Origin of the sequence: Vibrio iocasae, from assembly GCF_042245395.1 — a bacterium.
Classification (GTDB): domain Bacteria; phylum Pseudomonadota; class Gammaproteobacteria; order Enterobacterales; family Vibrionaceae; genus Vibrio; species Vibrio iocasae.
In genome coordinates, this window is the sequence record NZ_CP145311.1 from 3,340,553 (window position 1) to 3,455,895 (window position 115,343).

General features: G+C 44.4%; 100 protein-coding genes, 4 tRNA genes and 4 pseudogenes (2 of these 108 running past the window's edge). 52 read left to right on the forward strand and 56 right to left on the reverse strand.

All coding sequences use genetic code 11. From position 1 onward, the window contains the following. From astA to pilM, 15 genes are all read right to left on the reverse strand, one after another. Positions 1-943: the 5' portion of an arginine N-succinyltransferase gene (gene astA, locus SNR28_RS25160; RefSeq protein WP_375751663.1), read on the reverse strand. The gene continues 77 nt to the left of window position 1, outside the view; 943 of the gene's 1,020 nt are visible here — the first part of the coding sequence; its start codon is at positions 941-943; its stop codon lies off the left edge, out of view. Between the two features lie 104 nt (positions 944-1,047). Then, the gene (locus SNR28_RS25165) at positions 1,048-2,253 is read right to left on the reverse strand and encodes an aspartate aminotransferase family protein (protein WP_375751664.1); all 1,206 of its coding nucleotides are present in this window, start codon (positions 2,251-2,253) and stop codon (positions 1,048-1,050) included. Between the two features lie 376 nt (positions 2,254-2,629). Next, entirely contained in the window at positions 2,630-3,208 is a 579-nt protein-coding gene (locus SNR28_RS25170; RefSeq protein ID WP_375751665.1) for an aminodeoxychorismate/anthranilate synthase component II, read from the reverse strand. 112 nt (positions 3,209-3,320) lie between these two features. Further along, positions 3,321-5,933 (reverse strand): ExeM/NucH family extracellular endonuclease, encoded by a 2,613-nt coding sequence (locus tag SNR28_RS25175; RefSeq protein ID WP_375751666.1) that lies wholly within the window; start codon positions 5,931-5,933, stop codon positions 3,321-3,323. A gap of 276 nt (positions 5,934-6,209) precedes the next feature. Next, positions 6,210-7,214: a tryptophan--tRNA ligase gene (gene trpS / locus SNR28_RS25180; RefSeq protein ID WP_375751668.1), complete on the reverse strand. Its 1,005-nt coding sequence runs from the start codon at positions 7,212-7,214 to the stop codon at positions 6,210-6,212. Between the two features lie 112 nt (positions 7,215-7,326). Further along, on the reverse strand, positions 7,327-8,013 hold the full coding sequence (locus SNR28_RS25185; RefSeq protein ID WP_375751670.1) for a phosphoglycolate phosphatase: 687 nt from the start codon (positions 8,011-8,013) through the stop codon (positions 7,327-7,329). Between the two features lie 53 nt (positions 8,014-8,066). Next, positions 8,067-8,741: a ribulose-phosphate 3-epimerase gene (gene rpe, locus SNR28_RS25190; protein ID WP_375751671.1), complete on the reverse strand. Its 675-nt coding sequence runs from the start codon at positions 8,739-8,741 to the stop codon at positions 8,067-8,069. 63 nt (positions 8,742-8,804) lie between these two features. Next, on the reverse strand, positions 8,805-9,665 hold the full coding sequence (locus tag SNR28_RS25195; protein WP_375751673.1) for a Dam family site-specific DNA-(adenine-N6)-methyltransferase: 861 nt from the start codon (positions 9,663-9,665) through the stop codon (positions 8,805-8,807). 71 nt (positions 9,666-9,736) lie between these two features. Continuing rightward, positions 9,737-11,257: an AAA family ATPase gene (locus SNR28_RS25200; RefSeq protein WP_375751674.1), complete on the reverse strand. Its 1,521-nt coding sequence runs from the start codon at positions 11,255-11,257 to the stop codon at positions 9,737-9,739. Between the two features lie 34 nt (positions 11,258-11,291). Then, positions 11,292-12,377, reverse strand: a complete 1,086-nt coding sequence (aroB, locus tag SNR28_RS25205; protein ID WP_375751676.1) for a 3-dehydroquinate synthase — start codon at positions 12,375-12,377, stop codon at positions 11,292-11,294. A gap of 25 nt (positions 12,378-12,402) precedes the next feature. After that, positions 12,403-12,921: a shikimate kinase AroK gene (gene aroK, locus SNR28_RS25210; protein WP_375751678.1), complete on the reverse strand. Its 519-nt coding sequence runs from the start codon at positions 12,919-12,921 to the stop codon at positions 12,403-12,405. Positions 12,922-13,182: 261 nt separating this feature from the next. Next, a complete protein-coding gene (locus SNR28_RS25215; protein ID WP_375751679.1) occupies positions 13,183-14,529 on the reverse strand; it encodes a type IV pilus secretin PilQ in 1,347 nt (448 codons plus the stop codon). Next, positions 14,522-15,535: a pilus assembly protein PilP gene (locus SNR28_RS25220; RefSeq protein WP_375751680.1), complete on the reverse strand. Its 1,014-nt coding sequence runs from the start codon at positions 15,533-15,535 to the stop codon at positions 14,522-14,524. The genes SNR28_RS25215 and SNR28_RS25220 overlap by 8 nt, the downstream gene beginning before the upstream one ends. Further along, positions 15,532-16,089: a PilN domain-containing protein gene (locus tag SNR28_RS25225; RefSeq protein WP_375751682.1), complete on the reverse strand. Its 558-nt coding sequence runs from the start codon at positions 16,087-16,089 to the stop codon at positions 15,532-15,534. Before SNR28_RS25225 ends, SNR28_RS25220 begins: the two co-directional genes overlap by 4 nt. Beyond that, positions 16,086-17,069, reverse strand: a complete 984-nt coding sequence (pilM, locus tag SNR28_RS25230; RefSeq protein WP_375751683.1) for a type IV pilus assembly protein PilM — start codon at positions 17,067-17,069, stop codon at positions 16,086-16,088. The genes SNR28_RS25225 and pilM overlap by 4 nt, the downstream gene beginning before the upstream one ends. Before the next feature lie 123 nt (positions 17,070-17,192). Here pilM and SNR28_RS25235 point away from each other — a divergent pair, with 123 nt between their 5' ends. Continuing rightward, positions 17,193-19,808, forward strand: a complete 2,616-nt coding sequence (locus tag SNR28_RS25235; RefSeq protein ID WP_375751685.1) for a penicillin-binding protein 1A — start codon at positions 17,193-17,195, stop codon at positions 19,806-19,808. Positions 19,809-19,864: 56 nt separating this feature from the next. Here the strand turns inward: SNR28_RS25235 and oxyR are convergent, their stop codons facing one another. Beyond that, positions 19,865-20,758 carry a DNA-binding transcriptional regulator OxyR gene (gene oxyR / locus SNR28_RS25240; RefSeq protein WP_375751686.1) on the reverse strand — a complete coding sequence of 298 codons (894 nt, stop codon included), beginning with the start codon at positions 20,756-20,758 and terminating at the stop codon, positions 19,865-19,867. Between the two features lie 158 nt (positions 20,759-20,916). On the opposite strand from oxyR, the gene SNR28_RS25245 reads away from it, so the two are divergent. The 3 genes from SNR28_RS25245 to SNR28_RS25255 all read left to right on the forward strand — a co-directional run bounded on the left by SNR28_RS25245 (position 20,917) and on the right by SNR28_RS25255 (position 24,845). Next, positions 20,917-21,648 carry a glutathione peroxidase gene (locus SNR28_RS25245; RefSeq protein ID WP_375751687.1) on the forward strand — a complete coding sequence of 244 codons (732 nt, stop codon included), beginning with the start codon at positions 20,917-20,919 and terminating at the stop codon, positions 21,646-21,648. Positions 21,649-21,796: 148 nt separating this feature from the next. Beyond that, a complete protein-coding gene (locus SNR28_RS25250; RefSeq protein ID WP_375751688.1) occupies positions 21,797-23,248 on the forward strand; it encodes a dihydrolipoyl dehydrogenase in 1,452 nt (483 codons plus the stop codon). 238 nt (positions 23,249-23,486) lie between these two features. After that, positions 23,487-24,845: an MATE family efflux transporter gene (locus SNR28_RS25255; RefSeq protein WP_375751689.1), complete on the forward strand. Its 1,359-nt coding sequence runs from the start codon at positions 23,487-23,489 to the stop codon at positions 24,843-24,845. Between the two features lie 10 nt (positions 24,846-24,855). Here SNR28_RS25255 and cysE read toward each other — a convergent pair whose 3' ends face one another. The 4 genes from cysE to SNR28_RS25275 form a co-directional block, all read right to left on the reverse strand. Beyond that, the gene (gene cysE / locus SNR28_RS25260) at positions 24,856-25,680 is read right to left on the reverse strand and encodes a serine O-acetyltransferase (RefSeq protein WP_375751691.1); all 825 of its coding nucleotides are present in this window, start codon (positions 25,678-25,680) and stop codon (positions 24,856-24,858) included. A 20-nt stretch (positions 25,681-25,700) separates the two neighbouring features. Continuing rightward, on the reverse strand, positions 25,701-26,735 hold the full coding sequence (gpsA, locus tag SNR28_RS25265; protein ID WP_375751692.1) for an NAD(P)H-dependent glycerol-3-phosphate dehydrogenase: 1,035 nt from the start codon (positions 26,733-26,735) through the stop codon (positions 25,701-25,703). 103 nt (positions 26,736-26,838) lie between these two features. After that, complete coding sequence (gene secB, locus SNR28_RS25270) at positions 26,839-27,315, reverse strand: protein-export chaperone SecB (RefSeq protein WP_375751694.1); 477 nt, start codon at positions 27,313-27,315, stop codon at positions 26,839-26,841. 51 nt (positions 27,316-27,366) lie between these two features. Next, complete coding sequence (locus SNR28_RS25275) at positions 27,367-27,801, reverse strand: rhodanese-like domain-containing protein (protein ID WP_375751696.1); 435 nt, start codon at positions 27,799-27,801, stop codon at positions 27,367-27,369. 381 nt (positions 27,802-28,182) lie between these two features. Between SNR28_RS25275 and gpmM the strand changes: the two genes are divergently transcribed. Both gpmM and SNR28_RS25285 read left to right on the forward strand, forming a co-directional pair. Next, a complete protein-coding gene (gene gpmM / locus SNR28_RS25280; RefSeq protein WP_375751698.1) occupies positions 28,183-29,715 on the forward strand; it encodes a 2,3-bisphosphoglycerate-independent phosphoglycerate mutase in 1,533 nt (510 codons plus the stop codon). 125 nt (positions 29,716-29,840) lie between these two features. Then, positions 29,841-30,995, forward strand: a complete 1,155-nt coding sequence (locus tag SNR28_RS25285; protein ID WP_375751699.1) for a murein hydrolase activator EnvC family protein — start codon at positions 29,841-29,843, stop codon at positions 30,993-30,995. 115 nt (positions 30,996-31,110) lie between these two features. Here the strand turns inward: SNR28_RS25285 and SNR28_RS25290 are convergent, their stop codons facing one another. Together SNR28_RS25290 and rpmE are read right to left on the reverse strand one after the other, a co-directional pair. Continuing rightward, entirely contained in the window at positions 31,111-32,373 is a 1,263-nt protein-coding gene (locus tag SNR28_RS25290) for a malic enzyme-like NAD(P)-binding protein (RefSeq protein WP_375751700.1), read from the reverse strand. 204 nt (positions 32,374-32,577) lie between these two features. Next, on the reverse strand, positions 32,578-32,796 hold the full coding sequence (gene rpmE / locus SNR28_RS25295; RefSeq protein WP_375751702.1) for a 50S ribosomal protein L31: 219 nt from the start codon (positions 32,794-32,796) through the stop codon (positions 32,578-32,580). A gap of 257 nt (positions 32,797-33,053) precedes the next feature. Here rpmE and priA point away from each other — a divergent pair, with 257 nt between their 5' ends. The 7 genes and pseudogenes from priA to rraA all read left to right on the forward strand — a co-directional run bounded on the left by priA (position 33,054) and on the right by rraA (position 40,733). Beyond that, positions 33,054-35,264 (forward strand): primosomal protein N', encoded by a 2,211-nt coding sequence (priA, locus tag SNR28_RS25300; RefSeq protein ID WP_375751703.1) that lies wholly within the window; start codon positions 33,054-33,056, stop codon positions 35,262-35,264. A gap of 164 nt (positions 35,265-35,428) precedes the next feature. Further along, positions 35,429-36,436, forward strand: a pseudogene (gene cytR / locus SNR28_RS25305) (DNA-binding transcriptional regulator CytR); the annotation flags it as partial. 125 nt (positions 36,437-36,561) lie between these two features. After that, on the forward strand, positions 36,562-37,098 hold the full coding sequence (locus SNR28_RS25310; RefSeq protein WP_375751705.1) for an SPOR domain-containing protein: 537 nt from the start codon (positions 36,562-36,564) through the stop codon (positions 37,096-37,098). Between the two features lie 112 nt (positions 37,099-37,210). Continuing rightward, complete coding sequence (hslV, locus tag SNR28_RS25315; RefSeq protein WP_375751706.1) at positions 37,211-37,744, forward strand: ATP-dependent protease subunit HslV; 534 nt, start codon at positions 37,211-37,213, stop codon at positions 37,742-37,744. Positions 37,745-37,762: 18 nt separating this feature from the next. Next, a complete protein-coding gene (gene hslU / locus SNR28_RS25320; RefSeq protein ID WP_375751707.1) occupies positions 37,763-39,100 on the forward strand; it encodes an HslU--HslV peptidase ATPase subunit in 1,338 nt (445 codons plus the stop codon). A 112-nt stretch (positions 39,101-39,212) separates the two neighbouring features. Then, positions 39,213-40,130, forward strand: a complete 918-nt coding sequence (locus SNR28_RS25325) for a 1,4-dihydroxy-2-naphthoate polyprenyltransferase (protein WP_375751708.1) — start codon at positions 39,213-39,215, stop codon at positions 40,128-40,130. A 75-nt stretch (positions 40,131-40,205) separates the two neighbouring features. After that, positions 40,206-40,733: a ribonuclease E activity regulator RraA gene (gene rraA / locus SNR28_RS25330; RefSeq protein WP_375751709.1), complete on the forward strand. Its 528-nt coding sequence runs from the start codon at positions 40,206-40,208 to the stop codon at positions 40,731-40,733. A gap of 223 nt (positions 40,734-40,956) precedes the next feature. Here rraA and zapB read toward each other — a convergent pair whose 3' ends face one another. Then, positions 40,957-41,199: a cell division protein ZapB gene (zapB, locus tag SNR28_RS25335; protein ID WP_375751710.1), complete on the reverse strand. Its 243-nt coding sequence runs from the start codon at positions 41,197-41,199 to the stop codon at positions 40,957-40,959. A gap of 311 nt (positions 41,200-41,510) precedes the next feature. On the opposite strand from zapB, the gene glpX reads away from it, so the two are divergent. From glpX to SNR28_RS25350, 3 genes are all read left to right on the forward strand, one after another. Continuing rightward, positions 41,511-42,518 (forward strand): class II fructose-bisphosphatase, encoded by a 1,008-nt coding sequence (gene glpX, locus SNR28_RS25340; RefSeq protein ID WP_375751712.1) that lies wholly within the window; start codon positions 41,511-41,513, stop codon positions 42,516-42,518. 175 nt (positions 42,519-42,693) lie between these two features. Beyond that, positions 42,694-43,314, forward strand: coding sequence for a helix-turn-helix transcriptional regulator (locus SNR28_RS25345; protein WP_375751714.1), 621 nt, complete (start codon positions 42,694-42,696; stop codon positions 43,312-43,314). Between the two features lie 111 nt (positions 43,315-43,425). Next, positions 43,426-43,749: a DUF3135 domain-containing protein gene (locus SNR28_RS25350; RefSeq protein ID WP_375751716.1), complete on the forward strand. Its 324-nt coding sequence runs from the start codon at positions 43,426-43,428 to the stop codon at positions 43,747-43,749. 18 nt (positions 43,750-43,767) lie between these two features. Here SNR28_RS25350 and SNR28_RS25355 read toward each other — a convergent pair whose 3' ends face one another. Beyond that, positions 43,768-44,118, reverse strand: a complete 351-nt coding sequence (locus SNR28_RS25355) for a 5-carboxymethyl-2-hydroxymuconate Delta-isomerase (protein WP_375751718.1) — start codon at positions 44,116-44,118, stop codon at positions 43,768-43,770. A 251-nt stretch (positions 44,119-44,369) separates the two neighbouring features. On the opposite strand from SNR28_RS25355, the gene tpiA reads away from it, so the two are divergent. Continuing rightward, positions 44,370-45,140: a triose-phosphate isomerase gene (tpiA, locus tag SNR28_RS25360; RefSeq protein WP_375751719.1), complete on the forward strand. Its 771-nt coding sequence runs from the start codon at positions 44,370-44,372 to the stop codon at positions 45,138-45,140. Between the two features lie 151 nt (positions 45,141-45,291). Here the strand turns inward: tpiA and pfkA are convergent, their stop codons facing one another. The 3 genes from pfkA to SNR28_RS25375 all read right to left on the reverse strand — a co-directional run bounded on the left by pfkA (position 45,292) and on the right by SNR28_RS25375 (position 48,091). Beyond that, entirely contained in the window at positions 45,292-46,254 is a 963-nt protein-coding gene (pfkA, locus tag SNR28_RS25365; protein ID WP_375751720.1) for a 6-phosphofructokinase, read from the reverse strand. A 263-nt stretch (positions 46,255-46,517) separates the two neighbouring features. Further along, positions 46,518-47,426 (reverse strand): CDF family cation-efflux transporter FieF, encoded by a 909-nt coding sequence (gene fieF, locus SNR28_RS25370; RefSeq protein ID WP_375751722.1) that lies wholly within the window; start codon positions 47,424-47,426, stop codon positions 46,518-46,520. Positions 47,427-47,584: 158 nt separating this feature from the next. Next, entirely contained in the window at positions 47,585-48,091 is a 507-nt protein-coding gene (locus SNR28_RS25375; RefSeq protein ID WP_375754175.1) for a CpxP family protein, read from the reverse strand. Between the two features lie 190 nt (positions 48,092-48,281). Between SNR28_RS25375 and SNR28_RS25380 the strand changes: the two genes are divergently transcribed. From SNR28_RS25380 to trmL, 3 genes are all read left to right on the forward strand, one after another. Next, positions 48,282-48,968 carry a response regulator gene (locus SNR28_RS25380; RefSeq protein ID WP_375751724.1) on the forward strand — a complete coding sequence of 229 codons (687 nt, stop codon included), beginning with the start codon at positions 48,282-48,284 and terminating at the stop codon, positions 48,966-48,968. After that, complete coding sequence (gene cpxA, locus SNR28_RS25385) at positions 48,968-50,338, forward strand: envelope stress sensor histidine kinase CpxA (RefSeq protein WP_375751725.1); 1,371 nt, start codon at positions 48,968-48,970, stop codon at positions 50,336-50,338. The genes SNR28_RS25380 and cpxA overlap by 1 nt, the downstream gene beginning before the upstream one ends. Before the next feature lie 91 nt (positions 50,339-50,429). Continuing rightward, a complete protein-coding gene (trmL, locus tag SNR28_RS25390; RefSeq protein WP_375751726.1) occupies positions 50,430-50,909 on the forward strand; it encodes a tRNA (uridine(34)/cytosine(34)/5-carboxymethylaminomethyluridine(34)-2'-O)-methyltransferase TrmL in 480 nt (159 codons plus the stop codon). A 62-nt stretch (positions 50,910-50,971) separates the two neighbouring features. Here trmL and SNR28_RS25395 read toward each other — a convergent pair whose 3' ends face one another. Continuing rightward, on the reverse strand, positions 50,972-51,502 hold the full coding sequence (locus tag SNR28_RS25395) for an FxsA family protein (protein WP_375751727.1): 531 nt from the start codon (positions 51,500-51,502) through the stop codon (positions 50,972-50,974). 197 nt (positions 51,503-51,699) lie between these two features. Between SNR28_RS25395 and aspA the strand changes: the two genes are divergently transcribed. From aspA to SNR28_RS25430, 7 genes are all read left to right on the forward strand, one after another. Continuing rightward, the gene (gene aspA / locus SNR28_RS25400; RefSeq protein ID WP_375751729.1) at positions 51,700-53,139 is read left to right on the forward strand and encodes an aspartate ammonia-lyase; all 1,440 of its coding nucleotides are present in this window, start codon (positions 51,700-51,702) and stop codon (positions 53,137-53,139) included. Positions 53,140-53,284: 145 nt separating this feature from the next. Then, complete coding sequence (locus SNR28_RS25405; protein WP_375751731.1) at positions 53,285-55,069, forward strand: protein-disulfide reductase DsbD; 1,785 nt, start codon at positions 53,285-53,287, stop codon at positions 55,067-55,069. Positions 55,070-55,329: 260 nt separating this feature from the next. After that, positions 55,330-55,965: a response regulator gene (locus tag SNR28_RS25410; RefSeq protein ID WP_375751733.1), complete on the forward strand. Its 636-nt coding sequence runs from the start codon at positions 55,330-55,332 to the stop codon at positions 55,963-55,965. A 189-nt stretch (positions 55,966-56,154) separates the two neighbouring features. Then, positions 56,155-56,421 carry a DUF4212 domain-containing protein gene (locus SNR28_RS25415; RefSeq protein WP_277821392.1) on the forward strand — a complete coding sequence of 89 codons (267 nt, stop codon included), beginning with the start codon at positions 56,155-56,157 and terminating at the stop codon, positions 56,419-56,421. 12 nt (positions 56,422-56,433) lie between these two features. Continuing rightward, entirely contained in the window at positions 56,434-58,137 is a 1,704-nt protein-coding gene (locus tag SNR28_RS25420; RefSeq protein ID WP_375751734.1) for a sodium:solute symporter family protein, read from the forward strand. A 150-nt stretch (positions 58,138-58,287) separates the two neighbouring features. Next, complete coding sequence (locus tag SNR28_RS25425) at positions 58,288-58,947, forward strand: oxidase (RefSeq protein ID WP_375751736.1); 660 nt, start codon at positions 58,288-58,290, stop codon at positions 58,945-58,947. Between the two features lie 10 nt (positions 58,948-58,957). Then, positions 58,958-59,566: an NUDIX hydrolase N-terminal domain-containing protein gene (locus SNR28_RS25430; RefSeq protein ID WP_375751737.1), complete on the forward strand. Its 609-nt coding sequence runs from the start codon at positions 58,958-58,960 to the stop codon at positions 59,564-59,566. Here SNR28_RS25430 and SNR28_RS25435 read toward each other — a convergent pair. The 3 genes and pseudogenes from SNR28_RS25435 to SNR28_RS25445 form a co-directional block, all read right to left on the reverse strand. Next, positions 59,563-59,931: pseudogene (locus tag SNR28_RS25435) on the reverse strand (response regulator); the annotation flags it as partial. The gene SNR28_RS25430 and the pseudogene SNR28_RS25435 overlap by 4 nt on opposite strands. A gap of 77 nt (positions 59,932-60,008) precedes the next feature. Then, positions 60,009-63,003 (reverse strand): annotated as a pseudogene (locus SNR28_RS25440) (PAS-domain containing protein); the annotation flags it as partial. 79 nt (positions 63,004-63,082) lie between these two features. Then, entirely contained in the window at positions 63,083-64,249 is a 1,167-nt protein-coding gene (locus SNR28_RS25445) for a 3-phenylpropionate MFS transporter (protein WP_375751738.1), read from the reverse strand. Positions 64,250-64,471: 222 nt separating this feature from the next. Between SNR28_RS25445 and SNR28_RS25450 the strand changes: the two genes are divergently transcribed. From SNR28_RS25450 to fis, 9 genes are all read left to right on the forward strand, one after another. After that, entirely contained in the window at positions 64,472-66,298 is a 1,827-nt protein-coding gene (locus SNR28_RS25450; RefSeq protein ID WP_375751739.1) for a putative nucleotidyltransferase substrate binding domain-containing protein, read from the forward strand. Further along, positions 66,298-66,933 (forward strand): 3'-5' exonuclease, encoded by a 636-nt coding sequence (locus SNR28_RS25455; protein ID WP_375754176.1) that lies wholly within the window; start codon positions 66,298-66,300, stop codon positions 66,931-66,933. Before SNR28_RS25450 ends, SNR28_RS25455 begins: the two co-directional genes overlap by 1 nt. A 182-nt stretch (positions 66,934-67,115) precedes the next feature. Continuing rightward, on the forward strand, positions 67,116-69,059 hold the full coding sequence (gene acs / locus SNR28_RS25460) for an acetate--CoA ligase (protein ID WP_375751740.1): 1,944 nt from the start codon (positions 67,116-67,118) through the stop codon (positions 69,057-69,059). A gap of 329 nt (positions 69,060-69,388) precedes the next feature. After that, positions 69,389-69,841: a type II 3-dehydroquinate dehydratase gene (gene aroQ / locus SNR28_RS25465; protein ID WP_375751742.1), complete on the forward strand. Its 453-nt coding sequence runs from the start codon at positions 69,389-69,391 to the stop codon at positions 69,839-69,841. 59 nt (positions 69,842-69,900) lie between these two features. Then, positions 69,901-70,371, forward strand: coding sequence for an acetyl-CoA carboxylase biotin carboxyl carrier protein (gene accB, locus SNR28_RS25470; protein WP_375751743.1), 471 nt, complete (start codon positions 69,901-69,903; stop codon positions 70,369-70,371). A gap of 14 nt (positions 70,372-70,385) precedes the next feature. Then, the gene (gene accC, locus SNR28_RS25475) at positions 70,386-71,729 is read left to right on the forward strand and encodes an acetyl-CoA carboxylase biotin carboxylase subunit (protein WP_375751744.1); all 1,344 of its coding nucleotides are present in this window, start codon (positions 70,386-70,388) and stop codon (positions 71,727-71,729) included. 247 nt (positions 71,730-71,976) lie between these two features. Further along, positions 71,977-72,864 carry a 50S ribosomal protein L11 methyltransferase gene (prmA, locus tag SNR28_RS25480; RefSeq protein WP_375751746.1) on the forward strand — a complete coding sequence of 296 codons (888 nt, stop codon included), beginning with the start codon at positions 71,977-71,979 and terminating at the stop codon, positions 72,862-72,864. 143 nt (positions 72,865-73,007) lie between these two features. Beyond that, a complete protein-coding gene (dusB, locus tag SNR28_RS25485; protein WP_375754177.1) occupies positions 73,008-73,976 on the forward strand; it encodes a tRNA dihydrouridine synthase DusB in 969 nt (322 codons plus the stop codon). 22 nt (positions 73,977-73,998) lie between these two features. Continuing rightward, positions 73,999-74,295, forward strand: coding sequence for a DNA-binding transcriptional regulator Fis (gene fis, locus SNR28_RS25490; RefSeq protein WP_271696698.1), 297 nt, complete (start codon positions 73,999-74,001; stop codon positions 74,293-74,295). Positions 74,296-74,423: 128 nt separating this feature from the next. On the opposite strand, the gene SNR28_RS25495 is transcribed toward fis, so the two are convergent. Next, positions 74,424-74,765: a YggL family protein gene (locus SNR28_RS25495; RefSeq protein WP_375751747.1), complete on the reverse strand. Its 342-nt coding sequence runs from the start codon at positions 74,763-74,765 to the stop codon at positions 74,424-74,426. Between the two features lie 45 nt (positions 74,766-74,810). Continuing rightward, a complete protein-coding gene (locus SNR28_RS25500) occupies positions 74,811-76,070 on the reverse strand; it encodes a hydroxymethylglutaryl-CoA reductase (protein ID WP_375751749.1) in 1,260 nt (419 codons plus the stop codon). A 170-nt stretch (positions 76,071-76,240) separates the two neighbouring features. Here SNR28_RS25500 and SNR28_RS25505 point away from each other — a divergent pair, with 170 nt between their 5' ends. The 3 genes from SNR28_RS25505 to SNR28_RS25515 are packed head-to-tail and all read left to right on the forward strand — an operon-like array spanning position 76,241 to position 78,627. Next, the gene (locus tag SNR28_RS25505; RefSeq protein ID WP_375751751.1) at positions 76,241-76,981 is read left to right on the forward strand and encodes a hypothetical protein; all 741 of its coding nucleotides are present in this window, start codon (positions 76,241-76,243) and stop codon (positions 76,979-76,981) included. 51 nt (positions 76,982-77,032) lie between these two features. Continuing rightward, a complete protein-coding gene (locus SNR28_RS25510) occupies positions 77,033-77,962 on the forward strand; it encodes a hypothetical protein (protein WP_375751753.1) in 930 nt (309 codons plus the stop codon). 2 nt (positions 77,963-77,964) lie between these two features. After that, positions 77,965-78,627 (forward strand): hypothetical protein, encoded by a 663-nt coding sequence (locus SNR28_RS25515; RefSeq protein ID WP_375751754.1) that lies wholly within the window; start codon positions 77,965-77,967, stop codon positions 78,625-78,627. Between the two features lie 61 nt (positions 78,628-78,688). Here SNR28_RS25515 and SNR28_RS25520 read toward each other — a convergent pair whose 3' ends face one another. Then, positions 78,689-79,072 (reverse strand): hypothetical protein, encoded by a 384-nt coding sequence (locus SNR28_RS25520; RefSeq protein ID WP_375751755.1) that lies wholly within the window; start codon positions 79,070-79,072, stop codon positions 78,689-78,691. A gap of 100 nt (positions 79,073-79,172) precedes the next feature. Continuing rightward, positions 79,173-79,574 carry a Zn(2+)-responsive transcriptional regulator gene (gene zntR, locus SNR28_RS25525; protein ID WP_375751756.1) on the reverse strand — a complete coding sequence of 134 codons (402 nt, stop codon included), beginning with the start codon at positions 79,572-79,574 and terminating at the stop codon, positions 79,173-79,175. A gap of 195 nt (positions 79,575-79,769) precedes the next feature. Between zntR and purH the strand changes: the two genes are divergently transcribed. Both purH and purD read left to right on the forward strand, forming a co-directional pair. Further along, a complete protein-coding gene (purH, locus tag SNR28_RS25530) occupies positions 79,770-81,362 on the forward strand; it encodes a bifunctional phosphoribosylaminoimidazolecarboxamide formyltransferase/IMP cyclohydrolase (RefSeq protein WP_375751757.1) in 1,593 nt (530 codons plus the stop codon). Positions 81,363-81,647: 285 nt separating this feature from the next. After that, positions 81,648-82,937: a phosphoribosylamine--glycine ligase gene (gene purD / locus SNR28_RS25535; protein WP_375751759.1), complete on the forward strand. Its 1,290-nt coding sequence runs from the start codon at positions 81,648-81,650 to the stop codon at positions 82,935-82,937. 70 nt (positions 82,938-83,007) lie between these two features. On the opposite strand, the gene SNR28_RS25540 is transcribed toward purD, so the two are convergent. Together SNR28_RS25540 and hupA are read right to left on the reverse strand one after the other, a co-directional pair. Beyond that, positions 83,008-83,703, reverse strand: coding sequence for a DUF1481 domain-containing protein (locus SNR28_RS25540; RefSeq protein WP_375751760.1), 696 nt, complete (start codon positions 83,701-83,703; stop codon positions 83,008-83,010). 52 nt (positions 83,704-83,755) lie between these two features. After that, positions 83,756-84,028, reverse strand: a complete 273-nt coding sequence (gene hupA / locus SNR28_RS25545; RefSeq protein WP_277821373.1) for a nucleoid-associated protein HU-alpha — start codon at positions 84,026-84,028, stop codon at positions 83,756-83,758. A 260-nt stretch (positions 84,029-84,288) separates the two neighbouring features. Here hupA and SNR28_RS25550 point away from each other — a divergent pair, with 260 nt between their 5' ends. Then, positions 84,289-85,344 carry a CNNM domain-containing protein gene (locus SNR28_RS25550; protein WP_375751762.1) on the forward strand — a complete coding sequence of 352 codons (1,056 nt, stop codon included), beginning with the start codon at positions 84,289-84,291 and terminating at the stop codon, positions 85,342-85,344. 77 nt (positions 85,345-85,421) lie between these two features. Here the strand turns inward: SNR28_RS25550 and SNR28_RS25555 are convergent, their stop codons facing one another. Then, entirely contained in the window at positions 85,422-86,009 is a 588-nt protein-coding gene (locus SNR28_RS25555) for a YjaG family protein (protein WP_375751764.1), read from the reverse strand. A 72-nt stretch (positions 86,010-86,081) separates the two neighbouring features. Between SNR28_RS25555 and SNR28_RS25560 the strand changes: the two genes are divergently transcribed. Both SNR28_RS25560 and SNR28_RS25565 read left to right on the forward strand, forming a co-directional pair. Then, entirely contained in the window at positions 86,082-87,008 is a 927-nt protein-coding gene (locus SNR28_RS25560) for a D-2-hydroxyacid dehydrogenase (protein WP_375751765.1), read from the forward strand. Then, entirely contained in the window at positions 87,008-87,577 is a 570-nt protein-coding gene (locus SNR28_RS25565; RefSeq protein ID WP_375751766.1) for a uracil-DNA glycosylase family protein, read from the forward strand. The genes SNR28_RS25560 and SNR28_RS25565 overlap by 1 nt, the downstream gene beginning before the upstream one ends. A 134-nt stretch (positions 87,578-87,711) precedes the next feature. Here SNR28_RS25565 and hemE read toward each other — a convergent pair whose 3' ends face one another. Both hemE and nudC read right to left on the reverse strand, forming a co-directional pair. After that, positions 87,712-88,779, reverse strand: coding sequence for a uroporphyrinogen decarboxylase (hemE, locus tag SNR28_RS25570; RefSeq protein ID WP_375751767.1), 1,068 nt, complete (start codon positions 88,777-88,779; stop codon positions 87,712-87,714). A 253-nt stretch (positions 88,780-89,032) separates the two neighbouring features. Next, complete coding sequence (gene nudC / locus SNR28_RS25575) at positions 89,033-89,815, reverse strand: NAD(+) diphosphatase (protein ID WP_375751768.1); 783 nt, start codon at positions 89,813-89,815, stop codon at positions 89,033-89,035. Between the two features lie 183 nt (positions 89,816-89,998). Between nudC and rsd the strand changes: the two genes are divergently transcribed. Continuing rightward, entirely contained in the window at positions 89,999-90,466 is a 468-nt protein-coding gene (rsd, locus tag SNR28_RS25580; RefSeq protein WP_375751769.1) for a sigma D regulator, read from the forward strand. A 56-nt stretch (positions 90,467-90,522) separates the two neighbouring features. On the opposite strand, the pseudogene SNR28_RS25585 reads toward rsd, so the two are convergent. The 14 genes and pseudogenes from SNR28_RS25585 to SNR28_RS25650 form a co-directional block, all read right to left on the reverse strand. Then, positions 90,523-90,873, reverse strand: a pseudogene (locus SNR28_RS25585) (putative quinol monooxygenase). A 71-nt stretch (positions 90,874-90,944) separates the two neighbouring features. Continuing rightward, positions 90,945-95,147 (reverse strand): DNA-directed RNA polymerase subunit beta', encoded by a 4,203-nt coding sequence (rpoC, locus tag SNR28_RS25590; RefSeq protein ID WP_375751770.1) that lies wholly within the window; start codon positions 95,145-95,147, stop codon positions 90,945-90,947. Positions 95,148-95,215: 68 nt separating this feature from the next. Beyond that, positions 95,216-99,244, reverse strand: a complete 4,029-nt coding sequence (rpoB, locus tag SNR28_RS25595) for a DNA-directed RNA polymerase subunit beta (protein ID WP_375751771.1) — start codon at positions 99,242-99,244, stop codon at positions 95,216-95,218. A gap of 233 nt (positions 99,245-99,477) precedes the next feature. Then, positions 99,478-99,846, reverse strand: coding sequence for a 50S ribosomal protein L7/L12 (gene rplL, locus SNR28_RS25600; protein ID WP_375751772.1), 369 nt, complete (start codon positions 99,844-99,846; stop codon positions 99,478-99,480). Positions 99,847-99,903: 57 nt separating this feature from the next. Continuing rightward, positions 99,904-100,398 carry a 50S ribosomal protein L10 gene (rplJ, locus tag SNR28_RS25605; protein WP_277821363.1) on the reverse strand — a complete coding sequence of 165 codons (495 nt, stop codon included), beginning with the start codon at positions 100,396-100,398 and terminating at the stop codon, positions 99,904-99,906. 282 nt (positions 100,399-100,680) lie between these two features. Then, positions 100,681-101,385 carry a 50S ribosomal protein L1 gene (rplA, locus tag SNR28_RS25610; protein ID WP_375751773.1) on the reverse strand — a complete coding sequence of 235 codons (705 nt, stop codon included), beginning with the start codon at positions 101,383-101,385 and terminating at the stop codon, positions 100,681-100,683. Between the two features lie 4 nt (positions 101,386-101,389). Beyond that, positions 101,390-101,818, reverse strand: a complete 429-nt coding sequence (rplK, locus tag SNR28_RS25615) for a 50S ribosomal protein L11 (protein ID WP_275130538.1) — start codon at positions 101,816-101,818, stop codon at positions 101,390-101,392. A 144-nt stretch (positions 101,819-101,962) separates the two neighbouring features. Continuing rightward, entirely contained in the window at positions 101,963-102,511 is a 549-nt protein-coding gene (gene nusG / locus SNR28_RS25620) for a transcription termination/antitermination protein NusG (RefSeq protein ID WP_277821362.1), read from the reverse strand. A 12-nt stretch (positions 102,512-102,523) separates the two neighbouring features. Further along, a complete protein-coding gene (gene secE, locus SNR28_RS25625) occupies positions 102,524-102,901 on the reverse strand; it encodes a preprotein translocase subunit SecE (RefSeq protein ID WP_375751775.1) in 378 nt (125 codons plus the stop codon). Between the two features lie 227 nt (positions 102,902-103,128). Further along, positions 103,129-104,313 carry an elongation factor Tu gene (gene tuf, locus SNR28_RS25630; protein ID WP_375751777.1) on the reverse strand — a complete coding sequence of 395 codons (1,185 nt, stop codon included), beginning with the start codon at positions 104,311-104,313 and terminating at the stop codon, positions 103,129-103,131. Between the two features lie 137 nt (positions 104,314-104,450). Beyond that, positions 104,451-104,526 (reverse strand) — tRNA-Thr (locus SNR28_RS25635). A 13-nt stretch (positions 104,527-104,539) separates the two neighbouring features. Continuing rightward, positions 104,540-104,614: transfer RNA gene (locus SNR28_RS25640), tRNA-Gly, on the reverse strand. 38 nt (positions 104,615-104,652) lie between these two features. After that, positions 104,653-104,737 (reverse strand) — tRNA-Tyr (locus tag SNR28_RS25645). Between the two features lie 36 nt (positions 104,738-104,773). Then, positions 104,774-104,849 (reverse strand) — tRNA-Thr (locus SNR28_RS25650). Positions 104,850-105,057: 208 nt separating this feature from the next. Here SNR28_RS25650 and coaA point away from each other — a divergent pair. After that, positions 105,058-105,981, forward strand: a complete 924-nt coding sequence (gene coaA, locus SNR28_RS25655; RefSeq protein ID WP_375751779.1) for a type I pantothenate kinase — start codon at positions 105,058-105,060, stop codon at positions 105,979-105,981. Between the two features lie 40 nt (positions 105,982-106,021). Here coaA and birA read toward each other — a convergent pair whose 3' ends face one another. Further along, the gene (gene birA, locus SNR28_RS25660; RefSeq protein WP_375751780.1) at positions 106,022-106,984 is read right to left on the reverse strand and encodes a bifunctional biotin--[acetyl-CoA-carboxylase] ligase/biotin operon repressor BirA; all 963 of its coding nucleotides are present in this window, start codon (positions 106,982-106,984) and stop codon (positions 106,022-106,024) included. Beyond that, positions 106,981-108,036, reverse strand: coding sequence for a UDP-N-acetylmuramate dehydrogenase (gene murB / locus SNR28_RS25665; RefSeq protein WP_375754178.1), 1,056 nt, complete (start codon positions 108,034-108,036; stop codon positions 106,981-106,983). Before murB ends, birA begins: the two co-directional genes overlap by 4 nt. Before the next feature lie 60 nt (positions 108,037-108,096). On the opposite strand from murB, the gene SNR28_RS25670 reads away from it, so the two are divergent. From SNR28_RS25670 to hybC, 6 genes are all read left to right on the forward strand, one after another. Continuing rightward, positions 108,097-108,528: a GNAT family N-acetyltransferase gene (locus tag SNR28_RS25670; RefSeq protein WP_375751781.1), complete on the forward strand. Its 432-nt coding sequence runs from the start codon at positions 108,097-108,099 to the stop codon at positions 108,526-108,528. Between the two features lie 88 nt (positions 108,529-108,616). Then, on the forward strand, positions 108,617-109,957 hold the full coding sequence (pssA, locus tag SNR28_RS25675) for a CDP-diacylglycerol--serine O-phosphatidyltransferase (RefSeq protein ID WP_375751783.1): 1,341 nt from the start codon (positions 108,617-108,619) through the stop codon (positions 109,955-109,957). Between the two features lie 433 nt (positions 109,958-110,390). Continuing rightward, positions 110,391-111,518, forward strand: a complete 1,128-nt coding sequence (gene hybO, locus SNR28_RS25680; protein ID WP_375751784.1) for a hydrogenase 2 small subunit — start codon at positions 110,391-110,393, stop codon at positions 111,516-111,518. Continuing rightward, a complete protein-coding gene (hybA, locus tag SNR28_RS25685; RefSeq protein ID WP_375751785.1) occupies positions 111,519-112,511 on the forward strand; it encodes a hydrogenase 2 operon protein HybA in 993 nt (330 codons plus the stop codon). Continuing rightward, positions 112,504-113,694, forward strand: a complete 1,191-nt coding sequence (hybB, locus tag SNR28_RS25690) for a Ni/Fe-hydrogenase cytochrome b subunit (protein ID WP_375751786.1) — start codon at positions 112,504-112,506, stop codon at positions 113,692-113,694. The genes hybA and hybB overlap by 8 nt, the downstream gene beginning before the upstream one ends. A 15-nt stretch (positions 113,695-113,709) precedes the next feature. After that, positions 113,710-115,343 carry the 5' portion of a hydrogenase 2 large subunit gene (hybC, locus tag SNR28_RS25695; protein ID WP_375751787.1) on the forward strand. 67 nt of this gene lie beyond the right edge of the window, so only the first 1,634 of its 1,701 coding nucleotides appear in the window; it begins with the start codon at positions 113,710-113,712; its stop codon lies off the right edge, out of view.

A 115,343-nucleotide genomic window follows, 5' to 3' on the forward strand; every position in this document is an offset into this window, starting at 1 on the left:
TCCCAGACTCATTGTCGTATGCGGCTTTAGCAGCAACTGCTCGGAAGTTTTCAAAAGAGGTATTAATGATCAGATAATCTTGCGAACTTGAATGTTCGCTTATCTGCGCTTTAGCACGGAACGAATCACGTACAGAATTGATATTCTGAAGATCACATTCGACTGTCGGGCCCGCATCGAAAATATCAACATAGTCGCGGCAAACGAAACCTTCTTTCTGCAGCAACTTCAATGCAGGAACCGTATTCTGATGAACTTTACCGATAACCTCTTGAGCTTCTTTACTAAGCAGGTTGATATAAATCGGCAGCTTCGGCATCAGATCGGCAATAAAACCTTTTTTGCCAATGCCAGTCAGGTAATCCGCCAGAGTAAAGTCGATAGAGAAAAAGTGTTCTTGCAACCATTGCCAGAACGGTGACTCGCCATTCTCATCAGAAACACCTCTCATTTCAGCGAATACCGTCTTTGAGAAGCGCTCAGGATGTTCTGCCATCATAAGGAAGCGGCATTTAGACATCAGTTTTCCATTGAAACCACCACGGAAATCAGGTCTTAAGAAAAGAGTACAAACTTCACTGCAGCCAGTGTAGTTATTGCCAAAAGTAAGCAGCTTAACCACATTGTTTACACCCAACTTAGGTGATGAGTGAACAATTTTACTAATGTGGTATGTATAGAAAGGTACGTCCCAGCCTATTGAGGCTTCAATGGCGGTTGTACCCGCAACTTCACCTGTTTCAGAGTCAAAGCCAACCATTAGGTAGCCTTCATCACCCGGCTCATTCACATCCGGTTTATCAAAACTTGCTACAGAGTGGTTAATTCGGTTGGTTAACAGCTCTTCGTTAACCGGCAGTGAAGTAAATCCATGGCCTGATTCTTCCGCACATATTCTTAGTGCTTCGTAATCCGTTTTTTTAATCGGTCTAACAACCAGCATCACAACTCCCTCCAGATGCTAATTTGACAATTGCTCAACAGTTCCAGTCTCTGTTGAACGTGTTACTTCCCCACGGAGGTGGAGAAGTAACTACCAGTTTTTATTTAAACAATACTTGCGATTGCTTTATCCAGACGAGCTAAGCCTTCTTCGATATCTTCTTTTGGAATAACTAACGAAGGTGTAAAGCGCACAACATTTGCACCAGCAACAAGAACCATCAGCCCCTGCTTTTCTGCAGCCACTAACACTTCACGCGCACGCCCTTGCCACTCTTCATTCAAAGCGGCGCCAATAAGTAGTCCCTTACCGCGTATTTCACTAAAGATGCCGTACTTATCATTAATTTTGGTTAGGCCATCGCGGAATAGTGCTTCTCTTTCAGCAACACCAGATAGCGTTTCAGGTTGGCTAACAATATCAACTACCGCCTCTGCAACGGCACAAGCCAGCGGGTTACCACCATACGTCGAGCCATGGGTACCTACCTTCAGATGCGGTGCGTATTCGTCAGTTGTAAGCATCGCACCAATAGGAATACCACCACCCAGAGATTTTGCTGTGCTAAGAATATCCGGAGTCACTCCAAGACCTTCATAGGCATAGAAAGTACCTGTACGGCCATTGCCTGTCTGAACTTCATCAAAGATCAGTAACGCATTGTGCTGGTCACAAAGCTCACGTACCGCTTTAGCAAATTCTGGTGTTGGAGAAACAATGCCACCTTCACCCTGAAGTGGCTCCATCATTACTGCACAGGTTTTATCTGAAATATGCGCTTTAAATGCGTCAATATCATTGTAGTCCAGATGCGTTACATCACCTGGCTTAGGACCAAAACCGTCTGAATAGGCAGCCTGGCCACCAACGGTTACAGTAAAGAAGGTTCTTCCGTGGAAGCCCTGTTTGAATGCAATGATTTCTGACTTTTCAGAGCCAAACTTGTCTGCCGCGACACGGCGTGCCAGCTTAAGTGCTGCTTCGTTAGCTTCTGCACCAGAGTTCGCAAAAAACACTTTTTCAGCAAAAGAAATCTCAGTCAGCTTCTTTGCCAAGCGAAGAGCGGGCTCATTTGTCATTACATTACTCAGATGCCAGATCTTATTAGCCTGCTCAGTAATAGCATTCACCATTGCCGGATGGCAGTGACCAAGGCAGCTAACAGCGATGCCACCAGCAAAATCGATATACTCGTTATCTTCCTGATCCCACACTCGTGAACCCTTTCCTTTTACAGGAATCATTTCAAGCGGGCTATAACAAGGCACCATCACGTCATTAAACAAGCTACGTTCGACTTTATTTCCCATCGTCTCAATACTCCATATTGGTACCAATGCTATGACTTGAGTTCAAAACTCAAGCTGTTGGTATTTTGTTCTATTTACGCATAGTATTTACAATTTATTAACTAATTCAATAGAGAAATAGTCTTAATAACTGCTAACACAATAGCGATAAGGCACAATTATTGACTATTTATTCATTGCTTTATCACTGAATTCATGAAAATTTCCCGAAGTTTTACTGAAAAACTGGAATAATTCAGCAAAACAGTACAGAAAAGGAAGAGGAGGGATGTCTTCCTCGCATAAACTTTCATAAGTGAAGTTATATCAGAGATTGATAGGTATTGTTAAGAATAGTGATCGGGTTCAAGCTTATGAACGAAGAAAAAAGTCGATATTAACGCTTTAGAAAATTTGCCAGAAGCTCATGCCCCTGCTCTGTTTTGATTGACTCTGGATGGAACTGAACAGCTTCGATAGGTAACACCTTGTGCTGAAAACCCATAATTTCATCAAAACTTCCATCTGGGCTTTCTGTCCAGGCAGTAATTTCAAAACAATCTGGAAGGGACGCTTTGTTTACAATCAGAGAGTGGTACCGGGTTACCGTAAGAGGGTTGTTAAGTCCTTCAAACACGCTTTTGTTGTTGTGGCGAATTGGTGATGTTTTCCCATGCATCACTTCTCTTGCTCTCTCAACCTTACCACCAAAAACTTGCGCGATAGCTTGATGCCCCAGACAAACGCCCAGAAGTGGTAACTTACCAGCAAAATACTTTATTGCCTCTAAAGAAATTCCAGCTTCATTCGGTGTGCATGGGCCAGGAGAGATGACCAAATGTGTAGGGTTTAGAGCTTCAATACCGGCTATATCGATCTCATCATTACGTATAACTTTTACCTCTGCTCCCAGTTCGCAGAAGTACTGGTAAAGGTTATAAGTAAACGAATCATAGTTATCGATGATAAGAAGCATTGGTGTCCGCATATTTATCTGGTGAGAGCGGTATTGTGCCGACTGAGCACCGAAAGGCAAGAAAAAAATCAGGCAGCTCTATGAGCCACCTGATGTTTCACTGTAAATAGACTTAACGTTTACGGGAACGCATAACGCCTAACCCACCAAGGCCTAGCAATAGAGCAATACCAACACTACCACCTTTGATGTCTAGCTCCACGATTGCAGGATCGTGGTCTGAAGAACGGTATTGGTCAGCATACTTAGGTAAATCACCTGTGTACTTACCACCATATTCAAACAACGACGACTCTGCCGCGTTAATGTGCCAGTCAGCAGCATCAACAACGCGATAAGCTAAGCTTTCACTTACAAGGATATGATCCAACGAACCAACTTCATCATTGTATGAGTAACTCCACGTTGTATCATCGTGAAGCAACGCCATCACATCAGTGTAGCCGTAGCTTTCAGTGATCACCGCACCGTTGTCACCAAATTGCTCAACACCATCAATGAATGTATTACGCGCAGCCTTAATATCACGACCAAGCTCAGCACTGTTAAAGTTTGTCAGTACTAGCATAGGATCTTCCTTAGCATACGAGTTCAAATCACCCACGATGACTTTATGCCCTTCAATTGAGGCCATAGCATCACCCAGAGCAACGGCTGCTGCTACACGGAAGTTTTCACAAGAACCTTGTCTGTCTGCGTCTTTACCACCTTGTCCGCCAGCAGATTCAGCTGCTGCATCTTCCCAGCACTTAGAACCTTTAGACTTAAAGTGGTTAACAGCGATAGTCAGCTTGTTGTTATTACGGTATCCACTTACTCCTTTAACTTTGAAAGTAGGAGCGATAGAGTCTCGCTGGTAGTTCTTACCGTCTTCAATAACTTTGCCGTCACCATCTACAACTTCCGGTGCTTGCTGCGCAGGCATACTGATTACACGTGGATCAAGTAGTTTAACTACCTTAGGTCGGTAGAAAACACCCACTGCGATAGCATCAGTACCTACCGAGTCCAGAGCATCGGTCACACCATCATTGTTAGAATCAATAGCAACAAACTTATAGCGTTTTTTCTTCTTATCGATTTGGCTGTTCACTGCATCCAGTAAGCGCTGAATCGCTGAGTTTTCACCGAAACCGTTGTTCTCAATCTCCATCAGACCAACAATGTCAGCATCCATTCTCAGAATTGCCTGAACAATCTTCGCTTCCTGAAGCTCGAACTCTTCTTGTGTACCTGCACCACGGCTGCTGCCAAACTGGTTAGCATCACCACCAAATGGAGAATTGAAATAGTTTAGAACGTTGAAGGTTGCAATACGTAAATCGCCTTTATACAACTCAGGTTCTTCTTCGCGTGGAGTCAGGTGCACAAAGTTGTTTTGATCCAATGTATTAGTAGCAATCAGACGATACTCACCAAAGCTATATGTCATTACACCTTCTAACCCGACAACACGATCATCAATGCGAATATAGTCTTCTGTTGAACCGTCTGCATCAGCATCTGTACGACCAAACTCAGGGTAATAAGGTATTTCACCGTTCGCTGCTTTGTGATCAGATTCTACGTAGAGACGCTTCTGTGCATTCTCTTCAGATTGAGTATTTGCTTCTTCAGAACCTGGAACAAAGATTTGGTTAGGCTGAGGATTTGGACGACCTTGAGCCAGAACCATGTTGTTTCGACGACCTGCATAGTCGTAGCTGAAAGTACGAGATACACGCATATCCAGTTCGCTGTTAAGCTTCACTAGCATGCCTTCATAACGTTCGAAGGTATCATCCATGCTTTCATCAGAACCAATGATCTCCATCTCAACAGCTGCAGGAGCGCCCTGGCCTTGACCTTCAAGAGCAACGTAGCTCTGATCGCGCACAGCAAGCTGAGTTAATCCCCAGTACTCTTTCACTTCACCATAGGCACACACTACGTCTCCAGGCTGAAGTTGTGAGCTGGTTTCATTGGTATAAACAAAGATACCATCGGAAGTTTTCGCGTCATTGTCTGGAGAAATTGAGTGTAGATAGAAACCTTTTGTCAGACTATTTGTGACAGCGGCAACAACACCTTTCACATAAACTTTGCTTCCGGACAGAGGTGAACTATCAGCATCGCCCTGAATATCATAGATAGCCGTATAGGTTGGCTCCGCTCCATCTATCTGACACTGGAAGCCTGGATCGGGTTCAGTTGTCTCACCATACTCACCTAATCCGGTAAACACGTCTTTACCAATATCAGTCCACTCACCTGGTGAGTAAGTGCTATTAGGTGTTGTTACACTTTCATTTCGAACAAGAGTGACGTCTTTTGCCCAATTGGATCTTTCACCAATAGTACCAATGACATCAATGAGCACCCCGTCTTTGTAAAGAGCAACCGCATCGTCACCGTTAAAATTAATAACACTGTTATTAATAACATCCGCTACATCTTGTATAGCTTGAGCAGCGTTCGAATTTGCAAACACATAGGCTTCCCCCGCAGCCAGTGTTACAGAGTCCAGTGCGATTACTTTACTTGTTTCTGCAGCACCATTAGAAAACAATTTTAGCTCGTAACCGGTAAGAGTCTCGGAACTCTCGCCTGCATTAGCTATCTCAAGCGCTTTGTTACTTGCGCCACCCTCTACGTATTGGGAGATTAAAACCTCTGCTGAAACTGTCGACGAAGCTAATGCTATAGCCGTCGCGATCAGTGTTTTTCTGTAGTATTTATTATCCATGTTTCACCTCTATGCTATCGGCAAAAACCCCTTTTCTGCGCGATAACAATTCAGTCCTATTTGTAGGTATACAAGTTAAGAAAAAGTGCGGTTGACAAGTTTTTGGACAAACTAACCGCACTCCGTACCTATTTTAATGAGAGAGATGAAACATTTTTTATAGATGTGTTACATTCTTGTAGAATTTATTGTGATACCGATCCGTAATCTCAATAATAAGAAAGGCCACTCATCTGGCAGATGAATGGCCTTTTTTCAAGCTTTTTAGGATGGAATTTATGGGCGTGCTACAAAACCAACAGCTTCGTATACTTTCTTCAAAGTTACTGCTGCGCGAGCTGATGCTTTCTCTGCACCCGTCTTCATCACTGAATCAAGATACGCACGATCTTCACGAATTCGCTTGTATTCCGCCTGTACAGGCTCAAGCATAGCAACTACAGATTCAGCGACAGCGACTTTAAAGTGGCCGTACATCTTACCTTCGAAATCTTTCTCAATCTCTTCGAAGCTTTGACCTGTTGCCGCATGCATTAGCCCCATAAGGTTTGCTATACCAGGCTTGTTCTCTACATCGTAGATAACACGTGGCGGATCTTCTGGATCGGTTACCGCACTCTTAATCTTCTTGGTAATAGACTTAGGGTCTTCTAGCAGAGTGATAACATTTTTACGGTTATCATCCGACTTAGACATCTTCTTAGTCGCATCCTGAAGACTCATTACACGAGCGTTAACAGATGGAATATATGGTTCAGGAACTGCAAATGTTTCGCCATATAGATTGTTAAAGCGGTTCGCGATATCACGAGCAAGCTCAAGATGCTGCTTCTGGTCGCTACCAACAGGAACTTGCTGTGCCTGATAAGCCAGAATGTCCGCAGCCATTAGTACCGGGTAGTCGTAAAGGCCAACGTTAATGTCGTTCGCATAACGCTGAGACTTGTCTTTAAACTGAGTCATACGATTCAGTTCACCCATCTGCGTATAGCAGTTCAGAACCCAACCCAGTTGAGCGTGCTCAGGTACGTGGGATTGAACGAATAGAGTACTCTTCTCTGGAGTTACACCAACAGCCAAACAGATAGCCAAAGCATCCAGTGTTGCTTCATATAGCGCCTTAGAATCCTGACGAACCGTAATCGCATGAAGGTCTACGATACAGTATTGGCAATCATAATCGTCCTGCATCTGTTGCCACTGACGCAGAGCACCTAAGTAGTTACCAATACTTAGTTCACCTGATGGCTGAACGCCACTTAATACGATAGGTTTGCTCATGATTATGATTTCCTTAATTACTTCTTAAATAGATACTTCTTGAATTAGATATTTTTACCTAGAATAGAGCAGTGTACTCATTAACGAGTATTTTTCCAGAGCTAGATACCAATTAATTCGTTGCAGGCAGAATATTCAATAACTCTGCTAACTCATCAGCAATAAAGTCCGGCTGAGAGTCGGAGATAGGCTCTCCATGGTTATACCCGTAGGTAAGAGCAAACGAAGGGCATTTCACATTCTTCGCCGCCAGAATATCGTTCTTAGAGTCCCCAACCATCAACATCTCCTCGGCTGATAGTTCGTATTTCTCCAGCAGCCAGTTTAGGGCGATTGGATCGGGTTTACGTCTAGGGAAGTCTTCTCCACCTATCACTTCTACAAACAAATGGTCTATCTTGTGTTGCTCCATAATTTCGGGAACAAATACACCAGGTTTGTTGGTGACAAGAGCAAGCTTGTAACCTGCTTCATGCAATTTGATGAGTGTTTCAAATACAGTTGGATAAAGAGGACTACGGTTGTGACCACATGAGGCATAGAAACCATTAAATAACTCCCGAGCCTTTTTTCGCAGCTCAGGATCCAGCTCTTCTGACACCTCAAGACTTCTGCTTAACGCTCTTCCTAACAGGACATCAGCACCATTACCAACCCATTCTCTAACCTGCTCTTCTGTTATCGCCGGGTAACCCAGCTCCTGAACAGCCTGATCTACCGCTACTGTCAAATCCGGCACACTATCAAGTAGTGTTCCATCCAGATCGAAAGCGATAAGTTTAATTTTTTCTAAAGACATGACGTACCCTGAATATCAAAAAGGGGCAAATTCAGCCCCTTTTAAAAAATTTGTTAGCGCTTAACCTGTGCCAGCTCTTCACGCATCTGATCGATAACCGCTTTGTAGTCTGGTTTGTCAAAGATAGCTGAACCTGCAACAAACATATCCGCACCAGCTTCTGCAATTTCACGGATGTTTTCTACTTTTACACCACCGTCGATTTCCAAACGAATATCACGACCAGAAGCATCAATACGCTTACGAATATCACGCAGCTTATCAAGAGAAGAAGGAATAAATGACTGTCCACCGAAACCAGGGTTAACCGACATAAGAAGAATCATATCGATTTTATCCATAGTGTAATCAAGATAGTGCAGAGGTGTCGCAGGGTTGAAGACTACGCCAGCCTGGCAACCACACTCTTTGATAAGTTGCAGGCTGCGATCCAGATGATCAGTCGCTTCCGCGTGGATAGTAATCATAGTCGCACCCGCTTTTGCAAAATCAGGGATGATGCGATCTACAGGCTTCACCATTAGGTGAACATCGATTGGTGCAGTAATTCCGTAATCACGAAGCGCTTTACAAATTGGAGCGCCAAATGAAAGGTTTGGTACAAAGTGGTTATCCATTACATCAAAGTGGATAACGTCAGCGCCTGCTTTTAGAACATTTTCTACGTCTTCACCAAGACGAGCAAAATCAGCGGATAAAATTGACGGCGCAATTAAAAAATCTTTCATACCAGACCTCAGGGTTATTGTAGTGTTCAGAATCTGGCCGCAATTCTACCTAAGAATCGGAAATCAGACCAAACTCTTTTTGATACGTTCCTGAGAATCCCTACCCGCAGTAGACTCGAACAAAGCGAACAACTCGTTTACTTTGTTTCGTCCAGCACCATTACGGCTGATAGTGCGCTTGACCTGAACCGTATCAAGCTTGGCACCCTTATATAAGCGCTGGGTAAGGCTGGTATCATGGTTAGAAATCAGAACCGGAATACCCCGTTTTTTGGCTGTACGCTCTGCAATATTTGCCAGTTCGGCCTGATCATCAAGCGTAAAACCATTACCCGCATAAGAAGTAAAATTAGCTGTATTTGATAAAGGAGCGTAAGGAGGGTCACAGTAGACGACGCTGCCTTTGCGAGCCTTCTTGAAGGTATCAACGTAGCTTTCGCAAACAAACGTTGCTTTTTGTGCTTTAACCGAAAAGAACTCCATCTCTTTTTCTGGGAAGTATGGCTTCTTATACGAGCCAAAAGGTACGTTGAAACCGCCCTTCTTGTTGTATCGACATAGGCCATTAAAACCAAATCGATTCATGTAGAGAAATGCGGTGGAGCGAAACCAGATATCATCCGTATCATTAAACTGTTTTCTGATATCCAAATAGAACTCTTTACGGTTACACTCTGGTTTAAACAGTCGCTTCGTTTCTTCGATATACTTTTCAGGTTCTTTTTTCAGCAGGTTATAGATATTGATCAGGTCCTGATTAATATCGGCAAGTACGTATTCTTCGTAGTCAGTGTTAAGGAAAACTGAGCCAGCGCCAACAAACGGCTCTATAAGACGTTTTGCTTCAGGTAGATGACGTTGTATATCTTCAACAAGACCATACTTACCACCAGCCCATTTAAGAAAGGCACGTTGCTTCTTCATCTACCGCTCTTTAACCAACCACTACATTACGAGGGAGCGGACTGTACCACATTTTCAGCCCCGACTCAGCGTTAATTTGCACGCTCTATCTCCCTGTGAACCTGAAGCATTGATTTTGCCCAAGGTTGAAGAATTTGGACGGATTGAGGCAACTCTGTACGCGCATTTCTGGCTTGCTGAATAGTTGGGAAGTCGCGGTAAGTCACGATATACCAGTTCTCATTTGAACGAACCGTCGGATAAATGCGAACTTTGTTTTCCATCTCATGTACAAGTAAGAAGTCCTGAACCTCTTCCAAAGAACGCATTGCAGCCAGTTGAAGTGTATAGTTTCGATCAGAAACACCTAACAACTCTTCCTTGGAGAAAGAGAAGGTAATCAATGGAGGTGCAGATTCATCGGATTCGGTGTTGTCTGCTTGAGAAGCCTGATCTTTAGCCTGTTCAACAGCATCATCGATAATAATAGCTTCTGGTGTTGTTTCACCTTCAAGAAGGGCATCTACCACTGTTGACGGAACAACCACTCGCTGACCATCATCATTGTTGCCAACACTCACTACGCTATCAGTCACTGATGGAGGTAAATCTTCGGCATCGTCAGTCGCACCTGCTGGAACCGCAAGTTTATTATCGTCCTGCGTCATGTTGCTTTGAGAAGTGTTGTCTTGAGCAGGTAGATTACTTTTACCGTCAGGGGTCAGCACCATTTGATCGGCACCATCTTTTAGTTCCTGACTTTCCGAACTCACTTGTTCAGTCGGTCGGTCCACTTCAGCATTCGCACCGGTCTTATTCTCCGGGCCAGGCTGAGCAAACAACCAAAGGTATCCGCCCGCAATCAAAGCCAACAAGATAAGAACAAGTATTAAAATCTTAAATGGTGAGCCAATAATTGAGCGAATAATAATCTTCTTCTCCATCTTACGTTCCCCTAAAGCTATCAATGCTCCCGGAAGTGCAGGCGTTTTGGTCGCATCCTTACGAACTTTTTTCTTCGCATCTTCGTTATAAACAAACTTCAGCACCATGAGCTCGAGAAAAGTCTGGACTTCATTCGGTCTCAGTTGCTCTATTTCTAGTGAAATCGGTTTATTTTCTTGTCCATAGCTTAGCCGACTTAGAACAGGTTCTAAAGTCGAACCGTTTGAAAACAAAACAATATTAATGTTCCATTTAGGGTTCGACTGTGCTTCTAGCACCAATGCCCACAGTTCGGCTAGCAAGTTGTCAGTCAACAAATGGGCATCATCAATGACAATAACAAGATCGCAGCTTTCATCTTGTATAAGACGAGAAAAGCTATCTATGATTTTGTCATTTTCATTAAACAGAGGGTTGGCAACAATCTGATTAAGCAGAATTGCTTTTTTCTGCTCATCAGACTGGTTGGGGTGACACATCAATAAAGACTGGTTTTTATCCTGAGCGTATGCCTCAAGAAAGCGTTGAGCAATCCAGGTTTTACCTGAGCCCGATTGCCCTGCGATATTAATGAGGTTAGAGCCAAAACGGGTCAGTAACCTGACTCGCTCAAGCAACTCTATCTGAGAATCTAAATCAAGGACACGCAATTCATGAGCTAAACTCATCAAAACCTACCAGTCTGTTTTCTAGGATGTATCTTTATTGACGGCAAAAATCGATTGCTTGTTGGATCTGTTCCGTTGGAACATCAGCAAAAACACCAGCTTTACCAATATCAGTAGGAAGAACCAAACGAAGTTGCCCGGACAAGACTTTTTTATCTCGCATCATATGCTTCATAAAGTCGTCAAATGACATCGACTCAGGAGTATGGACTGGCAGCTTTGAACGTATCAAAATTTGCTTAATACGCTCTACTTGTTCTTCAGTAATAAGTCCCTGAAGTTGCGCTGTTTTCGCAGCCATTACTGTCCCTGAAGAAACGGCTTCACCATGTAACCAATTACCATACCCCAGTTCTGCCTCAATAGCATGACCAAAAGTATGACCTAGGTTCAATAGCGCTCGAATTCCAGACTCTTTCTCATCCAGATTCACGACTTCTGCTTTAATTTCACAGCAACGAGCAATCGCATAAATAAGTGCCGACTCATCTAAAGCATAGAGTTTGTCCAAGTTACCCTCTAACCAGACAAAGAATGCTTCATCATAAATAATGCCGTATTTGATAACTTCAGCGATGCCTGCCGCAAACTCTCGTTCAGGTAGTGTTTTAAGGCAGTCAATATCTATAGTTACAGACTTCGGCTGATAAAAGGCACCAATCATGTTCTTACCAAGGGGATGATTGACAGCTGTTTTACCACCGACTGAAGAGTCGACCTGAGACAGCAATGTTGTAGGAACCTGGATAAAATCCACACCACGCTGGTAACAAGCGGCTGCAAAGCCAACAATATCACCAATAACACCACCACCTAAGGCAACTAAAACAACATCACGAGCGTAGCTGCCTTCCAGCAGGAAGCTCATAATGGTATCAAAGACTTCAAGGCTCTTATATTGCTCACCATCAGGTAACTCAAGTAATGCAGCTTCACATCCCTGAGCATTTAACTGAGCAATTACCTTTTCAGCATATAGAGGAGCAACAGTTACGTTGCTAATAACGACCGCTTTTTTCTTTAGACCTAAAGAAGAAAAGTGCGCCGAGTTATTAAATAACCCGGCGCCTATAGAAATTGGGTAACTGCGCTCACCAAGATCGACGTTTATCCGTTCCATGGTTGGCTCTCCAAAAAAAATGAACTTAACGTTCTTCTATCATTTTTATGATTTGGTTGGCTACTACTTTTGCACTTTGATCATCTGTGCGAACAGTGTAGTCAGCAACTTCTTCATATAGTGAATTCCTTTCACCAGCCAGATCTTCAAGTACCTCACGTGGGTTATCAGTCTGAAGAAGAGGACGCTTTTTATCTCGGTTAGTACGAGCAAGCTGCTTATCAATCGTTGTTTCAAGGTATACAACAATGCCCCTTGCAGACAGACGATTACGGCTCTCTTTACTTTTAACAGAGCCACCACCAGTAGCTAAAACAATGCCCTGCTTTTCAGTCAGGTCATTGATTACTGTTTCTTCGCGCTTACGGAAACCCTCTTCACCCTCTACATCGAATACCCACGCGATATCTGCGCCAGTGCGCTCTTCGATAACGGTATCAGAATCAAGGAACTCCATATGAAGTTGTTGGGCAAGGTGTCTACCAATTGTGCTTTTGCCAGCCCCCATAGGGCCAACTAAAAAAATGTTACGTTTCTCAGCCATGTTCAGCATTAATTTACAGCGTTAATTCAATGACATTGCTACAAATCAGATCGAGATTTACACATAACCGACCGGCTTGCAGCACCGATTCCTCACAATTTATTTCGTGATAAGACCCGAAATTATCTAGATCTGCTGCCCTTAATGCAACTTTATTTTGTCCGCTTGCAGTAATTCTTCCCGACACAATAGACCAGCGAATTCATTTAGCACGCCATATAACAAATTTTTGTATTTATTATTAAAGAGTTAACTTTATCTCTACTCAAAAGATCTTTTTTGCATAACTTGTTCTTCAATCACCGTTGGAGTAACAAATATAAGCAGTTCTTTTTTACGTCTGCTTTCATAAGTTCTACGGAATAAACTCCCGATTAAAGGTAATTCTGCCAACACAGGAACCTTATCCACTGAAGTTCTAATGTCATATTGGTATATCCCACCAAGCACAATGGTTTCGTTGTTGTTCACTAAAACCTGAGTACCTATTCTCTGGGTATCGATAGAAACAGCTTCGCCAAACCCTGTTCGAACTGTCTCTCCAGGGCTGTTTTGAGTAACGTTTAAGTCGAGCACTATTTGGTGATTTGGTGTTATTTGAGGAGTGACCTCCAGACTTAAGACTGCTTTTTTGAAAGAGACAGATGTTGCCCCGCTCGAAGCCGCTTCCAGATAAGGGATCTCTGTTCCTTGCTCTATATATGCTGTTTTCTTATTTGCTGTGATCAGCCTTGGACTAGAAATGATTTCCGCTTTTGACTCTGCTTGTAGTGCCGACAGTTCAAGGTCAAGCATGACTCCAGATAATGATCCGACTGAAAAGGCAATTCCAGAAGCATTAGGATTCGTTGCACCTAAGTTCACATTGAGTACATCATCTAAAGAAAGGTTGTCCGGACTTGAAGTAAGCCCCTCCAGTGAACCTCCTGTCTCAATATTCCCTCGACTACCTGCCACACCCCATCGAACACCAAGCTCTTCCAGATCCCCTTCACTAATCGTTACTAAACGAGCCTCTATTTGCACCTGTTCAATAGGAATATCTAACATCGCAATCATTTCACTTATTTCATTCAAATTGTCCTCATGGTCTCTTATTACCAGAGAGTTGGTTCTGGCATCGACAGAAACAGAACCTCGTGAAGAGAGCCCTACTTGCCCAGATGACAAGGTGTCAGCCAGTTCAGAGGCCTTGGCAAAATGAACTCTAACTACTCTTGAACCTAACCTCTCTAACTCTTTTTCCATTTTAAGCATTTGAGTTTCATGTTGCTTTCTCAGCCCAAAATCCTCTTCAGGAGCAATCATAATAATGTTGTCTAAAGTGCGCTTTCCTAATCCATTGGTCTGCAAAATCACATCCAGTGCTTGTTCCCATAAAACTTGCTCAAGCCTAAGCGAAATATCACCCTGAACATTATCAGAAACCACAATATCAAATTGATTGAACTCAGCCAGAATCTGAAGTGCCTGCCGGATAGGTATATCCTGAAAACTCACTGAGATTCGCTTGTTTTCCGACATCTTTATCATGGTGTTCGGTTCTGCATTAACCAAAGGTTTTAAAGATAAGCAGGTCAAAATTAGTAGCATCAAAAGCCTATTCATTTAAAAACACACCTCTCGACCAACTGACTTCCTGCAAGAAACATCCTTCCTCTTTTTGAGATTGTCTCTGCATTAACAACTCGCTCTCGTTAATTCGCGAGATAATCCAACCTTCGTAACCCAACCAGTCACCTTCTCGTACAGCGACTATTTTTCCCTCAGGCAGTTGAATAAGAGCTTTCTTACTGAAGGTTGATGTAAGGGTTCCTTTGAGAGAAAGTTCGCTAAGCTTGTAGTAGTTTAACTGCACAGCTTTCGGCGCATCGAGACAAAGGTGATGAGAATCTTTAAGATAAGATTTCGCCAAAGGGGGATGAAAAGGATCAGTGTAAGTTGGCTCCACATATATTTCCCTTCTCTCTTCGATTCCTCCACTGAACGATTCGATTTTGATATCAAAGTCTGGAAGACGATTTTTTATATGCTCTATCCACTTGTTAGTTGGGTGAAAAATAACGATGCTCAATTGTCCTAAAATGGCCGAGCTATCAGGACCTGATCTAGATAGTTTCATCTTTTCAACAATGGCCATCACATCGAGCATTGATATAAACTTCAGAAAAGCTCGCACATCATGAAAACTACCCGTAACCTCTACTTCTAGTTGATGCCTGGAATAATCCTCACCTTCAATCACGTTTCCCTTTGCGGAATGTAGCAGAATCAAATCTGTTTCAGACACAAACGTATTGATATCTGTTAATACATCTGTCTCTGTATTTTCTCTGACTGTGGAGTTTAAAATACCTTTCATAACCTTAACTTGTTGCCTTAATTCTGACTCCTTACCCTTGAGTTGAGCTGTATTATTAGCATGTATGGCTATACTATTTTGTAACGTTATTTCCATGCTTTTTTGTTCATCAATCCAGTGCTGCTTAGGCTGCACCACAAACCGAAAAGCTGCGCCTTGCAGAAACACTGACAATGTGACCAACAGAGTTATTTGAAAACCTCTGGGCCAATTTGGAATGTCATGCAAATCCAGCTTTCTTATGCGATTCAATTACTTTCCTCCATATCGAAAGCAAAAGAGATCATAAAGTGGTACTTTGCAATCAACTCATCCTTAGCGACATGGGTCGTTGAACGCACACTCACTTCTTTAAATTCTGGATGCGACTGAAGCAGTAACGCAAAAAACGAAATATGTTCAGCTTCTGTCGCCGTTGCATCGACCTGTACATTGCCAGCTTCAAAGCTAATCGCTTTTAAGTAGATATTTTTAGGCACTAAATCAGCTATTCGATTGACCAGCTTTTGAGGTAACGATTGTCTTTGTATGAGCGCTTCTGTACTTTGTATTCGTTGGTTTATTTCAGTAACAACCAAACTCGTCTGAGTTAGCTTTTCGGCCGTACTCTTCAACTCTTCCAGTGAATGTTGAAGACGACTGACTCTATCTTGAACAGAGAGTGCTTGTTGGTGCAGAGAATGGTAAATCGTAAACTGAATTAGAACAGAGCTGATGCAGACAATAACTAGCATCAACCAGAACAGCCTACGATATCTTGCTCTGTGTTGCTCTCGCCAGGGCACGAAGTTTATGTTCGGCATCATCTGTCATCCCTCCAACAAAGCCCTTTGATAGCAATGCCAAGTGCCAGACTATAAATGTGGCCTTCGTTCTCATCGGAGTAGGAGACTTTTTTATCATCTACTAGTTTTAATGGGTTAAGCGGTACACATGTGAGTTTTGTCTGCTCTTCGAGCATAATGCACAACTCATTAACACATCTGCTATCACCGGTAACCCATATGCCTTCTAGATTCGAATCAGATGCCGAGGAAACGTATAGCTGAACCTGCATCGCAATAGAACAAGCAATGGCTTCATGTTTTTTGAAGGAATCCGAACTCGCTTGAGTAAGGTTGGATACACTCTCTTGGTTTAGACCGACAGGTATCGTCTTGATAAGCGGTGATGAAGCTAACCCTCCACAACAAACTATTGTCTGGTCGACTCCAGCGTGTACCAACAACCAGTTATTACACTTGAATACTTGGCTTGCGAACTCCCATACTTTTAGCAGGCTATGAGCTTTTGTATCGATCAATATGGGTTTCAACCCTGCATCTCGAATTACAGAGATACGCTCATCAACCACCTCTTTCCTCGCTGCATAAACCTGATAAATTACTTTGGGTTCATTGATAGAACACTTGTCTTCATTAACGGTGAAGTCAATTCTTAAATCTTGAGGAGAGATGGGAGAGTGAGTGGCAAAGGCTTCATAGATAGCAAACTCTTTATCGTCCTCTTCAATCGTCGCATCGATGCTTAAAGAACGGCTAACTACTGCCGAATCTGGTACCAAAACTGCGATTCTTCGACCAAATATAGGTAGTTCAGACTTTAATCTTTTGAGTTTATTTACAATCCCCTGATAATCCAGTGTGTGACTATCATCCAAAATATAAGCATGACTTGTAAAATTTCTGTATTGCACAAGTTTAATTCTATTTTTGGAGTATTTAACAGAGACTGCTTTTATACTTTTCGGACCTATTTCTACACCAGTAACCATTGTCTGAAACATTATGCAGCCTCCTTATATTTTGATTAGAAAATTGAATCTATTCTGTACAGGCTTAACTACAACCAATGTGTTAAGCTTGCACATTAGGAAAGCTAAAAACCTCTATTAATCAGGGATTATCCGGTGAAGTTCATAAAGTACTTGTTAATTTTTTCAGTGGTTTGCATTGTTCTTGGAGTGGGGACAATTGTCGGATTCTATTACTACGTAAAGCCTGAGTTACCAGATGTTGCAACACTAAAAGATGTGCAGCTTCAAACCCCAATGCAGGTTTACAGCCGAGACGGTAAACTCATTTCTCAGTTTGGTGAAAAGCGCCGCGTTCCAGTTACCTTTGATGAGATTCCTCAGGATCTGATTGATGCTCTTATTGCGACTGAAGATAGCCGCTACTATAGCCACCCGGGTATTGACCCAATTGGTATTGCACGAGCAGCTTTTGTTGTGGCGATTTCTGGCTCTGCAAAGCAAGGGGCAAGTACCATTACACAGCAGTTAGCACGAAACTTCTTCTTATCTAATGAAAAGAAGATCATGCGAAAAATCAAAGAGATCTTCATCGCTGTTCACATAGAGCAACTGCTTTCCAAAGAAGAAATTATGGAGCTGTATGTAAACAAGATTTTCCTTGGATATCGCTCCTATGGTTTTGGCGCTGCAGCACAAGTTTATTTTGGGAAAGAGCTTAATCAACTGACTCTAAGTGAAGTTGCAACGCTCGCAGGTATGCCAAAAGCACCTTCGACCATGAACCCTATCTATTCCATCGAACGTGCGACCAACCGTCGTAATGTTGTTCTTGGTCGTATGCTGACCGAAGGCTATATCTCGCAGGAGGAGTTCGATACTGCAAGTACTGAGCCTTTAGATGGCCGCTATCATGGAGCTGAAATTGAACTGAGAGCACCTTATGTGGCTGAAATTGCTCGTTCATGGATGGTAGAAAGATATGGTGAAGATGCTTATACCTCAGGTATGAAGATCTACACTACTGTTGACTCGAAGCTTCAAAATTCAGCAACAACTGCCGCTGTTTCCAACCTGCTGACTTATGATGAAAGACACGGTTACCGTGGCGAAGAAAAAGTACTTTGGACCACAGGTAAATCGGCATATACCGTTGATGAGATGACTAAACACCTCAGAAGCCAACCGACTTATGGAGAGCTTTCTCCAGCTATTGTCACTTCTGTTGAAGAAAAAGCCGCAACAGTATTTATCAAGAATCAGGGTGAAGCGCAGATTGGCTGGGACGGGATGAAGTGGGCTCGAAAGTTCATTACTGATGAAAAACAGGGGCCTGCCCCAAAGAATGCATCTGAAATCCTCGAAGAAGGCCAACAGATCTGGGTTCGCCCAATGACGAAAACACCTATTGAGGATGCAGTTGAAGACGAACCTAAATTCGCCTATGTATGGAAACTGAGTCAGGTTCCAAATGCCAACACTGCATTTGTAGCAATGAACCCAGAAGATGGTGCTGTTTTATCTCTGGTTGGTGGCTTCAACTTTGTTCACAGCAAGTTTAACCGAGCAACACAATCTGTGCGCCAGGTAGGTTCTGGCATTAAGCCATTTATCTACTCTGCGGCAATTGATAGTGGTATGACATTGGCATCACTGGTTAACGATGCACCTATTAACCAGTGGGATTCAAGCATGGGTACGGCTTGGAGACCTAAGAACTCTCCACCAACTTATATCGGCCCAACTCGTCTTCGTATTGGCCTTGCTACGTCTAAAAACGTAATGGCTGTGCGCGTGCTGCGTCAGGTTGGCCTGGATAATACTCGCGAATACCTGACACGTTTTGGTTTTGAACTGGACGAATTGCCTCGTTCTGAAACCATTGCGCTGGGAGCGGGAAGTCTCACTCCAGTTAAGATGGCACAAGGTTTCTCCGTTTTCGCGAATGGTGGTTTCTATGTTGAGCCGTACTACATTGACCATGTAGAAACACCTTTTGGTGATCTTGAATTTAAAGCGAATCCTGCCATCATTTGCAGACAGAATTGTGATGATTCAACTAAACCTTATCTGACAAACAGTGTTCGAAAAGATCAGGAAGAAGCTTTAAGTGTAGAAGCAGAAGATATTGCAGCGAATGAAGCCGACTTTATTGAACCGACAGAAAATGAAAACGCGATTCACTATGCGCCTCAGGTAATCTCAGAGCAAACTGCGTTTCTCGTAAGAGAGATGATGTATAGCAATGTATGGGGTGGTGGTAACTGGCGTGAGGGTACAGGCTGGAACGGCACAGGCTGGCGTGCACAGAAACTGAAACGTCGAGACATTGGTGGAAAAACCGGTACTACCAACGAATCAAAAGATACATGGTACAATGGTTATGGTCCGGGCATCGTCGCAACATCCTGGGTAGGCTTCGATAGCCATGAACGTAAACTTGGCCGTACCAGCAACAATACAAACCTTTCAAAAGATGAGCAAAGCCCTGGTGGTGAAGCGGGGGCTAAAACAGCTCAACCTGCTTGGGTCGACTTTATGAAAGTCGCTCTCGAAGGTGTTCCATCGCAAAGGAAGGTTATTCCATCAGATATTGTACGTGTTCGAATTGACCGAGATAGCGGACTTCTTACCAAGCAGTCTGGCTCAAAAACAATGTTTGAGTACTTCCTATCCGGAACTGAGCCTACAGAGTTCATTGAAGATAGTGCTGTAGATGAACTGGATTTATTCTCTGGTAGCGCTAATGAAGGTGAAGAATCACTTTTCTAAGTGAACAACCAAACGAAGATGTGAGCCCCTCATTTGAGGGGCTCATTTTTTATACGTCAGGAGTCACTCTCTATGTAATCAGCAATGGTTGTTGCTAATTCCTCAAAACGCTTTCTCAACGGTGAGCCAGGTCTGTAAGCCAAGACAATCTTTCTTGAAGGAACCGGGTCCTGAGCTCGGATATAACAAACGCCATCTTTCTTTTTCTCTTTTGGTACTGATAACTGGGGCAGTAAGGTAATGCCGCTCCCCGCAGCGACCATATTTCTTAGAGTTTCCAGACTCGTTGCTTTAAAACGTTCATCATCTTTTGCGCCAGCAGCAAAACAGAACCCCAAAGCCTGATCACGCAGGCAGTGTCCATCTCCTAGCGAAAGAACCGTTTTACCATTCAGTTCCTTCATGTTTAGCGTATCTTTCTCTGCCCATGAATGGTCACACGGTACGGCCACACACAAAGCTTCATCATATAAATCGAGCTCAATAAATGGTTCTGTCTCTGCTACTGAAGCTAACACCAGACAGTCAAGCTTGCCCTCTTCCAATTGCCGAACTAGCTTATGCGTCTGATCTTCGTGAAGAAAAAGTTCAAGATCCGGGAAATCATCTTTAAGGCTTGGGACAATCTTAGGTAACAAGTAAGGACCAACCGTCGGAATAAAGCCGATATGTAGCGGCCCACTCATCTCTTTTCCTTGCAGGCTTGCCATATCAGTAAAGGTTTTTACTTCACTAAGAATCCTCTTGGCCTGATCAACAAGCAGCAAACCAGATTCGGTGAACAACACCCGACGACTACTTCTTTCCAACAGAGCTGTTCCAAGCTCATCTTCAAGCTTACGAATCTGCCCACTTAGTGTCGGTTGGCTTACAAAACAAGCCTCAGCTGCTTTTCGGAAATGCTTATGCTCTGCTAAAGCTACCAGATACTCAAAGTCACGGATATTCATGAAAACCTCTAAGATAGAAACTAACTATCGTTACTATAGTATTAAACGATTGGAGCTATCAACGTAATTTTTGAATAATGATCTCAACGAAAGGGAGAACTATCCCTTACACTGAATCACGAAGCCAGTTGGCTCTATAAAAAATAAAGGAAATTGATATGTTTACATCTAAAGAAGGCCAAGCAGTACCACAGGTTACTTTCCCGACTCGTCAGGGTGATGCATGGGTTAACGTTACAACGGATGAACTTTTCAAAGGTAAAACCGTCATCGTATTCAGCCTGCCAGGCGCATTTACTCCGACTTGTTCATCTAGCCACCTACCACGCTACAACGAGCTATTCCCAGTATTTAAAGAGCATGGTGTTGATGAAATTCTATGTGTGTCTGTAAACGATACTTTCGTTATGAATGCATGGAAAGACGATCAGGAAGCAGACAACATTACCTTCATTCCTGATGGTAACGGTGATTTCACTGATGGCATGGGTATGTTGGTCGACAAAAACGACCTGGGCTTTGGTAAGCGTTCATGGCGTTACAGTATGCTAGTTAAAGATGGCATTGTTGAGAAAATGTTCATCGAACCAAACGAGCCAGGCGACCCGTTCAAAGTATCTGATGCAGACACAATGCTTGGTCATGTAGCTCCAGACTACAAAGTTCAGGAATCCATTACTGTATTTTCAAAACCAGGCTGCCCTTTCTGTGCGAAAGCAAAGCAAGCACTTATTGATGCAAACCTTGCTTATGAAGAAGTTGTACTTGGTAAAGACGCAACAACAGTTTCACTACGCGCTGTAACTGGCCGCTCAACAGTGCCTCAGGTATTTATCGGTGGTAAGCACATCGGTGGTAGCGAAGAGCTGGACGCTTACTTAGCTAAGTAATTCCAAGTTTCCCCCTTCTCTATGAAGGGGGAACTCTCCCCTAAAACGAAATAAAGCAATCAAACGTCAGGTCTCTTCTATTTATTCGAAGAGCGGATTCGTACGTTTTGAATTCAGTAAAGAACATTACCCTGTGGAGAACATGGCCATGAAAAAAATTAACGTAGATGTCGCTGTTATTGGTGGCGGTACAGCCGGACTTGGTGCATATCGCGCAGCCAAAGCGCATGGCAAAAACGTCATCATCATAGAAGGTGGCCCTTATGGCACAACCTGTGCTCGTGTAGGCTGTATGCCATCTAAACTGCTCATAGCTGCTGCTGAAAGCGTTCACCAAATTGAAAAAGCACCGGGTTTTGGTGTGCATCCGCAAGGTGAAATTGTTATCAATGGTCGTGAGGTAATGGATCGTGTTAAGCATGAACGTGATCGCTTTGTAGGTTTTGTACTCGAAGGGGTTGATGAAATCCCGGCTGAAGACAAAATAGGCGGCTACGCAAAGTTTGTAGATAACAATACGCTAGTGGTTGACGACCATACAGAAATCAGCGCAGACCGCATTGTAATCGCAACAGGTTCTCGCCCTGCTTATCCAGCCGTGTGGAATGAGCTCGGTGATCGCCTGATTATCAATGATGATGTATTTGACTGGGATGACCTGCCTGAGTCAGTCGCTGTATTCGGCCCTGGTGTAATCGGTCTTGAGCTTGGGCAAGCGCTACATCGCCTAGGTGTAAAAGTGAAACTGTTTGGTCTTGGTGGACAAGTTGGCCCACTCACAGACCCGGAAGTAATGGCTTATGCCGACAAAGCCTTCAGCGAAGAGTTCTACCTTGATGCTGACGTAAAAGTTGAAAGCATGAAGCGTAAGGGTGAAAAAGTAGAAATCATGTTTATGAATAAACAAGATGAGCTGGAAACCTTCGAAGTAGACTATGTACTCGCTGCAACAGGTCGTCGTCCAAACGTAGACAAGTTAGCCATTGAAAACACTAATGTCGAGCTTGATGCACGTGGCGTTCCGACAGCCGATCATTACACACTACAGACATCAGTACCTTCAATCTTTATTGCTGGTGATGCAAGTAACCAAATCCCATTGCTACACGAAGCAGCTGATCAGGGCCGTATAGCTGGAGACAATGCTGGTCGTTACCCGGATATTAGAGCAGGTCTGCGTCGTTCATCAATTTCAGCCGTGTTCTCTGATCCTCAGATAGCTATGGTTGGTGAAACCTATAAACAAATTACAGAACGCTTAGGCACTTGTGGCTGCTTCGCGACAGGAGAAGTCTCGTTCGAAAACCAGGGTCGCTCCCGTGTAATGTTACGCAACAAAGGCATCCTGCACGTATATGGTGAGCAAGGTACCGGCCGCTTCCTTGGCGCAGAAATGATGGGACCAAACGCAGAGCATCTGGCACACCTATTAGCATGGGCGCACCAGAGCAAAATGACAATTTCTGAAATGCTCGATATGCCATTCTACCATCCGGTTATCGAGGAAGGTGTTCGTACCGCACTGCGCGACCTGAACGCTAAGCTGCACCTTGGCCCTGAAATGATTAAACATTGCCTGGATTGTGGCCCAGGTTGTTAACCAGGGACCGTATAAATTATTTAGCACTTGCTGGGTGTGCCCGACGTAATAAACATGCCCGAGGGATAAACCTTGGCTTAGTTCAGAACTAATCGTAGCGGTTTATGGAGTCGGGCATTCCCGGTAAGTGAACAGATAGCAGAGTCCTCTTTAGACCGTAAAGAGGATTCTTTTTATCTACTCGTCAGCACCAAAAAGCGTTATCCTTGTGCCCCTGTTCTCTCAATAACGTACTGAAATGCAAGATAAGCACGGACTCCTCTCAGATCCGATTCCACAAGTACTACGCCAGATGACCGTTCCGATGGTCTTTGGAATGGTCGCTATTCTGCTATTTAACGTTGTTGATACCTTCTTTATCTCGCTGCTTGGTACTCAGGCGCTAGCCGCGATAAGCTTCACCTTCCCGGTCACCTTCGGTGTCAACTGCATCACCATGGGTATCGGTGTCGGGCTCTCCACCAGCATAGGTCGATTGTTAGGACAGCAAGACGTAAAACACGCAGCGACACTCACAACTCATGGCCTTCTTCTGGCGATAATGCTCGTCACACTGGCCTCACTGTTCGGGCTGGTTTCTATTGAACCACTGTTTCTGGCTTTGGGGGCAGAGCCAGAGCTCATACCGCTAATTAATGGCTACATGGTGATCTGGTATCTCACCATTCCATTATTGGTCATTCCTATGGCGGGCAACGCAGCAATCAGAGCAACAGGTGATACAAAGACCCCTGCGAAAATCATGATGTTTGCTGGTGTGATCAACGGAGTTCTCGATCCCTTATTGATCTTTGGCTACGGACCTTTTCCAGAGCTTGGAATTCAGGGAGCGGCAATAGCCAGTGCAGTAAGCTGGTTAGCGGCTTTGTGCTGGTCACTCTACCTACTGGCAAGCAGGGAAAAACTACTCTCACTTCCGAATATCAGAACTCTGATTTCAGATTGGGGTCGTGTATTGAAAATCGGCACCCCTGCCGGACTTTCAAGTGCTATGACTCCTTTGTCCGGAGCAGTGCTTATGAAGCTTTTGGCCACCCATGGTACAGAAGCTGTTGCAGCTTACGGTGCCGCACAACGTATAGAGTCACTGTTGATTCTGGTTGTTATGTCTCTGGCCTCAATACTGACACCATTTATGGCTCAAAATCTGGGAGCAGAGAACCCTAAACGAAGCTTTCACGCACTATTTTTAAGCATGCGTTTTTCTATCCTTTTCCAGTTGCTGATTTTCATCATGATGGTGCCACTCAGCATTCCACTGGCAGCCCTATTCGGTAAAGAGCAGGCAGTAAACGACCTCATTTGGCTTTACCTTATTATAGTTCCGGTAAGCTACGGGTTTCAGGGAATAATCATGTTGCTCATTAGTTGCCTGAATGCCATGCACAAACCACTAAACGCTTTTTACTGGAGTGTTCTTCGACTCTTTGTCTTTACCTTGCCATTCGCGTGGATAGGTAGCCTGATATACGACATTCAGGGGCTTTTTATTGGTATTGCAGCAGGAAATATTCTGGGAGGTGTTCTGGGATATTTATATGCATTGAAACTAAGAAGAGAAGCCGTTCCGGAGTTTGCTACTCCGGAACTAAAGTAACTGATTGGGACTATATACCACCACCGTCCACAAGCTTTTCAGATTTACCATTAAACGCCTGATCCATATCTTCTGAAGGCTTATCCGATTTAGGACGACCTACAACCTTAGCCGGAACACCCGCGACAGTTGTATGCTCTGGCACAGGCTGAAGGACCACAGAACCAGAACCGATCTTAGCACCTACACCCACTTCAATATTACCCAGAATCTTAGAGCCGGCACCAATCATAACACCTTCACGAATCTTCGGATGTCGATCTCCACACTCTTTACCTGTACCACCTAAGGTTACGTTCTGAAGTATAGAAACATCGTTTTCAACAACGGCTGTTTCACCGATAACAATACCAGTCGCGTGGTCAAGCATAATGCCTTTACCAATCCTTGCCGCTGGGTGTGCATCTACCTGACAAGCTACAGAAATCTGATTCTGAAGATAAGTCGCTAATGCAAAACGCCCTTGCTTCCAAAGGTAGTTTGCAACGCGATATCCCTGCAAGGCATGGAAGCCCTTGAGGTAAAGCAGAGGGATAGAATAAAGCTGAACCGCAGGGTCACGGCTTACTGTCGCACAGATATCAAAAGCGGCAGATTCAGTAAGCTCAGGATCTTTATCAAATGCTTCCTCAACGACTTCTCTAACAGCCATAGCTGGCATAGAAGCCGTCTTCAGCTTATTTGCAAGAATGTAACTAAGAGAAGCCCCAAGGCTATCATGATTGATAATGGTGGCATGATAGAAGCTCGCTAACATCGGCTCTTGCTCCGACTGCTCTTTTGCTTCTTTAACAATACTTTGCCATACATTTGCTGGAGTGCATTGACAGCTCATAGGGACAACCTTCTTTTTAATTACGCTTCTGCTTTTTTATCGCGAGCCAGCAAGTCTTGTGCTGCCAGTCGCGCATTCTTATCTTGATACAATACTTGATAGATTTGGTCAACAATTGGCATTTCAACCCCCATGCGGCTTGCCAGTAACCAAACTTCTTTAGTATTCCGATAGCCTTCGACTACCTGACCAATCTCATCTTGTGCTAACTGAACATCTTTTCCTTGTCCAAGCGCTAAACCAAAACGACGGTTACGGGACTGGTTATCCGTACAAGTTAGAACCAGATCGCCTAGTCCGGCCATACCCATAAAGGTTTCCGCTTGTGCACCGAGAGCGACACCCAGGCGAGTCATTTCTGCAAGACCGCGAGTAATAAGCGCGGTACGGGCATTAGCACCAAATCCAATACCATCCGACATACCTGCACCAATAGCGATTACGTTTTTCACCGCGCCACCAAGCTGCATGCCGATAAAATCATTGTTCGCATAAACTCTGAATGTCTTGCTGCAGTGAATTTTCTCCTGCAAGTCCTGAACAAATTCGTCGTCTGGAGAAGCTACAGAAATAGCCGTTGGCATTCCCATTGCTAACTCTTTAGCGAATGTTGGTCCTGACAGGACCGCCAGCGGATAACTATCACCAATAGTATCGTAGGCAACTTCCTGCAACAGTCGACCGGTCTCAGGCTCCAAACCTTTCGTAGCCCAGCAAATTCGTGTGTCATCACGAAGGTGTGGTTTCAGACTATTTAATACAATACCAAATACGTGGCTTGGTACGACAACAAGAATGTCCCTGCAGGCTTTTACTGCTTTCTCTAAATCAGACTCAACAATTAAGGTATCCGGAAAATCTACACCTGGTAGAAATTCTTCGTTGCAACGCGCTGATTCCAGTCGCGCCATATGATCTTCTTCATGACCCCAGATAACCACATTAGTGCCATTACGAGCCAAAGAAATAGCCAGTGATGTTCCGTATGAACCGGCACCAATGACTGTCATTTCAATCTCTTTGCCGTAAACGTCTTTTCCTGTAGTACTTGTCATATTGCATCCTGATTAAGAGAAATAAAAAATGCACATCGCATCAACTATTCTAGATGCTTTGTGCATTTATTGTAGCGTGAGCTACACGCTCAGCTTGTGCTTATTAAGCGTCAGCTTTTGGCTCTTGCTGCTCTTCACTTGCCTGGTTCTGAAGGTAGTTCATGAACAAAGCATCAAAGTTAACTGGAGCAAGGTTTAGCTGAGGGAATGTACCCTTAACAACCAGGCTTGAAATAGTTTCACGAGCGTATGGGAACAGGATGTTAGGGCAGAATGCACCTAGGCAGTGTGCCAGCTGGCCCGCTTCCATTTGCTCTGCAGTGAAGATACCAGCTTGCTGAACTTCACATAGGAACGCTGTTTCTTCTTCGTTCTTAACAGTTACAGTCAGGCGAAGTACAACTTCATATACGTTCTGACCTAGTTCACGGCTCTGAGTATCAAGATCCAGTTTCACATCTGGGTTCCACTCTTTCTGGAACATATCAGGAGAATTTGGCGCTTCGAAAGAAACGTCCTTTAGGTAGATACGCTGAATAGTGAAATTCTGTTGGTTATCTTGAGGTGCTGCTTCAGCCATTTTGTATTCCTTAAAATCTTAATCTTTAGTTATAAACTGTTTTCGTTGTTCTTACTTCTTGCCACGAACTAGAGGCATCTTCGCCTCGTCCCATGCAATAAGGCCGCTTTTCAGAACATTAACGTTTTCAAATTCTGCTTTTGCAAGTAGATTTGCGCTCTCTGGAGCTGTTGTACCCGTCTTACATACCACAATGATTGGGTTTGCTTTATGTTTTTCAAGGGCACCAAATGAACCAGACTTAATGTCTGACGGTAAAACGTGAAGTGCACCCGCAATATGGCCCTGCTTGAACTCATCTTTAGTACGAATATCAACCACAACACCATCTTCTTTGTTGATGAAGTGCGTTAGCTGCGCTGGTGTAATTTCTGTGTAGCCCGCTGTTTTAGCTTTCACAATATTCATGATCAAAGCTGCAGCAATACCAATCCACAGTACTGAGAGAAGCAAATTATTTTGAACAAAATCGATATATTCTTGCATGTCCTGCACTCTTGCTAATAAAACCCTTGTATGGGCAGTCTGTCTAAAATTAAGCAGTGAGTATAGCGAGGAAGGTGAGTCGAAGCGAGAGTCGAAAGCTTTTCTTAACGATAAATGAGGAAATGATCTTTCAAAATTAACATTACCTATCAAAACAATCGTTAAAATAGACTTTATTTGTTGAGAACAATTCGCAACAATACTTCTATACCGAAAATTTAGGGCTACACTTAAGGCACTATGTCAGGGGCAAAATGTAAGAGAGTAACAACTAAGAGCGATCATTATTTGATCTTACCCTACAGTTTTACCCCCAAAGTGTAGTAAAGTTACGCTAATTTTATTTTTGAAGTTTCAATACGATTCGACGAGGTCAAAACTATGTCAGCTAAGAAGCCTATGGCTCTAGTGATTCTTGACGGTTGGGGATACCGTGAAGATAACGCAAACAACGCAGTTGCAAACGCAAATACTCCTGTACTGGACGGCCTGTTTGCTAACCAACCAAACACTCTGATTTCTGGTTCTGGCATGGACGTTGGCCTGCCTGACGGTCAGATGGGTAACTCTGAAGTTGGTCACACTAACATTGGTGCTGGTCGTGTTGTATACCAAGACCTTACTCGTATTACTAAATCAATCGCTGATGGTGAGTTCGAAAACACACCTGCATTTGTTGAAGCTATTGATAAAGCGGTAAACGCTGGTAAAGCAGTACACCTAATGGGCCTAATGTCTCCAGGTGGTGTACACAGCCACGAAGACCACATTTACGCTGCTGTTAAAATGGCTGCTGCACGTGGTGCTGAAAAGATTTACCTACACTGCTTCCTTGACGGACGTGACACTCCGCCACGTAGTGCTGAAGGTTCACTTAAGCGTTTTGATGAGCTATTCGCTGAGCTTGGTAAAGGCCGTGTTGCTTCTCTTGTTGGTCGTTACTACGCGATGGACCGTGATAACAACTGGGATCGCGTTCAAAAAGCATACGAGCTTCTAACTGAAGAAAAAGCAGACTTCACTTTTGATTCTGCGGTTGCTGGTCTTGAAGCAGCATACGCTCGTGACGAAAACGATGAGTTCGTTAAACCAACGGCTATCAAAACTGAAGGTCAGGAATCTGCTGCTATCGAAGATGGCGACGCAGTTATCTTCATGAACTACCGTGCTGACCGTGCTCGTCAGATCACTCGCACATTCGTTCCAGCATTTGAAGGCTTCGAGCGCGCTAAGTTCCCTGCAGTTGAGTTCGTAATGCTGACTCAGTACGCTGCCGATATCCCATTAGCTATTGCTTTCCCACCAGCGTCTCTTGAGAACACATACGGTGAGTGGCTATCTAAGCAAGGCAAGACTCAGCTACGTATCTCTGAAACAGAGAAATACGCACACGTTACTTTCTTCTTCAACGGTGGTATCGAAGCTGAATTTGATGGCGAAGATCGTAGCCTTGTAGCATCTCCTAAAGTTGCTACATACGACCTACAGCCAGAGATGAGCTCTGAAGAACTTACTGAGAAGATGGTTGCTGCTATTAAGTCTGGCAAGTACGACGCTATCATCTGTAACTACCCTAACCCAGATATGGTTGGTCACACTGGCGTATACGAAGCAGCTGTTCAAGCTATCGAAGCTGTAGATGCGTGTGTTGGTAAAGTTGTAGACGCAATCAACGAAGTTGATGGTCAGCTACTTATTACTGCCGATCACGGTAACGCAGAAATGATGGTAGATCCTGAAACAGGCGGTACTCACACTGCACATACCAACCTACCTGTTCCATTAATCTACGTTGGTGGTAAAGAAGTTGAGTTTGTAGAAGGTGGTAAACTATCTGACCTTGCTCCAACTATGCTTCAGCTAACAGATATGGAAGTTCCTGCAGAAATGACTGGTGCGTCTCTACTAAAATAAGTTTCTGATATAGATACTTAACTCATATTTGAAGACGTCAGCGTTTTATAGCGCTGACGTTTTTTTATTGCTGAATTTAAGTATACTGAGCTCAATACGCATTCAGCACCTGAGATATTCAACGGATGAAGCTTTTCACACCTAAGCAATCAAGACAGTTTTTTAACAGAGTACAAAAGCTCTCCGTTACTTGTTTAGCTGCATTGATACCCCTAACTTTTTCCTCATCTATTATTGCAAGCCAGGAAGAACTGAGTGGTGTAAAAAGTGAAATATCTCGTCAAAAAAGTTCTCTTTCCTCTCAACAAAAAGAGCTTAATAACTTACAAAAATCGCTGAAAAAGCATGAACTTTCCATCTCCTCTCTGGCGCAAGAAATAAGAAAGACCGAATCAAAATTAAAAACTGCCAATAAGAATATTGCCGTTTTTAACAAGCAAAAATCCGAACTTGAATCGAAGAAAAAAGCTCAGACAGAAACATTAAAGGAGCTTATTCGAACCTACTACGTAACCAAAAACAATAATGATGCAAAGGCGTTACTCGATTCCTCAAACAGTGAACAAGACGCTCGTATCGCTCACTATTTTCAGCACCTTGCTAAAGCCAGAACAAAAGCTATCGAAGAACTGGATGCCACTCAAAAGCAATTGGTAACCAAAAATCAGCAACTCATCAATGAACAAAGACAAATTGAGTCTTTGCTGGCACAACAGAAAAAGAAACAGACTGAACTGACGAGCTCCCAGAAAAAGCGAAAAGGAACCGTCGGGAAAATTCAACGCAATATATCCAGCAATAAGAACTACCTTGCTGAACTACAACGCAACGAGACTCGCCTGAAGTCTGAAATTGCTAAGGCTGCGAAACGTAATACCGTGCCTATGGATGGCCTTGCAAGACAGAAAGGTAAGCTTCCATGGCCATTGCAAGGTCGAGTACTGCACAACTATGGTACGCGGCAAAGTGGTCAGGTGAACTGGAAAGGTATGGTTATCGACGCCAACTATGAACAGCCGGTAAAAGCGGTCTACTCAGGTACCGTCGTGTTTGCTGACTATCTTCGTGGTTATGGATTAGTTGTACTGTTGGATCATGGCAAAGGTGACATGACCTTATATGGTTTTAATCAGACACTGATGAAGATTGAAGGTGACAAAGTTAAAGCAGGCGAAACCATTGCACTAGCTGGAGATACAGGTGGTCAGCCACAGGCTTCACTCTATTTTGAGGTCCGCCGAAATAGTAAAACGCAGAATCCGAAGCGGTGGTTGAAGTAGTACCCAGCGGAATAGAGTTCATTCGGTAAATAGCCTTACACTAGGTCAGTTTAAGCCCGGTATGTGTTCCCACGCAGAGCATGGGAACAAGACATAAATCGACAGTACAATACTGTTACTTTTCCATATACCCTTTAGGCATATCAATGCGTGCTACACCAGAGTCAACTGCCGCCTGAGCAACAGCCTTAGCAACACGTGGAAGCAGACGCGGATCCATTGGCTTAGGAATGATGTATTCATTACCAAATTCAAGCTCAGTAACACCAGCGGCTTTCTTCACGTCTTCCGGTACAGGCTCTTTAGCCAGCTGACGAATAGCTTCAACCGCTGCCAGCTTCATCTCGATATTGATTTCACTTGCACGGACATCAAGCGCACCACGGAAAATGAATGGGAAACAGATAACATTGTTTACCTGGTTAGGATAGTCTGAACGGCCAGTACCCATAATCAGGTCATTTCGAACCTGATGTGCCAGCTCTGGTTTGATTTCTGGGTCAGGGTTAGAGCATGCAAATACCACAGGCTTATCAGCCATTAACTCCAGAGCTTCTGGTGGCAGCAAATTAGGGCCAGATACCCCCAAGAAAAGATCTGCACCATTGATAACATCTTCCAGAGTTCTTTTATCTGTGTTGTTCGCAAAGTGCTTTTTGTGCTCAGTAAGATCTTCACGACGAGTATGAATAACGCCTTTACGATCAAGCATGTAGATCTTTTCACGCTGCGCACCACACTTAATCAATAGTTCCATACAAGCAACAGCTGCTGCACCAGCACCAAGACACACGATAGTTGATTCAGAAAGTTCTTTACCCTGAAGTTCAATCGCATTCAGCATACCTGCAGCGGTAACAATCGCAGTACCATGCTGATCATCATGAAAAACTGGAATGTCACAACGCTCAATCAGTCGCTGCTCGATCTCAAAACATTCAGGTGCCTTAATATCTTCTAGGTTGATACCACCAAAAGTATCCGCGATGTTTGCAACCGTATCGACAAACTCATCGATAGTACGGTGCTTAACTTCGATATCGATAGAGTCCAAACCTGCAAAACGCTTAAACAGAAGCGCCTTACCTTCCATCACTGGCTTAGATGCCATTGGGCCAAGGTTACCCAGACCAAGAATCGCTGTACCATTAGAGATAACTGCAACCATGTTGCCTTTACCTGTGTACTTATAAACATTCTCGACGTTTTGAGCGATCTCACGCACCGGCTCTGCAACACCCGGGCTGTATGCCAGTGCGAGATCTTCTGCTGAATCCGCTGGCTTGGTCAGCTCAACAGAGATTTTTCCTGCTGTTGGGTATGCGTGATAATGAAGTGCTTGTTGGCGAAATTGTTCTTGGCGATTGTCATCAGACATATTGGTGTTACCTTGAAGTGGTTATGGGGGAATGAACGGTCGCTAATTTTACTGAATAGCATCCTGACTGCAAAGACGAAGAGCTATTAAAATCATTTAATTTATATACTGAAAATGCATTAGGTAGATGCTTATGCTCAGTATATAAATGCAAAAAAGGACGCGATTGCGTCCTTTTTAGAATTCGGTATTACTAAGCAGTAATTACTTCTTGCTTGAAAGAGCACCGAAACGCTTGTTGAAGCGATCAACACGGCCGCCAGTATCAACGATACGCTGCTTACCAGTGTAGAATGGGTGGCACTTATCACACACGTCTAGGTGGATAGAGTCTTTAGCAAGAGTTGAGTTGAACTCAAAAGTGTTGCCGCAAGAGCAAGTTGCTGTTACAGCTTTGTATTCAGGGTGGATACCTGCTTTCATGGGAAAACCTCATATATAGGCCGTGTCGCTATCCGATTCTAAGCCGGACACCACACGTATTTAAAATTAAGTAGTGCAACCTTGGGCTACACCGTCAAGGCGCAGTATAGTAAAGAATAGTGCTGTTGGGATCAACCAATTTGATAGTTTTTTCACCATTTTTTTCTCGATTACAGTTTTACTGGCAAGTAGGTGTGCATATTCAGGTTCAGGGTATAAACTACCACTCTGTTTAATCTTCGTTTTTGTAATTATTGATGCGCCCGACCATAGCCCAAGTAGCCCTGCCCGTACCACTGGATAAAAGGTTTGATTATACAATCCAACCTCATCAGTTCCCAGTTATTGGTGGCAGAGTGAAAGTCCCTTTTGGACCCGCAAACCGATACCAGATTGGTATTGTAACGGCTATGGTCCATCAGTCTGAATTCTCGGAAAGTCAGTTAAAGCCCATAACAGAAGTTCTGGATGCTGAACCGGTCTGGCCTCAAAAGCTTTATGACTTACTCAACTGGGCCAGCCAGTACTATCAGTATCCGCTTGGAGATACACTTTCCAATGCCTTACCATCCGCATTAAGAAAAGGAAAAGCTGCAGAGCTGGCATCAACGATTGAATGGCAATTAACTGAAGCAGGCAAGAATAAGTTGATGGCCGGAATTAGCAGTAATGCTGTAAAACAGGCCCAGGCAATGCAGTTGCTTCAGTCTGGCCCCATGACTCAGCAACAAATGAAAGACGAAGGTGTTTCTTCTACTTTTCTTAAGTCTCTGGCTGAAAAAGACTGGGTTGTCTCCTTAGAAAGAAAACTGGTTGCTGAGCGCTGGCCTGAAGAGATAGAAACAGATCAGAATAAACCTAAGCTCAACTCAGAGCAGGCGATAGCCATAGCAACAGTAAACAGCAATTCTGAGTTTGGCTGCTACCTGTTAGAAGGTGTAACTGGTTCAGGAAAGACCGAAGTTTACCTTAACCTGATTAAGCCAGTTTTAGAAAAAGGCAGGCAGGCTCTGGTTCTTGTACCAGAAATAGGGCTAACTCCCCAAACCATTAACCGCTTTAAGAAACGCTTTAATGTCCCAGTTACCGTTATTCATTCAGGCTTAAATGACACCGAACGTCTGAATGCCTGGTTATCTGCTCGGGATAAACATGCGGGTGTTGTTATTGGTACCCGCTCTGCACTATTCACTCCGTTTACCAATCTGGGCATTATCCTGGTAGATGAAGAGCACGATGCCTCCTACAAACAGCAAGATAGCCTTCGATACCATGCTCGCGATGTGGCTATCATGCGAGCACACAAAGAAAACATCCCCATAGTACTTGGCTCAGCAACACCATCTCTGGAAACCTTATATAACGCTCTATCGGGGAAATATCACCATCTTATCCTTTCTCAACGAGCAGGCTCCGCAGTGCCTGCTACAAATAAAGTTCTGGATGTAAAAGGGCTCTATCTGGAAAGCGGGCTTTCTTCTCCTTTAATCGCGGAAATGCGTCGACACTTGGATGAAGGCAATCAGGTATTGTTATTCCTGAACCGAAGGGGGTTCTCCCCTGCTCTTATGTGTCATGAGTGTGGTTGGATAGCAGAGTGTCAGCGATGCGATGCTTACTATACCTATCACCAGAACAGCAACGAGATTCGATGTCACCATTGTGGCTCGCAAAAGCCAGTTATACATAACTGCCACGAGTGTGGTTCTCATCAGTTGGTTACTGTTGGCGTAGGTACAGAGCAGCTCGAAATGCAGCTTTCTATACTTTTCCCTGAATACAAAACTCTTCGTATCGACAGAGACAGTACACGCAGAAAAGGCAGCCTTGAAAGCGCGTTGGAATCGATAAGAAGGAACGAATATCAGATTCTGATAGGGACTCAGATGCTTGCAAAAGGCCACCATTTTCCAAATGTGACCCTTGTAAGCCTGCTGGACATAGACGGTTCTTTGTATAGCAGTGACTTCAGAGCATCAGAGCGTCTGGCTCAACTGTTTGTGCAAGTTGCAGGACGCGCAGGACGTGCGAGCAAGCCCGGTGAAGTTATCCTTCAGACTCACCATCCAGAGCATCCGTTATTACAAGCGTTATTAAATAAAGACTACGGACACTTTGCTCAGACAGCCCTTCAGGAGAGAAGGCAAGCAACGCTACCTCCATTTAGCTTCCTTACACTTTTCAGAGCGGAAGCAAACAAGGGCGAGTTTGTCGAAGATTTTCTGAGGCAAGTTAAGTTTACGCTGGAGTCTCACCCGCTATTTGATGACTTGTGCATGATATTAGGACCAACACCCGCACCTCTTGCTAAAAAAGCAGGGAAATCCCGCTGGCAATTGATTCTGCAAGCACCGAACCGAACTACAATGCAAAAGCTGCTATATTCAGCCAAGCCTGTGATATCACTGCTACCTTCAGCAAAAAAAGTGCGTTGGTCGATGGATATAGAGCCGCAAGATCTCAGCTAACTTGCTCTAATTACATTCATGTGACGAATATCACGAACGCTATGCAAAATTTGTTAATCTTGCCGTAAACAGCGCAATCGCAAAAGCATACACTAAGAAAAAACATATGTGTGTATGTTCAGGTGTACAAAACCTGAACAACGTCTGAAGGAAAGAGGTTATTTTATATGGCGACAATGAAGGATGTTGCCCAGTTGGCTGGGGTATCTACTGCTACTGTATCCAGAGCATTAATGAACCCTGAAAAAGTCTCCGCATCAACGCGAAAAAAAGTAGAAGATGCTGTACTTGAAGCTGGGTATGCGCCTAACTCTCTGGCAAGAAACTTACGCAGAAACGAATCAAAAACCATTGTCACCATCGTACCTGATATTTGTGACCCCTACTTCACCGAGATAATCCGTGGCATAGAAGATGCTGCTATGGAGAATGGTTATTTGGTTCTGTTAGGTGATAGTGGGCAACAACAAAAGCGCGAAAGCTCGTTTGTAAACCTGGTATTCACCAAACAGGCCGACGGAATGCTGCTTCTTGGTACAGATCTTCCTTTTGATGTAAGTAAGCCAGAGCAAAAAAACCTTCCACCTTTGGTTATGGCGTGTGAATACGCACCGGAACTTGAACTTCCAACGGTTCATATTGATAACCTTACATCTGCATTTGAAGCGGTAAATTACCTGACTCAAATGGGGCACAAAAAAGTGGCTCAAATCTCTGGGCCAGACAATGCACCTCTCTGTGAATTCCGCCATCAAGGGTATCAACAGGCTCTGCGTCGTGCAGGTATCACTATGAACACGACTTACTGTGCGACAGCCGACTTCACATTTGCCGGAGGTGCAAAAGCACTACGCAAATTGCTCTCACTCCCAGAGCCCCCAACCGCGATTTTCTGTCACAACGACACCATGGCAATTGGTGCGATTCAGGAAGCGAAAAAGCTTGGGCTAAGAGTTCCGCAAGATCTCTCCATCGTTGGCTTTGATGACATTCAGTTTGCTCAGTATTGCGATCCACCTTTGACCACTATTTCTCAGCCTCGCTATGAAATAGGCAGACAAGCCATGTTGATGATGCTTGAGCTTCTTAAGGGACGAGATGTTCGTGCTGGTTCGAGATTATTAGAGACAAAACTGGTGGTCCGCAACAGTGCTGCGCCACCTAGAATATAGACAATAGCTCTATTCTTAAACGGTGCTGGTTCAGCACCGTTTCTTTTTGAAAGAGATAATTGTCAATGAGCCTTAAACTGGATTAACATGTATCCCGCTTAATAACTGCTTCGAAGTATAAAACAGTGGCAAACAGAGACTACGTAAGACGAGGGCAAGGCAAACGAAAGAGCCCTGCACGAAAGAAATCACCTAAACGCTTCCCGTTCAAGGCTGCAATTGTTGCCCTGTTGCTGGTTAGCGGATTTGGTTATGGACTTTATATTCTTAGCAATGATCCTGAGCCACCGAAACCAGCCCCAGTTGTCACCAAACCAAAGCCTAAAAAAGCAAAACCATTGCCACCTCCGCCGAAAGAAGAGTGGGAATACGTAAATACACTGCCTCAAAAAGAAGTTCAGGTTGAAGACAATGAACTCGTTGTCTCCGATATCCCTTACATCATGCAGTGTGGTGCGTTTAAAACGATGGAGCAAGCTCAAACCCGTAAGGTAAATATCGCCTTTCAGGGTATCAACAGCAAAATCCGCAAAAAAGAAGGCAGCAGCTGGTACAGAATTGTTCTAGGCCCGTATAAGTTTAAACGTGACGCAGAGAAGGACAAACATAAGCTCCAGCGAGCAAAAATAGAACCTTGCGCTATCTGGAAAGAAGCACAGTAACCTTTCAGAATTTAAGAGTGAGATAGCTCCTATCTCACTCTCTTTCCCTTGATTTTCTTTTTTATAGCCTCATATAACTTTTATCACATTACGAATAAAAGAGGTCTATCTCGTGACTACCATTGTATCTGTACGCCGTGGCAACAAAGTTGTTATAGCCGGTGATGGCCAAGTATCCCTGGGTAATACCGTAATGAAGGGAAACGCAAAGAAAGTGCGTCGCCTGTATAACAACAAAGTACTTGCTGGGTTTGCTGGTGGTACGGCAGACGCCTTTACTCTGTTTGAACGCTTCGAATCCAAATTACAAATGCATCAGGGACACCTGACTAAAGCAGCTGTAGAGCTGGCAAAAGACTGGAGAAGCGACAGAGCATTAAGAAAACTTGAGGCTTTACTTGCGGTTGCTGATGAAACAGCATCACTCATCATTACCGGTAACGGTGACGTAGTTCAGCCAGAAAATGATCTGATTGCTATCGGCTCAGGTGGTAACTTTGCCCAGGCAGCAGCAACGGCTCTGCTAGAAAATACTGAGCTGGATGCACGTGAAATTGCAGAGAAGTCGCTCAAAATAGCGGGTGATATTTGCGTATTTACCAACCATCACCACACTGTAGAAGAACTTGAAACTGCGGCTGAATAAAGAATTGAGGTAACACATATGTCTGAAATGACACCTCGTGAGATTGTTCACGAACTGAATCGCCACATTATCGGCCAGGACAAAGCAAAGCGTTCTGTTGCTATTGCCCTACGTAATCGCTGGCGCCGAATGCAGCTTGAAGAAAGCTTACGTGTTGAAGTATCGCCAAAAAACATTCTGATGATTGGTCCAACGGGTGTTGGTAAAACTGAGATTGCCCGTCGCCTTGCAAAACTTGCAAATGCGCCATTTATCAAGGTTGAAGCAACCAAGTTCACGGAAGTTGGTTATGTGGGTAAAGAGGTAGAAACCATTATTCGCGACCTAACCGATGTTGCGATTAAGATGACCAGCCAACAAGCGATGGAAAAAGTAAAGTTCCGCGCTGAAGAGCAGGCAGAAGAGCGCATTCTGGATGCTCTACTTCCACCAGCACGAGATGCATGGGGACAACAAGAGCAAGAATCCAGAGACGACAGCTCAAACACTCGTCAGATTTTCCGTAAAAAACTGCGTGAAGGTAAGCTAGACGACAAAGAGATTGAAATTGATGTTGCTGCACCACAAATGGGTGTAGAAATCATGGCTCCTCCTGGTATGGAAGAGATGACAAATCAGCTTCAGGGCATGTTCCAAAACCTGGCTGGCAACACCAAGAAAAACCGCAAGCTGAAAATCAAAGATGCTTTCAAAGCGCTAACTGAAGAAGAAGCTGCAAAACTGGTTAATCAGGAAGAGCTGAAAGAGAACGCTATCGACAACGTTGAAAACAACGGTATCGTCTTCATCGATGAAATCGATAAGATCTGTAAGCGTGGTGAAAGCTCTGGTCCGGATGTTTCTCGTGAAGGTGTTCAGCGAGACCTGCTTCCTCTGATTGAAGGCAGTACAGTTTCGACCAAGCACGGTATGGTAAAAACAGACCATATCCTTTTCATCACTTCAGGTGCATTCCAGGTAGCAAAACCTTCTGATCTGATACCTGAGCTTCAGGGTCGTTTGCCTATCCGTGTAGAGCTTGAAGCGCTGTCCAGTGATGACTTTAAACGTATCCTTACTGAACCTCGTGCTGCTCTGACAGAGCAATACATCGCTCTAATGAAAACAGAAGAAGTGAACATCGAGTTCACAGAAGATGGCATAAACCAAATAGCTGAAGCAGCATGGCGTGTAAACGAAACAACCGAGAACATCGGTGCTCGTCGTCTGCACACAGTAATGGAAAGATTGATGGACGAAATCTCCTTTGAAGCTACTGATAAACCGGGAAGCACGCTAACTATCAATTCTGATTATGTTACTGCTCATCTTGGTGAATTAGTGGAAGATGAAGACCTAAGCAGATTTATCCTTTAAGCGTAAAATAGTATCAGCTTCAACAAAAAGCCCGCCTACCTCTTTAGGTGGGCTTTTTATTCCGCAAACAGTTGATATACTGCCCACATTGGGTAGTTAATAGATAATCTTAATGAATAAATCGCTTTCAATCTGGCTGGACGCAGCCCGACCAAAGACACTTCCACTTGCATTAGTGTCTATCCTTACCGGCAGCAGCCTCGCTCATTCGGATGGTCGATTTTCATTTCCTATCATGTTGCTCGCACTACTAACTGCAACTCTTCTACAAATTTTGTCGAATCTGGCGAATGATTACGGTGATGCTCAAAAAGGAACAGACAACGAAAATCGTCTTGGCCCTACGAGAGCATTGCAGTCCGGCGCAGTGACTCAGGAAGAAATGAAAAAAGCGATTGTGCTGAACATCGTATTTACAATTGCCGCTGGTATTGCCCTGATTTTCTACTCTTTGGATAGCCTTACCAATATCCTCGCCTTTCTAGGGTTGGGGCTGCTCGCGATTATCAGCGCCATTGCTTATACCATGGGTGACAAACCTTATGGTTACGTCGGGCTTGGTGATCTTTCTGTGTTCATCTTCTTTGGTCTTCTGGGTGTTGGTGGTACTTACTTCCTGCATACAGGTTCTGTTGACTGGACCATTGCAGCACCTGCATTAGGTTGTGGCCTTCTTGCTGTCGCGGTGCTCAACGTGAATAACATGCGTGATATAGACAACGACCGGGAGTGTGGCAAACGCACTGTAGCAGTAAGGCTTGGCGAGCAATGTGCTAAAGTTTATCACCTTGTTCTGATCTGGGTTGCCTTCGCAGCTTTTGCTGGTTACCTGACGTTGAACTCTTCACAGCTCTGGTTCGTCGTTCCATTTTTGCTATCGGCTGCCGTTATTGGCAAACATGGTAAAGCAGTACTTTCTTCTGAATCTCCGGTTCAAATCGCGCCTATGTTGCCAGTTATCGTAAAATGCGCGGTTATTACTAACATTTTGTTTTCACTAATGGTTGTAGCTCAAACTCTGGCGAGATAATTGAGCCTTGTCATTGCATTGGCTTAATGTCTGGATATACTCAGATTTAGTGTCCACCAATAGAAGACGTCTCGTATGGAATACAATACTTCTGCACTATGTGATATTTACTTAGAACAAGTTGATGTCGTAGAGCCAATGTTCAGTAACTTTGGCGGCAGCGCATCCTTTGCAGGTCAAATAACCACGGTCAAATGTTTTGAGGATAATGGTCTTATCCGTTCCATTCTTGAAGAAGACGGCAATGGTCGCGTCCTTCTGATTGATGGTGGCGGCTCACTAAGACGCGCACTGATTGATGCTGAAATCGCAGCACTAGCAGAAGAGAATGAGTGGGAAGGCATTGTTGTTTACGGATGCATCCGCGAAGTAGACGATCTGGAAGATATGAATGTCGGCATCCAAGCCCTGGCTTCTATCCCCGTTGGCGCAACAGCTCAGGATATTGGCGAAGTAGATGTCCCTGTAAACTTTGGCGGCGTTACTTTCTTACCAGAAGATTACCTCTACGCCGACAACACCGGCATCATCATCTCTCAGGAGCCTCTCGATGCCAAACTCGACATCGAAGAAACCGATGACGACTACGAGGAAGATGAGTAACTTCCAAGCTGAGATATGCATTCCCACGCTGGAGCGTGGGAACGAGGAAACCCTCATTAAAAAAGCAGCTCAATGAGCTGCTTTTTTTTACTTTCTAGCAATAGTAATAATTAGGTTTATATCTAAGTGAATGCTGCTAAATCAAGAAGGAGACGCGGAGCTTACGAATGTAAGTGAGCATCGACGCCGCAGAGTTAGCTGCAATCACGACGATAGAAACTAATTATTCCACGTTATCCATTTTGCCGAGCAATGTCCTGATGCGCTCTTGCCACGCATCATGCTCTTCACGCATTTGCTGGTTCTGTCTTTCCATCTCTTCACGGCCTTCTCTTAGAGAGTTAGCTTCTGCTTCTAGCTGGCCATTCTTGTCTTTCAGCTCATCCAATTCCATTTGAAGAAGTGTAATTGTATCGACTGCGGTTTGTACTTTTGCTTCTAACTGTTCTAGCACTTCTAACGACATATTTATCTACCTTATATGTAACTATTGTGATGAGTCACTCTCACCCTGAATGCCTTTATTCTACTCAGCCGTGAGCAGATCGCACTCCTTATATTGTAGAAATATTGTCAGATGCTCAACTTTAAAGCATATTTTGACTTGTTGCTGACTTTACCCGCATTTTAGATACATGTTTACCTTCTTCACAGATTATCCTTCTTTAACAGACACCGCTCCCTGAAAAAAAATGCGCAAAGAGCAAACGTTTTCGGTCACGTTATGATAGAATCCCGCCGAAATTTTATCCCTCTTACTTTTCAACTGGAGTAAACATGAAACGCGATTTAGCGATGGCTTTTTCTCGTGTAACTGAAGGTGCTGCACTGGCTGGTTACAAATGGCTTGGACGTGGTGACAAGAATGCAGCTGATGGTGCTGCAGTAGAAGTAATGCGTAGCTTGCTTAATAAAACAGACATCAGTGGCGAAATCGTAATTGGTGAGGGTGAAATCGATGATGCGCCAATGCTATACATCGGTGAAAGTGTAGGTGTGGGTGGTGATGCTGTTGATATCGCTGTAGACCCAATTGAAGGCACACGTATGACCGCGATGGGACAAGCTAATGCACTGGCTGTTCTTGCCGCTGGCGAAAAAGGCAGCTTCCTGAAAGCACCTGATATGTACATGGAAAAGCTGGTTGTAGGTCCTGGAGCAAAGGGCTGTATAGACCTAAGACTTCCTCTGGAAGAAAACCTGAAAAATATTGCAAAAGCACTGGGTAAAACGCTTGATACTTTGGTTGTGATTACTCTTGCTAAACCTCGTCACGACGAAGTTATTGCTCAGATGCAATCAATGGGTGTTCGTGTGTTTGCTGTGCCAGATGGTGATGTAGCTGCTTCTATCCTGACCTGTATGCCTGACAGTGAAGTTGATGTCATGTACTGTATCGGTGGCGCACCTGAAGGTGTTGTTTCTGCTGCTGTTATCCGTGCTCTGGATGGTGATATGCATGGCCGCCTGATTCCACGTCACGAAGTAAAAGGTGACAACGAAGAGAACCGTAAACACGGTGAGCTTGAGCTCGAACGCTGTAAAGAGATGGGTGTTGAAGCGAATGTTGTGCTTGAAATGTCTGATATGGCTAAGAGCGATAATGTCGTGTTCTCTGCAACCGGTATTACTAAAGGTGACCTACTAGAAGGCATTACTCGAAATGGTAACATTGCAACAACGGAAACACTTCTTATCCGTGGCCGTTGCCGTACGATTCGTCGCATTAAATCTATTCACTACCTTGAGCGCAAAGATGAGGAAGTGAGAGATATTATTCTCTAAGTACCGACTCTAATCATTCGATAGCGCGGCTTTTGCTGCGCTTTTTTATTTTTAAAGCATTAGATTAGTTTTACGTATAATTAACAATAATTTAGTAAACAATTTACTTTATTAAACATATCATCCATAATGATTCGGACTCTAGCTAAAACTCATCAGCAACTCAGGTAATCTAGTGAAAACCATCGATATCATTCTGGAAAAAATTAAAAGAGAAGGTGCGATCACCGCTAAGAAGCTGTCAGAAGATCTTGAGATGACTTCGATGGGAGCAAGGCAACACCTACAAGCTCTTGAAGATACTGAACTGGTAAAACACTTTGATGTAAAAGTTAAAGTTGGCAGACCTACCCGCCACTGGTCACTGACAGAAAAAGGGCACGCTCAATTTTCTGATAAACATGATGACCTCACCGTTCAGGTTATTGAAGCTGTCGAAAGTCTGTTTGGAAAAGAAGGCGTAGAAAAAGTTGCCGCAGAAAGAGAAGCAAAAACATTTCAAAGATACGCTTTAGCGATAACACCAGAACTTTCCCTGAGAGAAAAGCTCGCTCAATTAGTTTCTCTTCGCGAGCTAGACGGCTATATGGCAGAGTTAGCAGAGACAGAAGAAGGCTTCGTATTTACAGAAAACCATTGTCCGATCTGCAAAGCTGCAAAGCACTGCCCTACTCTTTGTCAGTCAGAATTAAATGTGTTTGAAAAACTCCTCGGTTCCGAAGTAGAAATTGAGCGTACCGAGCATATTATTAATAATGAGCGAAGATGTTCATATCTAATTAAAACAAACAGTTAAAAACAAGCCAGAACTCACCACACCAGCCCTTTCTCAAAACTGAGACTCTCTTTCCCAATTCTCTACTACACTTTTAATAAATCCCACGCATAAGGGAAGAGAGGAGAAGTTATGGAGTATGCAGAAATTGAGCAAACACTACCTCCATTTGACGAGCTTGTAGAGCTTGCCGAAAACAACCCTAAAGCATTCGAGCTTTTTAAACAGGAAATGTGCGAACAGGCAATAACTTTTGCATCTGAAGAGATGCAGCCTCGATTGAGAGCCCAACAAAGCCACATAGACCGAGTTATAAAGCGTTGCAAAAACCCACATCACGCAAATGTTGTTCTTATGCAAGAATTAAGTAGCCAGATGGGAAGATTTAAAGGGGTACTGGAAGGGGATATCGAGTTGAATGAAAGTGCTGAGATCATTCCATTCAACCGACCATAAAAGATGTATGAGCTGCCCTTAGTTATTCAGAACCTTAACAAAGGTCTCTTTGTCCATATCACGAATATTCAGGCTTAAGCTGTACACCGCAGAAGTCTGGCTTTTAAGAACTGCCATCAAATCATCTGCAAGTTTCTTTTTCTGCTCTACAGTACGTCCTGATAGCAGTTCAAAGGAGATATGAATAAAGTCTTCACTGTCTCCTTTGTTCCCTATTAACCAATGGTGACAACGAAGAGCTCGGGTTTTCACATCATCAGCTGCAAACAAACCACTATCTATCGTTACCTGATGCAAATCTTCCAACAATCCTTGCACATTCACTCGTTCATCAACTGAGTTTGTGTATTCCATTACTAAATTCGGCATTCGACTCTCGTATTCTCATCTATGATTATTTTCTTTAAACATACAGTAACATTCGCAGAATCTGATAAATTAGCTATGATTTTGCATACTGAGTCACTATAGGATCAATTTATCTTTTACCACCTCATTTGTCAGTGACTAGAAAAGATCCGCGAAAGTAATGATTCGAGTCATGATCTGACTGCATTAATCTGTTATATTCTTTCGCAATTACGTTTGTTTTTTACATTAATATATTTGGAGATATTCCTATGCGCAAACCTGTTGTTATGGGTAACTGGAAACTGAACGGCAGCAAAGAAATGGTAACTGAGCTGCTAAAAGGAATTAACGCTGAGCTAGAAGGTGTTTCTGGCGTAGACGTAGCAGTTGCTCCACCAGCACTATACATTGACCTTGCTGAAACAATCATCGAAAAAGGTGGCAATAAGGTAATCCTTGGCGCACAGAACACTGACCTGAACAACAGCGGTGCATTCACTGGCGACATGTCTCCAGCAATGCTTAAAGACTTCGGTGCTACTCACATCATCATCGGCCACTCTGAGCGTCGTGAATACCACAACGAATCAGATGAGTTCGTAGCTAAGAAATTTGCATTCCTAAAAGAAAATGGTCTTAAGCCTGTTTTCTGTATCGGTGAATCTGAAGCTCAGAACGAAGCTGGTGAAACTGAAGCAGTATGCGCTCGTCAAATCAACGCTGTTATCGACGCTTACGGTGTTGAAGCTCTAAACGACGCTATCATTGCATACGAGCCAATCTGGGCTATCGGTACAGGTAAAGCGGCTACAGCAGAAGACGCACAGCGTATCCACGCTTCTATCCGTGCAATGATCGCTGAAAAAGATGCAGCAGTAGCTGAGCAAGTAATCATCCAGTACGGCGGTTCTGTTAAGCCAGAAAACGCGGAAGCATACTTTGCACAGCCAGACATCGACGGTGCTCTAGTTGGTGGTGCTTCTCTAGACGCGAAGAGCTTCGTAGCTATCGCTAAAGCAGCGGCAAAAGCTAAGGCTTAATTTTAGTCACTCACTAAAATTCGCTTGATAAAAGGTCGACGTTTGTCGGCCTTTTTTGATCCTGATGCTTTCAAGCGTCTGAGTTAAAGGCGTAAAAAAGCGACTGTTGGCTAACCAACAGTCGCTCGAAAATAACTTAAGAGTTCTGTAATTAGAACAGCTCTTCTGCTACCTGATAAAGATCATCACGTACAGGACGACGCATGTTTTCAATTGCATCGATGATGTCATGGTGTACAAGTTGCTCTTTCAGGATACCTACACAGCGACCACCCTGACCTTCCATTAGAAGGTGTACAGCATAGTTACCCATACGTGAAGCTAGTACACGGTCAAACGCTGTTGGACGACCACCACGCTGGATGTGACCCAGTACAGTTGCACGTGTTTCACGACCCGTCGCTTCTTCGATATCTTTCGCCAGCTCGTTCGCATCCATCATTAGCTCAGTCAGAGCGATAATTGCGTGCTTCTTACCTTTATCCAGGCCTTCCTGAAGGCTAGCGATAAGCTCTTCTTTACTCCATGAACGCTCAGGAGTGATGATGTACTCACAGCCACCCGCAATTGAAGACATCAGAGTCAGATCACCACAGTGACGACCCATGATCTCTACGATAGAAATACGCTGGTGTGAAGATGACGTGTCGCGCAGACGGTCAATGTTATCAATAACTGTGTTAAGTGCTGTCAGGTAACCGATAGTGTAGTCTGTACCAGCGATATCGTTATCGATTGTGCCAGGAAGACCGATACATGGGTAACCCATTTCAGTCAGCTTCTTAGCACCCATGTAAGAACCGTCACCACCGATTACAACAAGCGCTTCGATACCATGCTTTTTAAGGTTTTCGATCGCTTTTTCACGAATCTCAACTTCCTTAAACTCAGGGAATCGTGCAGAACCCAAGAAAGTACCACCACGGTTGATAACGTCAGAAACGCTTGAACGGTCTAGCTTTTCAATACGATCTTCGTAAAGCCCCTGATAGCCGTCATAAACACCAAATACCTCCAGACCTGCTGAAAGTGCAGTACGAACCACGCCGCGAATTGCTGCGTTCATTCCTGGTGCGTCACCGCCACTTGTCAAAACACCGATCTTCTTAATCATGCTCACCCTCGATTTTATAAATCAAAATTACAAATTTAGATGCCAAAATTGGCGAAATTATAAATGTATCCCGTTTAATTACTATACGCTCTATATTGAGACAATTTCTTTACGGAATACTGAAATTTTTTTACTTATGTAAGAGTATTACAATTTTGCTAAAAAACTTTGTTGATTCATATCAGAATCAAACTGAGTATAGCTCTTTTGGACAAAAAATAGACGATTTCGATATATTCGTCTCTGTTTCGAAGCCCTCTTCTCTACCAACCAAGCTCTTTTTGTCCTTTCTCTGTACCATATACTACAGAGACCGGATCCTGATGGATCAATACATCAGCCTGTGGGAACAAGCTTTCAAGCGCATCCTCTACTTCATCAGCAATCTGGTGCGCCTCAATTAAAGGAATTTGATCATCAAGTTCCAAATGAAGCTGAATGAATCTTACAGGTCCAGACTTTCTCGTTCTAAGCTGATGAACACCTCGAACACCTTCAACCGAGTTAACCGCTCCACGAATCTGCTCAAGCTCTTCTTCAGGTAGTTGCCTGTCAAGCAACGACTGAATCGCCTCTTTTATCATCTGGTACGCACTGTATAAGATGAAGAAGCCAATACCGATAGCAAATACGGCGTCCGCTTGTTCAACACCAAAGTAGCTCAGCGCAAGCGCGACCATTATGGCGATGTTCATGTACAGGTCAGTTTGATAATGCAACGAATCTGCAGCTATCGCCTGACTACCTGTTTTTTTCACTACATGCTTTTGAAATGCAACTAATCCAGCGGTCATTACCATTGCAAACGCACTGACATAAATACCGTATTCAGGAGATGTCAGTTCATGTGGTCTGAAAAAACGTTCAATACCGGTAAGAATAAGGAAGCAAGCGGAACCTGAAATAAACATAGTCTGAGCCAGTGCCGCTAAGGACTCTGCCTTACCATGGCCAAAGGTGTGTTCTTTATCTGCAGGTTGTAATGAGTACCTTACAACAATCAGGTTAACCAGAGATGCACCAATATCCAGAAAAGAGTCAATTAATGATGCCAGCAAACTTACGGAGCCAGTAATCCACCAGATCGATACTTTTGCGACTAACAATATTGTTGCCACACCTGTTGCCAGCCATGCTGCTGTTGAAACTAATCGTGAATATTCGTCTTTCATTGTTATGCTTGGAAGAGAATGAATTGCGCAGATTATAACCTTGAAATTGTGACTTGGGTATCAGTTTATCTTCATGGAAAGTGCGTATAACGACAAAAGCAGCCCGAAGGCTGCTCTTTTAAGAAAAGGCAATTTAATCTAACGAAATGTAGTGCCCCTTACTTGTTGCGTCTTTCCATGCGTTTAGCCATTTTTTCAGAACACTCTGTCATACGTTCAGCCTGAAGTTCTTTGTACTGCTCTTTCTGTGCAGGCGTTAGAATGCTTAACATTTCATGCTTCATTTTTAGCATCTCTGCTCGACGTTCAGCACGCTTATCTACCATTTCTTTCGCCAGCTCTTGTGCCTGAGCTTCATCAAATGTATCGGCTAAAACCAAATCCTGAACTTTAGCCTGGTAAGCTTGCATCTCTGCCTGACGTTCTGTCATACGCTCTGTACGCTGCGCTTGCATTTCTTCACGCTTTGCATCTCGCATCGCTTCTAACTGATCTTTCTGCTCATCCGTTAAGTCTAGCTGGCGTATTGCGCCACGGTCAAAGCCACCACATTTGCCACCGAAGTCTTTACCTCCATGCTTGCCACCAAATGCGTAAGCACTTGCTGTACCAAATACAAGTGGAAGAGCAGCAGCTACCAATACTAATTTCTTTGTAGTTTTCATCATCTAAACCCTTTTTTACTAGTTCGCTTTTTGAATGCTGTCTTCACAGCGGTTGAGTATAGATTACTGCTTGCTAAGTAAAGCAACGTATAGAGATCGTAAAGATACGTAAAGAGAGAAGAAGTGGTTAATTTTCTCATTAAGATCAGTAATACTGAAGTTAAGAAAAATAGTCGGAGCGAGCTTTACCATGGCAAACATATTATTAGTGGATGACGATACTGAACTTACCAGCCTGTTAAAAGAAGTATTAACCTTTGAAGGGTTTAACGTAACGGAAGCTAATGATGGTGAAGCAGGGTTGCTAGCTGTAAACGAAAATATAGACCTGATATTACTCGATGTCATGATGCCTAAAATGAGTGGCACCGACATGCTTAAAAAGCTGCGAGAAAAGTGGGAAACTCCGGTTCTGATGCTGACAGCAAAAGGAGAAGAGATAGACAGAGTGATCGGGCTTGAGCTAGGTGCAGACGACTACTTGCCAAAACCGTTTAGCGATCGTGAGTTACTCGCACGGATGAAAGCCATATTAAGAAGAACACAATCAGGCACAGGTTCCAAATCAAACGATTGTCTTCAACATCAGGATATCAAGATTTACCCAGGTAAACAGGAAGCCTACTGTTCCGATATCCTTATTGACCTAACCACAACAGAGTTTTCATTACTTGCCCACTTTATCCAGTACCCGGGAGAAACGTTGACAAAAGAGCAACTCAGCCTGGATGTACTTGGTAAACGACTTGCGCCTTTTGACCGGGCAATCGATATGCACGTGTCAAACTTACGGAAAAAATTGCCGGAGCGTAGCGATGGAAAGCCACGTATCAAAACCCTCAGAGGACGAGGTTACCTTCTGATTGAGGAAAACTAATGCGGTTACCTAAGTTTTCAAATCTCTATGGTCGAATATTCGCTATCTTTTGGTTCACCATGTTTGTGGTGCTGATCGGCGTAGTTGTCACTTCCAATCTGGATCCACGAGAAACTCACTCCGCTCACAAAAACAATATTCGGAAACTAGAGGAAGTTGCTCACTTTCTGGAATCGAAGTTCTCCCGAGAGGAAAATCTGGGCTATATCCTATCCAGAATCAGTAACAATCGTCGCAAAGATGATGACAAACCCGTTATCTACTTCACCGATCAACACGGAAATTTGGTTGGTGATTATGGGAGAATGAAGTCGAGGATAATTCAAAACTTCATCACCAGTATGGAAACGTTCGACAAACCTCGCCAGAGACAATATGGTCGTTTTCTGGTTGCGGGCCCGGTTGTTGTTCATCTGGCAAATACTGAACTCTATATGTTTATGGGGGACAAACAAGATCCACCTGCTCCTTTTTTAATTCAGTTGTTAGATAGTCCTTTCAAACTCTTACTGACTGTCATGCTTATCAGTACACCTTTTTTAATGTGGCTGGCATGGGCGTTAAGTAAGCCTGCAATAAAACTAGAGAGTGCAGCTAGAAGAGTAGCCAATGGCGAGTTTGTGGAAGACCCGTCTCTGGAACAAGGTAGTACCGAATTCAAACAGGCGGGCGCTGCGTTTAACCAAATGGTTCTGGCTGTAAATGGAATGATTTCAGGAAACCAGAGGCTGCTATCCGACATTTCTCATGAGCTCCGCTCACCGTTGACACGATTGCGAATGGCTAATGCTCTGGCGAAAAGAAAGCTAGGTGAAAGTGATGAGCTTAATCGAATCGATACGGAAGCAGAAAGGCTGGAAAAAATGATTGGTGAGCTGCTTGAACTGTCCAGAATGCAGGTAAATAGCCATCAAGTCAGAGAGAAGTGTTCTGGTGAAGAGCTCTGGGATGAACTGGTCAAAGACGCAGAGTTTGAAGCAGAACAAGTAAATAAAAAACTGACTTACAACCCGATACCTCAATGTACGATAATCGGGAATCCGAACTTGTTGATGAGCGCTGTTGAAAACATTATTCGCAATGCTATCCACTACAGCGAAGATCAAATTAGAGTAACTTTTGCAAAAGGTGCAAACACCTTAAGTATTGTTGTCGAGGATAACGGGGAAGGCGTTCCAGATGCAGAACTAAAAGAGATCTTCAGACCGTTCTATCGTGTGTCGTATGCCCGAGACAGGAATTCTGGTGGTGCGGGCTTAGGGCTGGCAATTACAGAAAGTGCCATCAGACAACATAATGGTTCTATCGAAGCATCAAGAAGCGAACTGGGCGGCTTGAAAGTCGAGATTCAGTTACCGACTCAACAATAATAACCCTTTCTTATTGAATGATCCGGCATATGTTCAGCCGGATCGTCTTGCTATATACTTCCCCAACTTTCTTAAATACAGAAACACACTCATGCTAGATATTGCTTTATACGAACCTGAAATCGCTCCGAATACCGGAAACATCATAAGATTATGTGCAAACTGCGGTGCTAACCTGCACTTGATTGAGCCGCTTGGCTTTGATCTTGAAGAGAAAAAAGTAAGGCGCGCAGGTCTGGATTATCATGATTTAGCAAGAGTAAAACGTCACAAAAACTTAGAGGCTTTTGTTGAGTATCTGGAAAAAGAACGTGAAGGTGCGTATCGACTGATCGCTTGTACAACAAAAACAACAGGCCATCATATAGATGCGGATTTTAAAGAGAGTGATGTGTTGCTTTTTGGCCCTGAGACAAGAGGTTTGCCCGCTGAACTGATTGAAAGTCTGCCTATGGAACAACGTATCCGCATTCCTATGATGCCGGATAGCCGTAGCCTGAACTTATCAAATGCGGTGGCCATTATCGCATTTGAAGCGTGGAGACAGTTAGGTTTTGAAGGTGCGCTATAAATAGATACTATAAGGGCCCTCATATTAGGGCCCTTAACTTATACGAAGAAGAGATAGCAGGACTAATTCAACCTGTTGTTATCATCCTTATTGTTCTCATCTTTACGTTCAAACTCGCCTTCAAAAGTGTTCCCGTCCCCACCTTGATTGCGAAAAGGATCATTTTGCTCAAATGGATTCTGGCCAAAGTCACCATGAGAATGGAAACCTCCCTGAAAGCCACCACCTGAAATGGTGTTCACCTTAACTCTCGCCATAATCTGCTTCGCTAATGCCGCTCTTGGAGCTGGCAGAAGCACAATCATACCAAAAGCATCTGTCATGAACCCTGGTGTAAGAAGAAGCACACCCGAAACCGCTAACATCACACCTTCAAGGATTTGTTGAGCAGGCAGCTCTCCCTGTTGCATTCTGCTTTGAACAGACATCAGAGTCTGTAGTCCTTGGCTACGAACCAAAGAAGCACCTACAACTGCAGTAAGTAACACCAGGCCGATTGTCGGCCATAAGCCCAGGAATCCACCAAGTTGAATGAATAGCCCGATTTCGATGATCGGTACACATATAAATAGCAGCAATAAAACCGGAAACACGAACTCTCCTTTGGTAACCAAATTTAGTTGTTATCTCTCTTAGTCTACGCGAATCTGGCGCAACAAACACAAATATTACGTGAATTTACGATCCAATAAAAAAATTGCTCATCCCTGACAGAAATAGTGGTCTATTAACTACTTTTAGCCAGATATATAGCTATTATCTAACTGAAATAAAACAAAAGGCTATCCGTATGACTACATCTTCCTCTAATTCAAATGCAACTCGCATTGAACATGATTTGCTCGGTGAACGCCATATCCCGGCCGACGCTTACTACGGCATTCATACCCTGCGTGCGATTGAGAACTTCAATATTTCAGACAAAAACATCTCAGATGTCCCTGAATTTGTTCGCGGAATGGTAATGACTAAAAAAGCGGCTGCAATGACGAATAAAGAGCTTAGTGTCATTCCTTCCGATGTTGCCGATTACATAATTAAAGCCTGCGATATTATTCTAGAAACCGGAAAGTGTATGGATCAGTTCCCTTCCGATGTATTTCAGGGCGGCGCAGGCACATCAGTGAACATGAATACCAACGAAGTGGTTGCAAACGTTGCTCTTGAACTGATGGGTAAAGAAAAAGGTCAATATGAATTTATTAACCCAAATGATCACGTAAATAAAAGCCAGTCGACAAACTGTGCTTACCCTACCGGTTTCCGTGTAGCGGTATATAACAGCATTCAGAAATTAATCGAATCCGTCGAGTATCTAAAAGGCTCATTTGATAAAAAGAGCGAAGAGTTCTCTCAGGTTCTGAAAATGGGCCGCACTCAACTTCAGGATGCGGTACCAATGACAGTCGGCCAAGAGTTTAAAGCTTACGAAGTGACTATTGAGGAAGAGATAAGAAACCTCAAATACACATCTAAACTTCTGCTGGAAGTAAACCTTGGTGCGACCGCAATCGGTACAGGTTTGAATGCCGCTGAAGGCTATCAAGAACTAGCAGTCAAACGTCTTGCTGAGGTCACCGGCCTGGAATGTGTACCAGCAGAAAACCTTATTGAGGCTACTTCGGATTGTGGTGCTTACGTGATGGTTCACGGAGCTCTTAAGCGTCTGGCAGTTAAACTGTCCAAGATCTGTAACGACCTACGCCTGCTTTCATCTGGCCCTCGTGCAGGACTTAACGAAATAAACCTTCCTGAACTTCAGGCAGGTTCCTCTATCATGCCAGCTAAAGTGAACCCTGTTGTTCCTGAAGTAGTAAACCAGGTTTGCTTTAAAGTACTTGGTAACGACACCTCTATTTCCTTCGCCGCGGAAGGTGGTCAGCTGCAGTTGAATGTAATGGAGCCGGTTATTGCTCAATGTATGTTTGAGTCTCTAGATATTCTTGCAAACGCTTGTGTAAACCTTCGCGACAAATGTATTGATGGTATTACGGTGAACAAAGAGGTGTGTGAATCCTACGTGTTCAACTCTATCGGTATCGTAACTTACCTTAATCCATATATCGGTCATCACGAAGGTGATATTGTTGGTAAAATCTGCGCAGAAACCGGTAAGAGTGTTCGAGAGGTCGTACTGGAGCGCGGACTGCTTACCGAAGAAGAGTTAGATGATATTTTCTCTACTGAAAACCTGATGAAGCCCCAATACAAAGCAAAACGCTATAGCTAATATTCCGGCTATCTAACTCTAAAGGGGAGGCTTAGCTTCCCCTTTTTGCGTTCTGTTCACTATTTTTCCTTCCTTTTTCCAGTATGATGGAAGAAATTCCGACTCTTCGTGGTCTTATAGATATCGCTTTCAGTTTGTAGTAATTATGCGCGCATTTATTTCGATGTTTTTAATAGGGTTATTAGCATTTGCCAGCCCTTCTTACGCTTTATTTGGAAACAGTAACAGCTCTTCAGCTTTTGGTAATAACAATTCTGATTTCGTCACTGTAGATCAAGCTTTTCCTTTTGTTGCAACTCAGGTAGACGACAAAGTCATCGTGAACTGGGACGTACTGGATGGATACTATCTGTATCAGCACAGACTTTCTGTCTCCATTGAGAATGGTGAAATTGGAGCTTTTGAACTTATAGATGGTGAACCCTACAAAGATGAATTCTTTGGTGCGGTAAACATCTACAACAAACCTCTGCATATTACCGTTCCGTTAGCATCTGTTTCTGATGGAGCAAAGCTCATTGTTCAATATCAGGGTTGTGCTAAAGCTGGTTTTTGCTATCCACCAGAAACAAAAGTCGTCCCTTTGACAGCTATCGGTGCCCCAGGAACTACGCCACCAGCTTCTTCAGTCAAAGCGAATACGATCAATACTTCAGAAGTTAAAGCAGCGCCAAAAACTCAAGAATCATCGCTTGCAGGTCAGCTAGAAGATAACTGGTGGACACCGTTTCTGTTCTTAGCGCTGGGTATCGGACTTGCGTTTACCCCTTGTGTTTTCCCTATGTACCCAATTCTGACGGGTATTGTTTTAGGTGGTGGTAAGTTAAGCCAGTCTCGCGCGCTAACCCTATCATTTGTTTATGTTCAGGGCATGGCGCTTACCTACACCCTATTAGGACTCGTTGTCGCTTCAGCAGGTTTACAATTTCAGGCTGCGCTCCAGCATCCATATGTTTTGATTGGCATAAGCATTATGTTTGTGTTGCTGGCGCTTTCTATGTTTGGTGTTTATACCATCCAGCTACCTAGCTCGGTTCAAACCTGGCTGAACAATCAAAGTAACAAGCAAACTGGTGGCAACATGACTGGCGTGTTTGCTATGGGTGCCATCTCTGGTTTGGTTTGCTCACCTTGCACCACAGCCCCTCTTTCTGGTGCACTGCTGTACGTTGCACAAAGTGGTGATCTGGTTACTGGTGGCGTTGCCCTATATGCATTAGGCCTTGGCATGGGTATTCCACTGATGATTGTTGCTGTATTCGGCAACAAGCTTCTGCCTAAAGCCGGCGCGTGGATGGACAGAGTGAAGATCCTGTTCGGCTTTATTCTGCTGGCCGCACCAATCTTCTTCCTGGAAAGACTAATACCTGAAAGCTGGGCTATCACTCTTTGGGGCGCGCTTGGTGTAGCCACATTTGGTTGGTTATACCATGTAAAGAACAGCCTCGAGTTTGGCGGCTGGAAACAAAGCTTGGTTGGTATTATCGCTGTTCTTGGCATTGTGGGCTCAGCAGTTCCTATCTATAACCACTGGACGGGACAAACCAATGCCTACGAACCACAAGTTGAGTTTATCCGTGTAGCTTCTCTTGATGAGTTAGAAGAACAACTGGTATTAGCCAATAAAGCAAACAAACCTGTAATGCTTGATCTCTATGCCGACTGGTGTGTTGCGTGTAAAGAGTTTGAAAAGTACACCTTCCATACCCCGGACGTTGAAGCCAAGTTGAAAGACTTTGTTCTTCTTCAAGCCGACGTAACAAAAAACAGCCCACAAGATGTGGAGATCTTCAAAAAGCTAAAAGTGATGGGACTTCCTACGATAGACTTTTGGGATAGCAAAGGTAACTACCACTCCAACGCCCGCCTGACCGGATTTATGGAAGCAGAGCCTTTCCTTGAGCATATTGAAGGACAGCAGATTAATTAACCTTCTATAGCCTTTTTGGGGAAGGTGGTAGGATAATATTTCAAAGCCTACTTGCCAGGACGGCAAGTCGGAGCTCCATGGATGGATTTATGCGACTTTGAAATATTGTTCTACTACCTTTCGCTTAATGACGTTAAATTATTGTAAATAAAACTAGACTCCTCTCAGACTTTTTAAGCTCAAATATTGTCCATTTTTCAAAACCATACAATACTTAGTTAAGTGCTATTTTAGCCCCAGAAACTAAGGTTAATAACGTCATGGATTCGACCTATACAATTATAATTGCTGACGATCACCCGCTATTTAGAAACGCGCTTTTTCAGTCAGTTCATATGGCAATAAGTGGAGCAAACTTACTCGAAGCAGACTCGCTCGATGCCTTATTGGCTTTACTGCAAAAAGAAGATGAACCAGACCTGTTGCTACTGGATTTAAAAATGCCGGGAGCAAACGGAATGTCTGGTTTGATTCACCTGCGAGCCGAGTACCCTGACCTGCCTATAGTAGTCATCTCAGCAAGCGAAGAACCTAGCGTGGTCAGTCAGGTTAAAAGCCACGGTGCGTTTGGTTTTATTCCAAAATCCAGCGATATGCGTGCTTTGATTAGTGCCCTAAATCAAGTTCTTAATGGTGACCCGTTCTTCCCTGAGGAGCTATTGAAGAACAGCCAGGCATGTAATGATCTTGCAGAGAAGATCGCCTCCCTTACTCCTCAGCAATACAAAGTATTGGGAATGCTGTCCGATGGCCTGCTCAACAAGCAGATTGCTTATGAGCTAAATGTCTCCGAAGCTACGATCAAGGCGCATATGACAGCCATATTCCGCAAGCTTGGCGTACAAAATCGTACTCAGGCGGTAATTCTTCTTCAGCAATTAGAGCCGGAAAGTTAGACCTTAGGCTAAGTTAACATTTATTTAACACTCGAATTTTCAAACAAACCTATCAAAAACGCCCTATTTCAGGGCGTTTTCTTGTTTTTGTCCCCGACTAAAGTTGGACTGAGATCTTTTATAAGGCCTGCTAATCTAAATTCCGTAACAGTTTGTTAACACCAAATAACGAAACGGAAGGAGAAGGCCATGTCATTCGAATCCTCGGATCACGCACAAGCCTACTGGAAGGAAAACCTAACCATAATGGGTACTCTATTGGCGATCTGGTTCATTGTTTCTTACGGAGCAGGAATCTTATTTGTCGACGCACTAAACGCAATCCAAATCGGTGGATTTAAACTTGGGTTCTGGTTTGCACAGCAAGGCGCAATATACACATTTGTTGCTTTGATCTTTGTTTACGTTTGGCGCATGAACGCGCTCGACAAGAAGTACAACGTACAGGAAGACTAAGAGGTTATAGAAATGGATATTCAAACTTGGACGTTTATTCTTGTCGGTATTACATTCGCACTGTATATCGGCATTGCAATCTGGGCTCGCGCTGGCTCAACAAGTGAGTTCTATGTTGCAGGTGGTGGTGTACACCCTGTAGCGAATGGTATGGCGACAGCCGCTGACTGGATGTCGGCAGCATCGTTCATCTCTATGGCAGGTATCATCTCTTTCATCGGTTACGATGGCGGTGTTTACCTAATGGGTTGGACAGGTGGTTATGTACTACTTGCTCTTTGTCTTGCTCCTTACTTGCGTAAGTTTGGTAAGTTCACTGTGCCTGATTTCATCGGTGACCGTTACTACTCTAAAACGGCTCGTATGGTAGCGGTATTCTGTGCCATCTTCGTATCCTTTACTTACGTTGCGGGTCAGATGCGTGGTGTTGGTGTGGTATTCGCACGATTCCTGGAAGTTGATATCAACATGGGTATCATCATCGGTATGGGTGTTGTGTTCTTCTACGCTGTACTTGGTGGCATGAAAGGCATTACCTATACTCAGGTAGCTCAGTACTGTGTACTTATCTTCGCATTCATGGTTCCGGCAATCTTCACATCTTTGATGATGACTGGCACACCTGTTCCACAGCTAGGCTTTGGTTCTACCATGGCTGGCACTGATGTTTACCTACTAGACAAGCTGGATGGACTGACTCAGGAGCTCGGCTTTACCGCCTATACCGACGGGTCGAAGAGTATGGTTGACGTATTCTTTATCTGTGCGGCTCTAATGGTTGGTACTGCGGGTCTTCCACACGTAATTATCCGCTTCTTTACGGTACCTAAAGTATCTGATGCACGTATCTCTGCAGGTTGGGCACTAGTATTTATCGCGTTCCTATACACAACTGCACCAGCAGTAGCAGCATTCGCTCGTGTAAACATGATCGATACTATCAACGGTCCTGACATGAAAGGTGTAGCAGCAGCGGAAGCACCAAGCTGGTATAAGAACTGGGAAAGCACAGGTCTTGTAGCTTGGGAAGATAAGAACGGCGACGGCAAGATGTTCTACTCTGGCGATGACCGTAACGAAATGAAGATCAACCGAGACATCATCGTACTGGCATCACCTGAACTGGCTAAACTTCCTAACTGGGTAGTAGCACTACTAGCAGCAGGTGGCTTGGCAGCGGCACTATCAACAGCAGCAGGTCTGCTACTGGTAATCTCGACATCCATATCCCACGACCTGTTGAAGAAAGGGTTTAAACCGGATATGACGGATAAACAGGAATTGACCGCCGCACGACTGGCAGCCTTCTTCGCCATCGTCTGTGCAGGTTACCTAGGTATCAACCCACCAGGCTTCGTAGCACAGGTAGTAGCATTTGCGTTCGGACTGGCAGCATCGTCCTTCTTCCCGGCAATCATCTTGGGTATCTTCTATAAGAAGATGAACAAGGAAGGCGCAATCGCAGGCATGCTTTCAGGTATCGCATTTACAGCGGCTTACATCATCTACTTCAAGTTTGTAAACCCAGCAGCGAATACACCTGACAACTGGTGGTTCGGTATCAGCCCAGAAGGCATCGGTACTCTAGGTATGTGTGTGAACTTCACTGTATCAATCGTGGTGAACAAGTTTACTGCTGAAGTACCAGAAGATGTACAGGATATGGTTGAGTCTATCCGTTATCCAAAAGGTTCTGGCGCAGCTCATAACCATTAATTAGCACTTAACATTCAAAAACCGGCATCAAACATGCCGGTTTTTTGCTTTACAGAAACCTAACCAAAAGTTAAACCGCCACACATTAATTTAAAAGGATAACGACATAAGATTACATGCTTCTTTCCAAGGGCATTTCTGGAGTTATCTATGTCATTTTTCCATCAGGTCTTTCAACAAACCTTTCAGCCAACCAAAATGAAACGTTACGTTTTGTTTGCTGCTATACCTGCAGTTATTTTTTATGTTTCAGCTTTCTCTACACTAAAAAGCGCGGGTTTTGAGACTGTTGAAGCACTTCGCGACCCGCTTCAGCAGCTGGAAGTATCAAGTTTCCTGGGTTTTCTATCTAATATCGGCAGCTGGATTTGGGTTTCCAGTGTAGCAATCTGTTACTTCACCGCATTTAACTTAAATGAATCCGTGGATAAGAACAGAAAAGAGCTGCTCATTCTTGTTGGTATGTTGCTTTCCGTTATTGCTGTAGATGACTTCTTCCTAATCCACGATAGATATATCGAAGAAAATATCTGCTATGCTGTTTACGCAGTATGTGGCGGTGCTCTTTTGCTAAGACAATTCAAAACTATCTTCGAAATTGATGGTTTCGCGTTCATTCTTGCTGGAGGCTTACTGGCAGCTTCCATCACTTCAGACATGCTAACTTGGCACCTTAAAACTCACCTTCACTTCACATACGAAGATCTTCAGATCATTGAAGAGGGCTTCAAGTTTGTTGGTGCTGCTAGCTGGCTGTATTTCAGCACTCGCATCGCATCAGATAGCCTAAAGCAGAACATTAAACAATAAGGAATACCCCATGCACGCTCTAATCAAAGAAATCCGGGCTATAGCTCAAACTGGTTTGCACTATGTTCAAGATCCATTTGATAAGGAGCGTTATGAGAGATTGGAAGCAATCAGTCATGAGTTATACGCCATGTATAGTGAGGCCGACCTTGCCACAATCGAGAAGTTTTTCTTTCCTGAAGAAGGTTATGCAACGCCTAAAATTGATTTACGATGCTGTGTTGTCAAAGAGGACAAGGTTCTACTTGTAAAAGAGAAATCTGATGGCAAGTGGACGATGCCGGGTGGCTGGGCTGATCAAAATGAACCGCCACTCGAAGGGGTTATAAGGGAAGTACAGGAAGAAGCGGGTTATGGTGTAAAAAACTGCCGCCTTTATGCCATCAAGGACCGAGACAGTCATGCTTATACGCCAAAGCTCCCATATTCGATCTATAAGATCTTCTTTGTAGCCGAAGCAACAGATGGGTGCTTTACAGAGAACACCGAGATATCAGAAATTGGCTTCTTCTCTCTGGACAACCTGCCAGAATTATCCGTTGGCAGGGTATTACCAGAAGATATTCATGCCGGGTTCCGAGCATTCAACCAATCAGATATCACGGTGCATGTAGACTAACTCTTACTCTGTACACGATTCAGAATCGCTCTCAATTTTAGAGGCTTAACGGGTTTGGCTATAAAGCTGAACCCGTTTGTTTTTATAGCCGCCAACATATCATCTCCCCGGTCAGCACTGATCACCACACCATCGAAACTGCTACCAAGACGTAGTCGGCACTGCTGAAGTACTTCCAGACCAGTTCTGTCATTATCCAACCTATAGTCAGAGAAAATAACATCAGGTTTCCAGTCATCTTCCAGACACTTCATGCTTTCGACCAGATCGTGTGCCGTTTTAACCTCACACCCCCAGCGATTCAGAAGTTCACTCATACCAAGTAAGATATCTGTTTCATTGTCCACACATAGCACCCTGACACTTTTTAACGTCGTATCTGTTACTTGAGATTTTTCCGGAATGGTTCTTTCAACAGCGTCACTACGCTCAACGTTCACATAAAAAACCGTTCCCTCATCAGGCCATGAACGTAAACCAATATCATGCCCTAAAACATTGGTTATACCTTTTGCTATTGCGAGTCCGATACCCAGTCCCTGAGATACATGGCTTGAATCACCCCGCGTGAACTCTTCAAATATCGCTTCTTGCTTTTCTGGGGCAATACCCATTCCGTTGTCCCAGACTTCTATACGAACTTGTCCGGCGTCCCTTCTCGCGCCCAACAGAACTCTTCCTCTTGGGTTGTAACGAAAAGCATTGGTAAGGAAGTTCTGTAGTACCCGACGCAATAGCTTAGGATCGGAATATACAATCAGGTTGGAAGAGACAGTACTAAATTCTATCGCCTGTCCTTTTGCTAATGCGCTGAACTCTGCATTTAAATTGCTTAGAACATCATTTAGCTCGAAGCTTTTGACGTTAACATCCATCTTCCCTCTTTCCAGGCGAGAGATATCCAACAAATCACCAATCAACTCTTCCGCAGCACCAAGGGCGCTCTCTATATGACCAGAGAATTTTTTACTCTCAACATCCGTTGCAGTCTCCGAAAGCGATGATGCAAACAGGCGCGCAGCATTAAGAGGCTGCATCAAGTCATGACTCACTGCTGCGAGGAATCGGGTTTTCGATTGTGATTCGGACTCCGCAATTGTTGTAGCATTCACCAGCCTCTTGTTCAGATCTTCAAGCTCTTTGGTTCTTTCGCGAACTCTGAACTCAAGGTTTTCATTGGCCTCCTTAAGTGCTTCTTCTGTCTGACGGAATACCGTGATATCTGTAAAACTCATTACAAATCCACCACCCGGCATTGGGTTACCTTGCACTTCAATATGGCGGCCATTCGGATAAACACGTGATGAAGTATGCTGAGATCCCTGTTCGAGATAATAAACCCGTTTTCTGACATGTTCTTCAGGGTCACCGGGCCCGAAAAGCCCTATTTGTGCGTTGTGACGAATCACATCAGCAATAGGCCGGCCTACCTGAATTAACCCGGCAGGAAACTCAAATAACTCAAGATAACGCTGATTCCAGGCGACCAATCTGAGTTGCTTGTCCACAACTGTAATCCCCTGACTAATATGCTCAATCGCTCCCTGAAGCAAGCCTCGACTAAAGTCATACAGTTCAGAAGCTTCATCAACAATAGTCGCCACTTCTTCCAGTTGCATCTTCTTGCCCTGCAACGCAGAAGTTAGTACCAACTTCGCGGAGGAAGCACCAAACACACCAGCAAGTACTCTTTCCGTATGTCGAATCAAAGCAGCAGAGGCTTGCTGATTAGGAAGTAGTGTTTTCCCCTGTTGACGCCAAAAGTTATTAAATGCGCTTCTTGCTCTCGTTCGACCAACAAATCGCGATGCCAGCAACTCAAGCTCTGAAACGGTCACCCGGCTTTGGTATAAACTAACGTTCTCACTTTCAGGAAGAGGTGCCCCAACAAACGCAGCGGATTGTAAGCGCTCACTTATATTGGCGCGTGTAAGCAGGGAAACGATGATATAGCCACTAAAGTTGACTATCCCGCTTAATGCCATCCCCCAGTCTGCTGATGACATATTCCAACTGGCAAAGGGTTCTGGCGGATAAGTCACCCACAATAAGAAGTTTGTCTCTTCAGTACCTGCTAACATTCCTGTCTGATCCATCAGAGTAATCAGCCACACTGTAAATCCGGCCAGCAAACCAACATAAACTCCCTTTCGGTTTCCGGCACGCCAGTACATTCCACCAATGAGCGCAGGTGCAAACTGAGCAATAGCAGCAAAAGAGAGAAGACCGATAACTGATAGGGATTGAATGTTGTCTAATGCCAGATAGAAACCCCAGGCACCAAATAGGATTAACAATATCAGTGCTCGCCTAATATTGAGCAGCAAACCGGATAAGTGTTTGTGGGTGCGTTGAGCAAGGCGCATGCGCCTCAATAACAATGGCAATACCAGATCATTCGACATCATGATCGCAAGCGCGATTGTAGAAACGATTACCATGCCGCTGGCTGCTGAAGTTCCCCCTAAAAAGGCCAATAATGCAATATTATTTGCCCCAACAGACAATGGAAGACTAAGCACATAGGTATCCGCGGGACTGTTTGCCAAAAGGCTTTGTCCAACCCAGGCTATGGGTAAAACAAACAAACTCATTAAAATCAGGTATGTCGGAAACACCTTTCGTGCAACATGAAGATCTTGTGCCCGTTCATTTTCCACTACCATTGTATGAAACTGTCTTGGCAGGCAAATAATCGCAGCCATCGTTAACAATGTGTGTACGACTAAGCCTGGAACATTGGGGGGTTGATAAGTCTCTCTCGCCATCGACAGCAGCTCAATTTCGCTGTTGCCGACAATCATGTAAATAATAAAAACACCGACAATAAGAAATGCAGCAAGCTTAACGATGGACTCAAATGCAACTGCCATCATCATCCCGCGATGGTGTTCAGTATTATCAATATGACGTGTACCAAACAGCATGGTAAAGATGGCCAGAGCCCCAACAACAAACCAAGAGACCGAAGTATCTCCATACCCTAACTGTGAGTTAAGCCCTGGAGCGATGATATCCAGCCCCATGGTGATACCGCGAAGCTGCAATGCAATATAAGGCAGAATACCAACAACCGCGATTAAGGTAACTGTGACGGCTAACCCCTGAGATTTGCCATATCGAGCCGCAATAAAGTCTGCTATTGAAGTAATATGCTCACGTTTAGCAATCAAAATCATTCTTGCTAATACGCGCCAACCGAAAACAAAGAAAACGATAGGAGCAATATAAATGGGAAGAAATGACCAGGGATTGTTGCTCGCTTGCCCTACCGTTCCATAAAACGTCCACGACGTACAATAAACTGCAATGGATAAGCTATAGACCCAAGGCCTCCAACTTGAAAGCCACTTAGTCTGCCTGTCTCCATACCAGGCAATCAAAAAAAGTATCCCCAGATAAGCCAGAGATACCGGAACGACTATCCAACCTTGCATTTATATCTTCCCTGTACAAAAAAACCGAGGTGAATACCTCGGTTTTAAGTGTAGACAAAGATCTTAATAATTCAGCCAGTTAGCTCTGTATTTGTGCTTCCGGTGCGGATTTCTTTGGCGTTACTCGAATAAAGCAAGCAATAAGGCCCATAACCGCCATTGCCCAGAACACATCAGCACCGAAGTTTTCGTAACCCCAACCGCTTACCGTCGTCATTACAGCAATAACAGCCCCCATTGGGATGGCGTTATATAACGCTTGTAATGGAACCATCTGGCTGTTTGGCGCCTTCTGAATAAACTGAATCGCAGCAAGGTGAGCCATGGCAAAAGTCACACCGTGCAGAGCCTGTATCATAACCAGTGCCCAGATTTCTGTCGTGCCCGCCGTCAGGCACCAACGCAACAAACAACCCAAAGACGCGATAAAGAACATTCTCTGAAGGCTCCAACCTTCAAATAGCTTCTTAGCTGTCGCGAAAACCGTTACTTCAGCGATAACCCCAAGGCTCCACAAATATCCAATGGTGCTCTCTGTATGGCCTGCTGCTTTCCAATAGATTGAACTAAAGCTGTAATAAGCAGAGTGGCTACCGTGAATCAATGAAATCAGAACCAGAAAAGCGAGGACTTCTTTATCCTTAAGTAAGGAAAGTAGCTTAGGTCTGTCTGCGTTCTCATCACCATCTGAGACAGGAACCGGGTTTGGATTACGCATGGAGAATGCAAAGCCAACCACCATACCAAATAGCGCGGTGTACACGATCATGTCCGAACCGTACTGTGCAGCTAGATAACCAACCACTGTTGAGCCCGCAATAAATGCTATCGAGCCCCACAAGCGCGTACGGCCATAGTCTAATAGGTTCAGCTTAGAGTAGTAGTTCGCAAGTCCGTCACTTAACGGAATCATCGGGCCGTAGCACATATTGAACAGAATCGTTGCCAGTGCCAGCATCCAGAAATTACCTCCAGCAAACAAATGGAAGGCAATAAATACTGCGGATAAAAGGCTGATAATCCGTATAGCAGGAATCAGATGTTCAACCTTATGTAATCTTGGAGTTATAAACAGGTTGGAAATGAATCTGGTCGCAAATGCTAAACCCAATAGGAATCCAATATCTGAAGCAGAGATACCCTGGTCTTCAAACCAAAGCGCCCAAAAAGGTAAATAGACGCCATACGCAAAAAAGAACCCAAGAAAGTATTGGGAAATCCATCCATAAGGTGACGGTGAGAACATAAAATAAAGCCTGACAATATGGTTATAAAATCGCGCGTATTATGCGCTTGTTGCCCTAGTTTAAAAAGGGAACATTTGTCATTTTTTTGTTCCCTAATTGACATACACTGTTCGGAATAAAAATCACGAAATGTATGACATCATTAGACCAAAGTCGTCTGGAGGAACCTCATATATTTGTCAGAATTAGAATAGGTTTTTCTAAAAGAAAAAGACGCTCCTATGCCTGACAAGTTCAACATGCAGTCCCCACCTTTTGATCGCCTGACTGAGACGCAGCAGCAACGTCTGCGTTCGTCTCTGGATGTCGCTTATTACAGAGCGAAAGATGCCATTCTTCGTTCAGGTGAAGAGAGCCAACACCTCTATATTTTGATAAAAGGTGCTGTAGAAGAACGTTCCGCTGATGAATCGGAAATATTTGCGCACTATGCTAACGACGATATTTTTGATGTCCGCTCCCAATTCGAAAACAGCGTCAAGCATAAGTATATCGCTCTGGAAGATACCCTCTCGTATCTTCTGCCTAAATCTATTTTTATAGAGCTATATAGTGAGAACGGTGAGTTTGCAGCCTACTTTGACAATAACTTGGCTAAACGTCAGGAGCTCATTGAAGCGGCTCAACAACAACAAAACCTGGCAGAATTTATCCTGACCAAGGTTGATAACTCCATCTACCATCCAGCAGTCATTCTGCCTTCAGATATGTCATTGACCGAAGTGACGCGATACCTCAAAGAGAAAGCCTTAGATGCTGCGCTTATTGAGCTCAACGAAGATGATCCCCGCCTTATAGCAAAGCCTAGTGAACATCCCTACGGTATCGTGACAAGAACCAATATGCTGCATGCTGTAATGCTTGACGGACATCCTCTTGATACCCGAGTCGGTGATATCGCTACTTTCCCTGTCTTCCATGTCGATGATGGTGACTTTCTGTTTAATGCCATGATCACCATGACGAAAAAACGCATGAAACGCGTAATGGTTTGTGAGGGGAATAAAGCGGTCGGCATGCTGGATATGACGCAAATTCTCAGTGCGTTCTCAACACACTCCCACGTACTGACACTTAGTATTGCGCGCTCCACAACGATTGATGAACTGGCTTTGGCGGCCAACAGACAGAGAAACCTAGTCGATAGCCTGTTGACTAACGGTATCCGCACCCGCTTTATTATGGAGTTAATCTCAGCGGTCAATGAGCAAATCATTGAGAAGGCTTTCGAACTCGTTATTCCGCCAGCATTACATGATGATATCTGCCTTGTTGTGCTTGGCTCTGAAGGGCGTGGAGAACAGATTCTGAAAACGGATCAGGATAACGCCATCATTACCAGAAACGGATTTCGCTGGCCTGATCATCGCCCTATTCTGGATATCTTTACTCACACGCTACAGCAACTTGGCTATCCTCTTTGCCCTGGTAAGGTCATGGTCAACAATCCGGAATGGGTGCAGAGTGAATCTGAATGGAAACAAACTATCACCGAATGGGTCGAAGCTGCTCGCCCGGAACAGGTTATGAAACTAGCGATAGTGGCAGATGCTCATGCGGTTGCTGGCAATAAAAAGTTACTAAAACCCATCAAGCAACACCTCAGCAGCTTAATGGCAGATCAGGAACTCATCCTTACCGAGTTTACTCGCCCGGCTCTTAACTTCTCGGTGCCTTTAACTCTGTTTGGTAACGTAAAGTCGTCGAAAGAAGGGGTCGACCTTAAACAAGGAGGAATATTCCCGATAGTGCATGGTGTCAGAGCCTTAAGTCTTGAATATCAAATTAAAGAAAACAACACCTTCGAAAGAATCGAAGCGCTTATGAAGAGAAAGGTTTTAGAAAAAGAAACCGCTGACAACCTGACTGAGGCACTCAAGCAATTCTTCAAACTTCGTCTTGCACAGCAGCTTTCACAACAGCATAGCCACAACAGTATCGACCTTAAATTGTTAGATCGAACTGAGCGAGATCTTCTTCGTCATAGCCTGCACGTTGTGAAGAAGTTTAAGCAGTGGCTTGGCTATCACTACCAAATCCGTGAATGATGAACTGGCTTAAGCGCAAACTTTGGCACTACCGGTTGAAGGATTCTCCCCATCGCCATCTTTTTGCTGCCTGCAAGCATAAAGAATACGTGTCGCTGGATTGTGAAACCACCAGCTTAGATCCGCATCGAGCAGAGCTGGTCACCATCGCTGCAACAAAGATCATCGACAATCGAATCATCACCAGTGAACCATTTTATGTCCGACTGAGAGCACCGCAATCTCTTGACTCGGGTTCGGTAAGAATTCATAGAATCCGTCATCAAGATCTAATCGATGGTATGACAGAAAAAGAAGCGATTGAAGCGCTGTTGGAATTCGCGGGTAATCGACCGATGGTCGGTTATCACATTCACTACGACAAAACGATTCTTGACCTTGCATGCCAAAGACACTTTGGTTTTCCTATGCCAAATGAGTTAATCGAGGTCAGCCATATCTATCATGAGATGCTAGAGAAACACCTGCCAAATGCCTACTTTGACCTCAGCTTAGATGCCATTTGTAAGCACCTTGATCTTCCTCCACAGGACAATAAACATGACGCTCTTCAGGATGCGATCTCCGCAGCTCTTGTTTACGTTCGCCTTCGTTATGGCGATCTTCCAGCCCTTACCTCCGCATATTTACGATAATAATCAAGCTACTGAGTAGCATTGTCGACAATTTATCCTAAAGTCTAATTGAGAAAAGATTCGTATTAACCGAGAGTTATAACATTGTATTAACAGAGGCAACTGTACCCTACAAACTCAACATCAGTTGTCACTGTCAGCCCATCAAATGGAAAATTGCTGAATTCACAAGGAGAGAAGCAATGAGCGTGTATCCGGTCAAAGAAAATATAAAAGCAGAGACTCACATCGATAACGATACCTACCTGACTATGTATCAACAATCCGTCAGTGACCCTCAGGGATTCTGGGGAGAGCACGGCAAGATTGTCGACTGGATAAAGCCTTTCACAGAAGTTAAGAGCACTTCATTCGATACCGGACATGTTGATATTCGCTGGTTTGAAGATGGCACGCTTAACGTCTCAGCTAACTGTATTGACCGTCACCTTGCCGAGCGTGGCGATGATGTCGCGATTATCTGGGAAGGTGACGACCCAAATGATGATAAGACTCTTACCTTTAATGAACTGCACAAAGAAGTATGTCGTTTTTCAAACGCACTAAAAGAAAATGGCGTACGAAAAGGTGATGTCGTTTGTCTTTACATGCCAATGGTACCTGAAGCAGCGGTTGCTATGCTTGCATGTACCCGTGTTGGTGCTGTCCATACCGTTGTATTTGGTGGATTCTCTCCAGAAGCTCTTTCCGGTCGTATCATTGACTCTGATGCTAAAGTCGTAATTACTGCTGACGAAGGTGTTCGTGGCGGCCGCGCCGTTCCTCTTAAAAAGAATGTGGACGAAGCACTAACTAACCCAGAAGTTAAAACCATTGAAAAGGTACTTGTTCTTAAACGTACTGGTGGTGATGTTGCATGGCACGAGCATCGCGATGTTTGGTGGCACGAAGCAACAGCAAATGTATCTGACGATTGCCCACCTGAAGAGATGAAAGCGGAAGACCCTCTATTTATCCTTTATACATCTGGATCAACAGGTAAACCTAAAGGTGTGCTACATACTACTGGCGGTTACTTGGTTTATGCCACAATGACGTTTAAGTATGTGTTCGATTATCAGCCGGGTGAAACCTTCTGGTGTACTGCTGATGTTGGCTGGATTACCGGACACACTTATCTGATTTATGGTCCGCTTTCAAACGGTGCCAAAACTATCCTGTTCGAAGGTGTACCTAACTATCCAAGCACCGCTCGTATGAGTGAAGTGGTCGATAAGCACCAGGTCAACATCCTTTACACAGCTCCTACTGCAATCCGTGCGCTTATGGCTAAAGGTGATGAAGCTATCGAAGGCACTACCCGAGACAGCTTGCGCATCATGGGTTCTGTAGGTGAACCAATCAACCCTGAAGCTTGGGAGTGGTACTACAAGACTATAGGTAACGAGAAGTCTCCTATCGTAGATACATGGTGGCAAACTGAAACAGGCGGCATTCTGATTACACCACTACCAGGTGCTACCACGCTGAAGCCTGGATCAGCAACTCGTCCATTCTTCGGTGTTCAACCAGCGCTAGTCGATAACATGGGTAATATCATCGACGATCAGGCGGCAGAAGGTAACCTGGTAATTCTTGATTCATGGCCAGGTCAGATGCGTACCGTTTATGGTGACCATGAGCGCTTCGAGCAGACATATTTCTCCACCTTCCGTGGCATGTACTTTACTGGTGACGGTGCTCGCCGTGATGAAGATGGCTACTACTGGATTACTGGCCGTGTAGATGACGTACTAAATGTATCTGGTCACCGCATGGGTACTGCAGAGATTGAATCCGCTTTGGTAGCGTTCGAAAAGATTGCTGAAGCTGCGATTGTGGGTGTTCCACATGACATTAAAGGTCAGGCTATCTACGCTTACATTACACTTAATGCTGGAGAGTACCCAAGTGCAGAACTTCATAAAGAAGTGAAAGATTGGGTAAGAAAAGAGATTGGTCCAATTGCAACACCAGATGTACTGCACTGGACAGATTCACTACCGAAGACACGTTCAGGTAAGATCATGCGTCGAATTTTGCGTAAAATCGCAACCGGTGACACAAGTAACCTTGGTGATACTTCAACGCTGGCAGATCCAAGTGTGGTTGATAAGCTGATTGCTGAAAAAGCAGAGATGTCTTAAACCGTACTTCCAGATAAACGTATAACAACTGGTCCGCTACCTTAATCAGGTAGCGGGTTTTTTATTTTTTTACTATTTGTCTTCATTTCAGATCATCAATTTTTCATAGCGCTAACAACTCTCTGTCGTTGAAAGTGTTAACTGCGCTACACTTTTGCCCACTCACTCATGGTGATTAGACCAGTAAATTGCTGCTATTTGCTGTGAATTAACTATAATCTTGGTCTAAAATGTTTGATGACTACATTTTTACTGGAAATTAGCGACAAAAGTTCAAATAATAGTCGGTAACTTATCTTACAATCCATTTAAAGGAAGATGACCTCAAGATGACTGCAAAATCGCGCATTCTACTCTTAAACGGTCCAAATCTTAACCTACTTGGTGTTCGCGAGCCTGGTCACTACGGCTCACAAACCCTGGGTCAGATCGTAGAGAACCTTACCGAACAAGCCAATCAAGCTAATATTGAACTGACGCACCTACAGTCTAATCGTGAATACGAACTCATAGAGGCCATTCATGACGCTTTCCAGAAAGTAGACTTCATCATCATTAACCCAGCGGCGTTTACCCACACAAGTGTGGCAATACGTGATGCTTTGCTGGGCGTTAATATCCCCTTTATTGAAGTACATTTATCAAATGTACATGCCAGAGAACCTTTCCGTCACCACTCTTATCTTTCTGATAAAGCGGTTGGCGTTATTTGTGGGCTCGGTGCACAAGGGTACGAATTTGCGTTGAACGCAGCAATTAAGCAACTGCGTTCTCAATCTTAACGAACTTTAATCACTTCACTCTGTCTCAGAGTGCAAGTCTTAATAAAAGAGAAAGAAAAATGGATATCCGTAAAATTAAAAAGCTTATTGAATTAGTTGAAGAGTCTGGCATTGCTGAGCTGGAAATCTCTGAAGGTGAAGAGTCCGTACGCATCAGCCGTAATGGTACTGCACCAATAGCAGCACCTGTTCAATACGCTGCGGCACCTGCACCTGTTGCAGCACCTGCACCAGCGGCTGCTCCGGCAGCAACTGAAGCAGCAGCACCTGCGGCTCCAGCGGCATCTGAACCTGCTGGTCACAAAGTTCTTTCTCCAATGGTTGGTACTTTCTACCGCGCTCCAAGCCCAGAAGCTAAGCCATTCGTAGAAGTTGGTCAGCAAGTAAATGCTGGTGACACTCTATGTATCGTTGAAGCAATGAAGATGATGAACCAGATCGAAGCTGACAAGTCTGGTACTGTTGTAGCAATTCTGGCTGAAGACGGCGACCCAATTGAGTTCGATCAACCACTTGTTGTTATCGAATAATCGAGGTCGAAACTATGTTAGATAAATTAGTCATCGCGAACCGAGGTGAAATTGCACTTCGTATTCTTCGCGCATGTAAAGAGTTAGGCATCAAAACGGTTGCTGTACACTCAACAGCTGACCGCGATCTTAAGCACGTACTGCTGGCAGATGAAGCTATCTGTATCGGTCCTGCTCGCGGTATCGACAGCTACCTAAACATTCCTCGCATCATCTCTGCGGCTGAAGTAACAGGTGCGATTGCCATCCACCCGGGTTACGGCTTTTTGTCTGAAAATGCAGACTTTGCTGAGCAGGTTGAACGTAGCGGCTTTATCTTCGTTGGCCCTAAAGCTGAAACTATCCGCATGATGGGTGACAAAGTTTCTGCTATCACCTCAATGAAGAAAGCGGGCGTTCCATGTGTACCTGGTTCTGACGGTCCACTAGACGACGATGCAGAAAAAAACAAAGCACACGCGAAACGTATCGGCTACCCGGTAATCATCAAAGCCTCTGGTGGTGGCGGCGGTCGCGGTATGCGTGTTGTACGTAGCGAAGCTGAACTTGTAGAAGCAATTGCTATGACTCGTGCAGAAGCAAAAGCTGCGTTCAACAATGACATGGTTTATATGGAAAAATTCCTTGAGAACCCTCGTCACGTTGAAGTTCAGGTTATTGCTGATGGTCAGGGCGGTGCTATCCACCTTGGTGAACGTGATTGCTCTATGCAGCGTCGTCACCAGAAGGTTGTTGAAGAAGCTCCGGCTCCGGGTATCACTGCCGAAATGCGTAAGTACATCGGTGAGCGTTGTACTCGTGCATGTATCGAGATTGGCTATCGTGGCGCTGGTACTTTTGAGTTCCTATATGAAAACGGTGAGTTCTACTTTATCGAGATGAACACACGTATTCAGGTAGAGCACCCTGTTACTGAAATGGTCACTGGCGTAGACCTTATCAAAGAGCAGCTTCGTGTTGCTGCTGGTCAGCCTTTGTCTTTCACTCAGGACGATATCAAGATTCGCGGCCATGCCGTTGAATGTCGTATCAACGCAGAAGATCCAGAACGCTTCCTGCCTTGTCCGGGTAAGATCGAGCGTTTCCACGCTCCGGGCGGTATGGGTGTACGTTGGGAATCTCATATCTACACGGGCTACACAGTACCACCTCATTACGATTCAATGATCGGTAAACTGATCACGTTTGGTGAAAACCGTGATGTAGCAATTGCACGTATGAAGAATGCTCTGGGCGAAATGATCGTTGAAGGTATTAAGACAAACGTACCTCTTCAGCAAGAGATCATGAACGACGAGAACTTCCAGCATGGTGGAGCTAATATCCACTATCTTGAGAAGAAGCTTGGTCTTCAGTAATCGCTGAGTACATATATAGAAGAAGGGAAGCTGCGGCTTCCCTTTTTGTTGTCCGAATCTTTTCGGGAAATGGTTGGTATCGATAAGCAGACCCTCCTCGCTCAAGGATGGCGAGGTGGAGCCCCATGGATGGGTTTATGCGAGTCTGCGTTCGATACCAGCCCTTTCCTGTCACTGAATTCGATTGGTATTCACTGAGATTCTGCTAAAATTCACGCAATTTCCCATTATCAAACCGAGAATTCCCATGCCTTGGATTCAAATCAAACTCAATGCAACTGACCAGAACGCTGAACAAATTGGCGATATGTTAATGGAACAAACTGGCGCACTGTCCGTTACTTTTCTTGATGCCAAAGATACCCCAGTATTCGAGCCTCTTCCGGGCGAGACACGCCTTTGGGGTGAAACTGATATCGTTGCTCTATACGATGCAGAAATCGACACAGCGTTGGTTCTGGAGCAGATCAGAGGCTCTAATATGCTTGAAGAAGGCTTTGCACATAAAGTAGAGCAACTTGAAGACAAAGACTGGGAACGCGAGTGGATGGAAAACTTCCACCCAATGAAGTTTGGTGAGCGACTATGGGTATGCCCAAGCTGGCGTGAAATCCCAGAACCAGATGCGGTAAACGTTATGCTTGATCCTGGTTTGGCATTTGGTACGGGTACCCACCCTACTACTTCACTGTGTCTTGAATGGCTGGAAGGTTTAGATCTAGAAGGCAAAACCGTAATCGACTTCGGTTGTGGTTCAGGCATTCTGGCTATAGCAGCTATCAAGCTAGGTGCCGCTAAGGTTATCGGTATCGATATTGATCCCCAGGCAATTATTGCGTCCACAGCAAATGCAGAGCGAAATGGTGTCGCAGATAAGCTAGAGCTTTTCCTTCCACAAGATCAACCTGATAACCTGATTGCCGACGTAGTGGTAGCGAACATCCTTGCTGGCCCATTAAGAGAGCTTTCTGGCGTCATCAAAGGTCTGATTAAACCAAATGGTCTTCTTGCAATGTCCGGTGTTTTAGATACTCAGGCAGAGGATGTGGCGAACTACTACAGAGACGAGTTGGAAGTTGAACCTATCGTTGAGATGCAAGAATGGTGTCGCATTGCAGGGCAGAAAAAAGCATAGATCACACTTTTGACCTTTTTAATTGCCTGAAAAATAGGCGATTTAGCAAATTAAATTGTAAACGCTCAAAATTTAGTCTTTTCACGCATCAAAAAAATGCGTAAAATGCGCGCCCTTGCTGGTGTAGAACTGTGATTGACGTTTTGAGAATCGGAAACTATCAACTAAAGAATAATCTTATCGTTGCCCCTATGGCAGGAGTCACCGATAGACCTTTTCGAGAGTTGTGTCTTCGATACGGTGCGGGCATGGCAGTCAGTGAAATGATGTCATCTAACCCTCGCATGTGGAAAACATCAAAGTCCCAACAACGCATGGTACATGAAGGCGAATCGGGCATTCGCTCCGTACAGATTGCGGGCGCAGATCCACAGCTTATGGCAGAAGCAGCTCAGTATAGTGTTGAGAACGGTGCTCAAATCATCGATATCAACATGGGTTGCCCTGCCAAAAAAGTGAATAAGAAGCTAGCGGGTTCGGCACTACTTCAATATCCGGAAATCATAAAAGAGATTTTAACGGCGGTAGTAAATGCTGTAGATGTCCCTGTGACACTAAAAACCCGTACTGGCTGGGATACAGACAATAAAAACTGTGTCCAGATCGCTAAGTTAGCCGAAGACTGCGGCATACAAGCTCTCGCCTTACACGGGCGTACCAAGGCTTGCATGTACAAAGGAGAGGCAGAATACGAAAGCATTAAAGCGGTTAAGGAAGCTATTTCCATCCCTGTCATTGCCAATGGTGATATCGACAGCCCGGAAAAAGCAAAATATGTGCTGGAGTATACCGGTGCAGACGCTTTAATGATCGGACGACCAGCCCAGGGGCGTCCTTGGATTTTCCAGGAAATCCAACACTATTTGGAAAGCGGTACAACTATGCCAGATCTTCCAGTTGGGGAAGTGAAAGCAATTTTGCTTGGTCACGTTCAGGAGCTTCACCAGTTTTATGGTGACTATTTAGGCCCTCGCATCGCTCGTAAGCATGTAGGGTGGTACCTAAAAGAGCATGAACAAGCAAATGAGTTTCGCCGTACCTTCAATGCCATCGAAGCTGCCAATGAGCAGTTAGACGCATTAGAAGGTTATTTTGATAAAACTGCATCATAAACAGAGAAGAGCTAGACCGAATATGTTCGAACAAAATCTGACTTCCGAGCCACTAACAGTAACAACTGTAACTTCACAAGATCAAATCACACAGAAGCCACTACGTGACTCTGTTAAAGCTTCTCTTAAGAACTATCTTGCTCAGTTAAACGGTCAGGACGTCAACGACCTGTACGAACTAGTATTGGCAGAAGTTGAACAACCTCTACTAGACACAATCATGCAATACACTCGCGGTAACCAAACTCGCGCAGCAAACATGATGGGTATCAACCGCGGTACTCTTCGTAAGAAGCTAAAGAAATATGGCATGAACTAATTAGCTCTTGCTAACACATTACTTAAAAAGCCGTGTCTCCATAAGGAAACACGGCTTTTTTATTTGAACTCACATCAGAACCGAATACTGGAGAATTCCTGCTTGAGGTTTTACCTGTTAACTACAACTTAGAAGCTGTAGTTTGCATCCTCTAAGCCACCGATAGTTACATCAGAGATATCCGCTCTAGCTTCAAGCCATCTTTTAATACTGTCACGTTGTTCGTCAGTTGCTGAGCCGTACCTTGCTAGTGGACACAGAAAGCCTTCAAACTCTTCAAGTCCACCTCCGCCGAAACACAACCCTATTGATTCGATATAATCGATGAACTCATCCATAAACGCATCGTACGTATCAAAATCGTTAATGCTCGTCTTACAGCTAATTTCAAAGCCTAAAACGGCAAACTCTCCCAGGTATAGCTTTTTCTGAATTCTACGTTTTTTGTTATCTACTTTATTTGGTTTCATATTTTTCTCTTGTTCTAAAAAGTGTGGCATTCGATTGTTAATCACTTATCTAGCCAACTTATGGTGTGCTCGTGCGAAGTGGCCTGCACAAAAAGCACCTACAATGGATAATTCGCCCGCTAAACAGAGCGCGGCACACACCTCAGCTAACGCCTGTGATTTACCGTTACCATGCAACCCCATTATATCGAGACACGCTTTCTGACTAGGAAGTCCAGTGCCACCACCCACAGTACCAATCATCAGGTTTGGCAAGGTTACACTCGCGTATAGTCCGCCATCACGATTAACTTCCATCCGAGTAACACCGACAGCCGATTCTGAAACGCAGGCTGCATCTTGTCCGCAGGCTATATAAAAAGCTGCGAGTGCATTAGCATAATGCGCATTTATACCGATGGTCCCACTCAGGGTGCCTCCAACAGTCGTCATCTGACCGAACTGCTGCATCTTTTCAGGCGTTGTATGCAGATACTTCTGAACCAGCTCCGCGCTTATATGTGCTTCTGCTGTTACTTTTTTGCCACGCACGCTGCGTAAAGTCTGGCTATTGGCCTTTTTGTCACCTGAAAGGTTGCCATCTAAAAATGCGTATTCAGGCTCTACTGGGGTATTGGCTAATATAAACTCAAACACCGCGTTAGTCGCAATGGTAACCATGTTCTGTCCTGACGCATCTCCCGTCAGGTATTCAAAGACAAGATAGACATGATTACCTTCGATATTCACATTGATATCGATAAGCTTGCCGTGAGAAGTCGTCGCTTCAGCAAGCTGTTTGAACCGGTCGTATTGAGTAACGGCCCAGGCAACAAACTGTCCTGCATGGATCAAGTCATAAAATGCAAATCCAGGAGTACGCGTTACCCCTTCGTTCAACAGCATTGCGCTGACACCACCAGCAGCCGTAAGTAATTGTGCACCTCTGTTATATGACGCTACCAATGCGGCCTCTGTCGTCGCCAATGGCACCAGATAGTCGTCTTTGGCAAATAATCCATTCACTCTCAATGGCCCGGCAAGACCAACTGGCAGCTTTACGGTACCAATAAAGTGCTCAATGTTTTTATGATAAGCATCCGCTTGTTGCTTAGTATGCTCATCCAACAACTCTGATTTTAGTTCAGGTCTGTCCAACGCCTCCCAGCGACGTTCAATATTGGCCTTAGACAGTCTGGGGCTTCGTGTAATTTTGTTTTCGGCTTTATGGTGCTTCGGAGAAAGACTCTCTCGACATATGCCACCAGCAAGGTTGTCGCCAAAAAGGGGGCTATAGTCCCGGCGATGAAGTTCGTATTTAGGCATGGTAGTCCAGGATTATAATTTTTGCTGATTCTACTTGTTTCTCATTCCAACACAAGCCATGCAAAATTCGAATAACCAAAAGGCTTTTCTTTTATTGATAAGACCAAGATTGATTCGATCTTCCACCGCATCCATAATATTACTATTCCCAAACGTTTACTGAGTGTCATATGTCTTCAAGGTTCCTAGAATTAGCCTGGAAATACAAAACTGTTACGGCAGAAGAAAAACTACTTCTTGTTGCCCTTTCTGATTTAGCCGATAGGAAAGGGAACTTCAGTACGACCTACAGTGAACTGTCACAAATGATGTCAGCCTCAAACAGCTTAATTAATAACTGCTTTCAAAAACTGACACAAAAAGGTGGACCACTTCGTATACAGACATTACACGGGGAAGGAAACATTTCTGGCCAGCTGTTAACGGAAAGAGGCATTTCCAATGAAGGGATTAGCAGAGAGGAACAACAGAATCTGACAACGATGACAAACTACTACAATGCCAGTCATCAGCCCGCAGCGCCGAAACCATCAAAAGCCAAGTTAAATCGTTCTCAATTTGCTTATCAAAAGCCGCTCAAAGCGAACAAAAATGAAAAGATGATTAACATCATTGAGATCACTCCAAATGAAATTCCTAGCTGGGCTGAAACCACTATGTATACCAATGGCGTAAGAGGGCAAACTGAGATTTGGAAATCATTTGTTGAGGACGTTCATAACACAGGAGAGCAGCTGTTCCCGCAGTCGATGCTCAATGATCGTTTAACTCAGAAAATATTCCACTTCAAGAATGATGCCTTCAAGCCTTCTCGTGCAAGTCAGCCCGTTGTTAAACAATCTTCTCGTGACGAATACGAAGAAAAGCTAAAGAACCTTTATAATCAGTCAAAGTGTGACTGGGATGATTAATCTTTTTTATCGCTTTTCCTTAACCCCACCGTTAATTGCAGGTAAATCATAATGAGTAATAACGACAAGAAAAATTCACCTAAAGCGATGCATGAGGTAGTTGGTGGGGAAGATTTTAGCCAATATCTGCAACGCAGAGGTAAAGAGCTGAAAGAGAGCCAGCAAAAGAATGCACTTACCACTACAAGTAAAGCTCCGGCAACTCAAACTTATAGACCTGCAGAAATAAACCCGAAGACTAGTGCTCCTAAAGCTCAATTTACCGACAGAACCATTGAGCGACTGTCGGGTTTTAACAATGAGCAGCAGATTAAGATTCATCGCCTGTGGCAGGAAATGATGGACTTGTTCAGCAAGCCTAAGATTCGACAAGAGTTTGGTGATGAACCAGATATGCGTTTTATGACCTTTGCTTCTGATCTGACGAAGGAACAATACGAACGCTTGATGAATAACATCTATGAGCGCCTTGCATCGGGTAACGAATGGCCACCAGCAATGAAGTTGCTTGAAATGCTTATCGACACTCCAACCAAAGCTGAGATCATTAAAGCCAGACAACATCTGCTTGTTGAAGGTAAACCGGTTAACAGAGTAGAAAAGTTTATTCACAAACGTCGTTCAGGGGCTATCAGAAACCTTTCTGAACGTTATCTGGAGGTAGAGTTTGCGTCTCTTTACCGAGAAGCCTTCACCGAAGTGATGATCAATAACCTTGATATCATTCTTGATGAGAAAGAGAGCCTGGTTCAGGTCAATATAGACAATCAGCAAGAATTCGAAACGTCAATTGACAAGCAAAGAAACGACTTTGATCTCAGCACCCTTAAAAACAAAGGTAAGGTTGGCGAGAAACTTGACCGCATTCTGAAAAAGATTCAACAAAGTCACGATATCGAAGAAGTATCAGAAGAAGAACAGGCGAGCATTGAACAACAACGCTTGGCTCAACAAATATTAGACGGCAACTCAGAAAAGTAGTTATGCAAACATTTACCGTATTATCCCGAGAGAAAGACTACTTTAAGTGCACCAAAAATGGTTATTTCTGTCGCATTCTTATCGATGAGTTCAGCACCGATCTTCCTCTAGGTGAAGTGACATTGCATGTAGAAGAGATAACCAACAAGTATGAGCACTACGCTGCAGATGCCGTTTTCAAGCTTACATTACCCTATGCAGAGCAACACTCGATTGCTATCTGCACAATGAAACCCGGAAGAAAAAACCGTTTTACCTATGCTGCATGCATGCGCCTGGGTGGAAAGTGGGAGCGAGTTCTGAACGAATGGGTTTTCTCGGCCTCGGTTGAAGATAAAGTAAGGGAACTTGAAAGTATCATCCTATCAAAGAACGTCATTATTCAGGCGGAATTCAGGGAAAACATCAGTGTGACTGAAAAACCTTTAACTCTATTCGGGTTTGAGTTAGTTCAGCGCGTAGACGTGAACTATCAGGCCGTTCTTAATAAGGGCATTCGCCTTGTTAGTGGTAATCTTGTTCATATGGTAAGTCGACCTACTAAGACGGTAGTAGAAGCAGGAACCATAATTCGTATGCAGGTTCCAGAACGGATGCTGACATCAGCCGCATTTAAAGAAGATTATATTGGTGCGATAGATATTAGTAAAAAACGTAAACTTTAAACGCGTTAGGTCAGGCTGGTCTTCTTTGAGCTCACCAGCCTGAATTCAATTTTTTCAGAATCTAGATTTTAGATACGTCGTAGCCGTACTTAAACAAAAGCTCACGTTCTGTTTTGATCAGTAAAATACGATCTTGAATCAGCTCATCCAATGCAGCACATGGTTTTTGCGAAAGGTTTTCAAACTGCTCAAATGAGTCAGAGGCTTCTACCTCAGCAAACATAGCACTCAGAACATTTCTGGCCTCACAAGGATCGCTTTCCGTTTTAAAGTACTCAACACCCTTTACCGCATCTTTCATTTCAGCAAGCAGTTCTACTGGCTTATTTCCCTTAGCAATCAACAAATAATTGTCGAACACTCTCTTTGCGTAAAGAAGCTCTTTAAGTGGAATATCCCGACCGCTAATGATCTGGGACTGAGTAAGAATGTTACTGCTGCTCATGGCCTATCCTTGATTAAATCTATATTTAATTTGTTCTGTATAGTTGACTGTATATTTGCTCTGTTATCAACCTATTATTTTGCATTCAGGCTGAATATCGCTACTTTTTTAGCGCATTTAATATCGAGCAATGACTGGCGTCTTGCTCACGCAAGCCACAACAAGCATCATTAATCCGCTTAAGCGCACTTCTGATTCTAGTCAGCTCTGCGATTTTGCTATCGATCAGCTCTAATTTGGCACTGGTGACTGACTTAACCTCAGCGCAACTGTGCTCTGTGGCTTCCAATCTAATTTCTAGCAAAACTCGGATATCTTCAAGGCTTAGGCCCAGAGATTTGGCATTAAGAATAAAGTGTACCTTCTCAAGGTCTTCATCGCTGTATAACCTGTACCCAGAATCACTACGTCCACTAGGAACTAAAAGATTGTTCTTCTCATAAAACCGTAACGTATCCGCTGATACTCCACTCTTTTTTGATAACTCACCAATCAGAAACATATTGAAATTTACCTGCGCAATTCATATTTTGCATTATCCATCAACACCAGAAATTGGTATAAAAAGTAGGGAAAAATAATTATTTTTGTGATGCCAAACGATTGCGCGAGCATTTTTATTACAAATTCGTTAGAATACGCGCCATCAATTTTAGCCTTACTATCAACTCTGTGACTTTAAAGGAAAACGGAAGTAATGAATAACGCTCGCCCAATTCGTCGTGCGCTTATCAGCGTATCGGACAAAACTGGTATTGTAGAATTCGCACAAGCTCTTGCAGAACGTGGTGTGGATATTCTGTCTACTGGCGGTACTGCACGCCTTCTTGCTGAAAAAGGTATCAATGTAACTGAGGTTTCAGACTACACTGGTTTCCCTGAAATGATGGACGGTCGCGTTAAAACTCTTCACCCGAAAGTACACGGCGGTGTTTTAGGTCGTCGCGGTCAAGACGATGAAGTCATGGATAAACACGGCATCAACCCTATCGATATGGTTGTTGTTAACCTCTATCCATTCGCTGCAACTGTAGCGAAAGAAGGCTGCACTCTTGAAGATGCAGTAGAGAACATCGATATCGGTGGCCCAACAATGGTTCGTTCTGCGGCTAAAAACCACAAAGACGTCACTATTGTTGTAAACGCATCTGATTATGATCGCGTTATCACTGAAATGGATCAGAATGAAAAATCTCTGACTCTGGAAACTCGTTTCGACCTTGCTATCGCTGCATTTGAGCACACAGCGGCATACGACGGCATGATCGCGAACTACTTCGGTACTATGGTTCCTTCTTACGGTGAGAACAAAGAAGGGGATGAAGAGAGCAAGTTCCCTCGCACTTTCAACCAACAGTTTGAGAAGAAGCAGGGCATGCGCTATGGCGAAAACAGCCATCAGGCAGCCGCTTTCTACGTAGAAGCAAACCCAGAAGAAGCCTCTGTTTCTACTGCACGCCAAATTCAGGGTAAAGCACTTTCTTACAACAACATTGCTGACACAGATGCCGCTCTTGAGTGTGTGAAAGAGTTCGACGAGCCAGCATGTGTTATCGTTAAGCACGCTAACCCATGTGGCGTTGCTCTTGGTGAAGATATCCTTGAAGCATACAACCGCGCATACCAAACAGACCCGACGTCTGCATTTGGCGGCATCATCGCATTCAACAAAGAGCTGGATGCTGAAACAGCACAAGCTATTGTTGAACGTCAGTTCGTAGAAGTAATCATCGCACCTAAAGTTTCAGAAGCTGCGGTAGAAGTTGTTGCGGCTAAGAAGAACGTTCGCCTTCTAGAGTGTGGCGAATGGTCAACTAAGACAACTGGATTCGATGTTAAACGTGTAAACGGTGGTCTACTTGTTCAGGACCGCGATCAAGGCATGGTAACTCTAGATGACCTGAAAGTGGTTTCTAAGCGTCAGCCAACAGAAGAAGAGCTAAAAGATGCGCTATTCTGCTGGAAAGTTGCTAAGTACGTTAAGTCTAACGCTATCGTATACGCAAAAGGCGATATGACTATCGGTGTTGGCGCAGGTCAGATGAGCCGTGTTTACTCTGCGAAAATCGCAGGTATTAAAGCCGCTGACGAGAACCTTGAAGTTGCAGGCAGCGTAATGGCATCTGATGCATTCTTCCCATTCCGCGACGGTATCGACGCAGCGGCAGAAGCGGGTATCAAGTGTGTAATCCAGCCAGGCGGCTCAATGCGCGACCAGGAAGTTATCGATGCAGCCGACGAACACGACATGGCGATGATCTTCACCGGAATGCGTCACTTCCGTCACTAAGAGGCATGCGACCAGACTCTTTGCTCAAACCATTGAGTCTGGTATGCATTACCACGCGGAGCGTGGGAACGAGATTAAGTTATATACCTCTAAAAAAGTTTTTCATTTTAGAGCAGAGCCATTTCTTTTAGTTAAGGGAAATTAGCAAAGCTATAAAACAACTTTTAAACGTTAGAGCAAGTCAGCGCTTCTAGTTCAAGGAAAAAGCGCGGAGTTTACGATAGTAAATGAGCACTATTGACGCAGAAATAGACGCTCTGACGCAGCTATAAGGATTTAAAAAACATGAATGTACTGATTATTGGCGCCGGCGGCCGCGAACACGCTCTTGGCTGGAAAGCAGCACAAAACCCAGATGTTGAAACCGTATACGTTGCTCCTGGTAACGCTGGTACAGCATTAGAGCCTAAGCTGGAAAACGTAAACATTGGCGTTGAAGACATCGACGCACTGGTTGCCTTTGCGAAAGAAAAATCCATCGAGCTAACTATTGTTGGCCCTGAAGCACCACTGGTTATCGGTGTTGTAGACGCTTTCCGCGAAGCTGGCCAGCCTATCTTTGGCCCAACAAAAGCAGCGGCTCAGCTTGAAGGTTCAAAAGCTTTCACTAAAGACTTCCTTGCACGCCACAAAATCCCTACAGGTGAGTACGAAAACTTCACCGAAATCGAACCAGCTCTGGCTTATGTTCGTGAAAAGGGTGCTCCAATTGTAGTTAAAGCCGACGGCCTTGCAGCTGGTAAAGGCGTTATCGTTGCGATGACACTAGAAGAAGCTGAAGACGCAATCAAAGATATGCTTGCTGGTAATGCCTTCGGTGAAGCGGGTAGCCGCGTTGTCATCGAGGAGTTCCTTGAAGGTGAGGAAGCGAGCTTTATCGTAATGGTTGATGGCAAGAGCGTACTGCCAATGGCAACCAGTCAGGATCATAAGCGTGTTGGTGACAAAGATACTGGCCCGAACACAGGCGGCATGGGCGCATACTCCCCTGCTCCAGTTGTTACTCCAGAGATCCATGAGCGCATCCTTGAAGAAGTTATCTACCCAACGGTTCAGGGTATGGATGCGGAAGGTCACCCATACACTGGCTTCCTGTATGCTGGGTTAATGATTGACAAAGACGGTACGCCAAAGGTTATCGAATACAACTGTCGCTTCGGTGACCCTGAGACGCAGCCAATCATGATGCGTATGGAGTCGGACCTTGTTGATCTTTGTCTTGATGCCATTGATGAGAAGCTAGACCTATGTGAGTCACACTGGGATCCTCGTGCTTCTATCGGTATCGTACTTGCAGCTGGTGGTTACCCTGGTAGCTACAACAAAGGCGATGTGATCTCTGGGCTACCTCAGGCTGAAACTGAAGGTGAAAAGGTATTCCATGCCGGCACCTCTGAGAACGACGGTAACGTGGTTACAAACGGTGGTCGCGTACTGTGTGCTACGGCACTAGGAAATAGCGTCTCAGAAGCTCAACAGCGCGCTTACGAGCTTGCTAAGCAGATTAGCTGGGATGGAATGTTCCACCGCAATGACATCGGCTACAGAGCGATTGCAAGAGAACAGGAAAAGTAACTCTGTTCAGAGCAAACGGCTTATAGCAAAAAGGCGCTGATTTCAGCGCCTTTCTTATATTCGTCGTATATTAATCTTCGATGTAACTTACCGGCTCTATACAATCGAAGTTTTCATCATGGAGCATATAAATATCTGTAATCGTCAGCTTGTTCGGGCTACTTGTTCCCAGAAAAGCGGCATAACTATCTAAGTTTGCCAATCGATTGATTACGAAAGTAGGTAGCGTCTGGTTAAACTCCAGCGAACTGAACACCTGGCCGTTACAGGTTGTGAACTTCTCACCGTCCCAATACCCCTGGTACAGTCTTTCCCCTTTCCTGTTTTGCTCAGAAGTTACCGTACGAAGCGCTTGTGCTTCTCGCTGAATATGTCCAATTTGCTCAGGCGTTAATGGTAACACTTTACCATCTAGCCGATAGCGTTGATAAACCGCCTCTCCTTCATCATTAAATCTAAGATGAGTTTCATACGGAGCCAGCTCTAGGTTTTCTTGTAAAAGCTCACCTTTTCGGATTACTTCTTTAAGCTTGTTACTTTTCCATCTGTAGTCAGACCGATACCAACCGTAATCGCCAGAAGCGACAAAGTCCGATGCAGAATGTGGTAATGCTAATTGCTCAGAGTACCAATAAAGACTAGTTGTATCACCAACAGACTGACCGCCTGTCATTGTTACAAATTGTTCAGATTGCTCGGTAGGTGTTCCTGAAGAACAACCGATAAGAATGGTTGGAACTAAGGCGAGAAAAAATGACTTTTTCATTCGTAAAATGCACGGAAGAAAATGCGCCGAGCTAAGGCTCGACGCTTTTATATTACTTCACTGCGTCTTTCAGTGCTTTACCTGCAACGAATGCTGGAACGTTAGCCGCTGCAATTTGGATCTCATCACCAGTTTTTGGATTACGACCAGTGCGAGCTGCACGGTGATTTACTTTGAATGTACCAAAACCAATTAGTTGAACCTGGTCACCCTCTTTCAGTGTATCAGTAACACTGTCAAGAGTAGCTTCAAGAGCAGCTTTCGCCTGTGCTTTAGACAAATCCGCTTTTTCAGCGATAAAGTCGATTAATTGGGTCTTGTTCATTAGGTTTCCCTTCTCTTGTGTTTTCAAAATCTATCTCACTGTAAAGCATAAACACCCCATCTGGCAAAGGTTTGTCTGTGAACTTTTCTTTTAATGACTAACAATTACACAATTTATGCGCAATAACTCACAATTTGATACACTTTTGACAAAGAGAACTCTTGTAATCAAAGCACTTAAACCAAATTATTACCGTACTCAATGCCAGTAACTACTGGTATTAGTGGTGAAATCCTCACCTTTATCCTAACTAGAGGCTTATGTTTTTATTAACTGTTTATATCGCCATTTCCATTGGCGTGTCATTTATCTGCTCAGTGCTTGAAGCGATTCTTCTGAGTATTACTCCAAGTTATATTGCGCAGCTAAAACAGGAAAACCACCCCGCAGCAGGAAAGCTGAACGAACTAAAATCAGACATCGACAGACCTCTTGCGTCGATTCTTACGCTAAATACGATTGCGCATACCATCGGTGCTGCCGGTGCTGGTGCGCAGGCAACGGTTGTATTTGGCAGCGAGTGGCTTGGCTTATTTTCAGCATTACTGACTCTGGGTATTCTGCTTCTTTCGGAGATTGTGCCAAAAACTATCGGTGCAACATATTGGCGACAGCTAGCTCCTTACGCCACCAGCCCGTTAAACTGGATGGTTTGGGCTTTGACTCCGTTTGTATGGATGTCTAATCAAATTACTAAGCGTCTTTCTCACGGCTCGGTTCAGCCTAAGTTAAGAGATGAGATTTCCGCAATGGCGTCTCTGGCAAAAGACAGTGGTGAGTTCGATGAAGGTGAATCAAAAATCCTAAGCAACTTGCTGTCTTTACAAGATGTACCCGTTACACACGTTATGACACCACGCCCGGTTGTTTTCCGTGTCGAAGCGGAGCAGACTATTGATGAATTTCTGGAAGAACATCAGGATATCCCATTCTCTCGCCCTCTGGTGTACAGCCAGCAAAAAGATAACATCATCGGCTTCGTTCATCGCCTTGAGCTTTATCGTCTAAAGCAGTCTGGAGAAGGTGGCAAGCAACTGGGCGCGGTAATGAGACCTATCAGCGTATTACTAAACAATGTATCACTGCCGAAAGCGTTTGATACCATGATGAAACAGCGCCTTCAGCTTGTGCTTATCGTTGATGAGTATGGAACCATTCAGGGAATCGTAACCCTTGAAGATGTATTTGAGCACCTACTGGGTGAAGAGATTGTCGATGAAGCAGACCGAGCGACAGACATGCAGCAGTTGGCTTATCAGCGCTGGGAGACCTGGAAAAAGGCTCATGGTGTGATTGAGAGCCGAGACGAGGAATAAGTAGGCAGTAGGCAGTAGGCAGTAGGATTTTTAACATCTACTGCCTTTAGAGCGAAGTTCGTCCTATAGCCTTTTGCCTATAAACTCACCCCGATATTACTAATGCCTTCTTCACGCAGTTCATTGCGAAGATCTTTAATCAGCTCAATATCACGCTCTTTCGCTTCGCGAAGTGGTCGAAAAATTGCCCACTGAACATCCCATTCTTCACAAACCGCTTCGTTCTCTTTCTGGTTCTCGTTGGTAATCTCGATACCTGTCTCAGCCTGCTCAAGCTGAGCAACCGTACTTACAGACTGTTGGCTTAGTTTAAGCATGTTCTCAAACAGATAATCTCTGTCCAGCAAGCCATGTATTAGAGTTGAAAGACCAACACAAGCGTCAATAGCCGGATATACACCATAGAACTCAAAATCTTCAGAGCTTGGAATAAGCTCTTCCAGCTTCTCTAGCTGCTTTTCAAAATTAATCTTGGCAGTTTTTACCGTCTGAAGTTCCCAGATAGCATCAAGGATCTCTCTATAGACCCGAGATTCTGCAAATTCAGTCTGCTCACAGAACATCGCGTAGTTAGGGTACATACGCTCACACAGGCAAGCCATAAAAGTGATTTGTTGCCACGGCTCAAATTTTTCCAGGCGAACTTGAAGTGGATTCTGTAACATAGGATCTCGGGATAGCGGTTATTGATAACAGCGGAAGTGTACTTGATCCGCCACAAGGAAAAAAGAAAGCATATGGATAATTTCTCTAATAAGCTAAGAATATTAACGCAAACAGATAGTAAATATCTGGACCTATTCCATAAAGCCAACCTGCCAGACCTTGAGCTTACCAAAAACAATGAAGAAGCCGACATTGTGCTGGCTGCTCCTCCCGTACTTGCTGGGTGCCTCGAAGAGTTCACCAATATCAGCTGGGTACAGTCTACTTATGCAGGCGTGGATCCATTGATGAAAGAGGGATTGAGGCAAGATTACGATCTCACCAATGTGAAAGGCATCTTTGGTCAGCAGATATCTGAATATGTTCTGGGGTATACCATCTCCTACTTCCGTCATTTCAATACTTATAAAAGCCAGCAGCAGGATAAACTCTGGAAGCCACACTCATATTCAACACTAGCGGAAAAGAAAATGGTGATTTTGGGTACGGGAGCCCTTGGTAACTATCTCGCGAAATCGGCTAGCGCACTTAATTTACACACTATCGGTGTCAACCGAACTGGTATTCCACCCAAAGAATCTGCTTTTAGCGAGGTTGTACATATAGAACAGCTCAAGTCTCGGCTTGCTGAAGCGGATATCATCGTATCTACGTTGCCAAGCACTCCTCAAACCGCAGGAATGTTCGATACAAACTTCTTCGCGTGCTGCAAATCCGCCCTGTTTTTTAATGTAGGACGTGGAGATTCAGTAGTTACCGAGGCCCTGTTGAATGCTTTAGACAAAGAACGAATAGAGCACGCATTTCTGGACGTGTTTATCAATGAACCCATATCTCAACAGTGCCCGTACTGGCACAACCCTAAAGTAACGGTCACACCACATATCGCTGCTTATAGCTTCCCCGAGCAGGTGTTCGAGATATTTAAAGAGAACTACCTTCTCTGGCGCGATGGTTTTCAGCTAAAAAACCGTATCGATTTTGAAAAGGGCTACTGATGCTAGAGGAGCTATTAAAGGAAATTCGCTCCTGTAAGTTATGCGAGCCGATGCTTGAACTAGGAGTAAATCCAGTTATTCAGGCAAGCAGTCAAGCTCGCTTGCTGATAGTTGGTCAAGCTCCGGGAACACGGGTGCACAAAACCTCTATCCCCTGGAATGATCCGAGTGGTGATCGACTACGAAATTGGCTCGAGCTAGACAAAGATAGGTTCTACGATCCTAAGCAAATAGCCATTATGCCTATGGGGCTCTGTTATCCAGGGAAGGGTAAGAGCGGTGATCTACCACCAAGAAAAGAATGTGCGCCTATGTGGCACGCTAAAGTACTAGAGCTTCTACCAAATATAGAAATGACCTTGCTAATAGGCCAGTACGCGCAAAATTACTACCTAAAAGATAAACCTAAGACACTTACAGAAACTGTAAAAGCATGGGAAAGATGGGCGCCTGAGTTTATCCCTCTCCCGCATCCCTCACCACGGAATACTTTATGGCTTAGGAAAAATGAGTGGTTTGAGAGTGATGTTGTTCCGTATATGAGGGAGTATGTTCACAAACGCTTGTGAACACGCCGTTCCCACGCAGGAGCGTGGGAATCAACACTTTCGTCATCCCGGATGAGCCTAAGCGAAGTCCGGGATCTAGCTATAGCCAGATTCCGTACTTCGCACGTTCCTCGCTATACGGAGTGACGGAGATGTTACTTATGGTATGGCTTAGAAAGCTCGTGTACAGCCTCTACAAACACACCAGCGTTTTCTGGCGGTACATCCAGATGGATACCGTGACCAAGGTTGAATACGTGACCTGTACCCGCATTACCAAAGCCTTCCAGAATTGAACCCACTTCCTGACGGATACGCTCTGGAGAGGCATATAGCATTGAAGGATCCATATTGCCCTGAAGTGCAACTTTGTCACCAACACGTGCTACTGCATTAGCAATATCAATTGTCCAGTCAAGACCAACACCATCACAGCCTGTTGCTGCAATCTTCTCTAGCCACATACCACCATTCTTAGTGAATAGTGTTACTGGTACACGACGACCATCGTTTTCACGAATCAGACCATCGACAATCTTGTGCATGTACTGAAGAGAGAACTCGTTGTAATCGCGAGGAGTAAGCACACCACCCCAGGTATCAAATACCATTACGGACTGTGCACCCGCTTTAATCTGAGCGTTCAAGTACTCAATAACGCTGTCTGCAAGTTTATCCAGAAGCGCATGTAGCGTTGCTGGCTCTGCATACATCATCTTCTTGATCTTAGTAAACGCTTTTGAACTACCACCTTCAACCATGTAGGTTGCCAGTGTCCATGGGCTGCCAGAGAAACCAATTAGAGGAACTTCTCCTTGTAGATCCTTACGAATCTGACGAACGGCATTCATCACGTACTGAAGTTCACCTTCCGGATCTGGAAGGCCAATCTTATCAACATCAGCTTTACAGGTAATCGGCTTATCAAAAACCGGTCCCTCTCCCGCAGAAAAGCGCAGGCCCAGCCCCATCGCATCCGGGATAGTCAAAATGTCGGAGAAAAGAATCGCAGCATCCAATGGGTAGCGACGAAGTGGCTGTAGGGTAACTTCTGAAGCAAGCTCAGCATTACGGCAAAGAGACATAAAGTCTCCCGCGACGCTTCTTGTTTCACGATATTCTGGCAGGTAACGACCAGCTTGGCGCATCATCCATACTGGTGTGTAATCTACTGGCTCCTTTAAAAGAGCTCGTAGGTAGCGGTCATTTTTTAGTTCTGTCATTCCGTAATAATCCATATAGGCTTCTTATTATATGAAGCAGTCATCTTAGCATTCTTTAACAGGCTGGGGGGCGTTAGTGCACGCTTTGCAACCTGGATCATGTTCTCAGCGTTAATATTCGTTATTACATTGCGTCTCAAATTTGAGCGTGATACAAATTTGCACGCTAGCGAAAACTATAATAACTGGGTTCCGTAACCCAGCATCTCATAACGACATCTTACTTACCCCCTCCTTTACAGGAGGGTTTTTTTTATCTGTTATTTATCTCTTCAACGGTATGTTCAATCAAAGCTCTGGCAATGGTTCCTTCTGGTGCTACTTCCGGCATGTTATCGATAGAAAACCACTGAGCATCTGATAGCTCGGTATAGTCAGGAGATAGCTTTCCAGAATCGTATTCCGCAAGATAAGCAACCATCATACTGGACGGAAAAGCCCAAGGCTGACTGCCAAAGTAACGTATATTTTTTACGTTGATACCTGTCTCTTCTTTGACTTCACGGGCAACGCACTGTTCAAGCGTTTCTCCCACTTCTGTAAATCCAGCTATCACCGTATACATCCCAGTTTTATGCCTTGGATGCTGAGCCAGCAAAATCTTATCGTCTTTGCGCACAGCAACAATAATGCAAGGGTATATTCGTGGGTAATGGATACTACGACACTCCCCACACTGCATTGCAATTTCTATGTGATTTAGAAAATTCCGACCACCACATTTTGAGCAAAAACGTTGAGTTTGCGTCATATGTCCGTATTGAACTGCTTTGCTAACAAGCAAAAATAGTTCTTGCTCAACAAGCAATAACTCTCTTAACGAAGCAAGCTCTAACGTTTGTTCTACATCAGCTTCATTGACCCACATAACCGGAGTCCCTTGATAGGAACCAACCTTAATAGCCTTCTCCTCCGGCAAACCAAACTCATCGGCTCTACCTTTGGGAATCTCTCCATTAACTAGCCAAATATCACTATTATCAACGACTACCCAATAGGCCAAAAAGTCTCTTTTTTTGTCACTATTTTTTAACATCCTTTGACCTCACTACTTGAAGTTACCCCATTTTACTGGCAATCTAATTTCATACCAACGAAAGAAATAACACCTCAAATGTTACTCTAACTTGGTATCACAATTAAAAATTATTCTGAATGGATAGCTCTTACATTAGAGCTTTTGATTGCTACAACGTGTAGCTATCCGATCATGAGGGACATGGTCATGCTTAATAAATTTAAACAAACGCAAGAGCAGTTAGGTGGGTCCAATGACGTAATCGATCATTGGCTGGATACTCGTCAGACATTAGTAGTCGAATACTGTAAGCACGCAACGTCTACTGCACTTCCTTCACCAGCTGAGCTGCAATCTTTTAGCCAGATTCTGGTGGATTATATCTCTGAAGGTCATTTCAAAATTTATGAAATGGTTATGGATAAGTGGAAAGCAACGGGGTTCTCTCCAACTGACGAAATTAATCAGACGTATGGCAAGATAGTTCTTACCACCGATCCACTGCTTAACTTTACAGATAAGTATGCAGATGTCGATGCTGAGGACACACTCGATACATTCGACAGCGATTACTCTCTTATTGGCGAGATTCTAGAAACGCGATTCGCGGTAGAAGACCAGTTAATCCAGCTAATTGCAGAGAGTTTAGCGCTACCTCCTGGTGCATAAGTTTATATAGGAGAAGACCACTGTAGCCGGTGGTCTTCTTCTAGTGCTAGGAATGATTACCCGAATACTGGGGCATCATAGTTATACCCTTCGTCCGTATATGCGGTGACCATCGCATCTTCTACTAGTCCGCTCTCTGAAGCTACTTGTGTATCAAAGAAGTTTTGTATCTGTTTTCTTCTACCATGTGCTGCCCACGATTCACCATCTTTCCATATCTCATTAAAGACGATTGGATAACCGTTTCTCATCGCACTAGGGTGATCAATCTGACGTGTCAGAATATATTGGACGCAGCCTTCTTCACGAACTGAGTCGGGTTCCAGAGCTTTAAGAACTTCAAATAGCTATGCTTCTTTGCCCTCTTTAGGCTTAAACTGCGCGATTACATAAACTCGGCTTGTCATGTTACTTTCCCTTAAATTCTATATACAAAAAAGGCACCGAAACCGGTGCCTTTTCTTATTAGCTTTCGCGATTACTCATCAGAAGAGAAACCTGCGTTAAGCAGTGCTGCCAGGTTGTCTGTCGCTTGTTCAGCTGACGGACCTTCTAGCTGCTCTTCACGCTTAGCCTGACGATCCTGGTGGTACGCAAAACCAGTACCAGCCGGGATTAGACGACCAACGATTACGTTCTCTTTCAGACCACGTAGCTCATCACGCTTACCAGAAACCGCAGCTTCTGTTAGTACGCGAGTTGTCTCCTGGAACGATGCTGCTGAGATGAACGACTCAGTTGCAAGAGATGCTTTAGTGATACCAAGAAGCTCACGTTCGAAGCGTGCAGGCTCTTTGCCTTCAGCTTCAAGAACACGGTTAGCAATCTTAACCTGAGCGTACTCAACCTGTTCACCAGGTAAGAACTCAGAGTCACCAGCAAATGTGATAGTACACTTACGTAGCATCTGACGAACGATAGTTTCGATGTGCTTATCGTTAATCTTTACACCCTGCAGGCGGTAAACTTCCTGAACTTCGTTAGCAATGTAAGAAGTTACAGCATGGATACCACGTAGACGTAGGATGTCATGCGGTGTTTCCGGACCATCAGCAATTACATCACCGCGTTCGATCTTCTCACCTTCGAACACGTTAAGCTGACGATGCTTAGGAATCATCTCTTCGTAAGTATCACCACCCTCGCGAGTGATTACCAGACGACGCTTACCTTTAGTCTCTTTACCGAAGCTTACAGTACCTGTGTGCTCAGCAAGGATCGCAGGCTCTTTAGGCTTACGAGCTTCAAACAGGTCAGCAACTCGTGGAAGACCACCGGTGATATCTTTGTTACCGCCAGACTTCTGAGGAATACGAGCTAGCGTGTCACCGATACCAACTTCAGCACCATCTTCGATGTTTACAATCGCCTTACCAGGTAGGAAGTAGTGAGCTGGCATATCAGTACCAGGGATCATTACGTCTTTGCCTGCTGCATCAACAAGTTTGATAGCTGGACGCATATCTTTACCTGCTGCAGGACGAGCTGCTGCTTCTGTTACTTCACTTGAAGAAAGACCTGTTAGATCATCCGTCTGGCGAGAAACAGTAACACCATCGATCATGTCTACGTACTGGATGCGACCTGCCACTTCAGTGATGATTGGCATGGTGTGCGCTTCCCAGTTTGCCACTGTTTCACCAGCTTCAACTGCGTCGTCATGACCTTTGTTCAGCATCGAACCGTAAGGTAGTTTATGCTTCTCTTTCGTACGACCGAACTCATCAATGATGGTCATTTCAGATGCACGAGAAGTGATAACTAGCTTGCCATCTTTGTTGGTTACGAACTTAGCATTGTGTAGCTTGATAGAACCGGTGTTCTTAGCCTGAATGCTGTTCTCTGCCGCCGCTGTCGATGCCGCACCACCGATGTGGAACGTACGCATGGTAAGCTGTGTACCTGGTTCACCGATTGACTGTGCTGCGATAACACCTACTGCTTCACCCTGGTTAACAAGGTGACCGCGAGCAAGGTCACGACCGTAACACTGTGCACAACAACCAAAGTCAGAGTCACATGTAACAACAGAACGAACCTTCATGCTGTCTACAGAGTTCTCTTCCATGATTTGACACCACTTCTCATCGATCAGGGTGTTACGTGGAATAAGAACATCTTCTGTACCCGGCTTAAGTACGTCTTCAGCAACTACACGACCAAGCGCCAGCTCAGTTAGTGGTACTTTAACGTCACCACCCTCGATATGAGGCATCATATCGACACCTTCGTGAGTGCCACAGTCGTGTTCAGTAACAACAACGTCCTGTGCAACGTCTACTAGACGACGAGTTAGGTAACCGGAGTTCGCTGTCTTAAGTGCGGTATCCGCAAGACCCTTACGAGCACCGTGCGTTGAGATAAAGTACTGAAGTACGTTCAGACCTTCTTTAAAGTTCGCGGTGATTGGCGTCTCGATGATTGAACCATCTGGACGTGCCATCAGACCACGCATACCAGCTAGCTGACGAATCTGCGCAGCAGAACCACGAGCACCGGAGTCGGCCATCATGTAGATGCTGTTGAAAGACTCTTGCTGTTCTTCATCACCGTCGCGGTTAACAACAGTTTCAGAAGACAAGTTATCCATCATCGCTTTCGCTACACGATCGTTGGTAGATGCCCAGATATCGATAACTTTGTTGTATCGCTCACCAGCAGTTACCAGACCTGACTGGAACTGATCCTGGATTTCACGTACTTCTTCTTCCGCCTCTGCGATCTCAGTGTACTTAGCGTCTGGCACAACCATATCGTCGATACCAACAGATACACCAGAAAGTGCCGCGTATGCGAAACCAGCGTACATGATTTGGTCAGCAAAGATTACTGTGTCCTTAAGACCAAGCTTACGGTACGCTTCGTTAAGAAGTGTAGAGATCTGCTTCTTACCTAGCTTCTGGTTTACCAGAGCAAACGGTAGACCTGAAGGAACGATCTGCCAAAGCATTGCACGACCAATAGTCGTATCAACTAGCTTAGTTTCAGTTGTCTCTTCACCATCTTCGTCGCGGATCGTTTCAGTGATACGTACTTTAACGCGAGCGTGTAGCTCAGCAGTCTTAGTACGGTATGCCTTCTCAGCCTCTTCAGGGCCAGCAAGGTACATACCTTCACCTTTCACGTTGATCTTGTCACGAGTCATGTAGTAAAGACCCAATACAACGTCCTGAGAAGGTACGATGATCGGATCACCTGACGCTGGCGACAGAATGTTGTTCGTCGACATCATCAGTGTACGAGCTTCAAGCTGAGCTTCCAGAGTTAGAGGTACGTGTACCGCCATCTGGTCACCATCGAAGTCGGCGTTATACGCAGCACACACTAGTGGGTGTAGCTGGATTGCTTTACCTTCGATCAGTACTGGTTCGAACGCCTGGATACCTAGACGGTGAAGTGTCGGTGCACGGTTCAATAGTACTGGGTGTTCGCGGATTACTTCGTCCAGGATATCCCAAACGATAGCTTCTTCGCGCTCTACCATCTTCTTAGCTGCTTTGATTGTCGTCGCCATGCCACGAGTTTCTAGCTTGCTGTAGATGAATGGTTTAAATAGCTCAAGTGCCATCTTCTTAGGAAGACCACACTGGTGCAGACGAAGGTATGGACCTACTGTGATTACAGAACGGCCAGAGTAGTCTACACGCTTACCTAGTAGGTTCTGACGGAAACGACCCTGCTTACCCTTGATCATATCAGCAAGAGATTTCAGAGGACGCTTGTTAGAACCCGTGATCGCACGACCGCGACGACCGTTATCTAGAAGTGCATCAACAGACTCTTGCAGCATACGCTTTTCGTTACGTACGATGATGTCCGGAGCAGCTAGCTCTAGAAGACGCTTCAAACGGTTGTTACGGTTGATCACGCGACGGTATAGGTCGTTCAGATCAGAAGTCGCAAAGCGACCGCCATCTAGTGGTACTAGAGGACGTAGATCTGGCGGAAGTACCGGAAGCACAGTAAGGATCATCCACTCTGGGTTGTTACCAGATGAGATAAACGCTTCAACAAGCTTCAGACGCTTAGTGATCTTCTTACGCTTAGTTTCTGAGTTAGTAGACTCAAGCTCTTCGCGCATTTGTTCAGCTTCTGCGTGCATGTCCATAGTGGAAAGCAGATCTTTGATCGCTTCTGCACCCATTTTCGCAGTGAACTCATCACCCCACTCTTCCAGACGATCCAGATACTCTTCTTCAGTAAGCATCTGAGATTTTTCTAGGTCTGTCATACCAGGTTCTGTTACTACGTACATTTCAAAGTAAAGTACGCGTTCGATATCACGTAGAGGGATATCCATTAACAGACCGATACGAGACGGCAGTGATTTTAGGAACCAGATGTGTGCAACTGGTGATGCTAGTTCGATGTGGCCCATGCGGTCACGACGAACTTTAGTTTGTGTAACTTCTACGCCACACTTTTCACAGATAACACCACGGTGCTTCAGGCGCTTGTACTTACCACAAAGACATTCGTAGTCTTTAACCGGGCCAAAGATACGCGCACAGAACAGACCATCGCGTTCTGGTTTGAACGTACGATAGTTGATCGTTTCAGGTTTTTTAACTTCACCAAAAGACCATGAACGGATCATGTCTGGTGAAGAAAGACCGATTTTGATTGCATCAAATTCTTCGGTCTTATGCTGTGCTTTTAGAAAGTTTAATAAGTCTTTCACAATCAGCTCCTGTGAGGAGTTAAAAGGCGCCCGCGCTAGAGCGCCTTTCTACCGATAATCCGTAAGGATTACTCTTCGTCTTCTAGCTCGATGTTGATACCTAGCGAGCGAATCTCTTTCAACAGTACGTTGAACGATTCTGGCATACCAGGTTCCATTGAGTGGTTACCATCTACGATGTTCTTATACATCTTAGTACGGCCATTCACGTCATCGGACTTAACAGTTAGCATTTCCTGTAGAGTGTAAGCAGCACCGTATGCTTCTAGTGCCCATACTTCCATCTCACCGAAACGCTGACCACCGAACTGAGCTTTACCACCAAGTGGCTGCTGAGTTACCAGGCTGTAAGAGCCGGTTGAACGTGCGTGCATCTTGTCATCAACTAGGTGGTTCAGCTTAAGCATGTACATGTAACCAACAGTTACAGGACGCTCAAACGCATCACCAGTACGGCCATCAAATAGCGTTAGCTGACCAGACTCAGGCAGATCACCAAGCTTCAACAGCTCTTTGATAGACTCTTCTGGAGCACCATCAAATACTGGAGTAGCGATAGGTAGACCACCACGCAGGTTCTTAATCAGTGTACGTACTTCGTCATCAGACAGAGCTGCAACATCAACTTTCTGACGGGTATCACCAAGATCGTAAACCTTCTGTAGGAATTCACGGAACTTATGCAGCTCCTGCTGTTCCTTAACCATCTGGTTAATCTTGTCACCGATACCTTTCGCAGCCAGACCCATGTGAACTTCAAGAATCTGACCGATGTTCATACGAGACGGTACACCCAGTGGGTTAAGTACGATGTCTACAGGCTGACCTTTCTCATCGTAAGGCATGTCTTCAACAGGGTTGATCTTAGAGATTACACCTTTGTTACCGTGACGACCCGCCATCTTATCACCAGGCTGGATACGACGTTTAACCGCTAGGTAAACCTTAACGATCTTCAGTACACCAGGTGCTAAGTCATCACCCTGAGTGATCTTACGACGCTTGTTCTCGAACTTCTTATCGAAGTCAGCTTTCAGCTCGTCCCACTGCTCTGCAAGCTGCTCAAGCTGTGCTTGTAGTTCGTCATCTGCAAGAGACTGCTCTAGCCACTTCTTACGGCCGATAGAGTCAAGTTGTGCTTCAGAGTAACCGCCAGAAATAAGAACTGCTTTAACACGGTTAAGCAGACCACCTTCCAGAATTTCAAACTCTTCTGTAAGGTCTTTCTTCGCTTCTTTCAGCTGCATCTGTTCAATTTCAAGCGCACGCTTGTCTTTCTCTACGCCATCGCGAGTGAAGACTTGAACGTCGATGATAGTACCTGAAACAGAGTTTGGTACACGCAGTGAAGTATCTTTCACATCAGATGCTTTTTCACCAAAGATAGCACGTAGTAGCTTCTCTTCAGGTGTTAGCTGAGTTTCACCTTTAGGTGTTACCTTACCAACTAGGATGTCGCCACCCTTAACTTCAGCACCAATGTAAACGATACCTGACTCGTCCAGTTTAGACAGAGCAGATTCACCTACGTTTGGAATATCCGCAGTGATCTCTTCAGAACCCAGTTTAGTGTCACGAGCAACACAAGATAGTTCCTGAATGTGGATCGTTGTGAAACGGTCTTCCTGAACAACACGCTCAGATACAAGGATTGAATCCTCGAAGTTGTAACCATTCCAAGGCATGAATGCCAGGCGGATGTTCTGACCAAGCGCCAGTTCACCAAGGTCTGTAGAAGGACCGTCCGCTAGAACGTCACCTTTAGCTACAGGCTCACCAGGTAGTACTGTTGGGCGCTGGTTAATACATGTATTCTGGTTTGAACGCGTGTACTTAGTCAGGTTGTAGATGTCGATACCAGCTTCGCCAGGAACCAACTCATCTTCGTTAACCTTAACTACGATACGAGAAGCGTCTACAGACTGAACTGAACCACCACGTTTTGCTACTGCTGTAACACCAGAGTCAACTGCTACGTTACGCTCGATACCAGTACCTACAAGAGGCTTATCAGCTCGTAGTGTTGGAACGGCCTGACGTTGCATGTTCGCACCCATCAATGCACGGTTCGCATCATCGTGCTCTAGGAATGGAATTAGAGATGCAGCGACAGATACAACCTGGTTGGTTGCAACGTCCATGTAGTTAACTTGATCGCGTGGGTGCAGACCAGATTCACCTTTCTGACGAGCAGTTACCAGTTCTTCTTCGAAAGAACCTTCCCCTGTCAAAGCAGAGTTCGCCTGAGCGATGATGAACTGACCTTCTTCGATAGCAGATAGGTAATCTACTTCATCAGTTACAACACCATCTACAACGCGACGGTATGGAGTCTCTAGGAAACCATACTCGTTACAACGAGCAAACGCAGAAAGTGAGTTAATCAGACCGATGTTCGGACCTTCAGGTGTTTCGATAGGACATAGACGGCCGTAGTGAGTTACGTGTACGTCTCGAACTTCGAAGCCAGCACGTTCACGAGTCAGACCACCAGGACCCAATGCAGAAATACGACGCTTGTGCGTTACTTCTGAAAGTGGGTTGTTCTGGTCCATAAACTGTGAAAGCTGTGAAGAACCGAAGAATTCTTTAACGGCAGCAGAAATAGGCTTAGCGTTGATAAGATCCTGAGGCATGATATTGTCAAGATCACCAAGGCTTAGACGCTCTTTTACAGCACGCTCAACACGAACCAGACCTACACGGAACTGGTTTTCAGCCATTTCACCTACGCTACGGATACGACGATTACCAAGGTGGTCGATATCATCCACTTCACCTTTACCGTTACGGATAGCGATAAGCTTCTTCATGACTTCGATAATGTCAGTTTCATCAAGAATACCTTGATCACCTGCATCTTCGCGCATGATAGAGCTGTTGAACTTCATACGACCAACAGTAGATAGGTCGTAACGTTCCTCAGAGAAGAACAAGCTTTCGAATAGCGCTTCTGCCGCTTCTTTTGTTGGTGGCTCACCAGGACGCATCATGCGGTAGATTTCAACTAGCGCAGAGATACGGTCTGTTGTGCTATCGATACGTAGTGTATCTGACATGAATGGACCGTGGTCCAGATCGTTGGTGAACAGCACCTGCAGATTCTTGTGACCTGCCTGAGATAGGTTCGCCAGTGCTTCCAGAGAAATTTCCTGGTTAGCAGCTACGATGATCTCGCCAGTTTCTTCGTTGATGTAATCTTTAGAAGAAACTTTACCTACGATGTACTCAACTGGTACTTCGATGAACTCAACGCCATCTTTTTCAAGCTGACGGATGTGGCGAGCCGTAACACGACGACCTGTTTCAACGTAAGTTTTGCCTTCAGCTATGATATCAAAAGTAGCTGTTTCACCACGTAGACGCTCAGGAACAAGTTCCATCATCAGAGTCTGGTCTTTAACTTCGAAATTCACTTTCTCGAAGAAGATATCCAGGATCTCATCAGTAGTCTTGCTAAGAGCACGCAGGATGATTGAAGCAGGAAGCTTACGACGGCGGTCGATACGTACGTATAGGTTATCCTTAGGATCGAACTCAAAGTCTAACCATGAGCCACGGTAAGGGATAACACGTGCGTTATATAAAACTTTACCTGAAGAGTGGGTTTTACCCTTATCGCTGTCGAAGAACACGCCTGGGCTTCGATGCAGCTGGGATACGATAACCCTCTCGGTACCATTGATTACGAAGGTACCATTGTCTGTCATGAGTGGAATCTCACCCATGTAGACTTCTTGTTCTTTAATGTCTTTTACTGTACCTGCTGGTGCATCTTTATCAAAAACAACAAGGCGTAGTTTTACGCGTAGTGGTTTTGAATAAGTTACACCACGGATTTGACATTCTTTAACGTCAAAAACTGGCTCACCAAGACGGTAGCTAACGTATTGCAGCTCGGAATTGCCGTTATAGCTCTGAATTGGAAATACAGAACGGAAAGCAGCTTCAAGACCGTATTGTCCCTCAGGATCCTGTTCGATGAATTTGTCGAACGAATCGAGCTGGATTGACAGCAGATATGGAATGTCCAACACTTGTGGACGAGTACCAAAGTCCTTTCGGATGCGCTTTTTCTCGGTATAAGAGTAAACCATGGGGTTCCTCAGCTCGCTGATAAGTGACCCAAACTACCCATTCCTATGAGAGGGGCAGTGACTAACGACTGTTTACTGTAGACCCTAAGCCCTATAGATCAGACTTAGTGGTTTTTTGCATGAGCATGGACGACTAAACAGCGGAAATTTCGTCCTCGCCCTACAGCGCAAAAAGGCCGGTGGTCATTAAACCACCAGCCATTAGCCTATTCGGCTAAGAAATTAAGTAATAATTACTTAATTTCAACAGTAGCACCAGCTTCTTCTAGCTGTGCTTTAAGAGCTTCAGCTTCGTCTTTAGCGATAGCTTCTTTCAGAGGAGCTGGAGCGCCGTCAACTAGACCTTTAGCTTCTTTCAGACCTAGGCCTGTAGCGCCACGTACCGCTTTGATTACAGCAACTTTGTTACCGCCAACAGCAGTTAGGATTACGTCAAATTCAGTTTTCTCTTCTGCAGCTTCACCGCCAGCAGCGCCGCCAGCAACAACAGCTGCTGCAGCAGAAACGCCGAATTTTTCTTCCATAGCTTCGATAAGCTCTACAACTTGCATTACAGACATTTCTGCAACTGCGTCTAGGATTTGTTCGTTAGTAATAGACATAACAATTCTCTTTTAAGTCAACAATTAGTTTATTAAGCAACCAGTAAAAAGCAAGGCTTATGCCGCAGCTTCTTCTTTCTGATCGCGTAGTGCAGCGATAGTACGTACCAGCTTGCCAGCAGAAGCTTCTTTCATGCACATCATTAGGCGTGCGATAGCTTCGTCGTAAGTTGGTAGAGTTGCTAGTACTTCAGCGTCAGTAATAGCGCCTTCAAATGCAGCAGCTCTGATCTCAAATTCTTTGTTCTCTTTCGCGAAATCTTTAAAGATACGCGCAGCAGCACCTGGGTGCTCGTTAGAGAATGCGATCAAAGTTGGACCTACGAATTGGTCTTTTAGACATTCGTAGTCTGTGCCTTCTACAGCGCGGCGTGCAAGTGTGTTACGAACAACTTTCACGTAAACACCAGCTTCACGAGCTTGTTTACGTAGAGAAGTCATTGCGCCTACTTCAACGCCACGAGAGTCAGCAACAACTGCAGAAAGTGCACCACTGGCAGCTTCGTTGACTTCAGCAACAATTGCTTTTTTGTCTTGAAGATTTAAAGCCATCTTGGATTTACTCCTGGTTGTCGTTACACCACCCACTATTTCGCTTTAAAAATAGAGGGAGTTCATACGGTGCATTCCCAGAAGAAAGACAATCTAAAATAGTTCGGCTTTCTGTCAGTTCGGGCACCGTCTACGTAGGTTTTATTAAGTTCCTCAACCTAAAAAGAATCGGAACGCCTACGGTCTTGGACGGAGACTGTCCATCTCATTTAAAATGTGACGACAGTCCCAACCACAAATATTTAGGCGCGAAATTATACACTAATTTCGCACCTTTGCAAATTAGCTTGCTTGAGTGTTCAGGCTACCCTGATCAACAGCAACACCAGCACCCATAGTTGTAGAGATGCTTACTTTCTTCAGGAAAGTACCTTTCGCTGAAGATGGCTTAGCTTTCTTGATTGCTACTAGAAGAGCTTCTAGGTTCTCTTGTAGTTGAGCAGCTTCAAAGTTAGCTTTACCGATAGTAGTGTGTACGATGCCGTTCTTGTCGTTACGGTAACGAACCTGACCAGCTTTAGCGTTCTTAACCGCTTCAGCAACGTTAGGAGTTACAGTACCAACTTTAGGGTTTGGCATAAGGCCACGTGGACCAAGAATAGTACCAAGCTGACCAACAACACGCATTGCATCTGGAGAAGCAACAACTACGTCGAAGTTCATTTCGCCTTTCTTAACAGCAGCAGCTAGATCTTCCATACCTACGATGTCAGCACCAGCTTCTTTAGCAGCTTCAGCGTTAGCACCTTGAGTAAATACAGCAACGCGGATTTCGCGACCTGTACCGTGAGGAAGAACTGTTGCGCCACGTACGTTCTGGTCAGATTTACGTGCATCAATACCTAGGTTTACAGCAACATCAACACTTTCTACAAACTTAGCAGTTGCTAGTTCTTTAAGAAGAGCGATAGCTTCGTTGATTTCGTACTCTTTAGTTACGTCAACTTTTTCGCGGATTACGCGCATACGCTTAGTAAGTTTTGCCATGATCTTAACCCTCTACCACTAGGCCCATTGAACGAGCAGTACCTGCGATAGAACGCTTCATCGCTTCAACGTCAGCACCAGTCATATCAGCAGCTTTAGTTTCTGCGATTTCCTGTAGCTGAGCGTCAGTTACAGTACCAACTTTTTCAGTGTTTGGACGACCTGAACCAGACTTGATACCAGCTGCTTTCTTAAGAAGAACTGCTGCAGGTGGAGTCTTAGTTTCAAAAGTGAAAGAACGGTCGTTGTAAACAGCGATTACAACTGGGATTGGAAGACCTTTCTCAACAGATTCTGTTTTTGCGTTGAACGCTTTACAGAATTCCATGATGTTCACACCGTGCTGACCTAGAGCAGGACCAACTGGTGGACTTGGGTTAGCCATACCCGCTGCAACTTGCAGCTTGATATAAGCTTCAACTTTCTTAGCCATGATATTTCCTAAGTTTGGGTAGTAACGCTAATCTGCTGATCAGCTCCCCGGTTAAATAATTCTTCTTTTTACAGCGCTAACTGTAAAAAGGCGCGAAATTATATTCATAATTCGCGCCTTATACAACCCTAAAAAGGTGTTTTTTTAATCAAGTTTTTCAACCTGACCAAATTCAAGCTCAACCGGTGTTGCACGACCAAAGATCGATACAGACACTTTCAGGCGGCTCTTCTCATAGTCAACTTCTTCAACTGTACCGTTGAAGTCTGCAAACGGACCGTCGTTAACACGAACAACTTCACCCGCTTCGTACATAGTACGTGGACGTGGCGCTTCGCTCGCTTGCTCAAGACGGTTAAGAATCGCGTCAGCTTCTTTATCTGTGATAGGTGCTGGACGATCTGATGTACCGCCGATGAAGCCCATAACACGTGGAACACTACGTACTAAGTGCCATGATTCATCGTTCATGATCATCTGAACCAGAACGTATCCTGGGAAGAACTTGCGCTCACTCTTGCGGCGTTGACCGGCGCGCATTTCAACTACTTCTTCAGTAGGAACCAGAACTTCACCAAACAGCTCTTCCATAGCGTGCATTTTGATATGCTCACGAAGAGACTGAGCTACACGACCTTCAAAACCAGAAAAGGCCTGAACCACATACCAGCGTTTTTTTGGAGCTTCACTCATGAATTAGAACCCTCACACCCCAGTTGCAAAGGCAACAAGACGAACCATAATGCCGTCAATGCCCCATAGAACCAGAGCCATAACAATACTTACAGCCAAAACGATTAAAGTTGTTTGCATGGTTTCTTGACGTGTAGGCCAAACCACTTTACGAACTTCCATACGGGATTCGCGTGCAAAGTTAATCGCTTGCTTACCTTTTGTTGTTGTAGCAGCAACACCAAGTGCAGCAGCAATTAATACAACAGCCGCAGCTGCTCGAATAACAACAGACATTTCACCGTAGAGGTGATTACCAACAACAGCGGCGGCAGCTAGAGCAAAAGCAACAATCCATTTAAAAATATCTGCTGCATTTGAGCTGTCAGGCGCTTCAGCATTTGCTTTCATAAAACTAACCTGTCCAAGTCTTAAATATAGACGACAACAACCCCGCTGTTGCAGGGCTCATTCTAAATACGCGACTCAACTATCAACGTATTCATGCTAATCAAGATTACTCTCAATTAAAAATTCTTTACTTTTCATTGAGATACACAAAATGCATGTATTCAATTTAAAACAGTGAAGAAAAAGGGCATCAAATGATGCCCTTTTTACTAGCTGTTAGTCAAATCTTAATCAAAGATTTTAGCAACAACACCAGCACCTACTGTACGGCCACCTTCACGGATTGCGAAGCGTAGACCTTCGTCCATCGCGATTGGTGCGATTAGCTCTACAGTCATCTGTACGTTGTCACCTGGCATTACCATTTCTACGCCTTCTGGTAGCTGGATGTCACCAGTTACGTCAGTTGTACGGAAGTAGAACTGTGGACGGTAGCCTTTGAAGAATGGTGTGTGACGACCACCTTCATCTTTAGATAGTACGTATACTTCTGACTCAAACTTAGTGTGAGGGTTGATAGAACCTGGTGCAGCTAGAACCTGACCACGCTCAACTTCATCACGCTTAGTACCACGTAGTAGTGCACCAACGTTCTCACCCGCACGACCTTCGTCAAGCAGCTTACGGAACATCTCTACACCAGTACATGTAGTTGTAACAGTTTCTTTGATACCAACGATTTCTACTTCGTCACCTACGTTTAGGATACCACGCTCGATACGGCCAGTTACTACTGTACCACGACCCTGGATTGAGAATACGTCTTCGATTGGCATTAGGAACGGCTGGTCTACAGCACGCTCTGGCTCTGGGATGTAAGAGTCTAGTGCTTCTGCAAGCTCTACTACTTTGTCTTCCCACTCTTTCTCGCCGTTTAGTGCGCCTAGAGCTGAACCCTGGATTACTGGTAGGTCATCACCTGGGAAGTCGTACTCAGATAGAAGCTCACGAACTTCCATTTCTACTAGTTCTAGTAGTTCTTCATCGTCAACCATGTCACATTTGTTCATGAATACGATGATGTATGGGATACCAACCTGACGGCCTAGTAGGATGTGCTCACGAGTCTGTGGCATTGGGCCATCAGTCGCAGCTACTACAAGGATACCACCGTCCATCTGCGCAGCACCAGTGATCATGTTTTTAACATAGTCAGCGTGTCCTGGGCAGTCTACGTGTGCGTAGTGACGAGTTGGAGTATCGTATTCTACGTGTGAAGTTGCGATTGTGATACCGCGCTCACGCTCTTCTGGAGCGTTATCGATTGATGCGAAGTCTTTCGCTTCACCGCCGTATACTTTTGAAAGAGTAGTACAGATAGCTGCAGTTAGAGTTGTTTTACCGTGGTCAACGTGGCCGATAGTACCAACGTTTACGTGCGGTTTCGTACGTTCAAATTTTTCTTTAGACATGAGTTGTCCCTCTAGGTACGGATTTAAGGTGGCTTTGATGACCACGCAACCAAATCTTTGGTAGTTAACTTACTCTCAATCACTAAACATAGTTTAGTTAGAAGAAAGTATCAAAAGGAAATAATTGCTTACAGAGCTGGTGCTGATAGGCAGACTCGAACTGCCGACCTCATCCTTACCAAGGATGCGCTCTACCACCTGAGCTATATCAGCACTCATAATGAGTTGGAGCGGGCAGCGGGAATCGAACCCGCATCATCAGCTTGGAAGGCTGAGGTAATAGCCATTATACGATGCCCGCAACACGTAGTAACTCTGTGAGCTATTTCCTAAAGAATATGGTGGAGGGGGACGGATTCGAACCATCGAAGGCGGAGCCGGCAGATTTACAGTCTGCTCCCTTTGGCCACTCGGGAACCCCTCCAAAATTTTTTAGCACATTCTCTCATAAAAGAGAAAGTGGTGCCGACTACCGGAATCGAACTGGTGACCTACTGATTACAAGTCAGTTGCTCTACCTACTGAGCTAAGTCGGCACATAAGTGGGGCGCATTCTATGGGATGATCTGGCACCTTGCAATAGGAAAATTAAAAAAAACTTCTTTTTCCTTAATATTATGCGCAATTGGTTATAAATCACTCATTTTTGCCACCTTTTCCAAGATTCTGTAGCTCGTATCGTTTGAATTCTTTGTTACTTGATGTATTTTCGCAGCTCATCTAATAAAAACGACGTCGTGTGCTATGAGTACTTACATGTCCTTTGACAGGAATAAGTGGGCGGATTTACGAAATTCCGTCCCTATGACCCTGTCAGAGCAAGATTTGATAGAACTACAAGGTATTAATGAAAGCCTGACCATGAAGGAAGCAGAAGAGATATACCTTCCCCTGACCAGACTTTTGAACCTTTATGTTTCAGCCCGTCAGGGACGTAATACTGTTCTGCACAAATTTCTGAACAAAAGTGAGCTCCCTCCCCCTTTTATTATCGGGATTGCTGGTAGTGTCGCTGTAGGAAAAAGCACAACGGCCCGTCTGTTAAAAGCTTTACTGTCACGCTGGGACAAACACCCGAAGGTGGAACTTGTCACGACCGACGGCTTTCTATTACCTAACAAGATTCTGAATGAACGCGATCTGATGATAAAGAAAGGCTTCCCTGAATCTTATGATATGCGCAGACTGGTAAAATTCGTTTCTGATGTAAAAGCCTGCAAACGCAATGTTACCGCCCCGGTTTATTCGCATATTACTTACGACATAACTACAGAAGAGAAAGTTGTCGACCTTCCTGATATCTTGATTATCGAGGGCTTAAATGTCTTGCAGAGCGGCATGGATTACCCACACGACCCACATCGGGTGTTTGTGTCAGATTTTGTCGATTTTTCTATATACGTTGACGCTGAAACTCAGCTAATTGAAGAGTGGTACGTGAACCGTTTTCTAAAGTTTAGAGAAAGCGCATTTAAAAAGCCTGGCTCCTATTTCTCGCACTATACCGAGTTCAATGAACAAGAGGCGATCAATAAAGCGCAGGATATCTGGCGTTCAATTAACGGTAAGAATCTAAGAGAAAATATTCTGCCAACAAGGGAACGGGCTCAGTTGATTCTTAAGAAAGGTGAGAATCACACGGTGGAAGAAGTATTGTTAAGAAAATAGGTTGTTCTCGTTCCAGTGCACTACACCGGAACGAACACCATTAACTTACTTGTCCACGAAGAGAAATTTCACCGCCAATAAAAGCTTCAACACCATTTAATGTTTCTAGTAAAACAGCCCCTTGCTCGTCAATGCCTCTGATTATGCCTTCTATTTCACGTTTACCCATGATGAGTTTGGCTGGCCTTCCTTTGAAGTTGTCGTAACGATTCCAGCGCTCAACAAAGCCTTTCATACCATATAGTTCATACTCTTCAAGCGCATTGTTCCATGCTGTAACTAATTCAGCAGCAAGGTCATTTCTATCAGGCAGTGTTTTCTGTACATCTTTAAGACAGGTCCATGGCTGCGTAATGCCTTCAATGTTTTCGCGCATAGATATGTTTAACCCCATGCCTATTACAAGATGTGCTGCACCACCAGCTTGCCCAGACATCTCGACCAGAATGCCTGCCAGCTTCTTATCGTTATAGTAAAGATCGTTTGGCCATTTTAGCTTCACGCCTTCAATACCCAATTTTTCCATCGCTTCAACGATAGCCACGCCCACCACTAAGCTTAGCCCCATAGCTGCGGCCATACCCGCATCAAGTCGCCAATACATAGACATATAGAGATTGGAACCAAAGGGGGAAATCCATTCGCGCCCTCTTCTGCCCCGCCCCTTTTCCTGAAACTCAGCAAGACAAACCGAACCGGTTTCTAATTTATCTACACGATCTAACAGGTATTGATTTGTTGAGTCGATAATGGGGATGAGCATAACTGGCACTTGTACTCTTTGTTCCAGTTTTAATTGATCTAACAGCGAGAGCGGTTCGGAAAGTTTGTATCCCTTACCCTGTACACTAAATACATCCAATCCCCAGTCAGCAAGGCTTTTTACGTGCTTGCTAACCGCGGCACGTGAAATTCCCAGCACTTCACCTACATCTGAACCGGAAACAAACTCCCCACCACTAAGTATTTTTATGATGTTTAATTTTACGCTGTAATCTCTCATATCAAGGGCTTCCCTAATTTCAGACATTCAGATAGGTTCGTTTCTTCTGTCGCTCCCATAAAGCGAACTTCATGCTCCAGATGGATTTCATATCGACGTGCTACTTCTGAAACCACCTTACTCGCTAATGCTATTACATCGCTGGCGGTTGCATGATCCTTGTTGACCAATACTAAAGCCTGATTTGGATGGACCTGAGCTCCACCACGACTAACACCTTTCAAACCACACTGGTCAATCAACCAACCAGCTGCAACTTTAACCCTGTTACCGCTAGGATATCCAACTATGCTCGGATAACTTTGCTTCAAAAGCCTAAACTGCTCACTCTCAATAACTGGGTTCTTAAAGAAGCTACCGGCATTGCCTGTCTTATTTGGATCAGGCAGCTTCTCCATACGGATATTGCACACTTCGGAGAAGATACGCTCGGGAGTTAGCTCGCTCTTTGCAATTGCCTGTAATGGACCATATGAAGTATTAGGGCTCCACTCTTTAGGCAACTTGAGACCAACAGCCACAATAATACATTTGCCATGGTAGTCACGTTTAAAGATCGAGTCCCGGTAACCAAACTCACACTCTTCGGCTGTCAGCCTTTGCGTTGAAAAGTCTTCCAGCCAAACAACATCAACATAAGCACAGAAATCTTTAAACTCATTGCCATACGCGCCTATGTTTTGAATTGGAGCAGAACCAGCGCAGCCAGGAATTAGCGCGAGGTTTTCTAATCCTGCATAACCATTTTCAACCGACCATTCCACCAATTCGGGCCAGTCTTCACCACCCTCTACATGAATCAGGTACGCATCTTCCTGTTCGGCTACCTTTTTACCTGTGATACGGTTAACCACTACAACACCATTAAAGTGTTCAGTAAAAAGCACATTGCTTCCTTTACCCAGCATTAATTTAGGCAATTGAGCCCATTCACTGTTTCTGTACACCGAAATTAGGTCATCGACTGACTCCACTATAACGAGAAACTCACAACTGCTTTCGATAGAAAATGTATGGAAGGGCTTGAGGCTGGCTTTTTGGTATATCTGCATGATACTTAGCGGTAGAATAAAAGTTGTCATAGTATACCGGACTTATTAAAACACCAGCAAATGCCTCTAATTCATATCGAAAAGCTGGAAGCAATAAAGCTTCCCATAGCCCAAAAGCTATATAAGCAGCACTACCCTTCCGGAAAAGCAAAAAGTAACGAGCTTATTTATGTTTGTTATTCGGATAAAACCCTTTGTGGTGTTGTGAGAATAAGGCCTGTGGATTCATACCGATTGCTAACTGGCATGGTTGTTGTTCCTGAGTTCAGAAATAAAGGCATCGGTCATGCACTTCTGGATTATTGTGAGGCAGAAGTATTAAATGATAATGACTACTGCTTCGCCTACGCTCACCTCGAAGGCTTCTATTCTTTAAACGGCTTTTTTACCATTGAAGTCAATGAACTTCCCAACCCACTTCGTACACTTTTTGAGCGATATTCACGCAGTGGTAAGCAACTCATTCCTATGAAGTTTACAAAATCTAATTAAATAGACATGTAACAATAGAAATCGCTCGAATATATTTGGTAAAATTCGAAATTCGCACTTATGCAGTAACCGAGGTATATCACTCTATATGATGGCGTTAAGTACTCCGTTTAAACAGATGCCAACTATCGCAATTGATCCGGATAAACTTGAAATTCTGCTTTCAGCAGAAGATTACCGGAACAGGTTGATAGAAGAGATTAGAAACGCTCAAGAGCGTATCTATATCGCTGCTCTGTACCTTGAAGATGATGACGCTGGGCGACTTATCCTCGACGAACTATATTCGGCAAAACAGAAGAACCCTAATCTGGATGTAAAGATTTGCGTTGACTGGCACAGGGCGCAAAGGGGTTTAATCGGTGCTGAGCAGTCTGAAGGTAATGCTGCACTATATAAAAAATATAGCGAAAAGTACGAACACACAATCCCAGTTTACGGTGTTCCAGTACGTGGGCGCGAAGTATTTGGTGTACTGCATCTTAAAGGCTTTGTGTTCGATAATACCGTAATTTATAGCGGTGCCAGCCTGAATAATGTCTACCTTGGTTACAATGGTAAATATCGCTTCGATCGCTACCATGTCATTACCAACGAAACTTTAGCAAACAGCATGGTTCATTTTATTGAATCAGTAATGCTTGCTCATCCTGCAGTGAACTCTCTTTGTGATTCTGATAAGCCAGAAACTAAAGAACTTAAACAAGCTATTCGCCAATTTCGTTCAAGATTAGCCCAATCTAAATATATATTTCAGCCAGAAGAAACAAGTGCTGATCAGGTATCCCTAACACCACTTGTTGGGCTTGGAAAACGTCGTAATAGGCTGAATCTCACTATTAATCAGCTACTCGCAGAAGCAAAAGATGAGATTTTCATTTGTACACCGTATTTTAATTTCCCTAAATCTGTAGCTAAGGAAGTAAAGAAAGCGATTAAGCGAGGCGTTAAGGTAACTATTGTCGTTGGGGATAAAACCGCAAATGACTTCTATATTCCGCCTGAAGACGGTTTTAAAACCATTGGTGGTCTACCTTACCTTTATGAAATGAACCTGCGTCGCTTTGCAAAGGTAAACGAAGCCCATATAGCCAGTCGCAAACTCTCTATTCATTTATGGAAACACGACTGCAATAGCTACCACTTAAAAGGCATCTGGATCGATAAACGTTATATGCTTTTAACAGGTAATAACCTGAATCCAAGAGCTTGGAGTCTGGATCTGGAAAATGGCCTGCTTATTCATGATCACATGCACAAACTAACAGACAAGTTCGAGCAAGAAGTCAGTAATATTCTTCAACACACAACGGTTATTGGTAGTTATCGCCAGTTAGAGAAAGTTGAATCTTATCCATCAGTCGTTCAAAAGTTACTTAAGCGCATAACGCGAGTCAGAGCAGATCGGGTTCTGAAAAGAATCCTCTAAAATCTATTTCAAACTTTTCAAAGAGCACTCAATGTGCTCTTTTTTATTTTTCTTTCCTATTATTTAATAATGTTAATAACAAACTTTCAGATTCGTTGTAAATAATTCTTATTTACAACATTTAATTAACTATTTTGTTTTATTTATCTTAGTTTGTTCGTTATTTATCTTTTCTTTTTAGATAGATAACTTCCCTTACAAAATACATATAACCCCTTATGGCTACTACCTTTAACTAAAACATAAACCCAGCGCATATATTTAAACACCCACTATTACTAAGTGTTTTCACATTGATTTAGATCAACCATTCCAGTTAGCAAAAATTTTACATTTCCTTACACTTGTGAATATTAACAAATACTAATAAACAACAAGCTGAAAATAGCTCTATTCCTATAACCGACAAATAAAATACAAAGGATGGTCTGAAATGGATGGCTACGATCTTTTAGAACGACAAGGTGTATCACGCCGCTCCTTTATGAAATTTTGCTCTGGTCTTGCCGCTACTATGGGGATTACTGGTGCAAACGCTGGTCAAAAAGTTGCTGATGCAATAGCCAAGAAACAGAGACCCCCTGTGATCTGGATTGGTGCGCAAGAGTGTACTGGCTGTACAGAATCCCTGTTGAGATCAACACACCCTACAGTAGAAAACCTCATTCTCGATATGATCTCACTTGAGTACCATGAGGTACTTTCTGCTGCTGCTGGACATAAAGTAGAAGAAAATAAACACCATGCAATGGAGAAGTACAAAGGTAAATATGTACTGGTCGTTGATGGTTCAATTCCGGTTAAAGACGGAGGTGTGTACTGCATGGTTGCAGGAAAACCTATCGTCGATCATATCAAAGAAGCCGCAGAAGGGGCCGCAGCAATCATTGCTATCGGTTCATGTTCTGCTTGGGGCGGTGTGGCATCTATTGGACCAAACCCAACAGAAGCTAAAGCACTGCACGAAGTACTTCCCGATAAAACGATTGTAAACATTCCGGGCTGTCCTCCTAACCCTCATAACTTCTTAGCAGTGGTTGCACATCTTCTTACTTATAACAGCCTACCTGCATTGGACGAGAAAGGTCGCCCGGTATTCGCATATGGCCGTCGTATACACGAACACTGTGAACGTCGACCACACTTTGATGCTGGTCGCTTTGCCATTGAGTTTGGAGATGAAGGCCACCGAGAAGGCTGGTGCCTATACAAACTTGGCTGTAAGGGTCCAGAAACTTACGGCAACTGTTCAACGCTTGAGTTCTGTGATGTTGGCGGTGGTATCTGGCCTGTTGGTATCGGTCACCCATGTATTGGCTGTAATGAAAAAGATATCGGTTTTACTAAAGGTATCCATCAACTTGCTAGTGTTCGCCAGCCTACTCCACCAGCGCAACTTCCTGAAGTAGGAACAACCGTTGGTGAGTCTGCATCTCCTGGTGCTTCAGCGCTATTAGGTGGTGTTGCGGGTCTGGCTGCTGGTGTTAGCATCATGACAGTACGTGAGTTAACACGTCAGAAGAAAGACAATGGTAAATCAAAGAGTAACGAGGAGGCTTAAATGGACCGCCGAGACTTTTTGAAACTCTCCGCGAGTGGTGCTGTTATTGCAACAAGCAGTTGCCCCTCAATGGCGAGAGAATCTCATCCACCTCTACCAGATGGCGTCGGAATGCTTTACGACGCCACGTTGTGTATTGGCTGTCAGGCATGTGTTGTTAAGTGTAAAGATGTAAACAACATGGAGCCAAACCCTAATGGCGATGCTCAATGGGAGCAGAACAGCCATCTGAGCGCTTATGCGCTAAACGTAATTCGTCGTTACAGCAATGGTGATGGCACTGAGAAAGATAAGCTAGAAAATGGTTTCTCTTACGTTAAGCGCCAATGTATGCATTGTGTCGATCCTAACTGTGTCTCTGCGTGCCCGGTTAGTGCTATGCGCAAAGATCCTGTTACCGGTATTGTGACCAACAACCCAGATACCTGTACGGGCTGTCGTTACTGCATGATCGCTTGCCCATATAACATTCCTAAGTACGAATACCATGACCCGTTTGGTCAGATTCAAAAATGCCAGCTATGTAACCAGAAAGGTGTTGAACGTATCGATCAAGGTTTGCTTCCTGGTTGTGTAGAAGTCTGCCCTACTGGTGCAATTCTGTACGGCTCTCGTGAAGAATTGCTTGTAGAAGCTAAAAAGCGTCTAGAGAAGAAAGTCGGCGAAAGCTATGACTACCCTCGCGAAAGAATTGATGCAGGCCTAACTCACGAAAAAGATATTCCAGAGTATTACCCTCATGTTTACGGTGAAACTGAAGGTGGCGGTACTCAGGTACTGGTACTTGCAGGCGTCCCATTCGATAAGCTGGATCTGCATGATATGCCAGCTCAATCTTATGGTGCTCGTTCAGAAACCGTTCAGCACACCCTGTATCAAGGAATGATGCTTCCATTCGCAGCCTTTGTTGGTCTGATGTATGCGACTCGTAAGAGCATGTATCCAGATCGTGACGAAAACAATAGCAAGGATAAAGGAGACCACCATGAATGATCATAGTGACCTGAAACCGGTCGGTGGCCGCCTGATAAACTGGCCTGTTGTCTTCTTTGGTTTTTTTGCATTTGTTTGTGTCATCGTAATCATCAAGCGTCTGGTACTTGGCTTAGGCCCAGTTACTAACCTTAACGGTGGCTACCCATGGGGAATCTGGATCGCCTTTGACCTATTGGTAGGTACGGGTTTCGCGTGTGGTGGTTGGGCATTGGCCTGGGCTGTTTACGTATTTAACAAAGGTGAATACCACCCACTAGTAAGACCTGCACTGCTAGCCAGTCTGTTCGGTTATGCACTTGGCGGCCTTTCTATCACAATGGATATCGGCCGTTGGTGGAACATGCCTTACTTCTTTATTCCCGGACACTTTAACCCCAACTCGGTACTCTTCGAGACAGCGGTCTGTATGACTATCTATCTCGCTGTACTAGTAATGGAGTTTGCACCGGCACTGTTAGAGAAGGTAGGCCTGAAGGTACCTCTGAAGGTGCTCAACAAGATTCTGTTCGCAGTTATCGCTTTGGGTGCTCTGCTACCTGCGATGCACCAGTCATCAATGGGATCATTGTTCATCACGGCGGGGCACAAAATCCACCCGCTATGGCAAACCTACGAGTTCTTGCCTTTCTTCTCACTGCTAGGCGCTCTAATTATGGGCTTCTCGATTGTAGTGTTTGAAGGTGCAATCGTAGCTGCTGGTATGAAAGGTCGTATGCCAGATGAAGTACCGTTGTTCAACCGCCTGTTTACTTTCATTCAGGTGCTGGTCGGTATGTTCGTCATCCTAAGACTGCATGCTGTGAACCTGACAGATAAATGGGAATACGTTTTCTCAGGCGACCTGTATAGCTGGCTGTTTATTGCTGAAACTTTACTTTTGGCTCTGCCAGTTATTTTCATTAAGCACATCAGAAACAACGCTCCTGCAATGTTTGCGGCAGCAACATCGCTGCTAATCGGTGCTGCTATGTATCGAATTGATCTAGCACTCGTCGCATATGACCCAGGAGATGGTTACTCCTATTTCCCATCGATTCAGGAAATCCTACTTTCCTTCGGATTGGTAGCTATCGAAATCGTGGGTTACATCGTGATTATTAAACTTTTGCCTGTATTACCTGGCGCAGCAACAACAAACCGTATTCAACAAGAAAGCCTGAGTGGCTCAGAAAATAATTAAAGGGATGGTTTAACAATGAGTCAACGCATTACAATTGATCCAATCACCCGCATCGAAGGCCACTTGCGTATCGACTGCGAAATCGAAAATGGTGTCGTCACTAATGCCTGGTCATCAGGCACCATGTGGCGAGGCATGGAAGAGATCCTTAAAGGTCAGGACCCTAGAGACGCATGGGTGTTCACTCAGCGTATCTGTGGTGTATGTACAACCGTTCACGCAATTGCATCTGTTCGTTCTGTTGAGAGCGCGCTGGATTTAGATATCCCGGTAAACGCTCAATACATTCGTAATATGATCGTTGCAGCACATGGTATTCACGATAACGTGGTTCACTTCTATCAACTTTCTGCTTTGGACTGGGTTGATGTGGTATCAGCACTAGAAGCGGATCCAATGAAGTGTGAAGAGATCTGTCGTCCACTTTCTACATGGTCTCTGAACTCAGCTGCAGAGTTCCAGAAGGTGAAAGATAAGCTAAAAGGTCTGGTAGACAGTGGTCAGCTTGGTATCTTCGCAAATGGGTACTGGGGTCACAGGGAGATGAAACTTCCTCCTGAAATTAACTTAATCGCAGTAGCACACTACCTTCAGGCTCTGGAATACCAGCGCAACGCAAACCGTATTGTCGCTATTCTTGGTGGTAAGAGCCCGCATATCCAAAACCTGGCTGTTGGCGGTGTCGCTAACCCAATCAACCTTGATGCTCCTGCCGTACTTAACCAAGAACGTCTGATGTACATCAAAACCTTTATCGACGAGCTCGAAGAGTTTATCGAACAGGTTTATAAGCTCGATGTTGCTATCGTGGCAGCTCACTACCCTGAGTGGCTATCTATCGGTGAAGGTGTGACTAACTATCTGGCTGTGCCTGATTTACCAACCGATGGTAAAAACGGTAGCTTCCTGATGCCTGGCGGTTATATCGAGAACGGTGATCTTTCTACCTTTAAACCTATCACTGGCCACAAAGACCCATTCCTAATCAATGGTGTTGCTGAAAGTAGTAAGCACTCATGGTACCAGGAGGAAGGTCCTTTCCATCCGTGGGATGGTATGACAAATCCTAACTACACAGGGTTCGAAGACGAAGGTAAGTATTCTTGGGTTAAGTCACCTACCTTCAACGGCAAACCTGCTCAGGTAGGTCCTCTGGCTCAGGTATTATGTGCTGTAGCCGCTGGTGATGAAAAGACAACGAAACACCTTAATGATGTGCTAGGTGCATTCGAAACACTAACCGGTATCACTCCGGAAATTAAGCACCTTCACTCAACGCTTGGTCGCCACGCGACACGTGCAGTTCGTTGTGCAGTGCTTAAGGATCATCTAAGCCAGCAGTGGCAAGCGCTGATAGATAATATTGCCGCTGGTGATACAACAACCTACGTGAAGCCAACATTCCCGTATGGCGTAGTTAAAGGTGTAGGTTTCCATGAAGCACCTCGTGGCCTTCTTTCTCACTGGATCGTGATCAACGATGGCAAGATTGAGAACTATCAGGCGGTTGTACCATCAACCTGGAACTCAGGACCTCGAAACAATGAAGACCTGATGGGCCCGTATGAGCAATCTCTGATTGGTACTCCAATTGCTGACCCAGAGAATCCACTTGAGGTTATCCGTACCATTCACTCTTTCGACCCATG

What these genes read in the sequence shown, in the direction of transcription:
- SNR28_RS25165 (WP_375751664.1), bottom strand. Translation starts at nt 2,253, where the DNA reads ATGGGAAATAAAGTCGAACGTAGCTTGTTTAATGACGTGATGGTGCCT.
- SNR28_RS25170 (WP_375751665.1), bottom strand. Translation starts at nt 3,208, where the DNA reads ATGCTTCTTATCATCGATAACTATGATTCGTTTACTTATAACCTTTAC.
- SNR28_RS25175 (WP_375751666.1), bottom strand. Translation starts at nt 5,933, where the DNA reads ATGGATAATAAATACTACAGAAAAACACTGATCGCGACGGCTATAGCA.
- trpS (WP_375751668.1), bottom strand. Translation starts at nt 7,214, where the DNA reads ATGAGCAAACCTATCGTATTAAGTGGCGTTCAGCCATCAGGTGAACTA.
- SNR28_RS25185 (WP_375751670.1), bottom strand. Translation starts at nt 8,013, where the DNA reads ATGTCTTTAGAAAAAATTAAACTTATCGCTTTCGATCTGGATGGAACA.
- rpe (WP_375751671.1), bottom strand. Translation starts at nt 8,741, where the DNA reads ATGAAAGATTTTTTAATTGCGCCGTCAATTTTATCCGCTGATTTTGCT.
- SNR28_RS25195 (WP_375751673.1), bottom strand. Translation starts at nt 9,665, where the DNA reads ATGAAGAAGCAACGTGCCTTTCTTAAATGGGCTGGTGGTAAGTATGGT.
- SNR28_RS25200 (WP_375751674.1), bottom strand. Translation starts at nt 11,257, where the DNA reads ATGAGTTTAGCTCATGAATTGCGTGTCCTTGATTTAGATTCTCAGATA.
- aroB (WP_375751676.1), bottom strand. Translation starts at nt 12,377, where the DNA reads ATGGAACGGATAAACGTCGATCTTGGTGAGCGCAGTTACCCAATTTCT.
- aroK (WP_375751678.1), bottom strand. Translation starts at nt 12,921, where the DNA reads ATGGCTGAGAAACGTAACATTTTTTTAGTTGGCCCTATGGGGGCTGGC.
- SNR28_RS25215 (WP_375751679.1), bottom strand. Translation starts at nt 14,529, where the DNA reads ATGAATAGGCTTTTGATGCTACTAATTTTGACCTGCTTATCTTTAAAA.
- SNR28_RS25225 (WP_375751682.1), bottom strand. Translation starts at nt 16,089, where the DNA reads ATGATGCCGAACATAAACTTCGTGCCCTGGCGAGAGCAACACAGAGCA.
- pilM (WP_375751683.1), bottom strand. Translation starts at nt 17,069, where the DNA reads ATGTTTCAGACAATGGTTACTGGTGTAGAAATAGGTCCGAAAAGTATA.
- oxyR (WP_375751686.1), bottom strand. Translation starts at nt 20,758, where the DNA reads ATGAATATCCGTGACTTTGAGTATCTGGTAGCTTTAGCAGAGCATAAG.
- SNR28_RS25245 (WP_375751687.1), top strand. Translation starts at nt 20,917, where the DNA reads ATGTTTACATCTAAAGAAGGCCAAGCAGTACCACAGGTTACTTTCCCG.
- SNR28_RS25250 (WP_375751688.1), top strand. Translation starts at nt 21,797, where the DNA reads ATGAAAAAAATTAACGTAGATGTCGCTGTTATTGGTGGCGGTACAGCC.
- SNR28_RS25255 (WP_375751689.1), top strand. Translation starts at nt 23,487, where the DNA reads ATGCAAGATAAGCACGGACTCCTCTCAGATCCGATTCCACAAGTACTA.
- cysE (WP_375751691.1), bottom strand. Translation starts at nt 25,680, where the DNA reads ATGAGCTGTCAATGCACTCCAGCAAATGTATGGCAAAGTATTGTTAAA.
- gpsA (WP_375751692.1), bottom strand. Translation starts at nt 26,735, where the DNA reads ATGACAAGTACTACAGGAAAAGACGTTTACGGCAAAGAGATTGAAATG.
- secB (WP_375751694.1), bottom strand. Translation starts at nt 27,315, where the DNA reads ATGGCTGAAGCAGCACCTCAAGATAACCAACAGAATTTCACTATTCAG.
- SNR28_RS25275 (WP_375751696.1), bottom strand. Translation starts at nt 27,801, where the DNA reads ATGCAAGAATATATCGATTTTGTTCAAAATAATTTGCTTCTCTCAGTA.
- gpmM (WP_375751698.1), top strand. Translation starts at nt 28,183, where the DNA reads ATGTCAGCTAAGAAGCCTATGGCTCTAGTGATTCTTGACGGTTGGGGA.
- SNR28_RS25285 (WP_375751699.1), top strand. Translation starts at nt 29,841, where the DNA reads ATGAAGCTTTTCACACCTAAGCAATCAAGACAGTTTTTTAACAGAGTA.
- SNR28_RS25290 (WP_375751700.1), bottom strand. Translation starts at nt 32,373, where the DNA reads ATGTCTGATGACAATCGCCAAGAACAATTTCGCCAACAAGCACTTCAT.
- rpmE (WP_375751702.1), bottom strand. Translation starts at nt 32,796, where the DNA reads ATGAAAGCAGGTATCCACCCTGAATACAAAGCTGTAACAGCAACTTGC.
- priA (WP_375751703.1), top strand. Translation starts at nt 33,054, where the DNA reads ATGCGCCCGACCATAGCCCAAGTAGCCCTGCCCGTACCACTGGATAAA.
- hslU (WP_375751707.1), top strand. Translation starts at nt 37,763, where the DNA reads ATGTCTGAAATGACACCTCGTGAGATTGTTCACGAACTGAATCGCCAC.
- SNR28_RS25325 (WP_375751708.1), top strand. Translation starts at nt 39,213, where the DNA reads ATGAATAAATCGCTTTCAATCTGGCTGGACGCAGCCCGACCAAAGACA.
- rraA (WP_375751709.1), top strand. Translation starts at nt 40,206, where the DNA reads ATGGAATACAATACTTCTGCACTATGTGATATTTACTTAGAACAAGTT.
- zapB (WP_375751710.1), bottom strand. Translation starts at nt 41,199, where the DNA reads ATGTCGTTAGAAGTGCTAGAACAGTTAGAAGCAAAAGTACAAACCGCA.
- glpX (WP_375751712.1), top strand. Translation starts at nt 41,511, where the DNA reads ATGAAACGCGATTTAGCGATGGCTTTTTCTCGTGTAACTGAAGGTGCT.
- SNR28_RS25350 (WP_375751716.1), top strand. Translation starts at nt 43,426, where the DNA reads ATGGAGTATGCAGAAATTGAGCAAACACTACCTCCATTTGACGAGCTT.
- SNR28_RS25355 (WP_375751718.1), bottom strand. Translation starts at nt 44,118, where the DNA reads ATGCCGAATTTAGTAATGGAATACACAAACTCAGTTGATGAACGAGTG.
- tpiA (WP_375751719.1), top strand. Translation starts at nt 44,370, where the DNA reads ATGCGCAAACCTGTTGTTATGGGTAACTGGAAACTGAACGGCAGCAAA.
- pfkA (WP_375751720.1), bottom strand. Translation starts at nt 46,254, where the DNA reads ATGATTAAGAAGATCGGTGTTTTGACAAGTGGCGGTGACGCACCAGGA.
- fieF (WP_375751722.1), bottom strand. Translation starts at nt 47,426, where the DNA reads ATGAAAGACGAATATTCACGATTAGTTTCAACAGCAGCATGGCTGGCA.
- SNR28_RS25375 (WP_375754175.1), bottom strand. Translation starts at nt 48,091, where the DNA reads ATGAAAACTACAAAGAAATTAGTATTGGTAGCTGCTGCTCTTCCACTT.
- SNR28_RS25380 (WP_375751724.1), top strand. Translation starts at nt 48,282, where the DNA reads ATGGCAAACATATTATTAGTGGATGACGATACTGAACTTACCAGCCTG.
- cpxA (WP_375751725.1), top strand. Translation starts at nt 48,968, where the DNA reads ATGCGGTTACCTAAGTTTTCAAATCTCTATGGTCGAATATTCGCTATC.
- trmL (WP_375751726.1), top strand. Translation starts at nt 50,430, where the DNA reads ATGCTAGATATTGCTTTATACGAACCTGAAATCGCTCCGAATACCGGA.
- aspA (WP_375751729.1), top strand. Translation starts at nt 51,700, where the DNA reads ATGACTACATCTTCCTCTAATTCAAATGCAACTCGCATTGAACATGAT.
- SNR28_RS25405 (WP_375751731.1), top strand. Translation starts at nt 53,285, where the DNA reads ATGCGCGCATTTATTTCGATGTTTTTAATAGGGTTATTAGCATTTGCC.
- SNR28_RS25410 (WP_375751733.1), top strand. Translation starts at nt 55,330, where the DNA reads ATGGATTCGACCTATACAATTATAATTGCTGACGATCACCCGCTATTT.
- SNR28_RS25415 (WP_277821392.1), top strand. Translation starts at nt 56,155, where the DNA reads ATGTCATTCGAATCCTCGGATCACGCACAAGCCTACTGGAAGGAAAAC.
- SNR28_RS25420 (WP_375751734.1), top strand. Translation starts at nt 56,434, where the DNA reads ATGGATATTCAAACTTGGACGTTTATTCTTGTCGGTATTACATTCGCA.
- SNR28_RS25425 (WP_375751736.1), top strand. Translation starts at nt 58,288, where the DNA reads ATGTCATTTTTCCATCAGGTCTTTCAACAAACCTTTCAGCCAACCAAA.
- SNR28_RS25430 (WP_375751737.1), top strand. Translation starts at nt 58,958, where the DNA reads ATGCACGCTCTAATCAAAGAAATCCGGGCTATAGCTCAAACTGGTTTG.
- SNR28_RS25445 (WP_375751738.1), bottom strand. Translation starts at nt 64,249, where the DNA reads ATGTTCTCACCGTCACCTTATGGATGGATTTCCCAATACTTTCTTGGG.
- SNR28_RS25450 (WP_375751739.1), top strand. Translation starts at nt 64,472, where the DNA reads ATGCCTGACAAGTTCAACATGCAGTCCCCACCTTTTGATCGCCTGACT.
- SNR28_RS25455 (WP_375754176.1), top strand. Translation starts at nt 66,298, where the DNA reads ATGAACTGGCTTAAGCGCAAACTTTGGCACTACCGGTTGAAGGATTCT.
- acs (WP_375751740.1), top strand. Translation starts at nt 67,116, where the DNA reads ATGAGCGTGTATCCGGTCAAAGAAAATATAAAAGCAGAGACTCACATC.
- aroQ (WP_375751742.1), top strand. Translation starts at nt 69,389, where the DNA reads ATGACTGCAAAATCGCGCATTCTACTCTTAAACGGTCCAAATCTTAAC.
- accB (WP_375751743.1), top strand. Translation starts at nt 69,901, where the DNA reads ATGGATATCCGTAAAATTAAAAAGCTTATTGAATTAGTTGAAGAGTCT.
- accC (WP_375751744.1), top strand. Translation starts at nt 70,386, where the DNA reads ATGTTAGATAAATTAGTCATCGCGAACCGAGGTGAAATTGCACTTCGT.
- prmA (WP_375751746.1), top strand. Translation starts at nt 71,977, where the DNA reads ATGCCTTGGATTCAAATCAAACTCAATGCAACTGACCAGAACGCTGAA.
- fis (WP_271696698.1), top strand. Translation starts at nt 73,999, where the DNA reads ATGTTCGAACAAAATCTGACTTCCGAGCCACTAACAGTAACAACTGTA.
- SNR28_RS25495 (WP_375751747.1), bottom strand. Translation starts at nt 74,765, where the DNA reads ATGAAACCAAATAAAGTAGATAACAAAAAACGTAGAATTCAGAAAAAG.
- SNR28_RS25500 (WP_375751749.1), bottom strand. Translation starts at nt 76,070, where the DNA reads ATGCCTAAATACGAACTTCATCGCCGGGACTATAGCCCCCTTTTTGGC.
- SNR28_RS25505 (WP_375751751.1), top strand. Translation starts at nt 76,241, where the DNA reads ATGTCTTCAAGGTTCCTAGAATTAGCCTGGAAATACAAAACTGTTACG.
- SNR28_RS25510 (WP_375751753.1), top strand. Translation starts at nt 77,033, where the DNA reads ATGAGTAATAACGACAAGAAAAATTCACCTAAAGCGATGCATGAGGTA.
- SNR28_RS25515 (WP_375751754.1), top strand. Translation starts at nt 77,965, where the DNA reads ATGCAAACATTTACCGTATTATCCCGAGAGAAAGACTACTTTAAGTGC.
- SNR28_RS25520 (WP_375751755.1), bottom strand. Translation starts at nt 79,072, where the DNA reads ATGAGCAGCAGTAACATTCTTACTCAGTCCCAGATCATTAGCGGTCGG.
- zntR (WP_375751756.1), bottom strand. Translation starts at nt 79,574, where the DNA reads ATGTTTCTGATTGGTGAGTTATCAAAAAAGAGTGGAGTATCAGCGGAT.
- purH (WP_375751757.1), top strand. Translation starts at nt 79,770, where the DNA reads ATGAATAACGCTCGCCCAATTCGTCGTGCGCTTATCAGCGTATCGGAC.
- purD (WP_375751759.1), top strand. Translation starts at nt 81,648, where the DNA reads ATGAATGTACTGATTATTGGCGCCGGCGGCCGCGAACACGCTCTTGGC.
- SNR28_RS25540 (WP_375751760.1), bottom strand. Translation starts at nt 83,703, where the DNA reads ATGAAAAAGTCATTTTTTCTCGCCTTAGTTCCAACCATTCTTATCGGT.
- hupA (WP_277821373.1), bottom strand. Translation starts at nt 84,028, where the DNA reads ATGAACAAGACCCAATTAATCGACTTTATCGCTGAAAAAGCGGATTTG.
- SNR28_RS25550 (WP_375751762.1), top strand. Translation starts at nt 84,289, where the DNA reads ATGTTTTTATTAACTGTTTATATCGCCATTTCCATTGGCGTGTCATTT.
- SNR28_RS25555 (WP_375751764.1), bottom strand. Translation starts at nt 86,009, where the DNA reads ATGTTACAGAATCCACTTCAAGTTCGCCTGGAAAAATTTGAGCCGTGG.
- SNR28_RS25560 (WP_375751765.1), top strand. Translation starts at nt 86,082, where the DNA reads ATGGATAATTTCTCTAATAAGCTAAGAATATTAACGCAAACAGATAGT.
- SNR28_RS25565 (WP_375751766.1), top strand. Translation starts at nt 87,008, where the DNA reads ATGCTAGAGGAGCTATTAAAGGAAATTCGCTCCTGTAAGTTATGCGAG.
- hemE (WP_375751767.1), bottom strand. Translation starts at nt 88,779, where the DNA reads ATGACAGAACTAAAAAATGACCGCTACCTACGAGCTCTTTTAAAGGAG.
- nudC (WP_375751768.1), bottom strand. Translation starts at nt 89,815, where the DNA reads ATGTTAAAAAATAGTGACAAAAAAAGAGACTTTTTGGCCTATTGGGTA.
- rsd (WP_375751769.1), top strand. Translation starts at nt 89,999, where the DNA reads ATGGTCATGCTTAATAAATTTAAACAAACGCAAGAGCAGTTAGGTGGG.
- rpoB (WP_375751771.1), bottom strand. Translation starts at nt 99,244, where the DNA reads ATGGTTTACTCTTATACCGAGAAAAAGCGCATCCGAAAGGACTTTGGT.
- rplL (WP_375751772.1), bottom strand. Translation starts at nt 99,846, where the DNA reads ATGTCTATTACTAACGAACAAATCCTAGACGCAGTTGCAGAAATGTCT.
- rplJ (WP_277821363.1), bottom strand. Translation starts at nt 100,398, where the DNA reads ATGGCTTTAAATCTTCAAGACAAAAAAGCAATTGTTGCTGAAGTCAAC.
- rplA (WP_375751773.1), bottom strand. Translation starts at nt 101,385, where the DNA reads ATGGCAAAACTTACTAAGCGTATGCGCGTAATCCGCGAAAAAGTTGAC.
- rplK (WP_275130538.1), bottom strand. Translation starts at nt 101,818, where the DNA reads ATGGCTAAGAAAGTTGAAGCTTATATCAAGCTGCAAGTTGCAGCGGGT.
- nusG (WP_277821362.1), bottom strand. Translation starts at nt 102,511, where the DNA reads ATGAGTGAAGCTCCAAAAAAACGCTGGTATGTGGTTCAGGCCTTTTCT.
- secE (WP_375751775.1), bottom strand. Translation starts at nt 102,901, where the DNA reads ATGAAAGCAAATGCTGAAGCGCCTGACAGCTCAAATGCAGCAGATATT.
- tuf (WP_375751777.1), bottom strand. Translation starts at nt 104,313, where the DNA reads ATGTCTAAAGAAAAATTTGAACGTACGAAACCGCACGTAAACGTTGGT.
- coaA (WP_375751779.1), top strand. Translation starts at nt 105,058, where the DNA reads ATGAGTACTTACATGTCCTTTGACAGGAATAAGTGGGCGGATTTACGA.
- birA (WP_375751780.1), bottom strand. Translation starts at nt 106,984, where the DNA reads ATGAGAGATTACAGCGTAAAATTAAACATCATAAAAATACTTAGTGGT.
- murB (WP_375754178.1), bottom strand. Translation starts at nt 108,036, where the DNA reads ATGCAGATATACCAAAAAGCCAGCCTCAAGCCCTTCCATACATTTTCT.
- SNR28_RS25670 (WP_375751781.1), top strand. Translation starts at nt 108,097, where the DNA reads ATGCCTCTAATTCATATCGAAAAGCTGGAAGCAATAAAGCTTCCCATA.
- pssA (WP_375751783.1), top strand. Translation starts at nt 108,617, where the DNA reads ATGATGGCGTTAAGTACTCCGTTTAAACAGATGCCAACTATCGCAATT.
- hybO (WP_375751784.1), top strand. Translation starts at nt 110,391, where the DNA reads ATGGATGGCTACGATCTTTTAGAACGACAAGGTGTATCACGCCGCTCC.
- hybA (WP_375751785.1), top strand. Translation starts at nt 111,519, where the DNA reads ATGGACCGCCGAGACTTTTTGAAACTCTCCGCGAGTGGTGCTGTTATT.
- hybB (WP_375751786.1), top strand. Translation starts at nt 112,504, where the DNA reads ATGAATGATCATAGTGACCTGAAACCGGTCGGTGGCCGCCTGATAAAC.